Annotated in this window: 98 protein-coding genes, 1 tRNA gene, 2 pseudogenes and 1 other annotated feature; of the genes and pseudogenes, 43 read left to right on the top strand and 58 right to left on the bottom strand. The window is 59.6% G+C overall.

The genetic code is table 11. The features are described from left to right. Window positions 1-111 precede the first annotated feature (111 nt). From NW806_RS02315 to NW806_RS02305, 3 genes are all read right to left on the bottom strand, one after another. Complete coding sequence (locus NW806_RS02315; protein ID WP_414409858.1) at window positions 112-798, bottom strand: hypothetical protein; 687 nt, start codon at window positions 796-798, stop codon at window positions 112-114. A 275-nt stretch (window positions 799-1,073) separates the two neighbouring features. Next, on the bottom strand, window positions 1,074-1,595 hold the full coding sequence (nrdR, locus tag NW806_RS02310) for a transcriptional regulator NrdR (protein ID WP_414396609.1): 522 nt from the start codon (window positions 1,593-1,595) through the stop codon (window positions 1,074-1,076). Window positions 1,596-1,681: 86 nt separating this feature from the next. Next, the gene (locus NW806_RS02305; protein ID WP_414409857.1) at window positions 1,682-3,151 is read right to left on the bottom strand and encodes a cryptochrome/photolyase family protein; all 1,470 of its coding nucleotides are present in this window, start codon (window positions 3,149-3,151) and stop codon (window positions 1,682-1,684) included. 139 nt (window positions 3,152-3,290) lie between these two features. On the opposite strand from NW806_RS02305, the pseudogene NW806_RS02300 reads away from it, so the two are divergent. Beyond that, window positions 3,291-3,929 (top strand): annotated as a pseudogene (locus tag NW806_RS02300) (phospholipid carrier-dependent glycosyltransferase); the annotation flags it as partial. A 1,627-nt stretch (window positions 3,930-5,556) separates the two neighbouring features. On the opposite strand, the gene NW806_RS02295 reads toward NW806_RS02300, so the two are convergent. The 4 genes from NW806_RS02295 to rimP form a co-directional block, all read right to left on the bottom strand. Then, window positions 5,557-6,585 (bottom strand): LysR substrate-binding domain-containing protein, encoded by a 1,029-nt coding sequence (locus tag NW806_RS02295; RefSeq protein WP_414409856.1) that lies wholly within the window; start codon window positions 6,583-6,585, stop codon window positions 5,557-5,559. A gap of 131 nt (window positions 6,586-6,716) precedes the next feature. Further along, window positions 6,717-7,364: a flavin prenyltransferase UbiX gene (locus NW806_RS02290; RefSeq protein ID WP_414396604.1), complete on the bottom strand. Its 648-nt coding sequence runs from the start codon at window positions 7,362-7,364 to the stop codon at window positions 6,717-6,719. Between the two features lie 72 nt (window positions 7,365-7,436). Then, a complete protein-coding gene (gene nusA / locus NW806_RS02285; protein WP_414396601.1) occupies window positions 7,437-8,804 on the bottom strand; it encodes a transcription termination factor NusA in 1,368 nt (455 codons plus the stop codon). A gap of 61 nt (window positions 8,805-8,865) precedes the next feature. Then, window positions 8,866-9,339: a ribosome maturation factor RimP gene (gene rimP / locus NW806_RS02280; RefSeq protein WP_414396598.1), complete on the bottom strand. Its 474-nt coding sequence runs from the start codon at window positions 9,337-9,339 to the stop codon at window positions 8,866-8,868. Between the two features lie 301 nt (window positions 9,340-9,640). Between rimP and NW806_RS02275 the strand changes: the two genes are divergently transcribed. Together NW806_RS02275 and NW806_RS02270 are read left to right on the top strand one after the other, a co-directional pair. After that, a complete protein-coding gene (locus tag NW806_RS02275; RefSeq protein WP_414406149.1) occupies window positions 9,641-10,144 on the top strand; it encodes a TIGR02652 family protein in 504 nt (167 codons plus the stop codon). 17 nt (window positions 10,145-10,161) lie between these two features. Further along, a complete protein-coding gene (locus NW806_RS02270; RefSeq protein ID WP_414396594.1) occupies window positions 10,162-10,929 on the top strand; it encodes an MlaE family lipid ABC transporter permease subunit in 768 nt (255 codons plus the stop codon). A gap of 7 nt (window positions 10,930-10,936) precedes the next feature. Here NW806_RS02270 and NW806_RS02265 read toward each other — a convergent pair whose 3' ends face one another. The 7 genes from NW806_RS02265 to NW806_RS02235 all read right to left on the bottom strand — a co-directional run bounded on the left by NW806_RS02265 (window position 10,937) and on the right by NW806_RS02235 (window position 17,184). Next, window positions 10,937-11,734 (bottom strand): ABC transporter permease, encoded by a 798-nt coding sequence (locus tag NW806_RS02265; protein WP_414409855.1) that lies wholly within the window; start codon window positions 11,732-11,734, stop codon window positions 10,937-10,939. A 418-nt stretch (window positions 11,735-12,152) separates the two neighbouring features. Then, the gene (locus NW806_RS02260) at window positions 12,153-13,103 is read right to left on the bottom strand and encodes a LysR substrate-binding domain-containing protein (protein WP_414409854.1); all 951 of its coding nucleotides are present in this window, start codon (window positions 13,101-13,103) and stop codon (window positions 12,153-12,155) included. A 109-nt stretch (window positions 13,104-13,212) separates the two neighbouring features. Next, complete coding sequence (locus NW806_RS02255) at window positions 13,213-13,782, bottom strand: thermonuclease family protein (protein WP_414409853.1); 570 nt, start codon at window positions 13,780-13,782, stop codon at window positions 13,213-13,215. A gap of 107 nt (window positions 13,783-13,889) precedes the next feature. Continuing rightward, the gene (locus NW806_RS02250; protein WP_414409852.1) at window positions 13,890-14,360 is read right to left on the bottom strand and encodes a YqeG family HAD IIIA-type phosphatase; all 471 of its coding nucleotides are present in this window, start codon (window positions 14,358-14,360) and stop codon (window positions 13,890-13,892) included. A 2-nt stretch (window positions 14,361-14,362) separates the two neighbouring features. Beyond that, on the bottom strand, window positions 14,363-15,511 hold the full coding sequence (gene mltG / locus NW806_RS02245) for an endolytic transglycosylase MltG (RefSeq protein WP_414409851.1): 1,149 nt from the start codon (window positions 15,509-15,511) through the stop codon (window positions 14,363-14,365). A gap of 99 nt (window positions 15,512-15,610) precedes the next feature. Then, entirely contained in the window at window positions 15,611-16,360 is a 750-nt protein-coding gene (gene pyrH, locus NW806_RS02240) for a UMP kinase (RefSeq protein ID WP_414396578.1), read from the bottom strand. Between the two features lie 101 nt (window positions 16,361-16,461). Further along, window positions 16,462-17,184 carry a TMEM165/GDT1 family protein gene (locus NW806_RS02235; RefSeq protein ID WP_414409850.1) on the bottom strand — a complete coding sequence of 241 codons (723 nt, stop codon included), beginning with the start codon at window positions 17,182-17,184 and terminating at the stop codon, window positions 16,462-16,464. Window positions 17,185-17,297: 113 nt separating this feature from the next. Between NW806_RS02235 and NW806_RS02230 the strand changes: the two genes are divergently transcribed. The 3 genes from NW806_RS02230 to NW806_RS02220 all read left to right on the top strand — a co-directional run bounded on the left by NW806_RS02230 (window position 17,298) and on the right by NW806_RS02220 (window position 18,913). Continuing rightward, window positions 17,298-18,302 (top strand): CobW family GTP-binding protein, encoded by a 1,005-nt coding sequence (locus tag NW806_RS02230; protein WP_414409849.1) that lies wholly within the window; start codon window positions 17,298-17,300, stop codon window positions 18,300-18,302. 69 nt (window positions 18,303-18,371) lie between these two features. After that, window positions 18,372-18,698: a hypothetical protein gene (locus NW806_RS02225; RefSeq protein WP_414396571.1), complete on the top strand. Its 327-nt coding sequence runs from the start codon at window positions 18,372-18,374 to the stop codon at window positions 18,696-18,698. A gap of 2 nt (window positions 18,699-18,700) precedes the next feature. Further along, window positions 18,701-18,913 (top strand): hypothetical protein, encoded by a 213-nt coding sequence (locus tag NW806_RS02220; RefSeq protein WP_414396568.1) that lies wholly within the window; start codon window positions 18,701-18,703, stop codon window positions 18,911-18,913. 9 nt (window positions 18,914-18,922) lie between these two features. On the opposite strand, the gene guaA is transcribed toward NW806_RS02220, so the two are convergent. Beyond that, entirely contained in the window at window positions 18,923-20,473 is a 1,551-nt protein-coding gene (guaA, locus tag NW806_RS02215; RefSeq protein WP_414409848.1) for a glutamine-hydrolyzing GMP synthase, read from the bottom strand. A 265-nt stretch (window positions 20,474-20,738) separates the two neighbouring features. Between guaA and NW806_RS02210 the strand changes: the two genes are divergently transcribed. The 3 genes from NW806_RS02210 (at window position 20,739) to NW806_RS02200 (ending at window position 22,965) form a co-directional block, all read left to right on the top strand. Continuing rightward, complete coding sequence (locus NW806_RS02210; protein WP_414409847.1) at window positions 20,739-21,713, top strand: hypothetical protein; 975 nt, start codon at window positions 20,739-20,741, stop codon at window positions 21,711-21,713. Then, complete coding sequence (rsmG, locus tag NW806_RS02205) at window positions 21,710-22,516, top strand: 16S rRNA (guanine(527)-N(7))-methyltransferase RsmG (protein ID WP_414406158.1); 807 nt, start codon at window positions 21,710-21,712, stop codon at window positions 22,514-22,516. Before NW806_RS02210 ends, rsmG begins: the two co-directional genes overlap by 4 nt. Window positions 22,517-22,683: 167 nt before the next feature. After that, complete coding sequence (locus NW806_RS02200) at window positions 22,684-22,965, top strand: RNA recognition motif domain-containing protein (protein ID WP_414396558.1); 282 nt, start codon at window positions 22,684-22,686, stop codon at window positions 22,963-22,965. Between the two features lie 4 nt (window positions 22,966-22,969). On the opposite strand, the gene NW806_RS02195 is transcribed toward NW806_RS02200, so the two are convergent. Continuing rightward, window positions 22,970-23,242: a hypothetical protein gene (locus NW806_RS02195; protein WP_414409846.1), complete on the bottom strand. Its 273-nt coding sequence runs from the start codon at window positions 23,240-23,242 to the stop codon at window positions 22,970-22,972. Window positions 23,243-23,257: 15 nt separating this feature from the next. On the opposite strand from NW806_RS02195, the gene NW806_RS02190 reads away from it, so the two are divergent. From NW806_RS02190 to NW806_RS02175, 4 genes are read left to right on the top strand one after another with little or no spacing between them, the layout of a single operon-like run. Beyond that, window positions 23,258-23,398, top strand: coding sequence for a hypothetical protein (locus NW806_RS02190; protein WP_414409845.1), 141 nt, complete (start codon window positions 23,258-23,260; stop codon window positions 23,396-23,398). 45 nt (window positions 23,399-23,443) lie between these two features. Then, window positions 23,444-25,249: an aspartate--tRNA ligase gene (aspS, locus tag NW806_RS02185; RefSeq protein ID WP_414409844.1), complete on the top strand. Its 1,806-nt coding sequence runs from the start codon at window positions 23,444-23,446 to the stop codon at window positions 25,247-25,249. A gap of 39 nt (window positions 25,250-25,288) precedes the next feature. Next, window positions 25,289-26,065: an enoyl-ACP reductase FabI gene (gene fabI, locus NW806_RS02180; protein ID WP_414409843.1), complete on the top strand. Its 777-nt coding sequence runs from the start codon at window positions 25,289-25,291 to the stop codon at window positions 26,063-26,065. 21 nt (window positions 26,066-26,086) lie between these two features. Then, complete coding sequence (locus NW806_RS02175) at window positions 26,087-27,205, top strand: AI-2E family transporter (RefSeq protein WP_414409842.1); 1,119 nt, start codon at window positions 26,087-26,089, stop codon at window positions 27,203-27,205. An 18-nt stretch (window positions 27,206-27,223) separates the two neighbouring features. Here NW806_RS02175 and NW806_RS02170 read toward each other — a convergent pair whose 3' ends face one another. Genes NW806_RS02170 through psbV form a run of 4 tightly spaced genes read right to left on the bottom strand, consistent with a single transcriptional unit; the run spans window position 27,224 to window position 29,699 of the window. After that, window positions 27,224-28,114, bottom strand: a complete 891-nt coding sequence (locus NW806_RS02170) for a sulfatase-like hydrolase/transferase (RefSeq protein ID WP_414406162.1) — start codon at window positions 28,112-28,114, stop codon at window positions 27,224-27,226. Next, window positions 28,102-28,584: a LapA family protein gene (locus tag NW806_RS02165; protein WP_414409841.1), complete on the bottom strand. Its 483-nt coding sequence runs from the start codon at window positions 28,582-28,584 to the stop codon at window positions 28,102-28,104. Before NW806_RS02165 ends, NW806_RS02170 begins: the two co-directional genes overlap by 13 nt. Before the next feature lie 60 nt (window positions 28,585-28,644). Further along, on the bottom strand, window positions 28,645-29,163 hold the full coding sequence (psbV2, locus tag NW806_RS02160; protein ID WP_414409840.1) for a photosystem II cytochrome PsbV2: 519 nt from the start codon (window positions 29,161-29,163) through the stop codon (window positions 28,645-28,647). Beyond that, entirely contained in the window at window positions 29,163-29,699 is a 537-nt protein-coding gene (gene psbV, locus NW806_RS02155; protein ID WP_414409839.1) for a photosystem II cytochrome c-550, read from the bottom strand. The genes psbV2 and psbV overlap by 1 nt, the downstream gene beginning before the upstream one ends. A 251-nt stretch (window positions 29,700-29,950) precedes the next feature. On the opposite strand from psbV, the gene NW806_RS02150 reads away from it, so the two are divergent. Further along, window positions 29,951-30,838 carry a hypothetical protein gene (locus tag NW806_RS02150; RefSeq protein ID WP_414409838.1) on the top strand — a complete coding sequence of 296 codons (888 nt, stop codon included), beginning with the start codon at window positions 29,951-29,953 and terminating at the stop codon, window positions 30,836-30,838. Between the two features lie 723 nt (window positions 30,839-31,561). Here NW806_RS02150 and NW806_RS02145 read toward each other — a convergent pair. Together NW806_RS02145 and NW806_RS02140 are read right to left on the bottom strand one after the other, a co-directional pair. After that, the gene (locus NW806_RS02145) at window positions 31,562-32,155 is read right to left on the bottom strand and encodes a hypothetical protein (RefSeq protein WP_414409837.1); all 594 of its coding nucleotides are present in this window, start codon (window positions 32,153-32,155) and stop codon (window positions 31,562-31,564) included. A 77-nt stretch (window positions 32,156-32,232) separates the two neighbouring features. Beyond that, window positions 32,233-34,059, bottom strand: a complete 1,827-nt coding sequence (locus NW806_RS02140; protein ID WP_414409836.1) for a M61 family metallopeptidase — start codon at window positions 34,057-34,059, stop codon at window positions 32,233-32,235. Between the two features lie 174 nt (window positions 34,060-34,233). On the opposite strand from NW806_RS02140, the gene ntcA reads away from it, so the two are divergent. Then, window positions 34,234-34,905: a global nitrogen regulator NtcA gene (gene ntcA / locus NW806_RS02135; protein WP_414409835.1), complete on the top strand. Its 672-nt coding sequence runs from the start codon at window positions 34,234-34,236 to the stop codon at window positions 34,903-34,905. A gap of 32 nt (window positions 34,906-34,937) precedes the next feature. Here ntcA and leuB read toward each other — a convergent pair whose 3' ends face one another. The 3 genes from leuB to petB form a co-directional block, all read right to left on the bottom strand. Then, the gene (leuB, locus tag NW806_RS02130; RefSeq protein ID WP_414405859.1) at window positions 34,938-36,053 is read right to left on the bottom strand and encodes a 3-isopropylmalate dehydrogenase; all 1,116 of its coding nucleotides are present in this window, start codon (window positions 36,051-36,053) and stop codon (window positions 34,938-34,940) included. 146 nt (window positions 36,054-36,199) lie between these two features. Next, window positions 36,200-36,712 carry a cytochrome b6-f complex subunit IV gene (gene petD, locus NW806_RS02125; RefSeq protein ID WP_414405860.1) on the bottom strand — a complete coding sequence of 171 codons (513 nt, stop codon included), beginning with the start codon at window positions 36,710-36,712 and terminating at the stop codon, window positions 36,200-36,202. A 67-nt stretch (window positions 36,713-36,779) separates the two neighbouring features. After that, the gene (gene petB / locus NW806_RS02120; RefSeq protein ID WP_414396519.1) at window positions 36,780-37,427 is read right to left on the bottom strand and encodes a cytochrome b6; all 648 of its coding nucleotides are present in this window, start codon (window positions 37,425-37,427) and stop codon (window positions 36,780-36,782) included. Window positions 37,428-37,647: 220 nt separating this feature from the next. Between petB and NW806_RS02115 the strand changes: the two genes are divergently transcribed. The 5 genes from NW806_RS02115 to NW806_RS02095 all read left to right on the top strand — a co-directional run bounded on the left by NW806_RS02115 (window position 37,648) and on the right by NW806_RS02095 (window position 43,565). Next, entirely contained in the window at window positions 37,648-38,922 is a 1,275-nt protein-coding gene (locus tag NW806_RS02115) for a S41 family peptidase (RefSeq protein WP_414409834.1), read from the top strand. A gap of 95 nt (window positions 38,923-39,017) precedes the next feature. After that, entirely contained in the window at window positions 39,018-39,572 is a 555-nt protein-coding gene (locus NW806_RS02110) for a phycobiliprotein lyase (RefSeq protein ID WP_414409833.1), read from the top strand. Window positions 39,573-39,581: 9 nt separating this feature from the next. Then, window positions 39,582-40,103, top strand: coding sequence for a hypothetical protein (locus NW806_RS02105; protein ID WP_414409832.1), 522 nt, complete (start codon window positions 39,582-39,584; stop codon window positions 40,101-40,103). 105 nt (window positions 40,104-40,208) lie between these two features. After that, complete coding sequence (locus NW806_RS02100) at window positions 40,209-41,516, top strand: hypothetical protein (protein WP_414409831.1); 1,308 nt, start codon at window positions 40,209-40,211, stop codon at window positions 41,514-41,516. A 27-nt stretch (window positions 41,517-41,543) separates the two neighbouring features. After that, complete coding sequence (locus NW806_RS02095; protein WP_414409830.1) at window positions 41,544-43,565, top strand: hydantoinase/oxoprolinase family protein; 2,022 nt, start codon at window positions 41,544-41,546, stop codon at window positions 43,563-43,565. A gap of 4 nt (window positions 43,566-43,569) precedes the next feature. Here NW806_RS02095 and NW806_RS02090 read toward each other — a convergent pair. After that, window positions 43,570-43,642 (bottom strand) — tRNA-His (locus NW806_RS02090). A gap of 66 nt (window positions 43,643-43,708) precedes the next feature. Between NW806_RS02090 and NW806_RS02085 the strand changes: the two genes are divergently transcribed. Next, window positions 43,709-44,488, top strand: a complete 780-nt coding sequence (locus tag NW806_RS02085) for a photosystem II S4 domain protein (RefSeq protein WP_414409829.1) — start codon at window positions 43,709-43,711, stop codon at window positions 44,486-44,488. Here NW806_RS02085 and NW806_RS02080 read toward each other — a convergent pair. The 13 genes from NW806_RS02080 to NW806_RS02020 form a co-directional block, all read right to left on the bottom strand. Beyond that, window positions 44,485-44,979, bottom strand: a complete 495-nt coding sequence (locus tag NW806_RS02080; RefSeq protein ID WP_414409828.1) for a YceD family protein — start codon at window positions 44,977-44,979, stop codon at window positions 44,485-44,487. The genes NW806_RS02085 and NW806_RS02080 overlap by 4 nt on opposite strands. Window positions 44,980-45,023: 44 nt before the next feature. Continuing rightward, the gene (locus tag NW806_RS02075) at window positions 45,024-45,659 is read right to left on the bottom strand and encodes a protein jag (protein WP_414409827.1); all 636 of its coding nucleotides are present in this window, start codon (window positions 45,657-45,659) and stop codon (window positions 45,024-45,026) included. A 76-nt stretch (window positions 45,660-45,735) separates the two neighbouring features. Then, on the bottom strand, window positions 45,736-46,902 hold the full coding sequence (gene yidC, locus NW806_RS02070; protein ID WP_414409826.1) for a membrane protein insertase YidC: 1,167 nt from the start codon (window positions 46,900-46,902) through the stop codon (window positions 45,736-45,738). A 229-nt stretch (window positions 46,903-47,131) separates the two neighbouring features. Then, window positions 47,132-47,545 carry a 50S ribosomal protein L7/L12 gene (gene rplL / locus NW806_RS02065; protein WP_414409825.1) on the bottom strand — a complete coding sequence of 138 codons (414 nt, stop codon included), beginning with the start codon at window positions 47,543-47,545 and terminating at the stop codon, window positions 47,132-47,134. A 71-nt stretch (window positions 47,546-47,616) separates the two neighbouring features. After that, window positions 47,617-48,180 (bottom strand): 50S ribosomal protein L10, encoded by a 564-nt coding sequence (rplJ, locus tag NW806_RS02060; protein ID WP_414396493.1) that lies wholly within the window; start codon window positions 48,178-48,180, stop codon window positions 47,617-47,619. 35 nt (window positions 48,181-48,215) lie between these two features. Continuing rightward, window positions 48,216-48,360, bottom strand: a sequence feature (ribosomal protein L10 leader region). Window positions 48,361-48,430: 70 nt separating this feature from the next. Then, entirely contained in the window at window positions 48,431-49,141 is a 711-nt protein-coding gene (gene rplA, locus NW806_RS02055; protein WP_414396491.1) for a 50S ribosomal protein L1, read from the bottom strand. A 70-nt stretch (window positions 49,142-49,211) separates the two neighbouring features. After that, window positions 49,212-49,637, bottom strand: a complete 426-nt coding sequence (rplK, locus tag NW806_RS02050; RefSeq protein WP_414396490.1) for a 50S ribosomal protein L11 — start codon at window positions 49,635-49,637, stop codon at window positions 49,212-49,214. 9 nt (window positions 49,638-49,646) lie between these two features. Further along, on the bottom strand, window positions 49,647-50,318 hold the full coding sequence (nusG, locus tag NW806_RS02045; protein ID WP_414405870.1) for a transcription termination/antitermination protein NusG: 672 nt from the start codon (window positions 50,316-50,318) through the stop codon (window positions 49,647-49,649). A gap of 32 nt (window positions 50,319-50,350) precedes the next feature. Further along, window positions 50,351-50,623, bottom strand: coding sequence for a preprotein translocase subunit SecE (gene secE, locus NW806_RS02040; protein WP_414396486.1), 273 nt, complete (start codon window positions 50,621-50,623; stop codon window positions 50,351-50,353). 104 nt (window positions 50,624-50,727) lie between these two features. Beyond that, the gene (locus NW806_RS02035) at window positions 50,728-51,072 is read right to left on the bottom strand and encodes a hypothetical protein (RefSeq protein WP_414409824.1); all 345 of its coding nucleotides are present in this window, start codon (window positions 51,070-51,072) and stop codon (window positions 50,728-50,730) included. Then, window positions 51,038-51,826 (bottom strand): tRNA (guanosine(37)-N1)-methyltransferase TrmD, encoded by a 789-nt coding sequence (trmD, locus tag NW806_RS02030; protein ID WP_414405872.1) that lies wholly within the window; start codon window positions 51,824-51,826, stop codon window positions 51,038-51,040. Before trmD ends, NW806_RS02035 begins: the two co-directional genes overlap by 35 nt. 11 nt (window positions 51,827-51,837) lie before the next feature. Then, entirely contained in the window at window positions 51,838-52,242 is a 405-nt protein-coding gene (locus NW806_RS02025; protein ID WP_414405873.1) for a hypothetical protein, read from the bottom strand. Window positions 52,243-52,361: 119 nt separating this feature from the next. Then, window positions 52,362-52,547, bottom strand: coding sequence for a hypothetical protein (locus NW806_RS02020; protein WP_414409823.1), 186 nt, complete (start codon window positions 52,545-52,547; stop codon window positions 52,362-52,364). Between the two features lie 91 nt (window positions 52,548-52,638). Between NW806_RS02020 and NW806_RS02015 the strand changes: the two genes are divergently transcribed. The 3 genes from NW806_RS02015 to NW806_RS02005 all read left to right on the top strand — a co-directional run bounded on the left by NW806_RS02015 (window position 52,639) and on the right by NW806_RS02005 (window position 56,238). Next, window positions 52,639-53,778, top strand: a complete 1,140-nt coding sequence (locus tag NW806_RS02015) for a 5-(carboxyamino)imidazole ribonucleotide synthase (RefSeq protein ID WP_414409822.1) — start codon at window positions 52,639-52,641, stop codon at window positions 53,776-53,778. Between the two features lie 149 nt (window positions 53,779-53,927). Beyond that, on the top strand, window positions 53,928-54,425 hold the full coding sequence (gene rimI, locus NW806_RS02010) for a ribosomal protein S18-alanine N-acetyltransferase (protein WP_414409863.1): 498 nt from the start codon (window positions 53,928-53,930) through the stop codon (window positions 54,423-54,425). A 232-nt stretch (window positions 54,426-54,657) separates the two neighbouring features. Continuing rightward, window positions 54,658-56,238, top strand: a complete 1,581-nt coding sequence (locus tag NW806_RS02005) for a mechanosensitive ion channel (RefSeq protein WP_414409821.1) — start codon at window positions 54,658-54,660, stop codon at window positions 56,236-56,238. A gap of 79 nt (window positions 56,239-56,317) precedes the next feature. Here NW806_RS02005 and cydB read toward each other — a convergent pair whose 3' ends face one another. Together cydB and NW806_RS01995 are read right to left on the bottom strand one after the other, a co-directional pair. Further along, window positions 56,318-57,367 (bottom strand): cytochrome d ubiquinol oxidase subunit II, encoded by a 1,050-nt coding sequence (gene cydB / locus NW806_RS02000; RefSeq protein WP_414409820.1) that lies wholly within the window; start codon window positions 57,365-57,367, stop codon window positions 56,318-56,320. A gap of 81 nt (window positions 57,368-57,448) precedes the next feature. Further along, window positions 57,449-58,882: a cytochrome ubiquinol oxidase subunit I gene (locus NW806_RS01995; RefSeq protein ID WP_414409819.1), complete on the bottom strand. Its 1,434-nt coding sequence runs from the start codon at window positions 58,880-58,882 to the stop codon at window positions 57,449-57,451. A 324-nt stretch (window positions 58,883-59,206) separates the two neighbouring features. On the opposite strand from NW806_RS01995, the gene mfd reads away from it, so the two are divergent. From mfd to NW806_RS01980, 3 genes are read left to right on the top strand one after another with little or no spacing between them, the layout of a single operon-like run. Continuing rightward, on the top strand, window positions 59,207-62,683 hold the full coding sequence (gene mfd / locus NW806_RS01990; protein WP_414409818.1) for a transcription-repair coupling factor: 3,477 nt from the start codon (window positions 59,207-59,209) through the stop codon (window positions 62,681-62,683). 10 nt (window positions 62,684-62,693) lie between these two features. Continuing rightward, window positions 62,694-63,629: an ABC transporter ATP-binding protein gene (locus NW806_RS01985; protein WP_414409817.1), complete on the top strand. Its 936-nt coding sequence runs from the start codon at window positions 62,694-62,696 to the stop codon at window positions 63,627-63,629. After that, window positions 63,626-64,408: an ABC transporter permease gene (locus tag NW806_RS01980; protein ID WP_414409816.1), complete on the top strand. Its 783-nt coding sequence runs from the start codon at window positions 63,626-63,628 to the stop codon at window positions 64,406-64,408. Before NW806_RS01985 ends, NW806_RS01980 begins: the two co-directional genes overlap by 4 nt. 7 nt (window positions 64,409-64,415) lie before the next feature. Here the strand turns inward: NW806_RS01980 and NW806_RS01975 are convergent, their stop codons facing one another. Beyond that, window positions 64,416-64,943: a TM2 domain-containing protein gene (locus NW806_RS01975; protein WP_414409815.1), complete on the bottom strand. Its 528-nt coding sequence runs from the start codon at window positions 64,941-64,943 to the stop codon at window positions 64,416-64,418. Window positions 64,944-65,154: 211 nt separating this feature from the next. Between NW806_RS01975 and NW806_RS01970 the strand changes: the two genes are divergently transcribed. Beyond that, window positions 65,155-65,439, top strand: coding sequence for a hypothetical protein (locus tag NW806_RS01970; RefSeq protein ID WP_414405881.1), 285 nt, complete (start codon window positions 65,155-65,157; stop codon window positions 65,437-65,439). A 13-nt stretch (window positions 65,440-65,452) separates the two neighbouring features. Here NW806_RS01970 and NW806_RS01965 read toward each other — a convergent pair whose 3' ends face one another. Next, complete coding sequence (locus tag NW806_RS01965; protein ID WP_414409814.1) at window positions 65,453-65,959, bottom strand: MarR family winged helix-turn-helix transcriptional regulator; 507 nt, start codon at window positions 65,957-65,959, stop codon at window positions 65,453-65,455. A gap of 352 nt (window positions 65,960-66,311) precedes the next feature. Here NW806_RS01965 and hisD point away from each other — a divergent pair, with 352 nt between their 5' ends. The 5 genes from hisD (at window position 66,312) to NW806_RS01940 (ending at window position 71,194) form a co-directional block, all read left to right on the top strand. After that, window positions 66,312-67,625, top strand: a complete 1,314-nt coding sequence (gene hisD / locus NW806_RS01960) for a histidinol dehydrogenase (RefSeq protein ID WP_414409813.1) — start codon at window positions 66,312-66,314, stop codon at window positions 67,623-67,625. 187 nt (window positions 67,626-67,812) lie between these two features. Continuing rightward, window positions 67,813-68,448 carry a hypothetical protein gene (locus NW806_RS01955; protein WP_414409812.1) on the top strand — a complete coding sequence of 212 codons (636 nt, stop codon included), beginning with the start codon at window positions 67,813-67,815 and terminating at the stop codon, window positions 68,446-68,448. 17 nt (window positions 68,449-68,465) lie between these two features. Then, window positions 68,466-68,771, top strand: a complete 306-nt coding sequence (locus tag NW806_RS01950; protein WP_414396446.1) for a hypothetical protein — start codon at window positions 68,466-68,468, stop codon at window positions 68,769-68,771. A 4-nt stretch (window positions 68,772-68,775) separates the two neighbouring features. Then, window positions 68,776-69,909: a tetratricopeptide repeat protein gene (locus tag NW806_RS01945; RefSeq protein ID WP_414409811.1), complete on the top strand. Its 1,134-nt coding sequence runs from the start codon at window positions 68,776-68,778 to the stop codon at window positions 69,907-69,909. A 478-nt stretch (window positions 69,910-70,387) separates the two neighbouring features. Continuing rightward, window positions 70,388-71,194, top strand: a complete 807-nt coding sequence (locus NW806_RS01940) for an RNA polymerase sigma factor SigF (protein WP_414405885.1) — start codon at window positions 70,388-70,390, stop codon at window positions 71,192-71,194. A 210-nt stretch (window positions 71,195-71,404) separates the two neighbouring features. Here the strand turns inward: NW806_RS01940 and NW806_RS01935 are convergent, their stop codons facing one another. Next, window positions 71,405-72,199, bottom strand: a complete 795-nt coding sequence (locus NW806_RS01935) for a hypothetical protein (protein WP_414409810.1) — start codon at window positions 72,197-72,199, stop codon at window positions 71,405-71,407. Window positions 72,200-72,296: 97 nt separating this feature from the next. Here NW806_RS01935 and NW806_RS01930 point away from each other — a divergent pair, with 97 nt between their 5' ends. The 3 genes from NW806_RS01930 to NW806_RS01920 all read left to right on the top strand — a co-directional run bounded on the left by NW806_RS01930 (window position 72,297) and on the right by NW806_RS01920 (window position 74,219). Next, window positions 72,297-72,782 (top strand): ureidoglycolate lyase, encoded by a 486-nt coding sequence (locus NW806_RS01930; protein WP_414409809.1) that lies wholly within the window; start codon window positions 72,297-72,299, stop codon window positions 72,780-72,782. 129 nt (window positions 72,783-72,911) lie between these two features. Continuing rightward, on the top strand, window positions 72,912-73,067 hold the full coding sequence (locus tag NW806_RS01925; RefSeq protein WP_414409808.1) for a hypothetical protein: 156 nt from the start codon (window positions 72,912-72,914) through the stop codon (window positions 73,065-73,067). A 6-nt stretch (window positions 73,068-73,073) separates the two neighbouring features. Next, window positions 73,074-74,219, top strand: a complete 1,146-nt coding sequence (locus tag NW806_RS01920) for a CAP domain-containing protein (RefSeq protein ID WP_414409807.1) — start codon at window positions 73,074-73,076, stop codon at window positions 74,217-74,219. 232 nt (window positions 74,220-74,451) lie between these two features. On the opposite strand, the gene purD is transcribed toward NW806_RS01920, so the two are convergent. Together purD and NW806_RS01910 are read right to left on the bottom strand one after the other, a co-directional pair. Then, on the bottom strand, window positions 74,452-75,765 hold the full coding sequence (gene purD, locus NW806_RS01915; protein ID WP_414409806.1) for a phosphoribosylamine--glycine ligase: 1,314 nt from the start codon (window positions 75,763-75,765) through the stop codon (window positions 74,452-74,454). 231 nt (window positions 75,766-75,996) lie between these two features. Then, entirely contained in the window at window positions 75,997-77,286 is a 1,290-nt protein-coding gene (locus tag NW806_RS01910; protein WP_414409805.1) for an HD domain-containing protein, read from the bottom strand. Window positions 77,287-77,367: 81 nt separating this feature from the next. Between NW806_RS01910 and NW806_RS01905 the strand changes: the two genes are divergently transcribed. After that, window positions 77,368-78,381 (top strand): SGNH/GDSL hydrolase family protein, encoded by a 1,014-nt coding sequence (locus NW806_RS01905; RefSeq protein WP_414409804.1) that lies wholly within the window; start codon window positions 77,368-77,370, stop codon window positions 78,379-78,381. 18 nt (window positions 78,382-78,399) lie between these two features. On the opposite strand, the gene NW806_RS01900 is transcribed toward NW806_RS01905, so the two are convergent. Next, window positions 78,400-80,247 (bottom strand): ribonuclease J, encoded by a 1,848-nt coding sequence (locus NW806_RS01900; protein WP_414409803.1) that lies wholly within the window; start codon window positions 80,245-80,247, stop codon window positions 78,400-78,402. A gap of 181 nt (window positions 80,248-80,428) precedes the next feature. Next, entirely contained in the window at window positions 80,429-81,349 is a 921-nt protein-coding gene (gene dapA / locus NW806_RS01895) for a 4-hydroxy-tetrahydrodipicolinate synthase (protein WP_414409862.1), read from the bottom strand. A gap of 203 nt (window positions 81,350-81,552) precedes the next feature. On the opposite strand from dapA, the gene NW806_RS01890 reads away from it, so the two are divergent. Next, window positions 81,553-82,179 (top strand): nitroreductase family protein, encoded by a 627-nt coding sequence (locus NW806_RS01890; protein WP_414394834.1) that lies wholly within the window; start codon window positions 81,553-81,555, stop codon window positions 82,177-82,179. Here the strand turns inward: NW806_RS01890 and trpD are convergent. The 4 genes from trpD to purN are packed head-to-tail and all read right to left on the bottom strand — an operon-like array spanning window position 82,176 to window position 84,679. Further along, window positions 82,176-83,207 (bottom strand): anthranilate phosphoribosyltransferase, encoded by a 1,032-nt coding sequence (gene trpD, locus NW806_RS01885; protein WP_414394836.1) that lies wholly within the window; start codon window positions 83,205-83,207, stop codon window positions 82,176-82,178. The genes NW806_RS01890 and trpD overlap by 4 nt on opposite strands. Before the next feature lie 35 nt (window positions 83,208-83,242). After that, window positions 83,243-83,833 (bottom strand): hypothetical protein, encoded by a 591-nt coding sequence (locus tag NW806_RS01880; protein ID WP_414409802.1) that lies wholly within the window; start codon window positions 83,831-83,833, stop codon window positions 83,243-83,245. Between the two features lie 24 nt (window positions 83,834-83,857). Then, complete coding sequence (locus tag NW806_RS01875; protein ID WP_414409801.1) at window positions 83,858-84,016, bottom strand: hypothetical protein; 159 nt, start codon at window positions 84,014-84,016, stop codon at window positions 83,858-83,860. 12 nt (window positions 84,017-84,028) lie between these two features. Then, complete coding sequence (purN, locus tag NW806_RS01870) at window positions 84,029-84,679, bottom strand: phosphoribosylglycinamide formyltransferase (protein WP_414409800.1); 651 nt, start codon at window positions 84,677-84,679, stop codon at window positions 84,029-84,031. Between the two features lie 132 nt (window positions 84,680-84,811). On the opposite strand from purN, the gene carB reads away from it, so the two are divergent. Further along, a complete protein-coding gene (gene carB, locus NW806_RS01865; RefSeq protein ID WP_414409799.1) occupies window positions 84,812-88,033 on the top strand; it encodes a carbamoyl-phosphate synthase large subunit in 3,222 nt (1,073 codons plus the stop codon). Between the two features lie 326 nt (window positions 88,034-88,359). Beyond that, the gene (gene psbA / locus NW806_RS01860) at window positions 88,360-89,418 is read left to right on the top strand and encodes a photosystem II q(b) protein (RefSeq protein WP_414409798.1); all 1,059 of its coding nucleotides are present in this window, start codon (window positions 88,360-88,362) and stop codon (window positions 89,416-89,418) included. On the opposite strand, the gene NW806_RS01855 is transcribed toward psbA, so the two are convergent. The 3 genes from NW806_RS01855 to NW806_RS01845 form a co-directional block, all read right to left on the bottom strand. Continuing rightward, window positions 89,415-91,238: an aspartate kinase gene (locus NW806_RS01855; protein ID WP_414409797.1), complete on the bottom strand. Its 1,824-nt coding sequence runs from the start codon at window positions 91,236-91,238 to the stop codon at window positions 89,415-89,417. The two genes, psbA and NW806_RS01855, sit on opposite strands and share 4 nt — an antisense overlap. Window positions 91,239-91,282: 44 nt before the next feature. After that, window positions 91,283-92,782, bottom strand: a complete 1,500-nt coding sequence (locus tag NW806_RS01850; protein WP_414409796.1) for a site-2 protease family protein — start codon at window positions 92,780-92,782, stop codon at window positions 91,283-91,285. Between the two features lie 124 nt (window positions 92,783-92,906). Then, window positions 92,907-93,161, bottom strand: coding sequence for a DUF751 family protein (locus NW806_RS01845; RefSeq protein WP_414409795.1), 255 nt, complete (start codon window positions 93,159-93,161; stop codon window positions 92,907-92,909). 166 nt (window positions 93,162-93,327) lie between these two features. Here NW806_RS01845 and NW806_RS01840 point away from each other — a divergent pair, with 166 nt between their 5' ends. Together NW806_RS01840 and NW806_RS01835 are read left to right on the top strand one after the other, a co-directional pair. Further along, window positions 93,328-93,867, top strand: a complete 540-nt coding sequence (locus tag NW806_RS01840) for a hypothetical protein (protein WP_414409794.1) — start codon at window positions 93,328-93,330, stop codon at window positions 93,865-93,867. Between the two features lie 477 nt (window positions 93,868-94,344). After that, window positions 94,345-94,716 carry a hypothetical protein gene (locus tag NW806_RS01835; protein ID WP_414409793.1) on the top strand — a complete coding sequence of 124 codons (372 nt, stop codon included), beginning with the start codon at window positions 94,345-94,347 and terminating at the stop codon, window positions 94,714-94,716. A 23-nt stretch (window positions 94,717-94,739) separates the two neighbouring features. On the opposite strand, the gene NW806_RS01830 is transcribed toward NW806_RS01835, so the two are convergent. Further along, window positions 94,740-96,662, bottom strand: a complete 1,923-nt coding sequence (locus NW806_RS01830) for an ABC1 kinase family protein (protein ID WP_414409792.1) — start codon at window positions 96,660-96,662, stop codon at window positions 94,740-94,742. 174 nt (window positions 96,663-96,836) lie between these two features. Between NW806_RS01830 and NW806_RS01825 the strand changes: the two genes are divergently transcribed. Continuing rightward, window positions 96,837-98,957, top strand: a complete 2,121-nt coding sequence (locus tag NW806_RS01825; protein WP_414409791.1) for a caspase family protein — start codon at window positions 96,837-96,839, stop codon at window positions 98,955-98,957. Here the strand turns inward: NW806_RS01825 and NW806_RS01820 are convergent. Together NW806_RS01820 and NW806_RS01815 are read right to left on the bottom strand one after the other, a co-directional pair. After that, window positions 98,954-99,625, bottom strand: coding sequence for a DUF1614 domain-containing protein (locus tag NW806_RS01820; protein ID WP_414409790.1), 672 nt, complete (start codon window positions 99,623-99,625; stop codon window positions 98,954-98,956). The two genes, NW806_RS01825 and NW806_RS01820, sit on opposite strands and share 4 nt — an antisense overlap. A gap of 94 nt (window positions 99,626-99,719) precedes the next feature. Then, a pseudogene (locus NW806_RS01815) lies at window positions 99,720-100,545 on the bottom strand (hypothetical protein); the annotation flags it as partial.

Here is a 100,545-nt window from a genome sequence, read left to right as displayed (position 1 = left end):
AACGCATCAGCGGCGAACCTACTGGAGGGGTGACCCCCCGGAAAAATAGCTCGGTGCCAGACTCCACCACGCCCCCTCTCACCAAAAAGGGGCTGCTATTCCTGTTTGTTACTAGGGGCCTGCCGACGGTGCTTGAGGAGAGGGGGAACTGCTATGCAAGAAGGGTTGCACTGCTACGAATCCTAGTCCAAAAGAGCCCGCCACTAAGACGATAGCTGCTGCTATCCAAAGTAGGGGGGAGCCTTGGGAGCCATGGTGCTGCTTCTGCATACGCTGGTAGGCTTCGCTGGGATAGAGAGCTGGATTCCCCCTGCTCTGCATTAGCTCCTCTAGAGAAGGAAATTGGTACTTAGCCTGGGGCGAAGGGGGCGCGGCAGGGGTTTCAGGAGGAGGGCAGGTGGGAACAGCGGAGAAGTGGGCTTGGTGAAGCGACTCGGAAGGGGGCCCAGTTAAGCTCAAGGTAGGAGAGTAGCCATTGCTGGAGAAGGGTGAAGCTTCGCTGCGGGCTTGGCGCTGCTTAAGGCGATTGAGAAAGTCGTAGGGCGAGGAGGTTGGGTTATCCCTTCGCCAGGACGCTGTAGTAGCTTCTCTTTCGGAAGCAGCAGCTTGTTGACTTGAGTCAGCAAGCCGCAGGTTAAGTTGCTGCAGGCGCTTTAGGATCTGGCCCACGTGTCCCTGAATTTCTTGCTCGAGGGCGGCAATTTCTCCAGACAACTGCTGATGCAGGGTGCGCAAGCGCTGATTTTCCAAGGAGAGGCGGCTTACCTGTTGACGGGCAGACTCCAGCTCTTCGGCCATTTGTTGATGTACCCGGAGCGGCACTGTCCCAGGCCTAGGCTCAGTTTCCAGGGCCTCGGGAGAGGGAAAGCTGTTGCTGCTAGGAGCTACAGAGAGGCTGGAAGCCCGAAAGTTGTGTTGCATAAGACCTACACTGTGAAATCTGGATCTTCTAAGGGTAGTGCTAAACGCCGCCTACCCCCGCCTGCCTAGCGCTAGGCCTAGGGCAAGCAGCGATTGCTACCCCAAGCATAGCGCCAAGCGTTGCAAATGGGAGCCCCTGGAGAGCATTTTCTCTACTTTGTGCTCCCTTCTGAAGCAAGGGAGTCCTGGAGGAGGCGCTCTAAATCCTGGCGCGACGGTCGTTCCAACTGCTCTAATTGTTCCAACTCGTGAGCAAAGTCTTTGATGTCTCGAAACCGACGATACACAGAGGCAAAGCGCAAGTAGGCCACCTCACTCAAGTGCCGCAGGCGCTCCAAAACCATCTCGCCAATGCGGAGGGTGGTTACTTCCTGCACATCTTCTAATTGGAGCTTCTCTTCGATCTCGTTGACCAGCTCTTCCATTTGCTTAAGGGTCACGGGAGTTTTCTCACAGGCGCGCATCACCCCCTGTAAGATCTTGTTGCGGTTAAAACTCTCCCGGGATCCATCCCGTTTAATGACCATGATGGGCATGAATTCGATGCGCTCATAGGTGGTGAAGCGATAGCCACAGGACATGCATTCCCGCCGCCGCCGCACGCTTTGGCCACCTTCTGCCGAACGGGACTCCAAAACACGGATTTCTTGCTTGCCGCAGCGGGGACATTTCATGACGTGGGCTCCTTAGAACCAAGCAGCACGCGAAAAAGGGTCTCCAATTCTAGTGAATACCAAACAGCAGACCCAGGGAGTTGCCCCTAGGCATTGGACGTGGACTCCCACCAAGCAGCGGCTTGCGCTTGGATTTGGGCTTTGATCCCTGGCTGCAGGCGATCCAGGTGGGCTAGTACCCATTTCATCCTTCCCAGAGGAAGCAAGAGAGAACGATGGCGCAACAGGAAATCCCAGTAGAAGGTATTGAAGGGACAGGCCCGTTCGCCAACCTTCTCGCTGGGATTGTAGCGGCAGCGGCGGCAGTAGTCACTCATTTTGCAAATGTACTGGGCAGAAGCGGCGTAGGGCTTGGTGGAAAGCATGCCGCCGTCGGCAAAAAGGCCCATGCCGATGACGTTGGGCTGCATCACCCAGTCGTAGCTGTCGATGAAGACCTCGTGAAACCAGGCTTCTACAGCTTGGGGCTGGATGCCGGCAATGAGCGAGAAATTGCTGAGTACCATCAGCCGCTGGATGTGATGGGCGTAGCCGTGGCGACGAATCTGGCCGAGGGTGTGCCGCAGACAGGCCATGTCGGTTTCGCCCGTCCAGAAGAACTGGGGCAGGGGGCGGTGGTGGCCGAAGAAGTTCTTCTGGGCATAGCCGTTGGGCATTTGGTATTCGTAGAAGCCGCGCAGGTATTCTCGCCAGCCCAGGATCTGGCGGATGAAGCCTTCGGCCGAAGGGAGGGGGATCCCGCCGCGATGGTAGGCCTGCTCGGCAGCAGCGATGACTTCGTGGGGGGTGAGAAGTCCTAGGTTGAGGTAGGGCGAAAGGAGGGAGTGGTAGAGGAAGTCTTCCCCGGCTTGCATGGCGTCCTGCCAAGGACCGAAGTAAGGCAGGCGGTGTTGAATGAAGTCCTCAAGCACCTGCAAGGCTTGGGTGCGAGTAACAGCCCAGCCAAAGCCTTCCAGGGATCCGAAGTGGTGGCCGTAACGTTGCCGCACTTTCTCCATCACCGCCTGAGTGATGGCATCGGGGGGAAACGTCAAAGGGGGAGGGTAGCGCCGGCCAGGCTGGGGAGGCTGGCGGTTTTCCCGGTCGTAATTCCAGCGCCCGCCGAGGGGCTGGGAGCCGTCCATCAGAATGCGGAAGCGTTTGCGCCCTTGACGGTAGAAGTCCTCTAGGAGGAGGCGCTTGCGGCCTAGGGCCCAGTCGATAAATTGGCGAGCTGTCCATAGGAAGTGGTTGTTTTCTAGGACTAGGAGCGGGCAGGGGAGGACGGATCTTAGCTTTTCCACCTCCTCGCGGACAGGGATGTCGGCGGGCTGCATGAGGCGGATTTGTTGCAACCGGTTTTGCCTGGCCCAGGCTTGTAGAGGCTCGGCATAGCCCTCGGCTTCCACATAGGTGACGGGGTGGCCACGCTGCTGCAATTCCTGGGCAAAGTGGCGCATGGCCGACCAGACCAGGACCAGCTTTTGCTGGTGATGGTTGCGGGAGCTGGCCCAGGCGTGGGATTCGATGAAAAGAACGGGAACGCGGTGGGGGGGGTAGATCCGAGAGAGAGGCAAGGGCAGCTTGCTGCGGGTGGAGCTGATCGGGGAGGATCCAGACGCCTGTGGGACTAGAGGGTGGAACGGTCATGGGGAGGTGGGTATTGTCTAAGGGCAGCCCAAGTTGAGTGTAGCGTCGGGAATCAGGGCCAAGGCAATGGAGAGGGCATCCAGTTGGCTAGCGGAACCGGGGGGGATCCCTTTGCTCACGGCCTGGGCCGGACTGGGGATGGCGGCGCTGCTGCTGCTGCTGGTTTGGAACTGGAGTGATCCCCTGCCACCGGCCTGGGATGAGGCGCAGCACCTGTTGCAGGCGCAGGCATTTGGGGAGCACCTGCGGCGGTTTCGCTGGGAAGGGCTGTGGTGGCAGCAGTTTTTGCACTTGAACCAGCGCTACCCGCCTTTGGCCTATTGGCTGGGGATCCCGTTGGCAGCTCTGCACCCCTTTAGCCGAGCAGACGGGCAGTTGCTCAATTTGGCGTTGTTGGGGATCCTGACCCTGGCAACCCAGCGCCTGGGCCAGCGGATCTACCACTCCCAAGAAGTGGGCTGGCTAGCAGCAGCGCTGCTGGTGCTTTACCCAGGGATCGCGGCCCTGGCCCATGTGTACATGTTGGAGCTGCCGCTGGTGGTGGCGGTGACGTTGGCTTTTTGGGCGCTCTGGGCCTATGGGGAGGAGCCCTCCTGGTGGGGGGCGGTGGGGGTGGGGGCAGGGGTGGCGGCGGTGCTGCTGACCAAGTGGACAGGGGTGCTGTTTTTGCTACCGCCCCTGCTGGCTGTTCTGCTGGGGGTGAGGATCCCTTGGCTGGTGCGGCTGGCCCACCTGACCCTGGGGATGGGGGTCATGCTGCTCTTGTGCTGGCCCTGGTATGGAGCCAACTGGCTGTTTGTACTCAGCAACGGCTGGGCTTATGCCGAGACTGCCCACTACTACCTCACCTGCCCAGCGGGATCCCTGTGCTGGTGGACGGCCTATTTGCGCTTTTTGCCCCTGCAAACGAGCCCTTGGCTATGCCCCTTGCCGCTGCTTTCGCTCTGGGGATCCCCAAGCCGGCGGGAGGCTCTCCTCTGGGGCCTCTACAGCTCGGGCTACTTGATCTACACGCTGGTGGCCATCAAGGATGTGCGCTTTACGCTGCCGCTGTTGCCCCTGCTAGCTCTCCTCTCGGCGGGTGGGCTGGACAAAGTCTGGCGCTGGCTGGGGGAACGCTGGGGGCAAAAGGCGTTGCGCCAGGGAGTTGGCATAAGCCTAGCTCTGGGATCCCTGGCCCTCCTTAACCTGGGGCAGCCCCTCACTCCCGGCGTGGCTCCTCTCTGGAAAGGGATCCAAATGCGCTGGCATGGGCAGCACCCCCAGCAGGAGCTGACGAGATGGATTGGATCCCTGGTGCAGCCAGGCTTGACCACCACCCTAGGCGTCCTCCCCAACACCGAGTTGATTTCGTCTGAGACGCTCAGCTACCTGGCAGCTTTGCAGCGCTGGCCAATTACCTTCCGTAGTGCCGGGCAAACTCCCTGGCCGGAGGTGGAGCTGGCGCTCTTGGATGGGTTTGTGGACGCGGCAGGGGAGCAGGGAATTGTCGGCCCCTACGGTCCAGCCAAGGAGCAAATCCGGCAACTCCTAGACAAGAGTCCCGACTGGCAGCGGCAGCAGTTCGATCTGCCAGCGGTGGGCCGGCTGTACACCTACTTCCCCACCAAGCCCAGGGTTGTGCTGCAAGAGTTGCCCGCTCCGGCAGAGGAAGAGGAAGTGGAACTGCTGCAGCTCAAAGGAGGAACCCAAGCCTGGCGGCTGCAGTGGCAGGGGCCGGCTCAGGACTTGGCCCAAACCCTTGTCTGGGCGCGACTGGAAGATCCCCAGGGGCGGGTCTTGGCCAAGCGGGCCTGGGTGGTTGGCCAAAACCGCCTGCTGCTCTACGCCCCCGGCAGTTGGCAGGTGGAGGAGATCTTGGCCTGGCCAGAGCTAGCAACAAAAGAAGGAATCCTCCACCTGGAGTGGCAATCCCCCCAAGGAAGGCGCCGGTCTTTCAGTCAGGCTTGGAAGGGATCCCGCGGCGGGAAAGGGGGATCCCCTATTTCCCCAGGAGATCCCCTCTTTCTCCTACGACAGGCGGCCAAGGCGGCTGTGCAGGGAGATCTCGAGGCCCTCTCCCTTTACCTCAACGCCTGGACAACGTTGCAATATCCAACTTTTCTCACCGATCCGGACCGAGCTTTGATCCGCCAACTGCTAGAGGGAGAACGACACTGGGCAGCCGCCCAGGGCCAGCGGGAAAAGCAGATCCAAAGCCACTACGAGCTGGCATTGCTGGAGGTGGCTCTGTTGCGGCCGCAAGCAGCCCAGCAGCATTTTGAACAAATTGTCAAGTTGAATCCTGAAGACAACTGGGCACGGGCCTACTTGGCGTTTTTACGGGTCTTTTTTACCCGTGATTTCCAGGGCCTCCAGGGGCTGCGGCAAGAGCTGGTAAATGCTTTTCATCCTCTCTGCCAGAAAGCTGATCTGGATTGGAATTTAGAGGGGATCTGTGCTGCTCTTTTGCAAGAAAATCCAGCTCCATCTGAGAAACCTGAGATAGCAGGAAATCAGCAAAAGCCTTAGCCACAAGCGAAAGGCGCTTGGAGCGCAAATAGACCAGATACCAAAACCCCTGGATGGGAAACTCCTCCACATCCAAAATGGCTAAATGCTGTTGCCACCCCCCTAGAGCCAACACATGCTGGGACAAAACCGAAATGCCTAACCCGCCGATAATGCCCTGGCGAATGGCTTCGCTGCTGCCTATCTCCATGCGAATGTTGAGCTTTAAGTTGTGCTTGTCAAAGAGCCGCTCCACCGCCATGCGGGTGCCAGAACCGGGCTCGCGGGCCAAGAAGGGCTCTTGGGCAATGCGGGCCAAGGGGATCTGCTTTTGGCCTACCAAAGGATGGTGAATGGGGGCCATCACCACCAAGGGATTTTCCAGGAAAGGCTGGGCTACCACATCCAGATCCTCTGGCGGCATCCCCATCACGTAGAGGTCGTCCATGTTGTTACTCAGCCGCTCCAGAACTTGCTGCCGGTTTAGCACCTTCAGGGACACGTCGATACCGGGATACTGCTGGCAAAACGCCCCCAGCAGGCGAGGAATAAAGTACTTGGCAGTGGTGACGACCCCAATGCTCAGCCGCCCCTGTTTTAGTCCCTTCAGGTCAGCGAGGGTCATCTCCAATTGATTCAACTGCTCAAAGATTTTCTGGCAAGTCTGGTAAAGAGCCTGGCCGGCTTCTGTAAGGTAGAGCCGCTTGCCGACCTGCTCAAACAGGGGCAGCCCCACGGCTTTGCTGAGCTGCTTGATCTGCATCGAAATCGTAGGCTGGGTCAAGTACAACTCCTCAGCAGCGCGGGTAAAGCTGAGGTGACGGGCGGCAACCTCGAAGATTTGTAACTGGTGCAGCGTGAGCGTCTTCATGTTAATCAGAGGGTGCAATGACTTGCTCTTGAATCATAAACCAGGATCTATGTCTCCACGGGGCCAGCCCAGGGAAAGAAAACCAGCCGCCAAAAAACGCGGCCGGGAGGCCCTCGCCTTGGCTACGGGGTTTACTCCTCAGAGGACAACTTGAGGATCTGGCGCTGACGCATCCCTTGCCAACGCTGGATGAGGTGGCTGTCGATGCCAAACTGATCCAAGGCCTTCACCACCACAAAATCCACCAGATCTAGGATGGTGCGGGGTTGGTGGTACCAGGCCGGAATGGCGGGGACAATGCGCGCCCCTGCCTCTGCCAAGGTGGTCAGGTTGCGTAGGTGAATGAGGCTAAAGGGGGTTTCCCGGGGCACGATGACCAGGCGGCGGCCTTCCTTGAGCTGCACATCGGCAGCCCGCTCTAGCAGATCCGAACTCAAGCCAGCAGCCAGCTTGGCCACCGTGCCCATACTGCAAGGGATCACCAACATCCCCTGGGTGCGGTAGGAGCCGCTGGCAATGGCCGCCCCTAGGTCTTGCCAACGATAACAGACTAGGGATCCGCCCTCGCTTTCAGCCTGCTGTCGCCAAAACTGGGCCTGCTGCTGGGGATCCGCCGGCAAGGGCACTCCCTGCTCCCCCTGCCACACCTGGTAGGCCGCTTTGGAAACCACGACTTCGACGCGGTAATCCAGGCTAAGCAGAACGTGCAGGGCGCGCACGGCATAAAGCATCCCGGAGGCGCCCGATATGCCCAGGATGATTGGTGGGGAGGAGTTCAAGGGTAAGTGAGGAGAGGCTTCTATCGCTTCTATCTAATTTATCGACTTTATCGACTGGCCAGACCCACCGCTCTAGGCCTTGGGCTGAGCAATGTCAAACTCGGCATCGTAGTCGAAGTCCTCCTCTTCCTCAACCCATTCTTCCTCCAGCCTCTCGTCTGCTTCCAGCTCCTCCTCCAGGCGGAGCTTCTCCGGGTACTCCTCTTCCAGTTGCAGAGCAGCCTGCTTTTCCCGCCGCCGGAAGCGTTCTAAGGCAGCTGGCGTGATGAAGGGATAGGGCAGTCCTTGGGCCTGCGCCTCCTCGAGCGCCGCTCGGTAGCTCTCCACTTCTTTGATGTCGATTTTCCAGCCAGTAAGGCGGGCAGCTAGACGGACATTTTGTCCCTCTTTGCCAATGGCTAGACTAAGTTGGTCACTGGTAACCAGGACATGGGCTTGTTGGATCTCTGGATCCACCAGCCGCACCTCCACCACCTTAGCTGGGCTGAGGGCGTTGGCAATGTAGGTGGCCGGATCCGGCGACCAGCGAATAACGTCAATTTTCTCGTTGCGCAGCTCCGCCACTACGGCCTGGATGCGGGATCCCTTTGCCCCAATGCAGGCCCCCACTGGATCCACATCCCGCTCTAGGGTATCGACGGCAATCTTGGTGCGCGGTCCCACGTTGCGGGAAGGTGGGTTGGCTTCTCGGGCCACAGCCACGATGCGCACGATGTCCTCTTCAATCTCCGGCACCTCATTGGCAAATAGGTTGACCACTAGGCCAGCATCAGCCCGGGAAACCAAAAGCTGGGGCCCCCGCCGGGATCCCTCGTGGACTTTTTTGAGGTAGACCTTCATCACCGCGTTGGGGACGTAGCGGTCGCTGGCCAGCTGCTCCTCCTTGGGCAGCGCAGCCTCCACCTCGGGCCGACCAAAACCGCTGGATACGGCCATGATCACGGTCTGCCCCTCCGTGCGCAGCACCCGTGCCTGCAACACGGTCTTTTCCAGGTCGCGAAACTCCTCCTGGATGAGGCGGCGCTGCTGGTCGCGCAACCTCTGGGCCAGCACCTGCTTGGTTTGGATAGCTGCCATGCGGCCAAACTCCGCCTGTTGGGGGGTGACGTCGTTGGTGACTTCCCAGCCAACTTCGGCTTCGGGGTAATCCTGCTGAACCTCGTACAGCGAGATCTCGTGATCCGGGTCCCGTACCTGCTCAACGATGGTTTTGGTGGCTAGAATGCGGAAGCCCCCTGCCTCCACATCCAGTTCCACCTCAAAGTTGCGGAAGTGGTCTTCTGGGAAAACGACGTCTCGCTGGATGGTTTTGCGGTAGCGCTCGTAGCCTTTGAGCAGCGCCTCTCGCAAGGCTTCAGTAACCACATGGCGGGGCAAGTTGCGCTCCCGCGAGATCATCTCCACCATTTCTGCCAAACCTGGCAGAGGTACCATTGCCATAGCCTATCCTCCTGAGGAAACTGGCAACTGGAATCCTAAAGGGGAAAAGCAGGGGCTACAGCTACTCGGCTTCGGCCTCGGAAAGGACAACCCGCTGCACTGAGGCGCGGGGCAACTGAACGCGCCGCCCTTTGAGGGAGAGGATAACTTTCTCCTCATCGCGACCCAACAGATGCCCTGACCAGACAGCTTTGCCCTTGTAGGGGGGATCCACCGTCACCTCCACTGCAAACCCTTTAAAGACGGTGAAGTCACGGTCGCTGATGAGAAGGTTGCTGATGCCGGGGCTAGAGACCTCCAGAACATAGTGCCCAGGGATGAGATCCACCCGATCCAGCTCTACTTCCAGGGCTTGGCTCATGGCTTCGCAGTCGGCATGGCTGGTTTCCCGCTCTGGATCCAAGGGGCGGATATCTACCCGCAGCACCGGCGGATACTGGTTGGTGTGGAAGGCTATTTGAACCAGTTGGTACCCCAGCCGCGCAGCCACAGGACGGGCCAAGCTCTCCAGCTGGGGGATAAGGGGGTGAACCATAGCCAATATCGCCAACTCGGTGGAATAGCCAGAGCCCAGCCCATGGAGCCAGAGCTGGCAGCAGGGGCATCTTCCCTCTGAAAAAGCAAAAAAGTGGGCGTTACCCACTCCCCCTTCTTATCGCGGAGGCTCTGCGGGATCCACCTGCAGCCTCAAGGGAGATCGCCCAGGCTTTTCCCTACATCAATTCTAAAGGATTCCGGCGGATTTTGCCAGAGGGATCCCTGAGGCCAGATCCGCAAAAGGCAGCCTCTATAATTGTGGACAGCCGCCGATTTGCCCAGGCACGCAGGGGTTTCCTATGACCGTTGCCTTTTCCTACCCCATTTTCGGCCCCAGCATTCCCTGCCCCCACTGTCGGCAGACCATTGCAGCCCTCACCCTGACCGATACCTATCTTTGCCCTCGTCACGGCGCCTTTGAGGCGGATCCCGAGCAGGAGGAGCTGGTTCACCTGCAGTCGGGGCGCCGCTGGCGTCTCTGGGAAGGCCGCTGGTATCGCCAACACACCCACCCCGATGGGATCCGCTTTGAGATCCACGAGGAGCTGGATCGCCTGCGCCTGCAGGGGATGCGGGCCACCCAGATTATCGTTGCCGAGCGCTATCGCCCCTTGCTCACCCCCTACCTAGACCAGGGATCCTCGCGTCGCCCTGGCCCCCCCCGCCTCTATGGTTTGCCGGTCAGCTTCAGCTCTCAGCTCCCCGAAGGTGCGGGCGGATCCCCCCAGCGCTGGCGAGTGATTAACTTTGAGCTCATCTGCGAGCCAGATCCGGTTGTGCGGCAGCTGCAGCTCTGTGACTGAGGCGTAGCGCGGGGCCCATGAATTGGTTCCAGCGGCTTGGCAGCAGTTTTCTGCTGGCTGGTCAGGTGATCCTACACCTCCTGCAGGGCCGTATCCACCGCCGCAACACCCTGGAGCAACTGGCAGCGGTGGGGTTGGACTCGCTGCTGATTGTTTTGATTACGGCGGTGGTGATTAGCGGCGTTTTCACCATCCAGGTAGCTCGAGAATTCCTCAACTTTGGGGCCTCTTCTCTAGTTGGGGGGGTTTTGGCCATTGCGCTTGCCCGCGAGCTGACGCCAGTGGTAACAGCGGTAATCCTAGCCGGACGCGTGGGATCCGCCTTTGCCGCAGAGCTAGGCACGATGAAGGTCACTGAGCAGATCGACGCCCTTTACCTGTTGCGCACCGATCCGGTGGACTACTTGGTGATCCCACGGGTGTTGGCGGCGGGGCTCATGCTGCCGGTGCTCACCATCCTCTCCCTGCTGACGGGGCTAGTTGGGGGAATGATTATCTGCGCTTCGGTTTACAACATTTCTTCTTCTGTCTTTCTTACCTCAGCGCAGACTCTCCTCACCGCTTGGGATTTAATCGTCTGTTGCTTGAAGGCGATGGTGTTTGGCGCGCTCATTGCCATTGTTGGCTCCAGCTGGGGCCTTTCCACGAGTGGGGGGGCCAAGGGGGTGGGGCGCTCCACCACGGATGCAGTTGTCACAGCGTTGCTGGGCGTGTTTGTAACCAACTTTCTGATTTCTTGGCTCGCCTTTCAGGGGCTAGGTAGCGCTCTTAGCCGCGCGCTGTAGCCCCTCTCTAGCGGCATTGTTGCTGGCGCGAGCGGCGGAGCAGGGGAAGTCCCATCACTGCCACCAAAGTTGCCAAGATGATCACGGTGGAGAGGGCGTTGATCTCCGGCGTCACTCCTCGCCGCGCCATGCTGTAGATCAAAATGGGCAGGGTCTGGCTTTCGGGGCCACTGGTGAAGAAGGAGATCACAAAGTCATCTATCGAAAGGGTAAAAGCCAGCAGAGCAGCAGCCAGGATCCCTGGCAGGGCAAGCGGCAGCGTGACGTGGCGCAGCTTCTGCCAGGTGTTGGCATAGAGGTCGTAGGCAGCTTCTTCCAAGGCAGGATCCAAAAGCTGGAGGCGGCTGCGCACAACAAGGGCCACAAAGGCAATCTGGAAGGTGACGTGGGCCAAGATCATCGTTCCCAAGCCCAGCTCAAACCAGCCGGTATAGGCGCGCACCAGCTGGTAAAACAGCAGCAGCCCAACGGCCATCACGATATCGGGGAGGGCTACTGGCAAAAGCAGCAGACCCTGCACCATCTTTTTGGCGGGGAAATGGTAGCGGTAGAGGCCGTAGCCTAATAGGGATCCCAGCAGCGTGCTAGCCAGGGTGCTGGCCCCTGCTAAGACAAAGGTATTTTGCGTTGCCTGCCAAACTGCGGCATTGCGAAAGAGAGCCAGGTACCAATCGAGGGTAAAGCCGGTCCACACCAGGCCAAAGCGGGCGCGGTTGAAGGAATAGACGGCAATGAGCAAAATCGGCAGGTAGAGAAAGCCATAGATGGCATAGCTCACGCCCCGTAGCCAGATGGGTCTTCTCACCAATCTGCCCTCCCTGCCGTCAAACTCCTGCCTTGCCAGAATCCACCTACCCCTTAAGTTTATAGACATCTCCCCTTTGGCAAACCGGGCCCTGCCTATAGCTGTCTCGGGGGAGGGGTGGTACTCAGAAGCTCTCGCCCAAAGGTAGGACTTGCTCTGCAGGTAGGCCCCTGGCAAGATCTGAAGCTGCGCGCCAGGGATTGCCTCTGCCTAGGTCTGGCAATGCCAAGAGGGAAGGGTGTCGTCTCGCTTGGCGGCAACTACCAGTGGGCTCTCCTCACTAGTTTGCTCCGAGGAAGTGACGCCTGGGGTGGGGATCCTTCTGGCGGGGTGGTAGGCGGTCAAAGGCCTCTGGTCCCCTTCGCGAGGCAAGTACTTTCAGAGCCGCAGTCGTTCCAACAGCTCCTGCTTTTGCAGCTCAAGCCAGCAACTGCAGGTGGCGCGGAGGCGTCTTTAGCCAGTCCTGGTAGCCCAGCAAACCCTCGCGAAAGCGGGTGGCCGCTTGCGACTGGTAGCGCTCGGGGTTGTAGGCTAGCCAAAGGGTGCGCCGTATCTGCAGCCCTTCCACCTCCAGCTTTTGCAGCCGCCCCTGCTCCAAGTCGGATCCCACGGCCGCCATTGACAGAAAAGCCACCCCTAGGCCGGCCTGGATGGCATTTTTGATAGCCTCAATGGAACTAAGCTCCAGCCGCACCTGCAACTGCGCAGGGTTAATGCCGTGGCGACTCAGGGCTCGGTCGATAGTCTGCCGCGTGGAGGATTGGGGATCCAGGGTAATAAAAGGCAGCGTCACCAAATCGCCTAGAGCAGGAGCAGCAGGGGTGCAGCCGGGGGCGCCAACCAAGACATACTCATCCTCTGCCACAGCAATTACCTTCAGATGCCGCTGCAACTCAAACGGGATCTCTCCCCCAACTACGGCCAGGTCTAAGCGACCGTCAACCAGCTTTTGAGCAATTCGCCGAGTGGATTGCACCAAGAGCTGCACAGCTATGCCGGGGTAGTAGCGGTGGTACTGGGCAATTAAAAAAGGCATCACATAGGTGCCTACCGTTTGGCTAGCCCCCAAGACCAACTGTCCCCTTCCCATCCCCTGCACTTCCGCCAGGGCCTGAACGGCCTCCCGGCAAAGCTTGAGGATGCGCTCGCTGTACTGAAGCAACACTTGCCCTGCATCCGTCAGCTCCACCTTGCGCCCGCTCCGGTCAAACAGCACTACCCCCAACTGGCGCTCCAGGTTCTGCACTTGCAAGCTAACCGCCGGCTGGGAGATGAATAGACTGTCAGCAGCCCGACGAAAACTTCCCTCCTGGGCAATGGCTTGGACGATGAGGAGCTGATCTAGGGTAAACGGCAATCCATCGGCCATAGAGAACTCCAACTGCCGGTGTGGATCCTCAAGGATCTGGCTGGCGGCGCCAAGAGCCCCCTCGAGATACCACTATAATGCGACCAATAAGGCAAAGTAATCAGAAGCCCTAGCGGGGGCCATAGGGGGCCCAATAGCCTCGGCCCTGCTGCTTTGCAGCATTGGCAGCTTCCTTGAGGATAAGTCCGTACTTGAGGCCATCCGTTTGCCTTGCTAGCAGGCCATGCCCCAAAAACAGCACCTCCTGGTTGATGAGGGTGTGGGCCTGCCAGACGTAGGCGGGCAGGGTTGGTCCAGGAGCAAGGGCCGGATCCAGCTCTAAGAGCACCTCGCGCCCCAGCAAAGTCGTTTTTAGGTATTGGCCGGCAGCGTAGATAGGCAGAGGGGTTTGCCGCCGCAGCTCTGTCCAAGTAGGGTTGATCCCCCCTGGCAAGGGATCGACCCCAATCAGGTGCACCAGCCGCGCCTGTAGGTCCCCTTCAATTTGCACAACCAGGGTGCTGGAGTCAACTACCCCAATGACTGCTGCCCGTTTGAGCTTGGCGAGATCGGGACGGGCCACTGGGGTCAGGCCCCAGGCAGGAGAGGCTGCAACCAGCAAGGGTACGGCCAGCAAGCTGCTCAGCCAACTTCGTCCATGGGGTAGAGACGGAACTAAGCGCAGGGATTTTTGCAGCATGGGCTTTACCTGTTCCAGGGCAGATTTGACGAGGGGGAGGGTTTCTACTGGGCCGCAAGGGGGGATCCGGCTACCTCGTCACTTTACAAAAAACTTGGGCCAAGGGGTCAGCTTGGCAGAATTTGCTGCTGTTTCCCTGGGCCGACCCCGTTGACCAGGACGGTCACCAAGCCCAGCCGGTTGCCCGCCAGAATATCCGTCCACCGGCGATCGCCTACTATGGCCACTGCCTCGACCGGCAAGCCCATGTGCGCCACAGCCTGTCGCAGGGCGCGCCGCGAGGGTTTGCCAGCCCCGTGAATGAAAGGTAGGTTCAAACGCTCGCCAATTTGCCGAATGCGGTTGCGGTTGAGGTTGTTGCTCACTAGCCAAATCTGAAAGTGGGGGCGCAACTGCTCTAGCCAAGCCGCTACTGCTGGATCCACCTCGGTCTGACGGCTCGGCACCAGCGTGTCGTCTACGTCAAAGATGATGCCCCTTACCTGCCAGGCCCGCAGCTCCTCTGTCTGCAGCTGCAAGACAGTGCCATCCACGACCACATCCGGCTGCAGGAGCTTAAACCAAGGCTTGCGAACCATCGCTAGGGACTTGTTGGCGAAGGAGGTTGCTGAAGTTGACTAAGAATTTGCCGTTGGGCCGCCTCGTGCTCCGCTAGGGTTCTGCTGAAAACGTGGGTGCCATCGTAGCGGGCCACAAAGTAGAGGTAGTCGGTCTCCTCAGGCTCTAAAACAGCTCTCAGGCTGGCCAGGCCAGGGTTGGCAATGGGGCCAGGAGGCAGGCCGGGGTTGAGGTAGGTGTTGTAGGGAGAGGGGGTGCGCACCTCGGCAAGGGTGAGACGGCGGGCTGGGGTTTGCTGGATGTTGAGGGCGTATTCTACGGTTGGGTCGGCAGCCAGCGGCATTCCTGCTTTGAGGCGGTTCAAAAAGACGCCTGCAATCAGGGCCCGCTCTTCTGACACTGCAGCCTCCCGCTCCACGATGCTCGCCAGGGTAACCCACTCGTGCAGCGAGAGAGGGGTGGCATGCTGCCGAAACAGGGGCAGGGCCACCTCGGCAAAGCGCTGCAGCATAGCGTTGATGACTAGCTCAGCCTTCTGGCGATCCGGCAGGGATCCCTCCAGCTGCTCGGCAGGGAAGAAATAGGTGTCGGGGAAGAGGTAGCCTTCTAGGGAGCTGAGGTTGGGAGGCAGCCAATCGAGGGGAGGGATCACACGAGCCGTGGCGATGAAGACCTCGGCTGGGATCCAATTGCGCTCGGCCAAAGCCTCCGCAATCTGTTGAATCCGCCAGCCCTCCGGGATGGTGAGCCGCCGTTGCAGAATGCGGCCCTGTCGCAGTTGCTGGGCCACTGCCAGCATGTCTTGGTTGGGATCCAGAGCGTAGGTGCCCGCCTGAAATAGCCAGTTGCGCCCCAAGGTGCGGCTCCACAGCTCCCAGGCCAGCGCCGAGCGGATCACCCCTGCTTGCTGGAGTTGTCTCCCAATCTGGCGGCTGCTGCTGCCCGGCTGAATCGTTACTTGGATTGGCTCTGAACCCCCCACTGGCTGAAGCCAGGTTTGCCATCGCCAGTAGCCCAATCCTCCTGATAGAACCAGCAGAAAAATCAAGCTCTGCCAAAAACGCTGGCTCCCACGCTTGCGGAGGTGCTGCACAGCAGCCAGGGGTGCCTCAGCGCTTTGCTTTGCAGCGCGCTTGGACGAGAGGGGATCCCTGGGCCCCTGAGCCGTCATCGCCTTCCTCTTTCCATGGCGGAAACCCTGCCCCAGCCTGCCTTGGTTGTCGGCAGCAAAATCATCATATCCTCCCCTGACCTCCAGCAAGTCGGAGCCCTAGGGAGAAGGCTTGTCGATCCCGTTGCTCCCCGAACTCCTTTGGCCAATCCAGGTGCCGATGGGCTCTCCCTGCACAGCCCGATAAATGTTGCCAGGGGTAGTCAAGTCAAAGACGACGATGGGGAGTTGGTTTTCCTTGCAGAGGGCAATGGCCGTACTATCCATCACCCGCAGATCGCGGGTCAGCACATCCTGGTAGCTGAGGACATCGTAGCGGCGGGCCTGGGGGTGAGTTTTGGGATCGGCATCGTAAACCCCGTCCACCTTGGTGGCCTTGAAAATGACTTCGGCGTCGATCTCCGCTGCTCGCAGGGCTGCCGTGGTGTCAGTGGTGAAGAAGGGGTTGCCGGAACCCGCCCCGAAGATCACCACCCGCCCTTTTTCCAGGTGACGAATGGCGCGGCGACGAATGTAAGGCTCTGCCACCTCCTGCATGGCAATGGCCGTCTGCACGCGCGTCGGGATCCCGGCCCGCTCAATAGCATCCTGCAAGGCCAAGGCGTTGATGACGGTGGCCAACATGCCCACGTAATCAGCAGAGGCCTGATCCATTCCCTGCGCAGCCGCCTCTTGGCGCCCACGCCAGATGTTGCCCCCTCCCACCACAATGGCCACCTGTACCCCGGCTTGCACCACCGTGGCTACCTCGTTGGCAATGAAACTCAAAACCTTGGGGTCGATCCCGTAGGAACGATCCCCCATCAGGGCTTCGCCACTTAGCTTCAGGAGAATCCGTCGGTATTTCATAACTCCTCCGCTCCAGCCCACCCCTGCAATACAATAGCAGGTTTAGGGGAGAGCTCCCCGCCAGGGATCCAGCCCTAGAGGACAGGGCCGTTCCAAACCTCCTAGCCGCCGGCAGCCAGGGACTCTCCCAGCAAGCCTAGGCCAATGAGAACAAATCCCACGCCCGCCAGGGTTTTCATCCAACGTGGGGGGATAAGCTGCGCCACCCAGGCTCCGGCCCACACCTCGAGAAAGCTAGCGCTGATGAGGGCCGCAGCAGCCCCGCAGAAGATTACTGTCAGGTCTTGCGAGCGGGCACTGAGGAGCAGCGTAGCCAATTGGGTTTTGTCGCTCATTTCGGCCACCAGAATTGAGGCAAAGCTGACCAAAGCAGCCTGATTGGCTATTGGCCGGAGAGAAAAAGAGGAGGCTGGACTACCGTTTTCTCGGTTCACCACGTTCCTTTCTAGGCGAGCACTCTGCCACTCCCGCCACAGCACATAGACTCCGATCATTAAAAAGCCCACTCCCGCCGCCCACTCTACCCAGGCTGCCGGGATCACCTGACCTAGCCATCCCCCCAACAGGACACTGAGCAAGGTGGCGGTGACCAAGGCACTGGCCGAGCCAAAAAAGATGGCCCAGGGAGACTGGGACTGGGCGCTTAGAAGCAAGATTGCCAACTGGGTCTTGTCACCCATTTCCGCCACAAAAACCGTTAAAAAGGTAACCAGCCAAAGGCGCAGTGGCGATCCCTCTCCCAGGTTGTTCTCAGAAGCAGAGGTTACAAGAGGTAGCGGCAGGGCTAACCCCAACTGCTCCGGCCAAAAGGGCAGCAAAGCCATAGCACCCGCTTCCTAACCGCCTTCATTAGCTTACTGCATGGCCTAGCCGCTGGAGCTAGTCCCCTGCGGACGCAGGTAAGGTAGAAGAAGGACATCCACATTGGCAGCGCGCTATGACCACAACCCTTGAAGTGCCTAAGCGGGGCTTACCCGTTACCATCATCACCGGCTTTCTGGGGAGTGGGAAGACCACTCTCGTAAACCACATCCTCAGGAATCAAAAGGGAATGCGCACGGCGGTGCTGGTCAACGAGTTTGGGGAAATCGGCATCGACGGCGAGCTGATTATCTCCAGCGAAGAAGACCTAGTGGAGCTGAACAACGGCTGCATCTGCTGCACCATTCGCGATGACATTGTCGACAGCGTGCTGCGCCTGATGGAGCGCTCGGACAAAATCGACTATCTGGTGGTGGAAACCACTGGGCTGGCGGATCCCTTGCCGGTTGCCCTCACCTTCTTGGGACCGGAATTGCGGGATCTGACGCGGCTTGATTCGATTATCACCCTGGTGGATGCTAGCAACTTTGCCCCCGATCTGTTCCACAGCGACGTAGCCTACAGCCAAATTGCCTGTGGGGACGTCATCCTCCTCAACAAAACTGACCTCGTCGAAGCGGCAGAAATTGAGCGCTTGGAAAAACGCATCCGCGAGATCAAGGAAGATGCCCGCATCTTGCGCACGGTCAACAGCGTTGTTTCCCTAGAGCTCATCCTAGATACCGATCTGTTTCAGCCCAGCTCCCTGCCCCAGGAGGAAGCCCACGACGCTGAGCACGACCACGAACACGACCATGAGCATGGCCACTCGCACCGCAGCCACATCGAGGTTGAGGGTTTTAACTCCCTCTCCTTTGAAAGCGATCGGCCCTTCTCTCTGGACGCCTTCCAGAACTTTCTCAACGAGTTGCCTGAGGCGGTCTTTCGGGCCAAAGGGATCCTATGGTTTGAAGAAAGCCCAGAGCGGTATATCTTCCACCTCAGCGGCCGACGCTACACCCTCGGCAGCGATGAGTGGCCTCGCCAGCCCAAAAACCAGTTGGTGCTCATCGGCCAGCACCTCGATACGGCCAAGCTGCGGCAAAAGTTGGAAGCCTGTCTTGTCCCTGCGCCCGTCTAGGGCTAGGAGTTAGTCGGGCCCTGTTCCAGCAGCCTTGCGAGGGGAGCCTTGAGAGAGGGCATCCCGCCCATGGCCGACATTTTTGTGATGATCCGCAACCAAGCCAACAATGCCCTCACTTCCATCGAGGGGATCCCTTTTGTCGCCTTCTTGGAGCAGGAGGGGAAACGGATTGGGGAAGAAACCATCGAGTTAATCTACGCCGACGCCGGCTTTGATGACCTACCCGTTGGGGAATACATTGTGGGAGTACGGCACGGGCGGGTGGAACCGCCAAAAGCCACCTGCCCAGTAGTCATCAGGGCTGTCGATGAAGTTGTTTTGGTAACATTTACTTACCTTGAGCCCGAGCGGGTACTGCTGAACACTCGCATTGCTGTGGAAAAAAGGCTGTAACCATGACCGTTAAAGCAATCCCATCCCACTCCATCAAAGCTTTCCGCTATCGAGTGTTCTGTTTGGGACAGGATCTCTGGAAAGCCCAGGATCCAATTAGCCGTGCCAATTTGGCCCTGCAACTGGCCGATGCCGCTACAACCTTGGCCCGCCTGGAAGTCCAAGCTGCCCAGGCTCAGCTTTCCCACTCTCTCCCGAAAGCAGGCCCTCGCTAGGGATCCCGTCTACTCCCATTCGATGGTGCCCGGAGGCTTAGAGGTGATGTCGTAGACCACCCGGTTGACACCCGGGACCTCGTTGACGATGCGGTTAGAGATGGTGGCCAAGAGGTCGTAGGGCACCCTGGCCCAGTCTGCCGTCATGCCGTCCTCGCTGGTAACCAACCGCACCACTACCGGGCAAGCATAGGTGCGCTTGTCTCCCATTACCCCCACCGAGCGCACTTCTGGCAGCAACACGGCAAAGGCTTGCCAGAGCTTGGAGTAGTAGCCAGAGCGGTTAATCTCTTGGCGAACAATTATGTCGGCCTCGCGCAGGATCTCCAGCCGCTCTTGGGTAACCTCTCCTACAATGCGGATGGCCAGCCCCGGCCCTGGAAAGGGGTGACGATTAACGATTTCTTCCGGCAGGCCCAAGGAGCGAGCCAGCTGCCGCACCTCATCCTTGAAGAGCTTGCGCAAGGGTTCTACCAGCTTAAAGCGCAGATTTTTCGGCAAGCCGCCGACATTGTGGTGGCTTTTGATCTTGACGGCAATCCGCTCCCCAGTTACCGGATCCACGTTGGTGTTGGCCGACTCGATCACATCCGGGTAGAGAGTGCCCTGGGCCAGGTACTCGAAAGGACCCAGCCGCTGCGACTCCTCCTCGAACACGCGAATGAACTCTGCCCCAATGCGCTTGCGTTTTTCTTCTGGGTCGGTAACCCCCTTCAACTGCTGGAGAAAGCGCTCTTGAGCATCTACATAGTGGACGGGGATGTGAAATTGCTCCTGGAAAAGGCGCAGCAGCCGCTGCGGCTCGCCCTTGCGCATAAACCCTTGGTCGATGAACACGCAGGTGAGCTGGTCGCCAATGGCCTTGTGCAGCAAGAAAGCCAGGGTGGAACTATCCACCCCGCCGGAGAGAGCCAGCAACACCTTCTTGTTGCCCACCTGGGCGCGAACCTCTCGGATGGCCTCCTCCAGAAAAGCCTCCGTGGTCCAGGTGGGCTCGCAGCGGCAGATGTGATAGACAAAATTGCGCATCAGGAAAGCGCCGCCCTCGGAGTGGGCCACCTCTGGGTGAAATTGCACTCCGTACAGACGACGGACGGGATCGGCGATGGCAGCAAAGGGAGTGTTGTCCGTGGCGGCCAGGGCGTGAAAGCCTGGCGGCAATTCAGTAACCACATCCCCATGGCTCATCCACACAGTGCTGTTTTCTGGCAGGTTGGTGAGCAGGTCAGTGGGATCCAAAACATGGAGGGCGGCGCGGCCATATTCGCCTTTGCGGGCAGGCTCTACCCGGCCCCCCAACTGTTGCACCATGAGCTGCATGCCGTAGCACACGCCCAAGGTGGGGATCCCCAGCTTCCAGATCTCCGGGTCGCAGGCGGGAGCACCCGGCTCGTAGACGGAGCTGGGGCCGCCGGAGAGGATAATGCCTTGGGGCCGCAGTTGCCGCAGTTGTTCGGCGGTGGTGCGGTAGGAGAGAATTTCCGAATAAACGCGGGCTTCACGGACGCGACGGGCAATCAGCTCCGAGTACTGGGAGCCAAAGTCGAGAATGACGATCATCTGGCGCTGCACCTTGAGGGGGGAGCCGGAAAAAACTTACCCAGGGCCGGATGAAAAGCAGGGCCAAGAGATTAGCTGGGGATAACATCGTAGCAAGGACAGAGAGCTTTCCTGCAGGCATCTACCCTAGAAAACTTCTCGCAGAGGAGCTTTTGGGGCAAAACCGCCCCCTGGATCCCTGATAGAGTTTGCCATCGGCCAGGCCTGAAAGCGGGCAGAATGAGGATAGCGCTCTAGGCCAGTGGGCATAGCGCCAGGGATCCCCATGTCCACCCTCGTTGCCGAATCCTTTCAAACCTATCTACGTCGCCGCCGACATCTGCTAGCCCGCCGTTTCAAGCACCAGCAAGGGTGGGTTGCGGTTTTGGCCCTCTTGGCCTTGTACTTGCTCAGTTGGGAGGCCCTGGGCAAGAGTAAGCTGTTACCGCTCCCGTGGCTAGTGGTGATCCCGCTGCTGGGGGGAGGGCTCTACAGCCTAGGCGCCGCGATGATCTGGAGGCTGCGCCAGCGCTGCTCCGCCCAGCTTTTGGCCGAAATGATCAGCTTGCCCCATTTGGCTTTAGCTGCCTTGATCTGGCTGGGTCTGGCCACTTGGGGAGAGCAGCTTTCCCCTTTCCTGCTACGCCAAAAAAACCAACTGTTGGCCGGCCTGGTACTCAGTTGGCTGGTGGCCCAGGGGTGGAGTTTTCTGCGTCCCGGCTCGATGGTAGAGGTGGGACAACTGTGGGCCGATTACCTGCAGGAGCTACGGGCTTCGGTGCTACAGCCCTGCTACTGCCGCCTGGAGGCCTGTCGCCAGGCGCTGCGCTCCTATCAGGCTATTTGGCAAGACCTCCAACTGGAAGAGCTGGAGGCCCAGCACCTCGTCCAGCTCCTGTCCGAATCCTTGCTGCCGCTGGCCTTGCCCCTCAAAGTCTACGCCCGCCAGGTTCACCACTGCTGTCAGCAGCTAGCAGCCCTGCTGGCGCAGATGCAGGAGCGGGTGGAGCGGCTGGAGCAGGTGCTTTTGGAGGTGGAGCTGGAGTTGGCCTCCCGTCAGCCTTTCCAGGCTCAGGCCCAGCCGATTAACCTCTTGCTGGAGGAGGGGATCCCCTGCCAGGAGCTGGATTTGCAGGAGTTGGTTTGCCTAAACCAGGAACTGCTGGGGGCGGATCGCTCTTTGCAGGGCTTGACCCAGGAGCTTAAGGGTTGGGCCGAAAAAGCCATCCCTGCCGCCTTGAAGCTGAGCCTCCCAGGATGACCAAAGCCGAAAAGACCCCGCTGGTTCCACTGGAGCCCCCCGAGCTCAAGGCGCTGTGGGCAAGGTGGCTGGCAGAGCTGGGTTGGCAACCCACGGAGCGCCAGCAACGGCAACTGCAGCAGCTCTACCCCCTGGTGATGGCCGGCAACCGCACCCAAAACCTCACCCGCATCACTGACCCCATCGACTTCTGGGAAAAACACCTGTGGGACTCGCTGCGGGGCCTGTGCTTGCTGGGTCCGTGGGAGGTCATTCAAACCCAGCCCTGGCGGGGCATCGACGTTGGCACTGGAGCAGGCTTTCCAGGGATCCCGGCCCAAATTGCCCTACCCCAGGCCAGCTTTACCCTGCTAGATAGCACCCAGCGCAAAATTGCCTTTGTGCAAGGCGTTTTGCAGCAGCTCTCCCTGGCCCAGGCGCGGGCAGTGGCCCAGCGGGCGGAAGTTTGGGGGCAAGACCCGCAGGAACGTGGCAGCTACGATCTAGCCCTGGCCAGGGCTCTGGCCGCAGCGGAGATTTGTGCCGAGTATTGTCTGCCCCTACTCAAGGTGGGAGGACGCGCCATCCTCTATCGCGGCCATTGGACCGAGGCCGAAGCCCAAGTCCTGGAGCGGGCCCTCTCCCTTTTGGGAGGGAAACTGGTTCACATCGAAGCCTTCACCACTCCCCACAGCCACAGCGTACGCCACTGTCTGCTGCTGGAGAAAGTGGCTCCCACACCAGCTCTCTATCCCCGCCCTCCTGGTGTTCCCCAACGTCAACCCTTGGGGCGGGGCAAGCCTTCCCAAAGGTTGCAATCCTGAATTTCCTGGCTCGGGGATGTCTGCAGAAAATTTTGGAGGGGGGAGTTTGCAAATGCTGCTGCTAGGACTAAGATGGGGTTGGCATCAGTTTCGGATCAAGCCAAGGGTCTAACCAGGCGAGCTTCCGAACTGAGCGCTAGAGGGTAAAGTTCGGAGTTCGCAGGGTTATGACCATTTTTGTCGGCAACTTGTCCTTCAAGGCCAGTGAAGAAGACCTGCGTCTGGTTTTTTCTGAATACGGCACTGTCAAGCAAATCAAGATTCCAGTAGATCGCGAAACAGGCCGCAAGCGAGGCTTTGCCTTTGTGGAGCTGGAAAACGAAGCCGACGAGCAAAAAGCTATCGAAGAACTGGATGGAGCTACTTGGATGGGCCGAGATTTAAGAGTTAACAAGGCACTGCCGCGTCAGGCCAGCAGTAGCCGAGGTGCTCGTCCCTCCCGCTTCTAGGTCGTCAGGTTGCCGTGTTGAGGGAGTAGCTGGCGTACATCCCCAGCAGGCTGCCGCTGGCGCCAAACAGGGATCCCAGCAACTTCACTTGGTGCAGTCGAGGCACCAGCAATAGGAGAGTGATGCCCACCCCTGTCAGCACGCTGGCGTTGCTTACCTTCAGGATGTTGCTGAAGAGAAAGTGGCTGAGCTCGATGCGGGCCCGCTGGAGGATCCCCAGGGAAAAGAAGGCGGAAGAGACGATCCGAATGGGAGGATCCCTCTTGGGAATCAGCACTTAAGGAACAGCCTAGTGCTGAGACGATGGCTAATTCGCGCCCTGGGGGTGCCAGCAGTCTTTGCCGAGACCACCCTTAATCCCGCTCTCGTCCAAACGGTTGCCGCCGAAGCGGGGGTTCAGGTAGCCGAAGGGGCTCCCAGACAGGAGGTCTGAGTTTTGTATGATAGGGGCTCAGACCCTCGTTCTCTTACCTCGTCCATGCCTGCTGCCATCCGTCGCCCGCCTCGCTCTCTCTACTGTGGCCAAGTGCGCCCAGCCCATATCGGCCAGACGGTTACCCTCTATGGCTGGATCGACCGCCGCCGCGACCACGGGGGCGTGATCTTCCTCGATTTGCGGGATCGCTCCGGCATTGTGCAACTGGTGGCCGATCCCCAGAAGACTCCTCTTTCCTACGAGCTAGCCAAGGAGGTGCGCAATGAGTACGTGGTGCGGGTAACGGGAACAGTTCAGCCCCGGCCTTCCGACTCCTTCAACCCCCGCCTGGCCACGGGCGAAGTGGAGGTTTATGCAGAGCAGCTGGAGATTCTTAGCCGGGTGGCCAAGCAGCTTCCCTTCAGCGTCTCCGGGGAAGAAGGGGAAGAGGTGCGGGAGGAGATTCGCCTGCGCTATCGCTACCTGGACTTGCGCCGGGAGCGGCTGTCGCGCAACCTGCAACTGCGTCACCAGGTCATCAAGGCCATCCGCCGCTTTCTGGAAGACGAGGAAGGCTTCATCGAGGTAGAGACCCCCATCCTCACCCGCTCTACCCCGGAAGGCGCCAGAGACTACCTGGTGCCCAGCCGCCTCAACCCCGGGGAGTGGTTTGCCCTGCCGCAGTCGCCCCAGCTTTTTAAGCAGTTGCTGATGGTGGCTGGTGTAGATCGCTACTACCAAATTGCCCGCTGCTTTCGGGATGAGGATCTGCGGGCGGATCGCCAGCCGGAGTTTACTCAGTTGGACATGGAGATGAGCTTCATGGATCAGGAGGCAATCCTGGAGCTCAACGAGCGGCTCATCTGCCATATCTTCAAAACCGTTAAAGGGATCGACCTGCCCCGGCCCTTCCCACGGCTAACCTACGCCGAGGCCATGGATCGCTACGGTTCCGACAAGCCCGACACCCGCTTTGGGCTGGAGTTGGTGGATGTTTCGGCGGTGTTTCAGGGATCCCGCTTTCAAGTCTTTGCCAAAGCCCTGCAGCAGGGAGGAGTCGTCAAAGTTCTGCCAGTGCCCGGCGGCGATGAACAGATCTCCAACACCCGCATCAAACCGGGCGGAGATCTGTTTAAGCTCGTCACTCAGTACGGGGCAGGCGGTTTGGCCTTCATTCGGGTGCGTCCCGACAGCCTCGACACCATTGGTGCCCTCAAGGAGAGCCTCAGCCCCGAGCAGGAACAGCAGTTGCGGCAGCTGACCAACGCCAAGCCAGGGGATCTGCTGCTGTTTGGGGCAGGGCCTGCGGCGGTGGTCAACGAGTCGCTGGGCCGGCTGCGGCTGCACCTAGGCCATGAACTGGGTTTGATCCCGGAGAATGCCTTGAATCTCCTCTGGATTACGGATTTCCCGATGTTTGAATTCAACGCCGAAGAAAACCGCCTGGAAGCCCTGCACCACCCCTTTACTGCTCCCCATCCTGACGACTTGGCCGACTTGAAGACGGCGCGGGCCCAGGCCTATGACTTGGTCTGGAACGGCGTGGAAGTGGGGGGGGGATCCCTGCGCATCTACCAGCGGGAGATCCAGGAGCAGGTTTTCCAAATCATTGGCCTTAGTCCTGAGGAGGCGCGGGAGAAGTTTGGCTTTTTGCTAGAAGCCTTTGAGTACGGCACCCCACCTCACGGGGGCATTGCCTACGGACTGGATCGGCTGGTGATGCTGCTGGCAGGGGAAGATTCCATTCGCGATGTCATCGCCTTTCCCAAGACCCAGCAGGCCAGGTGCTTGCTCACCGGCGCTCCCTCCGGTGTTGAGCCCAGGCAGCTTAAAGAACTGCACGTGGCCTCCACCTACCACCCCGGCTAAACGACGGATAAGCATCCACCCCTACTTCTTGGTCTCCCTATGCTAGATCTGACCGGAAAGAAAGCCTTGGTAACCGGCATTGCCAACGAGCGCTCCATTGCCTGGGGCATTGCCCAGCAGCTGCACAAAGCAGGAGCTACGTTGGGGGTTACCTACTTGCCGGACGAGCGGGATCGTTTCAAGACGAAAGTCCAACAACTCACTGAGCCCCTGCAGCCGGATTTTCTCCTTCCCTGCGACGTCCAAAGCGATCAGCAAATCAACGACCTATTTCAGGCAGTGGCCCAAAAGTGGGGCCAGCTCGACATCCTGGTTCACTGCCTGGCCTACGTCAAAAAAGAGGAGCTGAGCGGCAACTTTAGCGATATCTCGCGGCAGGGGTTTGCCCTGGCCATGGATGTAAGCACCTACTCCCTGATTGCCCTCTGCCGGGCCGCTAAGCCCCTCTTGAGATCCGGCAGCAGCGTCCTCACCCTCACCTACTTAGGGGGAGTGCGAGTGGTGCCTAACTACAACATGGCTGCTGTCACCAAAGCGGGCCTAGAAACCTGCGTTCGCTACCTGGCAGCCGAGCTGGGCCCCGCCGGGATCCGGGTGAATGCCATTTCTGCTGGACCCATTCGCACCTTGGCTTCCTCGGCCATTGCTGATTTTCATGCCATGCTGCACGCGGTCGAGGAGAAAGCTCCCCTGCGGCGCAATATTACCCAGCTCGAGGTGGGCAATGTGGCAGCTTTTCTGGCCAGCGACCTAGCTAGCGGCATTACTGGCCAGGTGATCTACGTAGATAGTGGATATAGCATCCTGGGTTTTTAGGCTCGGTGGGATCTCCCTGGCATGAACCGCTTTTCCCCCTTGCAGCGGCTGCTAGTGACCTGGATTTTGATGGTCATTAGCGGCTGGCTGGCCCTGCAAGTGGGCCGTCTGTTTGGCCATCTGCTCGCCACCATCCTGACAGCGGCGGTACTGGCTTTTTTGCTCAACTACCCAGTCCAGGCGCTGCAGCGCTACCGGGTCAACCGTGTTGTAGCGGTGGCTTTGGTCTTTGCCCTCTCGGTGGTGCTGCTGGTTTTGGTGGGGATTGCCGTTGTGCCCCTCCTGGCTAAGCAGGTGGTGCAGTTGGGGGCACGGATCCCTGAGTGGGTGGATACTTTACAACATTGGCTTGGCCAGATTAGCCTCTGGGCTGCCGAGCGCAACATCAACCTTGGCCAGCCGGAGCTGGTGAACACTCTCCTCAGCCGCCTGCAGGCCGGTGCTGAAAAAATTGCCAGCCAATCCCTCGACATCCTCCTAGGCACCTTTAACCAGGTGGTCGACTTGGTGTTGGTCTTGGTGTTGGCCTTCTACATGCTGCTCTATGGGGGCCAGTTTTGGCAGGGGTTGCTCAGCCTCTTTCCCAAGCCCTGGGGGCCGCGCATCGGCGAAGCCCTGGTGCTCAGCTTTCAGAACTTTCTCATCAGCCAGTTGGTGTTGGGGTTCATGATGGCCCTGATGCTGGTGCCAGCGTTTGGGCTGCTGCGAGTACCCTTTGGGCTTTTGTTTGGCCTCTTGATTGGCCTGCTGGAGGTGATCCCGCTGGTAGGGGGCTTCATTGGTATTGGCGCGGCAGCAGTGCTGCTGGCCTTCCAGGACATTTGGCTCAGCCTCAAGGTGGTGCTGGTCTCCCTGATCGTGCAGCAGATCAAGGATCGGGTCATCGCTCCCCGGCTGATGGGAGAGCTGATTGGCCTCAACCCGGTGTGGATCTTGATTGCCCTGTTGGCGGGGGCACAGCTGGGGGGCATCCTGGGCGTGATCGTTGCCATCCCCCTCAGCAGCGTGGTGAAGAGTCTCTACGAGGTGGCCCGTTCCGCCGAGTTGGCCGCCGAAGAGGGGTTGGACTTGACGGCAAAGGTGACCTCCCTCGGCAAAAGCCCCCTCGAAACTCGCCGGGAGGAGATCCAGGAGGTCTAGCTTCCAATAGGCATTGTCCTAGCGAATTTTGCCCTCGATAAAGGGCACCTCCAACACCTTTTCGTGGTGGATGGGGCCGTGGCCGAAGTAGCCCCCCTCTCCAAACAGTTCGCCGTGGTCGGCTGTAACCGTGATGTAGGTGTTTTTGGGAACTAGATCGAACAGCTGCTCAAAGACCCCGTCTAAGTAGCGCACCGCCTCAATCTGCCGCTGCCGCAGCTCCTCCAACTGGGCGGCGCTGAAAAAAGGGATCCCCTCCTCTTTCCCTTCATCCAGCCGCTTGAGCACCCCGTTGACCCCCGAAATGTGGGGCCACGCGCTGGGATCCTCATCGGGCAGGGCGTAGGGATAGTGAGTTTCGCCTACATTGAGCAGGTAAAAGCTAGGGCGATCCGGATCAAAGCGCAACTGCTCCACCATAGCCGCCATGTCGTTGTGCCGGGGCATGAGACGGTAGGAATCGAAGTCGCGATTGAGCAGAGTGCTGGGATTGAGCACCGGCATGGAGACCAGGGCGTGGGTGGTGTAGCCCAGTTGGTGCTTCAGGAGCGTTGGCAGGTAGAGGTGAGGCAGCAGGTGCTTGAACTCAATCGGCTGCCGGGTGCCGAGGCGCTCGTTGTAGCGCAAATACTCCTGCTTGTAGTGTTCGGAGGCAAAAACGTGGGTGGGGCTGGTATGGGGCAGCAGGCCCATGAGCAGGTTGTAGTGAGCAGGAGCTGTCCAGGAAGCGTAGCTCCAGCGCTTTTCCAGAGGACCTAGCTTCAGCAAGTGCTTGGGCTTAGCCGCCAGCAGGCTGTCGAAGCGGCAACTGTCTAGCACGATGAGCAGGTAGTTATTCTGCCCCTGGGGTTCGGGGGCGGGCTCAGGGGCGGGGGCTGGAGACGATCTCCACCAGTTTAGGAATCCCATTCTTCCTCCTCTTCAGCAGAGTAAGGCCGCCGGACAATCCGCCAGCTGGGGGTTGTTGCTGCATCGTCCTCAGGTTCGCTGGGTTCGGGGGCAGGATCGCGAATGCGTTCCGGCGGGATATTGGAATAGGAATAGCGGCCTGTCTCAGGATCCGGCAAATCTGGTGGCAAATAGTGGTCGGGGGGAAGTAGCTGCGCTTCCAAAAAGCGCACCCGGTCGAGGAGCTGGTTGAGCTTGCGAATGGCCTGGCGCTGCAACGCCCGCTCGCGTAGCTGCCAAGACCCCACGTACAAAAATCCCAAGCCCACTCCTACTCCATAAGCCATCAAGAGCACCAGCGACAGAGGTACAGCAGGGCCAGCTTGCCCAGCTACAACAACCACCGCTGCCGATCCCCAGTTTTGGACCAGGAAAATCCCCAAGGCCAGGATCCACAGCCCTAGGAGCAGGGAGCGGATGTTCTGGAGCATGACCTCAACCTTCCCTCTCCCCTAGGCTACCACCAATCCCTGGCGGGGGGCAGGACGGGGTTAGTTGAAGGTGTTGGATCCCCAGCCGGGGGCCACTTGAGCGGCCCTGAGGATAAAGGCAGCTAGGTTGCGCAGCGCCTCATCATCCATCCAAGAGGGGGGCACAGGGCGGCAGCCGTAGCTAGGCTTGCTGCCGTCGTAGCTGCGGGGATCCCGCTGGTACTCGACAAGAGCTTGGATAGTGTCGCGGGGCGGAGTGGCACCACGCAAGTCTTTCAGCGAGAGAGAAATGTTGGGAGCGGGCAGGGTAGAGCCGCCCACATGGCAGTTCAAGCAAGCAGATTGGAAGCGGTTTTTCCCGTCGCTCAGCTGCTCCGGAGTAAAGGTAAGGGTGTGTCCCTCCGCATCCCAGGGCAGCTCCACCGGCCCAGTTGCCCGCAGATATTGGCTCACGTAGGGATCCACGCGGGCCAGCGCTGGGCTAGCCAACCCCAGCCAAACTAGGAGCAGGATCCCCGCCCACCTCCAGGCCGGCTGAGGGATCCGCCACCGCTTGGTCCCTTGAGTTTGCCCAGGCATCAGAGATAGGCCGAAAGGTCACTGTGGGATTCGCTCTTGGTGCCGCCCCAGCCGGGCACCGTCTTGGCCTGAACCAAGATATAGCCAGCAATTAACTTCAGATCCTCCTCGGTAAGGTTGCGCAGGCGGGGATACTCGCTCAAGAGCTGCGTGTTGGGATGGTATTCCACCAGGGACTCTACCCCGTCGTAGGTGACTGGGTTTTTGATGTAGTCCACGATTGCCAGCACGTTATCGCGAGGAGGTGTTGCCCCCGCCAGATCCGCAAGCTTCAAGGTCACATCTGGGTTGGGAAGGGTTTGACCCCCCACATGGCACTGGGCACAGGTTTTGTTAAAAAGTTGCTTGCCGCGGGCCAGTTGCGCCTCGGTAAAAGTAATGGTTTCAGTTGGCGACAGGGGTACCGGAGGGATCTGCCTAGCTGCCAGGGCCGGCCACCCAGCAAACCCAGCCAGCCCCAGCGCCAGAATGCAAATCAACAGCCGCCGACGCGCCGCTGCCAGCGCTTTCTGGAAAGAAAAGGATTTGCTAAACATGGGTCTCCATCAATGACTTCGAAAACGGCGTCAGCTTTGCTCCAGCGACAAACCCGACACCAGGATCTAAGGATAGACCATTGGGGATCACTTGCAGACAGGATTTTGGCTTCCCTTTCCCTTCATTGGAGTGTTAAGTTTAATTGCAAATTCAGGATCTCCAGCAGCTAGGATTGGCCTTTGCGACAACAGCTAGCATAAAGCTTAGCCTGCCGATCTGGAGGTTCTGGAGCCGAGTTCTAGGATTGCCCATGTCATCTTTCCGGTTCCAGCCGTTGCGGGTGGCCTTCACCTGTGCAGATCCCAGCCAAGTGCCGATCTCTGTTGACGAGTTGGTAGCGGCTCTGCCGGCCTCGCCGCTTCTGGCCTACACTGAACCGGAAACGGCGGCTCTGCGGGTAGAGATGCTGCCGGATGCAACCTATTACTTCTACCGCCGCGGAGAAGACGTGGCCCTGGCGGCTTTCCGCATCCCAGTGAAAAAGCTGCAGGCTCTGCCCCGCAAGCTTGTGCGGCTGTTGGAGCACGTGGCCGCCTTCGACAACCTCCTCAACCTGCAACCGGCTAGCGACGCCCTAAGCAATGTCCTGGAAGTGGAGTTTCTGCAACTGGAAACGCCAGCCAGCGGCTCCAGGCCCGCCGAGGTCAGACCCCTGCCGCGGGACCCCCAAGGCCAGCTGCAAATCCAGGCAGGCCGCAACCTCGCCATCGCCTTGCGCAATAAGGCCCTCACCCCAGTGCATGTCTGTGTAACAGTCTTTGACGAACGGCAGTGCAGCGTCGGCTTGGTCTATCCCTACCAGCCGGACTTTCCTACTCGCCTGCGCCCCAGCGAAAGCGTGTTGGTCGGCTCTGGCCCTCGCTATCTGCTGCAGATGCAACTGCCCGAAGAGGCAGAGACAGCGGTGGATCGCTTCAAAATCTGGGTCAGCACTACTGGCATGCAGCCGGGCATCATGGCAATGCCCCCTCTGGGGCAAAGACTGGAGCCCCCTTCTGAGGATCCTTACGGATCGGGATCCCGGCTGGATCGGGAAGTTCGGCTGGCCATCCTGGGCAAGGCGGGCAGCACGCCCATGCCGGCTTTTGCGGAGGATCCCTGGTGGTGTATGGAACAAGCTGTCAAAATTGTGGCTTAAGCTAATGCTCTTGGGTGCCTTTCAGACTTCTCGAAGGTGACTTTTTAAGATCCTCTCAAATGTAGCCTCAACCTCATCAACACTGATGAACGACAAATGATAGAGAGAGGATAGACTGGTTTTTGCATCTTGACTAACGTCGGTCAAAACTATGATGGCTTGGTTTCTCTGAAGACCAAGGTCAGAAGCAATCTTGGAAGACTTTTGTACTTTATCTTGGTACTCACCTGTCTTCGACTCTACCCAGTAAAATTGATCATTAACGTGGAAGAGAAGATCCATCTCAAAATCATCTCCGTTTGACAAAGTAACTTTGGCATTTGCTATGTAAGAAAATCAATCTTTCCAGTTTGCCTTTTAGCAAGGCAAATCAACCTATTCCTAACGTATCTCTCCAGCCAGTTTCCTGAGAGAAAATTCAGTGCTTGTGGAGATCTGCTGGCTCTTGCTACTAGCAGACACCTGGGCGCTCTGAAGTATCTATACTCTTCCAAAAATGCAATCTTGTATAGCTCTGTGGCAACCTGGCAAGTTGTGCCAATTACTTGTTGAGGTTCGTCTCTAAGGTTTATTGAGAAAGAGTTTCCGCTGTTCATACTTGACTTAATCATTCCATAGAATCTTTTGATCAAAGAGTACTGACTACCCATAAGGTCAGCTATTTGACTAGCTTCTACTCCCCTTCCTCCATATCTATGCTTCTGATCTTTATGTTTTTCGAGTTTAAGAAAGTTCTATCTTCGATATGTCAACTTCTAGCATGTTAGAAGCAGCTACTTTTTCCTTATCTCTCGGTACATCGTCTGGTAGACTATTCTCTATTGTTTTATGGATGGCATCCTGATCTTTTTGAGAGTTTTGATCTGTAGCTTGGGATATCTCTAATCTGGAAGATTTTTTAAGAGCAACCTGTAGTTGCTGATAGATACCTCTAGCTTCTTTCACTAAGTTTTCTAGGATAGCTTGCTGACTGTTGAGCTGCTCACTATGTTCAGCTAGCTTTACAGATATAGCCTGCGTAAGATCCTTACCCCAAACCTGCAGAAAACTTTGATAACTTTCTAGAAGACGCAGCCTGAACTCTTCAAGATCAGCTTGGATAGACTGTAACCTCTGAGAAGTCTCGTCTGCCAATCCTTCTCCTAACTTGATTAAGGTTTTGTCGAGTTCTTGGCCCAGCAGCCATGAAGATATCTCTCTAATGACCTCTCGCTGCCAGGCCTCTAGTCTAGGATTGGCCTTGTAACGGCGGGCAACGTAAACACCCAATGAGAAACCAACAGCCACTCCAATTAACAAAGCCAAAACGAGGTCCATCAGATTGGCTCCTTGCCCCTATTGTTACTTTTTGCCTAGGTTAACTAGGTTTAGGTTACCCGCCTGTTTCAAGATTCTCAGGCAAGAAGAGGCGTATCTTGTCCCGAAGAGCCGAGCAGGGATCCCAACCAGCTTTGTTGGAGCGCTTTCTGGGCGGGAGTGAGCTCAGGCAAGGCCTCGAGGGTGTACACATCCGGGCGGGGTGGATCCAAGGGGATCCAAAAGTGCTTTAACTGATTGCCTTGGAAGACGCTAAGACAGATGGTTTGGTGGGGCTGATAGGCTGCCAGGCGCTCCGGCAAGGTGGCGGCGCTTACCCGAAAGCCATCCAAAGCCACCAGCTCGTCGCCAGCCCAGATGCCTGCTTTTTGAGCCGGGGAGCCTATCTCGACGGCGCTGATGCGGTTGCCCTCGCCGTTGAAGTTCAGGCCCAGGTAGGGAGGAGGGTTGGGGCGGCTAAAGTGGGCCTTGAGGGTGAGGCCGAACGGATGGAGGTAGGTGTCGTAGTCCAGTTCTTCCGTGCCTTCCACGTAGGCGGCAAAAAAGCGCCCAAGGTCGACACCGGCTGCTCGCTCAAAGGCCTCCCGCAAGTCCTGGTTAGTATAGCCTTTCTCAAACCGGCCAAAGCGCTGCCACAAATCCCGCATGGCCGTGTCCAGGGATCCCCGACCCCCTGAAAGGTGGCGAATGTGCAGATCTAGCAGCCAGCAGACTAAAGCGCCCTTGAGGTAATAGGAAACCTGGCTGTTGAGGCTATTTTCGTGAGGACGGTAGAGCTTGATCCAAGCATCGAAACTGGCCTCCTGCAGCGATTGTACGACTCGACCTGGCGTGCGCTGTAGCCGGCTAATTTGCTCAGATAGGATCTGCAAAAACTCTTTGGCACTGAGGATCCCTGCTCGCAGCAAGATAACATTTTCGTAGTAGCTGGTCGCCCCTTCGCAGAACCAGAGGCAGTCCACATAGTTTTCTTGGTTGTAGTCAATTTTCTCCAAAGCTAGAGGGCGCAGCCGCTTGACGTTCCAAGCATGGAAAAGCTCATGGGCCAGCAGCGCCAAAAAGCGGCGGTAGGACTGAGGCTGATGCAGCTCTAGTCCAGAATAGTTGAGGGTGGCACTGTACTTGTGTTCTAGGCCACCAAATCCCCCGGCCGACAAATGCACAATAAACCAGTAGCGGTTGTAGGGCAGCCCGCCAAAAAACGCTGCCGTGGTTCGGACAATTTTCTCGGCATCGGCCACTGCTTGATCCAAATTCAGGGTGCCCGCTCCCCAGACCACGAAGTAGTGCGGGATCCCTTCCACTGCAAACGAGCGCAACTGGTGCAAGCCCACTTCCACTGGGCTGTCTGCCAGCTCGTCGTAGTCTTCAGCAAAGAAAGACTGGCCAGCGCTAGGATCCCCTGGGGAAGGAGAGGCCAGGGGCCGCAGGCTGGTGGCAATGCGCCAGTCGGGGTGGGGAGGGATCACGGTCAGCGTATAGGGCTCCCGCTCGCGGCCAGGCACGTAGAGAAAGAGCGCCGCCCCATTGAAATAGGCGTGGGTGAGATCCAGATGGTTGGTGCGCACCGTCAGCTCATAGGCATAGACCCGATAGCGGACTGTAACCGCCGAACACCCAGGTGGGTCTACCTCCCAGGTGTTTTTATCAACCTTTCGCCAGTCCAAAGGGCTCCCTTGCTCGCTCAGGGCCTGAAACTCCTGTACATGGCGGGCATGCTCCCGCACTAGGTAGGATCCCGGCGTCCACACTGGCAGCCGCAGCCGCAGGGGCACCTCTGGTTCCACTTCGCGAATCTGCAGCTCCACCTCCAAGAGGTGACTGGCTGGCTCTGGCATCCGCACCGTAAAGTGCTGACGGCCAGGGCGAGAAGGGGTGGCAACCTCAGCCGGCGGGATCCCCATACAACCTTCCCTTGTCGCAACAAAGGAACGTAGCTCTTGCTACAAAGATATCCAGGCAGAGCCTCTTAAGTTTAGGGTAGTCTTCGAGTCGTGGGCAGCTCGATCCAGGTGCCCCAAGCTAACCTCTGGGGTTGATCCTAGAGATAAACTGACCTTGAAAGGTTGACGAATCTCGTGGTGGCCGTCGCAGAAAAATCTCTCATTGCAGCTTTTAAGCAGTTAGGAGGATCTCGCCATCCTCCGGTTATCGAGACTTATGAACGCGGCAAGACCATTTTTCTCCCCGGCGATCCGGCGGAGCGGGTTTACTTTTTGGTCAAAGGGGCGGTTAAGCTCTCGCGGGTGTACGAAAGGGGGGAAGAAATTACCGTTGCCCTCCTGCGGGAGAACAGTATTTTTGGTGTGCTCTCCTTCATTACCGGGCAGCGCTCCGACCGCTTCTATCACGCCGTAGCTTTTACTCGCGTCGAGCTGCTTTCTCTGCCCATCGAACAGGTGGAAAAGTCTGTACGGGAGAACGCTGAGCTGGCCATGTTGCTGCTTAAGAGCTTGGCTTCCCGTATCCTGCAGACAGAGATGATGATTGAAACCCTGGCCCACCGCGACATGGCCTCCCGCCTAGTTAGCTTTTTGTTGATCCTCTGCCGCGACTTCGGGGTGCCTGGCCCCAATGGTGTAACCATCGACCTCAAGCTGTCTCACCAGGCTATTGCCGAAGCCATCGGATCAACCCGCGTCACCATTACCCGTCTCTTGGGAGAGTTGCGCAAGAAAAACTACATTTCTATCCACAAGAAGAAGATCACTGTCCACGACCCCATCCAGCTTGGCTATCGCTTTACCTAGGGGGCCAGCTCTCAACGGCTGAGAGACACCTGCTAGGAGGCGGGCAGCTGAGCCAGGGCAGCCAGGATCTTTTCCCCCATTTCCCGGCAGCCGACCAGGGTCATCCCCTCCGAGTAGATGTCGGCGGTGCGGTAGCCCTGGGCCAAAACCGCCTCGACGGCCTGTTCGATGCGGTCAGCAGCTTGGGGCTGATCCAAGGAGTAGCGCAGTAGCATTGCCCCAGAAAGCACCTGGGCAATGGGGTTGGCCTTGTCTTGGCCGGCAATATCCGGAGCTGAGCCATGGACTGGCTCATAGAGGCCTGGGCCGGTAGCTCCCAGAGAGGCAGAAGGCAACATGCCAATGGAGCCAGTTAGCATGGCCGCCTCGTCGGAGAGGATATCCCCAAAGAGGTTTTCTGTCAGGATGACGTCAAACTGCTTTGGCCAGCGCACCAACTGCATGGCCGCGTTGTCGACATAGAGGTGGGAAAGCTCTACGTCAGGGTATTCGGCGGCAATGGCGGTAACCCGCTCCCGCCACAGTTGCGACACCTCCAGCACATTGGCCTTATCCACCGAGCAAAGCTTGCGCCGTCGCTTGCGGGCCAGTTCAAAAGCTACGCGGGCAATACGATCCACCTCGGCCTCGCTGTAGGCCATGGTGTTGACGCCGCGGCGGGACCCCTGGGCATCGACGAAGATCCCGCGGGGCTGACCAAAGTAGATGCCGCCGGTGAGCTCGCGTACCACCACCAGGTCGATCCCAGCAACCACCTCCGGCTTTAGGGAGGAGGCTTGCACCAGTTGGGGGAAGATCTTCACCGGCCGCAAGTTGGCAAATAGCCCCAAGCCGGCCCGCAAGCCCAGCAAAGCCTGCTCCGGTCGCTTCTGGCGCGGCAGGGTATCGTACTTAAAGTCGCCAACTGCTGCCAAGTAAACGGCATCGCTTTCCTGGGCCATTTTCAAGGTCTCCGGGGGCAAGGGATCCCCCGTGGCCTCGTAGGCTGCTCCGCCAATTAGGCCCTCCTGCCACTGGAGGGAAAACCCCATCTGAGCGGCAACGGCGTCCAAAACTGCCCGACCCACCTGCATAATCTCAGGGCCGATCCCATCGCCGGCTAGGGCAGTAATCCGATAGGTTTGAGCAGCAGAAGAAGAAACGCTCATGGGCGGTCCCCGCAAGAGGAGTGCGTAGCGATATTACCATCCCCTTGCCCACAGGTTTGCCGAAAAGTCCCCCGGGAAAGTTCCCCTAAAAAAAGTGCAGCTTGGCCATCAGCCTGCTGCACCTAGAGTTATCAATATTCGGCTCTCTAGAACAGGCCCAGGGTAACCCACTTGTCCAGCGGCAGAGTGGCGCCAATGCCTAGATACAGGGTTACCAAAGTGCCAATCAAAAACACCGTCGTCGCCACTGGACGGCGCAGCGGGTTCTGGAACTTGTTGACGTTTTCAATGAAAGGCACAAACAAAAGGCCCACGGGAATAGCCAACATCAGGGCAATGCCCAGCAGCTTACTGGGAACAACGCGCAAAATGTGGAACACAGGGTAGAGGTACCACTCGGGAAGAATTTCCAGGGGCGTGGCAAAGGGATCTGCCGGCTCGCCTACACCCGCGGGATCCATAACCGCCAGGCCGACAATCACCCCAATAGTGCCCAGGATGACCACCGGGAACATAAAGAGCAAGTCGTTAGGCCAAGCGGGCTCCCCGTAGGTCATGTGGCCCATGTTCTTCTTCAGCTTGGCCAAAACTTTGGGGTTGTCCAGGTCAACTTTGCGTGTAATAACCTCAGTCGCCAGCGCTTGCTTCGAGACAGGCATAGCAGTTCTCCTTGTCTGGGGCAAAAGGGTTGAGCAAGGGAAAGTAGGGGATCCAACCAGCCCTGGATCACAGGGGTCCAGAAATGCCCTGGCGGCGGATCATCAAAAAGTGCATGGTCATGAAGACCGCCGTCAGCCAAGGCAGGACAAAGGTGTGCAGGCTGTAGAAACGAGTAAGGGTAGCTTGGCCAACAGCCTCGCCACCGCGGATAAGCTGAACCAGGGCATCACCCACCACCGGGATAGCGCTGGGCACTCCCGAGACGATCTTGACTGCCCAGTAGCCCACCTGATCCCAGGGCAGAGAGTAGCCCGTAACCCCGAAAGAAACCGTCAGCACCGCCAAGATCACGCCGGTGACCCAGGTCAGCTCGCGGGGCTTTTTAAACCCACCGGTCAGGTAAACCCGGAAGGTGTGCAGAATCATCATCAACACCATCATGGAGGCGCTCCAGCGGTGGATGGAGCGCAGCAGCCAGCCGAAGTTGACCTGGGTCATGATGTAGTTGACCGACTCAAAGGCCTCGGCCACCGTCGGACGGTAGTAAAACGTCATGGCAAAGCCGGTGGCAAACTGAATGAGAAAGCACACCAGCGTAATGCCGCCAAGGCAATAGAAGATGTTAACGTGCGGCGGGATGAATTTTCCGGTTGCGTCGTCGACGAAGGGCGTAATCTCTAGCCGCTCGTCTAGCCAATCGTAAACTTTGCCCATGGTACCTTTCTTTCCAATTTCTCGGTATCTCCCCGGCAGGAGAAAGTCACTCCACGGTGGAGGACAGCCCCACCTCAACCAGCACTGTAACACAATTTGTTAACGACTTCCTTAAGTTAGGCTCAGCTCGGGGGCAGGAATCCGCATTCTCGCTGGCAAAACAGGTTTCGATATTGCGTCTTGTTCATATACGTTAACTTTTCTTAGCGTCTTGCCGTCTATGGTTGCGCCAAAGCCAAAGAAGAAAGAGTGGGGGATCCGCTGGGTTCTCCGCATTCTGCTGCTGGGGTGCCTGCTCTGGGCAAGTTTAGGCACTGGCGCCTACCGAGCTCAGGCCAGCCGCTGGGGAGAAGAGCAGCAACTGCTGGCCCAGGCTTGGGCGTATGTGGATCGGGCCTACGTGGATCCGGGGTTTAACGGGCAAAACTGGTGGCAGGTGCGGCAGCGTTTTCTGGCGCGGCCCTTGAAGAATCGTCAGGAAACCTATCGGGCCATTGAAGAGATGTTGGCCACCCTGGGGGATCCCTACACCCGCTTTTTGGATCGGGAGCACTACCTCAGTCTGCAGACCTCTACTGCCGGCGAGCTGAGCGGTGTTGGCCTGCAGATTGCCATCGACGAGCAGGGGGCGGTGCGGGTTATTGCTCCCATGGAGGGCACCCCTGCCGAGCGGGCCGGGATCCAGCCCCAGGATGAGATCTTGGCAGTGGATCAGGTGCCAGTGGCGGGGCTGAGCTTGGACGAGGTGGCAGAGCGCATGCGCGGCCCTAGCGGTACAACCGTTAGCCTGCGGCTAAGGCGGCAGGGGCGCATCTGGGAGGTGGAGCTGGTGCGGCAGTCAATCCTCATTAACCCGGTGCGCACGGCTTTCTTTGAGCTGCCCCAGGGATTGGTGGCCTACATCCGCCTCAGCCAGTTCAACGGCAATGCAGCCACCCAAGTGCGCCAGGCTATCCAGGCGGCAGAAGCCCGAGGGGTGCGGGGCTACCTCCTGGATCTGCGCAACAACCCCGGAGGACTGCTGCAGGCGGCCATTGAGATTGCCCGCTTTTGGATCCCCAAGGGCAACATCGTGCTGGTGAAGGATCGCCACGGCATTCTAGAAGGCATTCCTGCCACCGGCGAAATTCTCACCCAGGCGCCGCTAGTGGTCTTGGTTAACCAAGGCAGTGCCAGCGCTAGCGAAGTCTTGGCGGGGGCATTGCAGGACAGCGGGCGGGCGCAACTGGTGGGAACGCGCACCTTCGGCAAGGGGCTGATCCAATCCCTGATGGAGCTGGCAGATGGCTCAGGGCTGGCCGTGACGACTGCCAAATACCTCACCCCCAACGGCCGCGACATTCACCGCCAAGGGATCCAGCCCGATGTGGTGGTGGGCGAGGGCCCCGTTCCCCTAACGGCAGAAACCCTGGGCGACCCTGAGGATCGCCAGTTGCAGCGGGCTCTGGAACTGCTGGGGGCGACTTTGTCCGTGGTCCAGGGGATCCCCACCTGAGGCATCTGCTGCAGGGATTGGGGTGCCTGTTTGTCTTCGATTCGGTTTAGGATCGGGCTTGGTGTCAACTCAGCCCTGCTCTCGAGCCCTTTGGCATGAACGCCCTCCAACAGTTTCACCACTTCTTCAACTGCTGTATTGGCGCCTGGCACACCGAGCGTACCTATCACTACCTGGATCGAGGGGAGGTGGAGCGCTCGCGCACCGAGTTCACCATTCGCACCCTCACTCCTGAGCTCAAGGAGAAGGTCCTGGCCGACAACAACTACCCCAACCACGGCGTCGACGGCTTCCTGGGCTTTCACCTTGCCTTTGAGACTGTCTCCGAAAAGGGGGAGGAGGTCGGGCAAGAGCTAAACATGTTGTTTGTGCCCCGGCGAGAGGGCCCCCGCGGGCTGGAAGGCGACTACCTGCGCGATCGCGCCTATGAGGAAGAGCGGCCCATGGTGGCCGACTTCCGCTTCGATCCGGGATCCCTGCAACTGGTGATGACCACCACCTACACCCACGTTGTTTCCGTAGATACCATCACCCTGCTCAACCCCCGCCTGCGCCTGCGGCAGATCCTCAACTACCGGCGCCCACCTCAAGGCCAGCCGCTGCAGGAGGTACTCCTGGTGGGGTTTGGGGTGGAACAAAAGCTGACCTAGGGAGGCTGCGTGGACTCCGAGTCGATCCCGGCCCCAGACTTGCCCTTGCCCCAATACCTGGCCCGAATTCAAGCCAGCTTTGAGCGGGGACAATACCGACAGGCCTTGGAGGAGGCCAAACAGGCCCAAGGTCGCTATCCCCAGGCAGGCCAGCTGCGGCTCTGGCAGGCCTTGGCGCAGGAGGCGCTTGGAGAAACCGAGGAGGCCGTCCGCCTGGTGCAGAGCTTGCTATATAGTCCAGATCCCGAGCTTGCCCAGCAGGCGCGCTATGTGTTGAGCATCTGGCAGGCTCCCCGTCTACGCCGCCCAGCGGAGTGGTTGATCCAAATCCCCGATCTCAGCCACCTGGAAGAGGCCAAGCCTGAAAGCCGACTTCTAGTCTATGAACGCCCTCGCCCGCGGGGATCTCGGCCCACGTCCCCCGCTCCCCTCCCTTCCCAGGCCGCTCCCTCGGTGAATACCCAACGGCTGAATTGGGTGTTGATTGGAATCCTCTCGGCCTTGCTGGCAACCCTGGCCTGGCTGCCCTAGCTTAGCGGCTGCCAAGAGGGAATCCTCTCGCCGATGCCCAGCACAGGAGAGATACTGGAAACAGGGAGCTGGCGGGTTAACAGCAGGCAGAAGCGGAGGTTGACGGTGGCGGCACAGACTTTGGTTATGGAGGCAGTAGAGCGGCTGGGCCTGCGGGTTACGTTGGGAGACATCGCCTCCACCACAGGCCTGGCCTTAGAGGAGGCCAAGCAAGAGTTGCTGCAGTTGGCCCAAAAGGCAGGGGGGCATCTTCAGGTTTCGCGGCAGGGAGAGATCGCCTACGTTTTCCCGCCCGACTTTCGCAGCATTCTCCAGCGCAAGGAGCAACAGGACCGGCTGGCAGCCCTGCGGCGCCGGCTTTGGGGAGGGTTTCTCTACGGCCTGCGCATTTCCTTTGGCATCCTGCTGGTAGTGTCAATTGTCTTCATTACTCTGGCCTTGATGGCTCTGCAGAGCAGTAGGAGCAGCCGTGAGGAGGATAGCCGCAGCCGCTCGGGAGGGGTGGGGCTCTTCTACGTTCCCGACCTGTGGGTAGGCAACCCCTTCTGGGGTCCCTACGGGGGCTATTCTGGTCTGGCGCAACCCCCCCAGGAAAAGGCGGAGATGAACTTTCTCGAGGCGGTCTACAGCTTCCTGTTTGGCGACGGGGATCCCAATGCCAACCTGGAAGAAGAACGCTATGCCCTCATTGGCCAGCTCATCCGCGCCAATGGGGGAGTCATTGCCGCCGAGCAGGTGTTGCCCTACCTGGATGTGGAGCCGGGAGCTCCTGCCCTGGAGTACGAAGACTACATGCTGCCCATTTTGCTCAAGTTTGACGGCCAGCCGGAGGTAAGCGAGGAGGGAGATATCGTCTATCGCTTTCCAGAGCTGCAGGTAACGGCCGCCGAAGGCCCACGGCAGCGGCTTCCCGAGGTGTTGCAAGAAAAACCTTGGGTGTTTAGCCGCGCCACCCCTGGGCAGCTGGCCCTAGCCGCCGGCTTGGGTGTGCTCAATTTCTTCTTGGCGGCCATTCTCTATGGGGCGCGGGAGGAGGTGGCCGCTGCCGCTGGGAGCAATGCCTTTTTGGCGTTTATCTACCCGCTGATTGGATTCCTCTTCCTCTACGGCACGCTGTTTTTGGCAGTGCCCACGGTGCGTTGGTTGACCTTGCAATTCCGCAACCAGGGAGTGGAGCGCCGCAATCGCATTCGGCGGTTTTGGCAAGAGCAACTGCAGCGTCCCTCGGAGGTGCTGCGGCGCAAGCTTGACTTTGCCCGCCACTTCCGCCGCCAGGAGGTGGTGCAGGAAGCGGACACCATCTACTCTACTGACCGGGATCTCATCGAGCAGCGGGACTACCGCTTGGACGAGCCGGCCTTCCGTCAGCTTGTGCAGCAAGAACAGGCCCTGGAAGCCGAGTCAAAGAGCTAGGGAGGGGTTAGCCTGCGCCCACGAGTCATGTCCACTGTCGGCAGCCAACGAGGGATCCCGACCCGCCTGGGGATCGATGTGGGAGGCACTTTTACCGATCTGGTGCTGCTGCAGGAGGGCCAGATCCGGACGGCCAAGGTCCTCTCCACCCCTAGCCCGGAAGAGGGGGTCTTCGCTGCCCTGGACAAGCTGGGCCCAGTTGAGGTGGACGTGTTCTGCCATGGCATGACCGTGGCCACCAACGCCCTCCTGGAGCGCAAGGGATCCCCCACTCTCTTTTTGACCACGGCGGGCTTTCGGGATGTGCTGGCCATTGGCCGCCAAAACCGTCCTTCCCTTTACGACCTCACCCAGCCCAAGCCAGAGCCGGTGGTGCCCCGCCACCACTGCCTGGAGGTGAAGGAGCGCTGCAGCGCCAGTGGCGTGGTCGAGCCGCTAACTGAGGAGGAGATCCAGCGTGTAGTCCGGGAAGTGGGGGAGCGGGTACAGCGGGATGGAATCCGCGCCGTGGGGGTGGGGTTTCTGTTTTCTTTCCTCTACCCAGAGCATGAGCAGCGCTTGGGGGCGGCTTTGCGACAGGCCTTTCCCAGCTTGCATGTTTCCCTCTCCTGCGAGGTGGCGCCAGAGTTTCGGGAATACGAGCGCTTCAGCACCACGGCCATTGATGCCTACCTCAGCCCAGCACTGGCGGGCTACCTCCACCGCTTGGCCCAGGGCTGCCGGCAGCGAGGGATCCCCGAACCCCTGATCATGCAATCCTCCGGCGGCGTCACTTCCCTTGCCCAGGCAGCAGCCCACGCCTCGGTGGCGCTGCTTTCGGGACCGGCGGGCGGCGTTTACGGAGCGGCCTACTTGGGCCGGCTGAGTGGCTACTCCCATCTGCTTAGCCTGGACATGGGAGGAACCAGCACCGATGTGGCCCTCATTCAGGACGGCATCCCCCAGGTTACCCCGTCAGCGGTAGTGTGCGGCCTGCCGGTGCAGCAGCCCCAGATCGACATCCACACGGTCAGTGCTGGGGGCGGATCCCTGGCCTCCCTGCTACCCGGGGGCGGGCTGCAGGTGGGGCCGGAAAGTGCCGGCTCCAACCCTGGGCCGGCCTGCTACGGTCGGGGGGGAACGGCTCCCACGGTAACCGATGCCAACCTCTGGCTGGGCTACCTGCCGGATGGGGGCTGGCTGGGGGATGCCGTTTGCCTACGGCGAGACTTGGCTGGCCAGGCCCTCAGAACGCTCGCGGAGCCCTTGGGCTTGAGTTTGGAGGAGACGGCCGTTGGCATTCGCACCCTAGCCAATGTGGCCATGGCACGGGCTTTGCGGGTCATCAGCGTGGAGCGAGGCTTGGATCCCGCCTATTTTGCCCTGCTGGCCTTTGGCGGAGCTGGGCCCATGCATGCCTGTGCTTTAGCAGAAGAGCTGGGGATCCGCCGCATCTTGATCCCGGCCTTTGCCGGTGTCCTCTCGGCGCTGGGCATGGCTTTGGCCGATCTGCGGCGGGACTACCGGCGGGCCGTCCTGCAACCGCTGCGGCAGCTAGAGGGGGAGGGGGGAGGATCCCTTCTGGCTCAGTGGGCTGAGCCCCTCATCCGCCAGGCACAAGCCGACCTGCAAGAGCCGGAGCTCTCCTTGAGTTTGGATCTGCGCTACCGCGGCCAGTCCTTTGAGCTGGAGATCCCGGCCCAGTTGTCGGATCCGGTTTCCCGCCTCGAGCAGCGGTTTCACCAAGCCCACCGCCAGCGCTACGGCTGGCAGGATCCTGACCAAGAGGTGGAGGTGATCCAGTTGCGCCTACGGGCGGTGCAGGCCTTGCCTTGTGTCCCTCTGCAGGCCCCCCCACCCTTGCCGGGGGATCCCCTCCAGGGGAAACGAGAGGCCTGGTTTGGGGGCCGGATGCGGCCGGTGCCCGTCTACAATCGGCGGTACATGGGGGTGGGGTTTCAACTGTGCGGGCCGGCAATTGTGGAGATGCCGGAGGCTACCGTGGTGATTGAAGCCGGTTGGACCGGCAGCATCGACGCCGTAGGCACGCTGGTCTTAAGCTGCGAGTAGAGAGGGCGGACGATGGGATTCGAACCCACGAGTGGAGGAACCACAATCCTCTGCCTTAACCACTTGGCTACGCCCGCCAGGACCCTAATCCAGCTTAGCATGTAGCAAGCGGAACAGAGCCGCAAGGGTTGAAGCGCCCCACCATGTTGCCCAGAGCCGAACTACTGAAAGGAGCGGAGTATCGAGAAACCTTGGCGCGCATCCTAGACCTAGGAGAGCAGGCCCTGAAAACTTGGCAGGTGGTCTACAGCGATTTTCTCTCGCCGCCGGAGATTGCCGCCGTCCAAAGCCGATTGAACAAGCTAGCCGAACTGCAGGTGGTGGCCTGGGGAGGCTATGCCCAGGCAGAGCGCCAGCGCCTGGCCCTGGCTCGCCCCGAGGTTGGTGTGGAGGCAGCAGGGATCCCGCTAGCGGCTATTGAAATTCAGGGGAACTTTCTCTTCGACCCAGCTACTCACGGCGACTTTTTAGAAGCCCTTCTAGCAACAGGAATTGCCGGCGAGAAGGTGGGAGACATTCTCGCAGTTGGAGAAGCAGGCGCGCAGGCTATCGTGGTACCTGAACTGGTGGACTATCTCAGCCTCAACCTGAAGCAAGTGCGCAGTGTGCCGGTCAAGGTTAGCTCCATCCCTCTCAACCAATTAAAGGTGCAGCCGCTGCGGGTAAAGTCCATTACCAGTGTGGAAGCCTCTTTGCGCTTGGACGCAGTGGCTTCAGCCGGATTCGGCATCTCCCGCAGCAAAATGGTGGAAGAGATCCAGCGGGGAGAAGTACGAGTCAACTGGAAGCCAGTTACCCAAGCCAGCTACCTCCTTAGCCCTCAGGATTGGGTTGCCATCCGCAGTCGGGGTCGGCTGCAAATTGAAGAGGTGGTTGAGACGAAAAAAGGCCGCTTTCGGATCCAAATGAAGCGGTATTTCTAGGAGATCTCTTTGAGAAGAGCTGCCAGCGGCGCCCAGCGGGGATCCCCTGCCGGCGCAGCCGACTCCACCACAATACCTGGGCAATCGGGGCGACAGGGCAACTGGGTGGGCATCTCCAAATGCAGGTACTGGCGCATCAAGTCCTCCACATCCAGCTCACCGTTGGGGGGCAAGCTTTCCAGCAGATCCTCTTCCTCCTTCAGTTCCAGCTCCAGGGGTGGAGGGCCAGAGTTGGGCTCGCGAATGAGAATGATCTCCTCAACATCTAGCTCCAGCCGGTGGTTAAACTGCTGCAAGCAGCGGTGACAAGCAAGAGTCACGATGGTGCGGGCCTGGGCCCTTACCTCAACAAAGTGTCCTCGGTGGCTGACCCGCAGGAATCCCCCCACCGGTGTCAGGCTCTCAAAGCCAGCGAAAAACTGCCGAAACCGTACCTCCTGGGTTTGGCCAGGCAGCTGCCGCAGCTCGGATAGACGAATTGGCTTCAGCATAGCCCCATTTCCCTCCAGACAGTTGGGGTCCCTTAGCTGCGCCCTCACTTACCCCGGCGCGGGGCTCGGCGGATGACCAAGCGGCGATCCGGCTCTTTACCTCGGCTAAAGGTTTCTAGGTCAGCATAGGCAGGGTCTTTGAGGAGCGTGTGGATTTGCCGCCGGTCGGCAGCCGAAAGGTGCTCGGGAAACTCGTACTCCCGACCACTTGCTCTCACTTTCTCCACAGCCGTAGCCACCAAAGCCTTCAACTCCTGCAAACGGCGCTCCCGATAGCCGTCTAGGTCCAAGATATAGGGTTGTTGCTGGTTTTCTGGCTGGTTGAGGTTGAGAAGGGTGTTGGCCAGATATTGCAAAGCATCCAGCACTACTGGGGTACGCTCTTCGTCAACTTTAGTCTCCTTGGGGACGGGCCCTGGGGGCACTTTGGAAAGCAGGACTTGCTTTTGCGCAGGCGTGAGAGAACTGGCCTCAATTTCAATCACCTCGCCCACTACCCGCACTGCTGCCGGTATCCCCATGGCCGATAGCACCTGCTGCAACCACTCTCTAGCCCGTTCTCGCTGCTCGGCGGGAGAAAGCTTAGCTTGGAAAGGAGCAGCGGTCTCTTCAAACTGCGGGTGGGATTTCTTAGCGGCGGCTCCCCTTGGGGAACCTGTAGAAGACTCAGGGTGGCTCATCCCAACAGCTTCCAACTGCTGAAAGACTATCAACCAGTTAACTGCAAGCCCACCCACCCAGCGGCCAGAGGACTGCTTAGGGCTCAAAGGGCAAAGATTCCCGAGCTCCCCCAGCGGCTTTGGGTTTTACTGCTCGGTCTACCTCCTTACTAACCTGGGCAGCACGGCGCCGTTCCTCTTCCACCAACTGCTGCAGGCTCTCTGGCAAAGGCTCTCGCGAGAGCAAGAAGGTCTGCAGCGTCTGGAAAATGCTGGAGACGAGGATATAGAGCAAAACCCCAGCCGGCAAGGGGAAAAATAGAAACATCGCCGAGAACAGCACCGGGGTAATGCGGGCCATCGAGCTCTGGCTGGGATCCTCCTGGCCGGTATTGGTCAGGGCCTGGTTGAGGTAGATGGAAAGGCCAAAGAGGGCGACCATGGCGATGATATCCCAGTGGATGGTTCCATCGGGGTCAAAAGCGCCAACGCGGCCCAGCTTATCAATAAATAGAAAGCCGGTATCTGAGGCCAAGCCTGGAATCGAGACCTGCAGCGCTACCTCCCCCGGCTGCAGGGCCAGCAAGGTGCCATCGGGCTGGAGCTGGACCCGCTCCTCTCCCTTGACAATCCTCCAAGCTGGCTGCAACAGCTTGGGGTCTCCCCCCGCTTCTGTTACCAGTTGCTCGAAGGGTTTGCCCCCTGGCCCTTGCAGCATCCACTGCACCTGCTCCCCTACGGCAACCTTGGTACCCTTAGGCACCACCAGCACCACCGGCTTGTGGACTGAGTCGGCGACGAAGATGTTCTTGCTGGAGCTGACGTAGGGAGTGGGTACCACCTCAGCCGCCACCTCTGCTGGCAAGATCTGCAGGTTGACGTCGTAGGTTACCGCCGCAAAAGGGGATCCCCGCAGCGTGGCAAAGAGCGCAAACAGCACTGGCATTTGAATAAGCAGCGGCAGGCACCCCCCAAGCGGGTTAACCCCTAGTTCGCTGTAGAGTTTGGCCTGGGCCTCGCGCAGCTTTTGCGGGTCGTCGCGGTACCTCTCCTGGATCTCTCGCATCCGCCGCTGCATCACCGGGCTAATGACTTTCATGCGCCGCATGTTGCGGATGGACCCGGCATTGAGGGGGTAGAGGGCAAAGCGGATCACCAATGTCAGAAAGATGATGGCCAGACCATAGCTGGGCACGATCCCGTAGAAAAAATCCAGGATCGGCAGCATGACATTGTTGGAGAGAAATCCGACTCCGAAGTCCATGGGGGGTGGTGGCAAACGTCCGTAACCCATTGTAATGGTTTCCGACCTCCTGACGAGGGCTCTTTCCCCATCCGGCGATGAGCGCTGGTCGAAGTTGCAGCCCCCGCGAGCCCCCCGGCAACCCGTTTTGAGGGGTAGAAACCAGCAAAAAAGAGGGGCAAACCGCCCCTCCCCTCTTTTGCAGCTTCGGCAGAGAGCAGGAAAAAAAACGCCTCTTCCCCACCTCCGACTACTTGATCTTAACCGTGGCGCCGGCCTCTTCCAGCTTTTTCTTGATCTCGTTGGCCTCCTCCTTGGAGACTCCCTCCTTAACTGCTTTGGGAGCAGCTTCCACGAGATCCTTGGCATCCTTTAGGCCTAAGCCGGTTAGCTCGCGCACCACCTTAAGAACGGCAATCTTCTTGTCGGCAGGAACAGCCTCGAGAATGACATCAAAAGCCGTTTGCTCCTCTACCGGCTCAGCCGGCGCTGCTGGTGCCGGTGCCGCTGCTGCCGCCACGGGAGCAGCCATGACCATGCCGCCTACCGGTGCAGCTGCACTGACGCCAAAGGTCTCTTCAATGGCTTTCACCAGCTCGGCAGCTTCCAACAAAGTCAAGGTCTTCAGCTCTTCCAGGATGCTTTGAACACGCTCTGAAGCCATGGTTGTGTCTCCTTAGGTAACAAGAAGTAGCAGGGTGCAATTGAGCCGTTGGCCCATCGAAGCGGCTGCCTTCAGGCCGCCTCCTTGTCGGCAATGGCTCGCACAGCCCGCGCCAGTGAGGCCGGGATCTCGTGGATACCGCGGGCCACCTGGCTAGGCACAGCATTGAGCCCAACCGCCAGTCGGGTGGCTACTAGCTTAAGGCTGCCTGCCACTTGGGCCAGGAGCACCTCCTTAGGCGGCAGGTCAGCAATGGCCTTGGCCTGATCCAAGGTCAGAGACAGCCCCTCAGCGGCAGCACCGCGAAACTCAGTCTTCTTGGTTTGCCGGGCAAAGTCTTGATACGCCTTCAGGGCCGCCGCGATATTGCCCCGGATCAGGATAAAAGCCGTTGGCCCGGACAAGAAAGGCAGGATCCCTGCCCAAGCCTTAAGGTCAGCAACGGCCCGCCGCATCAGGGTATTTTTAACCACCATACAGACGGCGTCTGCTTTGCGCAGCTCCGCCCGCAGCTGGTTCATCTCAGCAACGGTTAGACCTTTGTAGTCGATGACCAGCACCATTTGGCTAGCTTGCAACAGGGATCGAACCTCATCGACTACCTCTGCTTTCTTTGCTAAGGATTGCTTGCCCACGCGCTCACCTCCTCGATTGTCTGTAATGTGGTTGCCACTGCAAAAGGAATGCGCCCCAGCCTCCGCCGAGACGCATTTGGGCAAGCATAAGCTTCGGGAATTTTTCCCACTCTACCCAAGCCTCGGCAGGAGATTAAGCCACTTGGCGCCTGCTGTCTTCGGCTCTCTATTTCAACTGTGGAAAGGTTTCCCGTTTGGCTCCCTCCCTGGCCAAAATTTGCCCTAGTCAACTTACCTTATTACGCCAGACCTAGGCAACCAACTTTAACTCCCGCAGGGCATTAACGTCAACTTCAATAGAAGGGCCCATCGTAGCACAAATATGCATAGTTCGCCAGTACTTGCCCTTTGCTCCAGGGGGACGGTTGCGGTCAATCGACTCCTGCACTGCCTTTAGGTTTTCTAGCAGCGCCTCAACCGGAAACTGACACTTGCCGAAGATTAAATGGACAATGCCAGTTTTGTCCGCCCGGTACTCCAGCTTGCCGGCCTTGAACTCCTTAATTGCCTGGGCCAGATCCATGGTAACCGTTCCCCCCTTGGGAGAGGGCATCAGGCCGCGTGGCCCCAACAGGCGCCCCAGCTTGGCCACCTGGGGCATCACATCGGGAGTGGCAATCAGCAGGTCGAAGTCGATCACGCCCTTGCTGATTTCCTCGATGAGATCCTCAAACCCCACTCGGTCGGCCCCAGCATTCTGGGCTTCCACCACCTTTTCGCCGCGGGCAATTACCGCTACTCGAATTTCTTGCCCAGTGCCGCGTGGCAAAACCACCGTAGAGCGCAGCTGCTGGTCAGCATATTTGGGATCGATCCCCAGGCGAATGTGAACTTCAGCCGCCTCGTCAAATTTAGCAGTGGCTGTCTCCTTCATGAGGGCAATGGCTTCAGCGGGGGGATAGGGGATGGGCTTGATCTTCTCCCGCAAAGCCTGCATGCGTTTGGACAGTTTTCGAGCCATAACTTCTCCTCGGGGTTCTGGCGAGAACTTCTCTCCCCCAAAACGACAAACAAGCTGGGCTAGCGGAGCCCTAGTCAACTATCGTTACTCCCATGCTCCGGGCAGTGCCGGCAATGATTCTCATCGCCGCCTCCACATCGTTGGTATTCAAATCTGGCAGCTTCTGCTCGGCAATCTGGCGGAGTTGGGCGCGGGTCAGGGATCCCACCTTGACTTTGTGGGGCTCGCTGGAGCCTGACTCAATGCCAAGGGCTTTCTTGATCAGCACCGAGGCTGGCGGCGTCTTGAGGACAAAGGTGAAGCTGCGATCGTCGTAGATGGAGATCTCGACCGGCACCACCATGCCCGCCTGATCCGCCGTTCTGGCATTGTACTCCTTGCAAAAGGCCATGATGTTGACCCCGTGCTGACCCAAGGCGGGGCCAATGGGGGGGGCGGGGGTGGCTTTGCCCGCCTGGATGGCCAGCTTGACTACTGCCACCAGTTTCTTAGCCATGCAACGCAGTTACACCTCTTTTCGCACTTGACCAAGCTCTAATTCTACCGGAGTATCCCGCCCAAAAATTGAGATCAAAGCCTTGAGCTTGCCCCGTTCTGGGCTGACATCCACCACCTCGCCGTAGAACCCCTGGAAGGGGCCAGACAGCACCTCAATGCGATCCCCAGGGGCCAGGTTAATCTTGAGGGGCACCGCCTCCACCTCAGCGGTGCTGAAGATGCGCTGAACTTCGCTGGGACTGAGGGGCCGCGGTGTCACATGCCCCCGACCGCGACCATAGGGCCGTCTCTGTTCCGTGCCAACGAAGTTGATGACATTGGGAGTGGTTTTCACCACCCGCCAGGTGTCGTCGTTGAGATCCATGCGCACGAGCACATAGCCGGGGAAAATCTTTTCCTCTTGCTCCTGGCGCTTGCCGGATCGATCCAGCTTGAAGCCCACCCGCTTTGGGATCACCACTTCGACGATTTGATCGGCCACATCCAGGGCTGCTGCCCGCTGCAGGAGAGTGCTTTTAACTTTGTTTTCGCAGCCAGCAGCTACCTGAACGGCGTACCAGCGCAAGTTGCGCTGGCTTTGACCTTCCCCTTCTTCCGCAGTCGTTTCTGTTTCCGCAGCTTCTAGGGGCTCAACGTAGTCTCTGCGGCGTCTCCGCCGCTGCTCTAACCCTGGGCTCATACTTCACCTCCTCTCCCCTCCCCTGCCTAAAGCTACGAGAACAGTTGAGTGGCTACCCAGCCAAACAGCTGGTCAACCAGGTAAATAAATGAGGCGAAGGCCAGCACTATTAGCAAAACGCCAATGGATTCGCTAACCAATTGTCGACGGCTTGGCCAGGCAATTTTGGCCAGTTCGGCCCGCGTCTCTTGGAGGAAGCCCGAGATCCCCTTGGACTCGGTGGAACTGTCCTTGGAGTGACCCCGCCTAGCGGGATCCAGGTGCTGCTCCCTATCGGTTTTGCTGGAGGGGGTACTCTTAACCACGGCAGTATCTCCTAGGGGATCCCGAAAACCTGGCGCTATTGCTTAGCGCCCACAAGAATAGCCTTGCGATCCTAACACAGGTTAGGTTGAGGAGGGGAGCTAAGTTAGCGAGCAAGAGGGGTTTTGGATCTCCCTGCTCCCGGCGAAAACAGCAAGGGGCGACGGCGGGATTGGTTAAACTGCTCCACTGCGGCATCGATGGCCGCCCGGCTGTCCCAGCGGGAGGTGGCCCTCTGGCGGGAGAGGAGTTCAGCAGCCCGGAAGAGATCGCTCATATCAAGGCTGGAGCCGTTGAACAGCGGGGTTCTGCCGTCGCGATAAATGGCCTCGTTGCCACTTCCAGTTTGGGCTAGAGCAAGCCCAGAACTGGTCAGGATCCCCACCAGCAGCAGCCCCAGAATCCTAGCCCCATGGTCAGCAAGGCTGAGAAGGGAGTTGAGACAGTTCACTCGCATCTTGTTTCTCCACCTCAGTGCGCTGCTCGGCCAGGCCTTCAGCCAACAACTGTTGTTCTTCGGGGGTGAGGGGACGTTTGGCCAGCAAATCCGGCCGCCGTTGCCAGGTGCGTACTAACTGCTGCTGCAGACGCCATCGGGCAATGGCCTCGTGGTTACCTGAAAGGAGCACCTGGGGCACCTTGTACCCCAGAAACTCGGCTGGGCGGGTGTACTGAGGATAGTCGAGCAGACCCTCCTCAAAGCTCTCCTTCTTCAAAGAGTCTACCTTACCAACCGTGCCAGGCAAGAGACGGATCACGCCGTAGATCAAGGCCAGTGCCGGGATCTCCCCCCCTGTTAACACAAAATCCCCCAGCGACACCTCGCGAGTGGCTAGATACTGGCAGATCCGCTCGTCAAAACCTTCGTACTGGCCGCAGAGCAGGATGAGCTGGGCCTTTTGGGCCAGCTCCCGCAGCAGGGCTTGGTTTAGGGGTTGTCCCTGGGGCGTGAGCAAGATGATCTCGCGGGGATCCAGGCAAGGCAGGGAGGCGACAGCAGCAAAAAAGGGCTCTGGCTTGAGCACCATGCCTACCCCGCCCCCATAGGGCTCATCGTCGACCCGGCGGTGCTTATCGGCGGCAAAGTCGCGCGGGTTGGTGAGATGAACCTCGGCAATCCCTTGCCGTAGGGCTTTGCCCACTAAGCCAATGCGCAAGGGCGATTCAAAAAACTCTGGGAAAAGGGTAACAACGTCAAACCGCACGGGCGTTGGGATCAAGCAGAAAGGCCAGCATCCGAGCAGGGTTCCGTGCGCAACCGCTCTAGCTCCAGGCGCAAGGACTCAATCTGGTGGATCAGCTCCATCAGTTCGCCCATTTCTTCTTTGGAGATGGTGGCGGTTGGGGAGCCGCTCTGGGGGGCCGGTGTTTGGCTCTCTACGGCTGGGCCAGGAGCCTTGGTGGCTTCATGGCGGAGGCTTTTAAGGTAGCGAACAGCCTCTTGCTCAATCTGCTCTCCTTTTTGCTCCAGCTCTGCAGCCAGCGCCGCCCAGTCGCCAGAAAGACGGCCGAAACTTTCGGCGCGCTTCTGGGGATCCTCCAGGAGCTCCACCAGGGCAGTGGCTGTGCCGTAAAAGAAGTGGCGTGCCCGCGTAAACCAGTCTGAGGAGCGAGAACTCATGGCGCCAGCATGCTATATAGAGCCAGGGGATCTCCAGTCTATCCCAGCCCTTTGGAGCTGCGCTGACAACTGCTTGCTTCCAAGCTGCCACTTACTTTTGGGCAAGACTAGAAAAGGAATCAATCCACGGCGCGAATCTCGCCGCTGTTGAGGCGCTCCACAATCATTTCCAGCAGTTCGTGTTCTTCCGGTGAGACCTGGGAATCGGCGGTAACTGCCTGGAGGATTTCTTGTTGCTCGGCGCGGGTGAGGATCTTGTCCTGCAAAGCCCGGTCGATGAGTTCTTTTAGCTTGGATGACTCCACAGTGCTTCTCCTTGCCCTAGAGGTAGGGGCCAAGGGCGGTAGACTAGACGGTGCTTCTCCTCTCAGTATAGAAGTGAAGTCCCAAACCCAGATGCAGCCCGTAGGGGTAATCGGCGGGGGGCAGTTGGCGCAGATGTTGGCTTTGGCGGCCCGCTCCTTGGGGATTCCGCTGATTGTGCAGGCGGCTGCCCCCACCGATCCGGCAGTGGCGGTGGCCGATGGGGTAGTTTGGGGCGCTGTAACCGACACCCAGGCTACAGCCCAGCTATTGCAGCGCTGCCCAGTGGTAACTTTTGAAAACGAGTTCATCCTGCTGCCGGAGCTAAAAAGGCTGGATCCGGAAGAATCCCGCTTTTGCCCTCGCCTTAGCACCCTGGAGCCGTTGCTAGACAAGTTGCGCCAGCGGCAGTTTCTGGCAGAGCTGGGGTTGCCGGTGCCCTCTTTTTGGCCGGCAGAGACGGCAGATCTATCTAGCCTGAGCTTTCCCTTGGTGCTCAAGCGGCGGCGGCAGGGCTACGACGGAAAGGGCACCCGCATCTTGCCCGATCGCGCGGCTTGGCAACAGACCCTTGCCGAGTACAGGGGGATCCCGCTGCTTGTGGAAGAGTGGATCCCCTTTGAGCGGGAGCTGGCGGTGATGGTGGCGCGGGGGCTGACGGGGGAGATCCGGGTCTACCCCGTAGTGGAGACTGTTCAGGTTAACCAAATCTGTCGCCACGTCCTCGTGCCCGCCCGCATCCCCCCAACGGTCGAGGCCGAGATCCGGGACTTGGCAGTTAAGGTGATGGAAAAGCTAGAAGCGGTTGGGGTGTTCGGCATCGAGTTGTTCTGGGTGCCGCCGCCTCATCCCAAGGCTGGGATCTGGATCAACGAGATCTCGCCGCGGGTTCACAACTCCGGCCACTACACCCTGGAAGCCTGCTACACCTCGCAGTTTGAGCAACATCTGCGGGCCATCCTTGGCCTTCCCTTGGGGGATCCCTCCCTCAAGGGTGGGGGGGCGGTGATGGTCAACCTCTTGGGCTACGAGCACTCCACCAGCGACTATGCCGAGAAGCGGCAGCGCCTGGCGGAGATCCCCAATGCCACCGTGCATTGGTACCACAAGACCCCCGCCCGCCCGGGGCGCAAGCTGGGCCATGTTACCGTCTGTCTGCCAACTGCCCCTTCGCCGCAGCAGGCAGCGGCCCTTGTCCACACCCTCGAATCCCTCTGGTATCCGCAGTCATGAGCCAAGCGCCCACCCTTTCTCCAGCCCTCCAAGCCCTGAGGTGGCCATGCAGCGGTAGCCCAGTATCTTGAGCCCCAGGAGCGCTCCGCGGTGTTGAGAGGGATCGACTGCAAGCTCCAGCTCTTTGGGCAGTTGTGGCTGGCTGAGTTCTGCAAAGGGCGAGACTAAGCTCCATGGGCTACCGGCTGCAGGTGCTTGACATTGCCGCCCTGCCCCAGTTGCTAGAGCTGGATCGCCGCTGTTATGGCGGGCACTGGGGAGAACAGGGCTACCGGGCCGAGCTGGAACGACCCACCAGCCTGGTGATTGGGGCTGTGGCAGAACCTGAAGGCGCTTGCGGATCCCTGCTTTCCTCGCCAGGGACGCTGGTGGGCTTTGGCATCCTCTGGCGCATCGAAGAAGAGGCCCACATCATCTCGTTGGCGGTGGATCCTGCCCATCGGCGGCGTGGTTTGGGTCGAAGGATCCTGGAGGAGCTGTTGAGCCAAGCCAGGGCAGCAGGCTGTCGCTGGGCCACGTTGGAGGTGAGGGCTTCTAACCAGGCCGCCATCCGCCTCTATGAATCGGCAGGGTTTCAATTGCTGGGACGCCGCAGGGGCTATTACAACGGAGAGGATGGGCTGGTGTATTGGAAAAAACCAATTTAAGTGAGGAGAAGCAAAGGGTTCTAAAGCAAAAGTTTTCCTCTATACGCCTGAACCTTGAACTTTTGCCCTGGAGCTTTGGCTAACCATCGGCATCCTGGGAATGGATGTAAAGCTTTGTTGCAAGACTCAGCGTTTCTGCTTGACGCTTGAGGCTTTCTCCCAGGCCAGCTTGCCCAAAGAAGGGCTTCAGGCTAACCTACTCTTTTGAACATCTCATGCTGTGAGGGTAATCATGGAAACCCCTGCAAACGACCTTCGCAATGAAGCCGTCTCTTTTGTTGTCAATCTTCGGGCTAGAGTCATTGATTTCATGCCCAATCTACTGGCGGCGATTGTCATTCTAGTTCTGGGTTGGATCGTGGCCACGGTGGTGGCTTTCGGCGTTCGGGGGCTGCTCAAACGGACGCAGCTTGATAGCCGCTTGGCCACCTGGATTATGGGCCAGAGGCCCGGCGAGAGGCCGCCGCAAACTGAGCGCTGGGTGGCTGCTGCTGTTTACTGGATTATCCTCGCTTTTGTGTTGGTAGCGGTGCTGAATGCTCTCCAGCTTCAGGCTGTCTCCGATCCGCTCAACAAGTTTTTGGGAGAGATTTTCGCCTATCTGCCGCGGCTGGGCGGGGCGCTGGTGCTGCTAGGGGTGGGCTGGGCGGTGGCCACCGTTGCCCGGCTGGCAGTTATCCAAGGGCTGCGGCGCTTTAACTTGGATGAGCGGCTGGCTCAACCCCTCCAACCGGAGGCGGCTGCGGAAGGAACTGCTGCCAAGCCGGAGGGAGGCGCTGAGGTCGCTCCCTTTCTCTTGAATGAAGCTCTGGGCGACGCCTTCTACTGGCTGATCTTCTTGTTCTTCTTATCGCTCATCCTGGACACGCTGAACCTGCGGGGGCCGCTGCAGCCAGTGCAAAACCTGCTGGATCAAATCCTGTCAACGGCACCCCGTATTCTGGGAGCGCTCATCATCGGTGTGGTGGGCTGGTTTCTAGCTCGCATCGTGCGTGAGATCGTTTCCAATTTTTTGGTGGCAGCGGACCGCTTGGGGGCACGCTTTGGCATTCCCCAGCTAGCCCAAACGGTGGGCACAGTGGCCTACGTCTTGGTGTTGATCCCGGCAGTGATTGCCGCCCTCAAGGCCCTGGAAATCCGGGCCATCTCCGATCCAGCGGTGGCGATGCTGGAGCAGGTGTTGCGGGCCATTCCCCGAATTGCAGGATCTGCTCTCATCCTGGCCGTGTTCTACTGGCTGGGGCAGTTTTTGGCTGGCTTGGTGACCCAGTTGCTGCAGGCAATCGGTTTCGACCGCTTGGCTGCCGGCCTTGGTTTGCCCTCGGCCCCTGCTCCTGAAGCTCCCGCCGCCGAAGGGGATCCCTCAACCTTGGTGAAGCGGCGCACCCCCTCTGAGATTGCTGGCTTGGTGGTCTGGGTGGGCGTGGTCTTGTTCGGGGCAGTGCCAGCCGTGGAGCTGCTGCAGTTTGCTGCTTTGACCGACATCGTGGAGGGGCTGTTGGTCATTTCCGGGCGGGTGCTCATCGGCGCTTTGGTGTTTGGGATCGGTCTTTACCTATCCAATTTGGCCCATTCTATGATTAAGAGCCTCGGCAACCCCTCCTCAGGAGTGCTGGCGCAGGCGGCGCGGGTAGCCATTTTGGTTTTCGTTGGCGCCATGGCCTTGCAGCAGATGGGCGTAGCCACCGATATTGTGGTGCTGGCCTTTGGCCTGGTGCTGGGCGCCATTGCCGTGGCTGTGGCTTTGGCTTTTGGCTTGGGAGGTCGCGACGTGGCTGCCGAGCAGATCCGGCAATGGCTCAAGCGGGAGTGAGAGCCTCGCTGGGTGAGCCTCTAATAAAATTGCCCCGCCTGGCATATGGGCGGGGTTATTCCTTCGACTCTGGGCCAACCTAAACTGGCTCTGGAACTTTGGCCTCTTCTGCCGCTGTTTCTTGCACTACAATCTTGCCCCGGAACACCACGTAGTTGTAGATGTTGTAGGACAAGATCACCGGAATCAAAAAGCCAATAAAGGTGAGCATAAACACCAGCGAACTGGGAGAAGCTGCCGCCTCGTAGATGGTGACGCTGGGAGGAATGATGTTGGGGAAAATCATGAACCCCAAGCCGATAAAAGAAAGGGCAAAAATGAGAAAGGTGTAAACCAAAAGGCTATTTTCCTCTCGGCGGCGCAAGCTGCGCAGCAACAGAGCCACCAACAAAAGCCCCAAAAGGGGGATTGCAGCAAAGACATAGAAAAGAGGCGGCGAGAAAAGCTGGGAGCGCGCCTGCTCCGACATAATGGGGGTGCTGATGGTAATAAACACTGCCCCCAGCAAAGTTGTCCACGTGGCGATGGTGGCCGTCCTGTAATAGGTTTTCTGGATTTCCCCCGTGGTTTTCACAATCAAGTAAGCAGAGCCGATCAAAACATACCCCTGGATCAGGGTAAGAGCCACCAGCACCGTGCGCCAGGTCAGCCAGTCCCAGGGGCTGCCGGCAAAGTGGCCGGCTTCGTCCACCCGGATCCCTTCGAAGACGCTGCCTAAGGCAAACCCCTGGCCCAAGGTTGCCAAAAAGCTGCCCACTCCGAAGGCGAGGTTCCAGACCAGCTTGTTGTTGGCGTTCTCCCGAAACTCGAAAGAGACAGCCCGCAAGATCAGGCCCACCACCATGATCACTAGCGGAATGTAGAGGGCATTGAGAATGGTGGCGTAGGCGAGGGGAAAGGCTCCAAATAGGGATCCCCCCATGAGTACCAGCCACGTCTCGTTGGCATCCCAAACATTGCCCAAGCTGGTCATGAGAATGCTGCGGCGCGTCTCGCTGGAAGCCGTCAAGGAAAGGATGCCAACCCCCAAGTCAAATCCATCGAGCAGAACATAGAGAAAGAGGAATAGACCGAGGATAAAAAACCAGACTTGAGGCAGAAACTGCTGTAAAGGCTCGAAAGATTCCATGGTCCTTCCCTCCGCTTTAGGTATTTCTAGCCAGGCTAGTTCGAGACAGTTCCCAACTGCGATGTCGCCTGGGCAGCGGCGCTACCGAGCTTCTGCCGGACGGCGAGCCGGCTCGTGGCGAGCAGGCTCGATCACGATCACCGGCCGGGTTGCTGGAACGGGGGCAGGCAGCTCCAGGTTAGGCCCTTTGCGGATGATGCGGCTGCCGAAGTAAAGAGCGGCCACGAAAAACACGGTGTACAAAGCAGTTAGGCCGACTAGAGAAAACAGCACCTCTCCCGGTGGCAGCGGGGAAGCCGCTTCTGCGGTGCGCAGTTGCCCGTACACAATCCAGGGCTGCCGGCCAACACAGCGGACAATCCAGCCAGCCTCGACGGCAATGTAGCCCAAGGGGCCGGCAAAAACCCAAGCCCACATCAGCCACTTTTGCTGAGGAAGGGCCTCTGCCGACAGTTTGCCCCTCAACCACTGGATCAAGGTAGCCCCCACGAGCCCGGCCATAAAGAAGCCAATGGCCACCATCGTCCTAAAGGAGTAGTAGATGAGGCCAATCATGTGAGGGCGATTTTGGGGATCCCAAGCTTTCAGGCCCTGCACCGGTCGATCCAGCCTGGGCTTGAACTCGAGCAGGTAGCCCAGCGCGCCGGGGATCCTCACCTCCCACTCGTTGCGCTCCTCACGCTCATTGGGCAAGGCAAACAGGCTCCAGTCTGCCCTCTCGCCGGCGGGGAGCGTCTCCCACTGGGCCTCCATGGCCGCCGGCTTGGCCGGTTGATAGCGATACACTTGCTCCGCGCTCAAGTGGCCAATAAACACCTGCAGAGGGGCCACCACTAGCGCCATCACTAGGGCCAGTTTGAAGGAGCGGGAGAAAAACTCGCTGTGCCGCCGCTTGAGAATGTACCAGGCGCTGATGCCACCGATGACAAACAAAGAGGTTTCCAAAGTGGCAAAAAACATGTGCAGAAAGCTATTGACCATGAAGGGATTGAAAATGGCCTGCAGGTAGTCACGTACCACAAACTTCCCATCGACAAATACCCCCCCTGCCAGCGTCTGTAGCCAGGAGTTGGCCGTCAGGATCCAAAAGGTGGAGAGGTTGGCACCGAAGGCCACTAAGATTGTCGAGATCCAGTGAATTACTGGCGGCACCCGCTCCCAGCCAAACAGCATGATCCCCAGGAAGCTGGCCTCCAGCATAAAGGCCATCGTGCCCTCAAATCCTAGGATGGTTCCAAAGAAGTCGCCCACCGCCTCAGAAAAAGGGGCCCAGTTCATGCCAAACTGAAAGGCCATCGGCAAGCCTGAGGCCACGCCAAGGCCAAAGTTTAACACATAGATCTTTGACCAGAAGCGAGCGTGGCGATAGTAATCTAGATTGCGAGTTTTCAGCCAAAGTCCTTCAATTACAACAAGATAGATGGACATTCCTGTTGTTAAAACCGGCCATAGCATATGAAACATGGCCGTGAGGGCAAACTGTAGTCGAGAAAGGGTGACGGTGTCTAGAAACATAATTTTCCCTAAGCTTGGAGGGTTGTAATGAGTACAGCTTTACAACTTTAGGAGATCTATTTTCCGCTGCTCCTAGGGTTACATCTTGGGCAAGACAACGCGCAGGCTGTTCAAGTCTAAGGGTTAACTTTAGAATCCTGGGAGTGCCAGCTTTTTCCTGTAACATGGGATACAAAAAATCTCGGCCCTGGAGCATCGGCCTGGCAGCCTCAAGGCTGGTAGCCAACTAACTTTCCCACTCCGGAAAGGGCTTGTTGAGGTTTCCAGCGGCTACAAATGCCAGAATTGGGATCCCGGCTTGAGTTTGCAGTCTGGGGTGGAAAGATGTCGTTTATCCCACTGGTGCACTTTCTTGCCCAATCGGGCTTGGTGCAAGAGTTGGCCGTCCGGCTGAGATCCCAGCGACGGGCTGCTTTGCAGGGAGGGGGGCGGATTGCCAAGGGGTTGATCGCCTCGGCTTTGGCCCAGCAGGAAGGGAGATCCCTATTGGTGGTTACCGCCACGCTGGAAGAGGCGGGCCGCTGGACAGCCCAACTGGAGGGCATGGGCTGGGAGAGCGTGCAGCTTTATCCCACCTCCGAGGCTTCCCCCTATGAGCCGTTTGACCTGGAGCCGGAGTTGGTGTGGGGACAATTCCAGGTGCTGGCCGACTGTCTCCAGGGCAGAAAGGGCATGGCCATTGTGGCCACGGAGCGGGCCATACAACCCCACCTTCCCCCACCAGAGGTGTTTCAGTCTTTCTGCCTCAAGCTGGAGCCCGGCGCGGAGCTGTCGCCGCAGCAGTTGGGGCAGCAGTTGAGTCGTCTAGGTTATCAGCGGGTAAGCCTGGTGGAAAGCGAGGGACAGTGGAGCCAGAGGGGCGATATTCTCGACGTTTTTCCGGTGGCCTGCGAATGGCCGGTGCGCCTGGAGTGGTTTGGCAATGAACTGGAGCGGCTGCGGGAGTTTGACCCGGTGAGCCAGCGCTCTCAAGACGGGATCCCCCATGTCTGGCTAACTCCCACCGGCTACGGGCCCATCCTCTGGCCGGCTCTACAGGAAAAAGCCGATCAGCTTTCCCAGGGTCTTCGGCAGCAGTTGGAGCAGTCGTCCCCTCCCCCAGAGGGCTTGCGCCGCTTTCTGGGCCTACTTTACGATCCACCGGCCAGCCTGCTGAGCTATTTGGATCCCAATACCTTGATCCTGATCGACGAGCCAGAGCAGTGCCAGGCCCACAGCCGGCAGTGGCTAGACCACGCCCAGGAGCAGTGGCAGTTGGCCCAAGCTGCTGAGCCGGCTCTAGTGCCCTTCCACCGTCTCTTTGATCTTGCGGCTCCCGACTGGGATCCCTTCCCCCGCCTGTTGGCCCGGGCTTTTGCCCCTGCCGGCGAGGCTGAAGCTGCCCTTGACCTCAAAAGCCGGCCTGTCCCTGCCGCTCCCCACCAGTTTGGATCCCTGGCCAAAACCCTGCGCGAGTACCGCAAGCAGCAGTTGCGGGTGTGGATCCTCTCCGCCCAGCCCTCCCGCACGGTGGCCTTGCTGCAAGAACACGACTGCCCGGCCCAGTACGTGCCCAACCCCAAAGATTTTCCAGCCATTGAACGCCAGCTCCAGTCCTACACGCCAGTGGCCCTGAAGTACTCCGGCTTGGCTGAGCTGGAGGGGTTCCTGCTGCCCACGCTGGGGTGGGTGGTGCTCACCGACCGGGAGTTTTTCGGCCAGCACAGCCTCGCCACTCCCACCTATGTGCGCAAGCGCCGCCAGGCCAGCTCTCGCCAGGTGGATCCCAACCTGCTCAAGCCGGGGGATTTTGTCGTTCACAGGGCCCATGGCATTGGCCAGTTCCTGCGCTTGGAAAGCCTCACCATCGGCGGCGAAACCCGGGAGTACCTCGTTATTCAATACAGCGACGGCCTGCTGCGGGTGGCTGCCGACCAAGTCAACTCCCTCTCGCGCTACCGGGCTAGCAGCGATGGGCCACCTGCCCTGCACAAAATGTCCGGCAGCACCTGGGAAAAGACCAAACAAAAAGTCAAAAAGAGTCTGAAAAAAGTGGCCTTTGATCTCCTGCAGCTCTACGCCAAACGGGCCGAGCAGGAGGGCTACGCCTTCCCCCCGGATTCCCCTTGGCAGCAGGAGTTTGAGGAGTCTTTTCCCTACCCCCTGACGCCGGACCAAATTCGCGCTGTCCAGGAGATCAAGCGGGATATGGAGTCCCCTCGCCCCATGGATAGACTGCTGTGTGGCGATGTGGGCTTTGGCAAAACGGAGGTGGCCATCCGCGCCATCTTTAAGGCCGTAACCGCCGGCAAGCAGGTAGCTCTTCTAGCGCCAACCACCATTCTCACCCAGCAGCACTACCACACTCTCAAAGAGCGCTTTGCCCCCTACCCCATTCAGGTGGGGTTGCTCAACCGCTTCCGCACTCCCGAGGAGAAAAAAGAGATCCTGGCCCGGCTTAAAAGCGGCGAGCTGGACGTAATTGTAGGCACCCACCAACTTTTGGGCAAAGACGTGCAATTTCGCGATTTGGGCCTCTTGGTGATTGACGAGGAGCATCGCTTTGGCGTCAACCAAAAAGAGAAGATCAAGCTCCTCAAAACCCAGGTGGATGTGCTCACCCTTACGGCTACCCCTATCCCCCGCACGCTGTATATGGCCTTGTCAGGGTTGAGGGAAATGAGCTTGATCCAAACTCCGCCTCCGTCGCGGCGCCCGATTAAAACTCACCTTTCTCCCTACAACCCTGAGGTCATTCGCACAGCCATCCGCCAGGAGTTGGATCGCGGCGGGCAAGTCTTTTACGTCGTCAACCGCATTGAAAGGATCGAAGAAACCACTGCCAAATTGCGGGAATGGGTGCCCGGCACTCGCATTGCCATTGCTCATGGGCAGATGCCGGAAGGGGAGCTGGAAGCGACCATGCTGGCTTTTAACAATGGCGAAATCGATATCCTGGTCTGCACCACCATTATTGAATCCGGCTTGGACATTCCTCGTGTCAACACCATTTTGATCGAAAATGCCCAGGAGTTTGGGTTGGCCCAGCTTTACCAATTGCGAGGGCGGGTGGGCCGGGCCGGGATCCAAGCCTATGCTTGGCTGTTCTACCGAGAGGATGGGATCCTCACCGAGGAGGCCCGCAAACGCCTGCAGGCCATTCAAGAATTTACCCAACTGGGATCTGGCTACCAGTTGGCTCTGCGGGATATGGAAATTCGCGGCATTGGCAATTTGCTGGGAACGGAGCAATCGGGACAAGTCAATGCGGTGGGCCTTGATCTCTATCTAGAAATGCTGCAGGAGGTCATCCAAGAAATTCGCGGCCAGAAGATCCCGCAGGTGGAGGACACCCAGATCGACCTCAACGTTACGGCTATGATTCCCCAGAGCTATATCCCTGACGAGGAGCAAAAAATGCAGGCTTATCGCCAAGTGGCGGCTGCCGGATCGCGCCTGGAGCTTTCCCAAATAGCGCAGGAATGGCAAGACCGCTTTGGCCCCCTGCCCAAGCCTGCCCAGGAACTGCTGCGGGTGATGGAGCTGAAGATTTTGGCCCGCACCCTGGGCTTTTCCCGCATCAGGCCCGCCAAAGAGCATGTTATTTTGGAAACCCCCATGGAGGAGCCGGCCTGGAACCGTCTTAAGGAAGCCCTGCCAGCTCATGTGCAGTCTCGCTTGGTTTACCAGCCGGGCAAGGTTACGGTGCGGGGGCTGGGAATGCTGGCGCCGGCACAGCAACTGGAAAACCTTTTGCAGTGGCTAGACAAGATGAGCCTGGCCTTGACCCAGACGGAAGCCGGGCTCCCAACGCCTCCCTAGAGCCTGTCTCATGAAGGTTCTCGAAGTGCACCACCTCCAGAAGACCTACCGGCAGGGAGGCAAGCAAGTGCAGGCGGTGGTGGATGTCTCCCTAACGCTAGCAGCAGGGGAGATCCTGGCTTTTCTGGGGCCCAACGGGGCAGGCAAGACCACCACCATCAAGATCATCGCTGGTCTGATCCGGCCTGATGCCGGCAGCGTGCGCATCCTAGGGCGGGATCCCCACACTGAGCCTGGAGCGCTGGCCCAGGTGGGGGCGGTGCTGGAAGGCAACCGCAACCTCTACTGGCGGCTGACCCCCTTGCAGAACTTGGAGTACTTTGGCGTGCTGCGGGGGCTGTCTCCTAAAGCTGCTCGGCAACGGGGGCTAGAGCTGTTGGAGACCTTGGGCCTAGGGGAGAAAGGGGAGGTTGCTGTGCAAACCCTTTCCCGCGGCATGCAGCAGAAGGTGGCCATCGCCGTTGCCCTCCTGCACCAGCCAGCTCTGCTGTTGTTGGATGAGCCCACCTTGGGGTTGGACGTGGAGGCGGCGCAAGCGGTGAGATCCCTCATCCGCCAAATTGCTGCTTCGGGTCGGGCCATTCTCCTCACCACCCACCAACTGGACGTAGCTGAGGCGCTCTCGAACCAAGTGGCTGTAATCGAGCGAGGAACGATTCTCGTCCAGGCCCCCACGCAGGAGTTGATCCGGCAGTTTGCCAGCGCAGCCGGTACTTATCGGATTGAGTTGGAACAGGAGCTGGATCCCAGCCGGGCGGAACGCCTAGCCCAGCAAGGGGTGGAGATTCTCAGCTCTCATCAGTTGCGGTTTAGGGGCTCCTCGGAGGCTTTGTATCAAGTGCTAGAGATCCTCAAGCCCTTGCCCCTGCTCAGCGTCAAGCGAGAGGAAGCCGATCTCACCCACATTTTTCTCAAGCTGCTGAAAAGGGAAAAGAAGCAGGGATGAGGCCACTGCTGTACCTGTTTTGGGCGGAGCTAAAGCGCACCTGGACCCAGTACATCCGCTATCCGGCAGAAGCCCTGGGCGGGATCCTCATCACCACCTTTTTCTTCTATGCCCTTTTTGCCGGCGCTCAGCATGTGGCAGGGCCAGCCTCCCAGTTTGGCGAACGGCTGGATGCGGTGGTGATTGGCTATGTGCTCTGGACGCTGGTCATTTTTGTGGTGAACGACATTGCTCTCAACCTGCAGGTGGAAGCCCAGACGGGGACGCTAGAGCAGGTGTTGCTCTCGCCGTTTTCCGCAGCCACGCTGTTTCTGGCGCGGGCTTGTGCCAGCTTGGTGTTGCGCCTTGCCATTGTCGTCGTCGTTTTGGGGATCATTTTGTTGCTCACGGGCAGCCGGCTGCGCTTTCCCCCCAGCTTGGTGCTGCCGCTTTTGAGCGTGGTGCTGGGGGCCTATGGCTTCTCGTTTTTACTGGGATCCGCCGCCTTAATCTGGAAGCGCATTCAACAACTGCTGATCCTGAGCCAGTTTGGCCTCCTCTTTCTCCTGGCTACCCCCACGGAAGAGTGGTCGGGAGCTCGGAAGTGGCTAGGGCAGATGCTGCCCATGACGGCAGGGGCCGGCCTGCTGCGAGACGTAATGGTACGGGATGCAGGTCTGGATCCCCTGCGGCTGCTCGTAGCTCTAGCCAGCGGCATTTTCTACTTTGGCCTGGGGTTGCTAGCCTTTCGCCGGGCGATGCGGCTGGCCAAACAGCGCGGCCTCCTGGGATCCCAGTAGGGCGTGGTCAAAGGGAGCGGGGTTCGCCAGGGGAGCGCAACAGGTGAGGGAAGTGATATTCCACTGCGCCGGTGGTTAGGTTGTTCTCAGGGGAGGCAATGCCCCGCCGGCTTAGCTCTCGCAGCGCCTTTTCAATCTCGTCAAAGTCAGCAGGCAGTTCGATGGCAATCTCCGAGAGGGTGAGGATCCCCTGGCGACGCTGGGCTAGCCGTAGGATTTCCCGCATCAAAGCCTGACCCTTGAGGGGCTGCGGGGTTGCTGAGACAGTTTTTGCCGGAGACGAGGAAGGTCGGGATCCCTGCAGGACGGCTAGCTTAAGGTTGTAGTTGTCCACCATGCCCGGGATCAAAAACAGGTCAATCAACTGGCCAATTCCCAACAGGCCAAAGGTGAAAAGCCAGAGAATGCCTGTGCCCATCTTGCCCAGGTAAAGGCGATGGACACCACAGATGCCGAAGATGCCCAACGCCCAGAGAAGATAGGCGGTGCCGACAGATTTGGACTCAGCGGGGGGCAGCAGGTAGCGAGAACTCATGGAGGTTAACAGGGTAGCTTTGAGCAGGTACTCCCAGTTTAAAGGGGCAGAAGAGAGCTAGCAAAGCCGACCCTTAGGAGCCGTCGGGAGCTCCTCTCTAGGCTGCTGCCTGAGGAAGGTAGCCTCAAGGGGGATCAATTCCCTCACTCCAAAAAACTCCGTCCCCTTGACACAAGCAGCAGGTACACCCACACAAAGATAAAGAAGTGTAATGCTTGCAATGCTTGAGCCCATCTTAATTGGGTTAAGTGCTGCGCTCTGGGGTCTCCTCTGGGGCTACGCCACGCTGCTAGTTGTGCTGGTGAACTTCAAAGAGCAGGGATCCGTTTACGCCTACCCCATGCAGGCGGTGCTGGATCGCTTCGTGGAGTCCCTGGGGTTGAGTTGGCTCAAGGAGCTGCATGCTATGCAACTGCAGCCGCTGCGCCGGATTAGCTACACCCTCTTTGCCGCCGTTACTCTAGGTATCGTCTTTGTGCTCTGGGTTTTAGGGTAGGCAGAAGGCCTTCTCAACAACTCTCGGTCTGCCCCTGAGGGAGATTGAAAATAGACTGTAGCTTTTTTAGGCAGGCCTGGATCTGGGCTATCTCTTCCGGATCCAGCTTCTGAAAGCGCTCCCTTAGGTAAGCCACGTGGGCTGGGAAGACTTGCGCAAACAGTTTTTCCCCCGCTTCGGTGAGCACAATCCTGAAGCAGCGGCGGTTTTCCGGCGGCACCTCGCGGCGCACCAGGCCCTTTTGTTCCAGGCGATCCACGATCCCGGTCAGCGTTCCTTTGGTAACTAGCGTTTTCTCAGCCAGGACGTTCATCGTCAGGCCAGGGGTGTTGCCGAGGGTTACCAAGACCTCAAATTGGGGGGGAGTTAGCCCTGTCTGGCGGATGTGAGCGGCGGCGTAGTTCTCAAAAGCTTGGTAGGCCCGCGCCAGATCCTGCAGCAGCCCCAAGAAGGGCTCCTGGGCCACTGCCACCGAAGGCTGAAGGGCTTGCTCTTCGGGAAGCTGAGTAGATGTGGGCATGGTTAGCAATCGCTGCAGGCGACTGACTTGTCAACAACGGTTTTAGCTTCACCATAACTCACTGTGATATAGTCCTAACGCAAATTAATACTCCCTGGAACAGTTCCCAACTTTGGAGGTTCTGGCTGCTGAGGGGAGATGCCTCATTACAGATCTCTGAATAGGGCTGGAGCAGGAGCAGGGTTCTTTGGAGCGGAAGATCCAGGCTAAGCTATGACCATAGCCCCTGTGGAGCGCCCTAGGCGCAGACGGGATCCCTCTCTGGGAGCCCGGGAGGCCAGGGCAGGAAAAGCCCCCTCTGCCGCCGGCTCTCTCGCTCTCTGCCTACGGTACGCCAGGCAAAGGAGTTGCCATGCTGAGAATTGTTACCCAGCTAACCGAGGCCGAAGCCGAGCTCAGACGGATCTCGGAGCGCACCCAGGCAGACCAAAACCTGCATCACGAGGCAACTGTGCGGGAGATCCTGCAGACAGTACGCCGCCAAGGGGATCGGGCCTTGCTGGCCTACACGGCAGAGTTTGACCAAGTGGAGCTGAGCGTTGCCGACCTAAAGGTCTCGGGGGCGGAGCTGGAGGCGGCCTACCAGGCGGTATCGCCGCAACTGCTCTCGGCCCTGCGCCTAGCCAAACAGCGCATCGAAGCCTTCCACCGGCAGCAGGTGCCCAGCAGTTGGGTAAGCTTTCCTGGCCCCGAGATTGTTTTGGGCAAGCAGTACCGCCCGGTGGATCGCGCTGGCCTCTACATTCCGGGGGGTCGCGCCGCCTATCCCAGTACGGTGTTGATGAACGCCATTCCTGCCAAGGTGGCAGGGGTGCCGGAAATTGTCATGGTGACCCCGCCGGGATCGGACGGCCTAGGGGGCAAGGGAATTAACCCAGCCATTCTGGTCGCTGCCCAAGAAGTGGGCATCCACACCATCTATCGCGTCGGCGGGGCCCAGGCCATTGCAGCGCTGGCCTACGGAACTGAGACCATCCCCAAGGTGGACGTGATCGCCGGCCCCGGCAACATCTACGTAACCCTGGCCAAAAAGCTGGTGTATGGCACGGTAGGCATCGACTCCCTGGCCGGGCCCTCGGAGGTGTTGATCATTGCCGATGAGAGCGCCAACCCCCTCTACGTTGCCGCTGATCTCCTGGCCCAGGCCGAGCATGATCCCCTAGCGGCGGCTATCCTGCTCACTCCCGACCTCCGGCTGGCCCAACAGGTGCAGCAGGCGGTGGTCAGGCAGCTCGAGGAGCATCCCCATCGCCTCCTGGTGGAAAAGGCAGTGGCCAACTACGGGCTGATTGGGGTGGTGCCCGATCTGGCCACGGCGGTCAACTTGTCCAACCAGTTTGCGCCGGAGCACCTGGAGCTTCAGGTGGCGGATCCCTGGGCCCTGTTGGACGCAATTCGCCATGCGGGGGCCATCTTCTTGGGACATTTCACCCCAGAGGCGGTGGGGGATTACCTAGCTGGGCCCAGCCACACCTTGCCCACGGCAGGGGCAGCCCGCTACGCCTCGGCGCTGGGGGTAGAAACCTTCCTGAAGCACTCCAGCCTAATCCAGTACGGCTCAGCGGCTTTGCAAGAGGTGGCCGGTGCCATTCAAGCCCTGGCGCAAGCTGAGGGGTTACCCGCCCACAGCCGGTCAGTCCAGGTGCGGCTGTCAGCGAAGTCCTAGCCAGCAGCTAAGGCGGAGGGTTGGGCAAATGGGGGGCTGGCTCAGGGGAAGCTGGCTGGGGCAACTGGGGAGGGCTCTGGTAGCGGCTTGGATCGGGGCAGGGGGGAGCGCTGTCTGGCCGAGTGCTATAGCGACGGCTGCCCCAGAAAGCTTCTCCCCCTCGCCTTTACCCATTCCCTGGGAGTGGGTGTACGACTTGCAGGAAAAGGCACAGGAGCGGCAGTGTACGCTGGTGGGCCTGCTGCGCAGCAAGCCTCTCGTGGCTCCGGATTCCCACTGGCAGGTGTACACGCGGCTAAATTGGGTTGTCACCCCCTCCGGAGGCCAGTTGACCAGCGTGCTGTTTGCCGAAAACACCCGTAGCCGCGCTCTGCAGGTTCTCTACCAAACCTCGGTAGTCGGGGGTAATCCTGAGGATCCGCTGGATTTTGCCGTGCTCCTGCCCATGGCTTGGCAGGAGAAGACTTTGCTAGTGAAGGAGTACTCGGGCTGGCTCCAGACAGACTTAAGCTGGGATCGGGCGGTGATCTGGCCTTTGCCGGCAGACTCAACCGAGATCCCGCCAGTGCAAATCTGGGATCCGCCACCGGCCTTGGCCTATGCGGAGCTGCTAGGCTGGGATCCCGAGGCAAGAGGACGGGTGCTGTTTGCCGTCGCTGACAGCCTTGGAGAAATGCCCCGCTTGGTTAGTGTAGGTTCAGACGGCCAGGTGTTGCTGCGAGCACCTGCTGTTCCTCTTCCCCAAACCGCCTCTTCTCCGGAGGGGTGGCAGCCGGTGATGGCGGAACCCCTGTGTCATCAAAGCCGTTTTGGGGTGAAGTAGACCGTGGGAGCAACACTATGCCTAGACCCATCGTGCGGCGTGGTTGGCCGCGGGAGGCCTTTGTGGGAGATATCATCGTCTGTACCCTGGAGGGATCTCATCTGGATCAGGTAACCGAGATCCGGGTCAGCCCGGCGGGCAAGGGGATCCGAGTTAGCTTTGGGGATCCCTTGGGGCGCTCCCAAGAGCCGGTGCAAGCTAGTGCCGAGGCGCTGACGGTTACCTTTGAGATCGATCCCAGCACCTACCCCGGCGAAAAGCGCATTGAGCTGATCTCGCCAGCAGGACCTAGCGATCCCCTGCCCTTTCTGGTGATGATGTAGGGTCATGCCGCTTGCAACCGCCTCAACTGACCTGGGCGCGCTGGTACTAGGGGTGGGTCTGTTGCTCCTAGTGGGAGGCTGGGCCTGGGGGCTGCGGCGGCAGCAGCGAGCTGCTCCTCCAGAGGCTGTTTTGCCGGCAACGGCGGTTGACCTCTCTGCCCTTACGGCGGAGCAGGCAGCCCAACTGCAGCCCTTCGAGCAGGCAGTGGCAGACCGGCCACGGGATCCCATTGCCTGGTACAACCGCGCCACCGCCCTCGACCAACTGGGGCAGGCGCAAGCCGCCCTGGCCAGCTACGACCGCGCCCTAGAGCTGAAGCCGGACTTTCCCGAAGCTTGGAACAACCGAGGTTCTCTTCTGGACGATCTTGGCCGTCATCAGGAAGCGCTGGCCAGCTACGAGCGGGCTTTGCACCTAAAGCCGGATTTTTTTGAGGCCCGCTTTAACCAGGCCAACACGCTGCGGCAACTGGGCCGTTACCAAGAGGCGCTGCGCGCCTACGAGCAGGCTCTCACCCTCCGCCCCGACAGTGCGGAAGCGTGGCATCTGCGCGGGCTGACCTTGGCCTCTCTAGAGCGATGGCAGGAAGCAGTGAACAGCTACGACAAGGCCCTGGACCTCAACCCCAAGGATCCCCGGGTTTGGCAAAGTCGCGGGCTGGCTCTGGTGCATCTGGAGCGCTACGCCGAGGCTCTGGCCAGCTACGAGCAAGCCCTGCAACTGGGATTGGAGTCGGTCTCTCTCTGGGCCGGCCACGCCTTTGCCCATCACCGCCTGGGCAACTGCATGGAAGCTCTCAACAGCTACGACCGCGCTCTCGCCCAGGATCCCCAGCGCTCCCAGCTCTGGCTGCAGCGCGGCTTGGTGCTGATGGACTTGAACCTCTACAGGCTCGCCCTCCAGAGCTTTGACCGGGCCGTGGAGCTGGATCCTGACAATGCAGAGGCCTACTATGCTAAAGCCTGCTGCTGCGCCTGGGAAGGCCAACTGCCCCAGGCCCTCCAAGCCCTAGAGCAAGCTCTGCGGCTGCAGCCGGAACGCTACCGCCCCCTGCTTGCCTCTGAACCCTATTTCGATCCCATTCGCGGTGAACCGAGTTTTGCAGCCTTCCTGAGAGCGCACCCCTGTCGCGAATGAGGACTAGAGGAAAGCCCAACGCCCCTGACGCGAACAGCTCCACCGTCTGCTTCCTGAGTTCCAGAGTACCCCAGAGGACACACCGGCAATAGCAATCCGACCTTCCACCGAAGACGGAGGGTTTCCGGGAGAAGGGTGTTGACTGCCGCGGAAAAGCTGGTCAAACTGAGGGCGCTTCAGTATCCTAGCAAATCTCAAAATTGTGTTTCTGCTAACACCTGGTAGCATTCTTATGGCTACAACTTAACTCGACCTGCTTGTAGATCGCAGTTGAGCCCAACGGCAGAAAATCGGTATCGCTTTGCACCCCCTGCTTTTGAGCTGCTTGGCCGCCGATCCAGCCTTGAGGGGCTCTAGCTCAATCGGTCAAAGAAAAGCAGTTTCTATAGTAATGGCTCCGCAACAGCCTCCTCTCGAGGATTCTGACCTCCCAAGGCCGCCGACAAGCCCGGCTTCCCCCTCTTCGGCCAAATCCAGCATGGGCAGTTCTGGATCCCCGACTGGGCGCGCGCCTAGGGCATCTAGACCTGGAGATGTTAAAACCCAAACCTTCGAGCTGTTGCGGCTGTACCAGCAAACTCGGGATCCGGCCCTGCGCAATCGACTGGTGGAGCTAAACCTAGGATTGGTGCGCAAAGAGGCCCACTACTGGCGGAACCAATGCAATGAGGGATACGACGACCTAGTACAAGTCGGCTGCCTAGGCCTAATTCAGGCCATCGAGCGCTTCGACGTCAGCCGCGGCCTGGCCTTCAGCTCCTTTGCCATGCCCTACATCCGCGGAGAAATTCAGCACTACCTGCGAGACAAAAGCCCGGCAGTGCGGCTCCCTCGCCGCTGGACCACCCTGCAGCGACAGGCCAAGAAGGTAATTGCGCGCCTGAGACAAGAGTTGGGCCGTCCTCCCTCTGAGGCGGAGGTGAGGGAAGCCCTCAACCTAACAGAGCAGGAATGGCGAGAGCTGCAGCTAGCCCAACAAAACAGCCTTTTGCTCAGCCTAGATGCTCCCGTACAGGTTGAAGAAGACAGCGTTGCTCTAGGGGATACCATTCCCGATCAGCGCTACCGCAGTTTTCAACTGGCCGAAGAAGATCGCATCCGCCTGCAAAATGCCTTGGCCAAGCTGGAGGAGCGCACCCGACAGATTTTGGAATTTGTTTTCTTCTACGACCTCACCCAAAAAGAAACAGCAGAGCGGCTGGGGATCAGTGCCGTTACCGTTTCCCGACAGGTCAAAAAGGGCCTGGAGCGCTTGGCTAAGCTGCTGAGTCAGGACATTTTTTAGGGCGTTGCCGAGAAGGAAGATCCCTGGGCTTCGCGACAGTCTCCAGCGCTTTTCCAGGCAGATCTGAACCCTCTCCCAAAGTGGAGATCAAGGCGACAAAGAGCCTCACAACGACTTTCCCGTAGTCCAAGGCTTTGGTTACTTCAATATCAGTGCAGTATCCTGGTCGAAATAGCTGTAACTTGTGTCTTCGCTTTAATCTTTTTTGTCTTAATCTTTTTTGTCTCGAGCTTTGTCTGAAGCTTGATCTTTGTCTTGATCTTTGTCTTGGGAACGATTTGCTCCCCGGTTCTGCAGTTGGCTTAGCTGGGAGCGCACCTGCAAGGCAATTTGCAAAGCAGCATCCAAAAGCTGCGACTGTTCGCTGGCCTGTTCTCTTAGCTGGAGCGCAGTCAGAGCTGCCAGCTCGTCGCCGAAGAACTCCCTTTGCTGCTCAATAAAGTCTTTGTTCTGCCGCAAGATCCGTTCAGTTTTCAAGGCGCGGATTAGGTCGCTGCGAGTCCGCTTCAGAGCCTCGATGATCTGATCCCGCTGGGGCAGCTTGGCCTCAGGATTGCCCGCCTCTACCAATTCGTCGTTGATGTGAATGGCTTGAATAAGCCGATTGTAGCGATCTACTTCTTCTAGCAAGTTCAGCAAGAGCGGCATGCGGCGGCTGCGGAAAATCCAATAGGCTTGGCCCAAAGCGGCAATGGCTGCCAGGATTCCCCATTCCACCAGCCAACTTTCCCAACTGCTGCGCAGGCCAGGGATCAAAATTCGCCCCACCAAGGTCAGCAGGGATCCCCCTGACCAAAAGGTCAAGAAACGGCAGAACAAATCCAGCACCAACAGCAGGCCCAGCAGATCCCAAAAGGCGGAGAACTGGCGCAGCCAGTCTTTCCAGCGACGGATAGGCCGAGGTCGGTACAGCCAGGCTATGGGTACCCCAGAAAGGTTTTCCACCAGAAAAGGGGAAATGACCAGCTCTTGTAAATCCCGCCGCATGGCCATGGACTCTGCCAAGGGCTAAGTTTTCCACCCAATTCTACTGCCGGCATCTTAAGATCCTGCTGAGATCCCTTCTCAGGAGTAAAAGCTGGCCAAAGAGGAGACAAGCAGGGTGAGTAGCCAACTACGCCAACTGAAGGCACCTCTGGTTGAAGCGGAAAACTTTGCCCCCTACGGGCAGGCGATCTACCCCGCTCCCGACGACAAGCCTTTCGACAGCCAAGATGCCCAGTTGGTTTTGAATCAGGGCCAGCCCCGCTTTTACCTCATGCGCTTGCTCCGTCCTGGCCTCAAGTTCAGCCAAATAACCCGCCACACCCGTTGCACCCAGTGCCTGGGATCCCTGCACGGCAAGGAGTGGTTCATCGCCGTCGCGCCGCCTGCCGACGAGCTGCAGGTGGACGGGATTCAAGCTTTTCGAGTGGCTGGCGACTGCTTCATCAAACTGGAGCTGGGCACCTGGCACGCTGGCCCCTACTTCGACGGCGAGGAGTTTATCGACTTCTACAACCTGGAGCTGGCTGACACCAACATCACCAACCACGAGACAATCGACCTGCTCCAGACCCACAACCTGGAGTTTCAGATCATCCCTTGAGCAGCCGGATTCGGCAGCCAAGACAAATAGGTGGGGGGATCCGTGGCAGCACTACGACAGGAGCCTTGGCACTCCCCCCTATGGGATAAAGTGGGGTCAAACCCAGCGGCGTCTTGAAGATTTGTTACTATGGCTACACTCCAACCTACCCCAGAAACCGGCAAGCTCTTGAGCACCCTGGCTCTGTTCCTGTGCCTAGGGCTGTTGTCTGCCTGCGACGGGGGCAGCGGCAGCACGGTTAGCCCCCCTAGCCTCACTCCCACCCCCACTCCCGCTGGCCGATAGTTTTGCATGCGCTGGCAGCGGCTGCTTGGCTTAAAGCAGCGGTGGGGAGTAGGGCTGGTCATTCTGCTCTGCCTTGGTCTCTTGACGGCCTGCAACGGGGAGGGATCCCCCACGGCTCCAGAGCCTCCCCGGGCAGGGGAGCTGCCAGTTGCTAGCTTTCTTTGCCAGTTGGATCGCCAGACCCGCACCTTCGCTGGCCCCCTCTATGCTGAGCAGCCTCAGGCTGCCACCTGCAATCCCGGTCGCCTCACCCCAGCAGCAGCCCAGAAGATGATGGATCGGTTGAACTTTCTGCGGCTGTTGCACAAGTTGCCGCCAGTGAAGCTCAATCCCGAATTCTTGGAGGCCGCTCAGCAGGCGGCCCTGCTGCAGGTGGCCAATGGCGCCCTCAGCCACCAGCCCCCTCCCTCTTGGCGCTGCTTTACTCCTGCTGGAGAAGCAGGAGCCCGCTTCAGCAACCTGGCCATTGGCCCAATTCTGGAGCTGAACGGCCCTGACCCAGGGCAGGTGCTGGCCCGCCAGGTAGATATCTACTTTGCCGAGCCGGGCCGAGAGAACTTTGTAGATGTGGGTCACCGCCGCTGGAACCTCTATCCCCAGTATGCCCAAGGAGCCTACGGCATCGTCTTCGACCCGCGGGCCGGACGGGTAACTCAGGCCAATGCCAATTGGATCTTCGGCTTTGACGAGTCGGTACCGGATCCTGAGTTTATTGCTTTCCCAGAAAGAGACGGCTACCTGTACCGCCTTGAGGGGTTTTCCGGCCAGCCTTTGTCCGCCTACCGCTGGTCTTTCTCAGTGCCTAGCCGCGGCGGCTTGTCTGACCTCAGCCAGGCCCAGATCCGCATCACCGATACCCTTACCGGCGAGGCAGTGCCGGTTTGGGATATCCGGGTTGGGGATCCCGCCTTTGGCCTAGAAACCCTCACCTACTCGGTGGGATCCATTCAGCCCAATCGACCCTACCTCTTTGAAATCAGCGGCATCCGGCTCAAGGGTGGGCCGCCGCGCACCTATCGCTACACCACCACCCTCTACGACTGCGACCCTCAGGCCGCGCCAAGGCCCGCTGCCTTGACGGAAGGGCTAGGGATCCCACCTCGCTGGCTTTGGCGGGAGGATCCCTTGAACTTCCGCTGGTTCTCTCCGTAGCTGAGCCTTAACTTGTGGCCCTGGGTTGGGGTCTCAGGAATCTCGCCTTCGCTGGGAGAAACTCCGGCAAGCCCCTTTCTTGTCTACTGTTGAGAAAATCAACGGAAAGTTGAGATTTCGATACTATCGTTGCTGCCTCGTCATCAGAGAAGCTAAGGTTTAGGTATCAAAGCTTTTTTAAAAACTGCTTTAGGGGCCCTGGAGAAGCGACCTCTCTGGGGCCATGATCTGCCTACGGATCGGGCACCACACCTAGGCGGACCTTCGGCCCGAGGACGCGGCTGCCAATGTCGGAGCGGTAGTGGGCTTTGGGGAACTGCACCTGCTCCACAGCGGCATAGGCTTGGCGCAGCGCTTCTGCCAGCGTTGCCCCTTGGCCGGTAAGACAGAGGACACGCCCACCCTCGCTGAGAAGCTGCTTGCCCACCTGGCGAGTGCCGGCATGGAACACCAGGGCTCCGGTGGCGGCGGCAGCCTCTAGGCCGGCAAGGGGGATCCCTCGCTCGTAGCTGTCGGGGTAACCGGGGGCGGCCATGACCACACAGGCGGCATAGCCGGGCTTCCACCGCAGCTGAAGATTGGCCAGTCGCCCCTCGATGCAGGCCAGCAGCACCTCGTCCAGAGGGTTTTCCAACAGAGGCAGGATAACCTGGGCTTCGGGATCCCCAAAGCGGCAGTTGTACTCCAAGACGTAGGGATCCCCATTGGGCGTAATCATCAGGCCAGCGTAGATCACTCCCTGGTAGCGAATGCCCCGCTGTTGCAGCGCCTGCAGGGTAGGATCCAGCACTTGCGCCTGGATGCGGGCCAGCAGCTTGGGGGTGACCAGGTGATCTGCCGGGGCGTGGGCCCCCATGCCGCCGGTGTTGGGTCCAGTATCGCCATCGCCAAGGCGCTTGTAGTCTTGTGCAGGCAGCAGCGGCAGGCAGATCTGGCCATCCGTCAGGGCCAGCACCGACACCTCTTGGCCGACGAGGAACTCCTCGATGAGCACCCGCTCGCCGGGCTTGGCCAGGGCCGCCTCTAGGGCCTGCACGGCTTCTTCTCGACTGTGGGCAACGGTCACTCCCTTGCCGGCGGCCAGCCCATCTTTTTTGATCACGACAGGATAGCTATGTTCGCCTGACGGAGTCCTTGAATCTAGGTAGGCCAGCGCCTCAGACAAGTCGGCAAAGCCCACCGCCGGAGCCGTAGGGATCCCTGCTTCCTGCATCAGTTGCTTAGCCCAGAGCTTGCTTCCCTCCAGTTGGGCGGCGGCGCGACTGGGGCCAAAAATGGGGAGCCCCGCTGCCTGAAAGGCGTCCACAATTCCCTCCACCAAGGGCAGCTCCGGCCCCACCACCGTCAGGCGGATCCCTTGCACGGTAGCAAACCGCACCAGTCCCTCGATGTCTGTGGCGGCCAAAGCCACCGGTTGACAGCGATCCATCTGCTGGGCGCCGCCGTTGCCAGGAGCCCAGTAGACTCGAGTCACCTGAGGGGACTGCAATAGCTTCCAGACCAAAGCGTGCTCCCGTCCCCCAGAGCCAATGACCAAGACTTGCATGGCGCTATCCCACTGTTTGGGGGTTTCCCCGATCGCGTCAGCGGGACGTAGTCCTTACATTCCCCATTAGACCATGTTCCCGTAGCTCTTCCGTTCGCGTAAGCGGGACGTAGTCCTTATTCAACGGCAGCGGATCCCAGGTGCATGCCCTTTCGCGTCAGCGGGACGTAGTCCTTACAGCCGCAGCGCCAGCAGGACAATGGCCAGGGCCCTCAGGGCTAACATAACCCTTTAAGCAGACAGCGCCCCTTCTACAAGATCGCTGTAGGGGCGAGGGAAGATGAGCCAAACCTGGCCTTGGGTTTCCACTAAGGCGCGCACCAGCGGCGAGAGCTGGGCAATTTCTACGTAGCCGTCCTCGGTTTTGAGTTGGATCCCTTGGTCGTAGAAGCTGTAGCCCTGGACGTGGGCGGAGCGAATTCCCAAGTAGCTTTCTGGATCCAAGCCATCTCGCTGCATCTTCTGGCTCAGAGTTGCCACCAGCTCTTGGCGTCGCTCTTCTGGCAAGCGGGTGATGTTGCGGGCTTTGAACAGATCCCGCTCCAGGTAGCGCCGCGCCAAATCGGCCAAGATGGGATCCCTCCCCGACATGGCCCAAAAGCGAAAAGGGTAGCTGAACATCACATCGTCAGCGGCCAAATAGAGGGGCAGAGGCAACTCGAAGGGATCTCCCTTTTGCGTCGCCAGCGCGGCCCAGCACCAGGCGCTCAAGATGGGATCCAACTCGATCTCCCCCTTTTGCAAGAGCACCTGCGCCCGCTTGAAGAGGCGATCCAAAATAAAGCGGGCACACAGGCTCTTGGGGTGCTGGTACACCTGGGTGTACATGAAATAGCGCACCACCAGATAGTGCTCGATGGCTCCTAGGCCTTTGCGAGCAGGAATGCAAAGGGATCCCGTCTCCGGGTCGTAGTCCAACACCGTGAGGATGCGATCCAGATCCAGGTGGCCGTATTGGGCGCCCGTAAGCAGGCTGTCCCGTATCAAGTAGTCGAAGCGGTCACAGTCCAGTTGGCTGGCAATAAGCTGCCCCACCAGCGGCAGGGGGAATTGTTTCTGCCACACCTGCTCCAGTTGGGCCGGCAGCTGCGGGTCGAACTCCGCCACCAGGGTGGCTATCTGGGGATCCTCCCGCACGATGCGCGCCGTCCAGATCTCGTGGCGGCAGCCGAAGATCTCCTCGCCCGCATGGCTAAAGGGGGCATGGCCAATGTCGTGCAGCAGAGCGGCAACCAGGGTGACGGCGCGGTAGGGGCGCAGCTCTGGGTAGCGGCGGGCCAACCTGTCAAACAGCCGCCGCGTAACCTGCAGCACTCCCACCGAGTGGGTAAAGCGAGATCCCTCGGCGCCGTGGAAGGTAAAAAAAGCCGTGTCCAACTGGCGGATGCGACGTAGGCGCTGGAAGGCCGGCGTGTCGATAAGACGAATCAGCAAGGCCTCGACCGGATCCCCGCCATCTAGGCTAATGGCGCCGTGCAGGGGATCGTGGTAGGTGCGGGACTTGCAAAAACGCAGCGCCATACTCCCACCATACTCGCTGGCTGGCGGATCTTTGGTTAGCTTGGCTGGGGGGCTTCCCCACCTCTGCAGCAAAGCTACCCTATGGGCTCCTCTTTGCAACTGGCTACGCAAGCGCCCTCGCCCCAAGACCCCAGAACCGGTGGGTTGCTGCTTTCTATGGCCATCTGGACGCTGGGTTGGGGGCTGACCGCTTGTTCTCCCCCTGCTGTTGTCGTGCCCAGCTCGACCCCCCTCACCCGCTATGTGGCTTTGGGAGCCAGCGATGCCGTTGGCTTTAACGCCTCCATCTCCTGCGATGGCCCGGCCAACGCCGCCGGCACCCGCCCGCAGCGCTCGGAGCCCCTGGATTGTCCCAACGGGACGGGGTATGTCCCGCGCCTAGCCCGCCTCCTGCCGGGGCAGGTGGAGCTCATCAACTTGGGCCGCTCGGGAGCGGTGCTCAGCCCGGCCATGCAAGCTCTAAGGGCGGGGATCCCCGCCAACGTGCTCCAGGATCAAGTGCCGCGCATCCCCCCCGACGCCACTTTGATTACTATCTGGGTAGGCGGCAACGACACCAACGCTACTGTCTTGGCAGCAGCCCAACGCGCCCTGCAGGGCGAGGATCCCTTAGCCTTTATTGAACGCCAGATCCAACAGTTTGCTGCCGACTACCAAACTCTGCTCCAGGCGGTGCGGGCTCGCGCCCCCCAAGCTCGCCTGGCAGTGGCCAACCTGCCCAACTTTGCCCTGATTCCCCTAGGCCAGCAGCAGCCCAGCGGCCTGCGGCAACTTTTGGCTCTAGTCTCCGTCAGCCTTAGCCAACGGGCCATCAACCCCCTGAGCCAACAGGGGATCCCCGTAGTGGACTTGCTCTGCGATCCCCGCTCCTACCGCCGCGAGTCTTTCTTCCCTGGCCCGCTGGCCGACGGCTTTCACCCCAACGACCGGGGATATGCCGATCTGGCGGAGGCCTTCTTGAGGATCCTAAAGCAGCCCGTCCCGCCCCAAAACCGCTGCCCGCCCTTTAGCGAGGTGGGATCCCTTTCTCCAGAGGCAAAGGCAGAGCTCTCCCCTAGAGGCTTGCTGCGGCCCAGTCCAGGAGAGAAGCTCTGAAGAGCCAGCCACCCAGTCTTACGAAGCCGCCACCGCCGCTGAGGAGCGCCGCCGCCGTCCTAGGGCCAGCCGTTCCTGGTCGAGCTGGTCTTCCCCAACCGGCAGGGAGGTTACCGGCACAGACTCCTCTTCGGGCGACTGCACAAAGACCAACACTGTCGGCTTGCCGGGCAGTTGTTCCCGCACAAAGCGGCGCACCACTTGCTCCACCTCCGCCTTAAGGCCGGCCCAGTCAACCTCAAGGCTCCCCCGCTCCAGCGATCGGGCAAAGCGCGGCCAAGCTTGCTGGAGGGTGTCCTCTACCAGGGGTTTTAGGTCGGATCCCTTAAAGTTGCCCTCTCCCGCCAAGCCCAAGTGCTGCACCTGAGGCGTACAGAGCAGCCTGCCCCTGCCATCTAGGCTGATGACCACCGTCACTACCCCATCTCTGGCCATTTGCTGCCGTTCTTGCAGGATCTCGTCCATCAGCACCCCATCGTGGGAAGCGGTGATCATCTGCACCCCCGCCGGCACCCTGCCGACAACAGCGATGCGCTCCTGGTTAACCTCCACCACATCGCCGTTGTTGATGATCACGATGTTTTCCCGCGGGATCCCCATGCTCATTGCTGTTTCGGCGTGCTTGACCAGCATGCGGTATTCCCCGTGGGTAGGGACGAAGAACTTGGGGCGCGTGAGGGCAATCATCAGTTTCTGGTCTTCCTGGCAGCCGTGGCCAGAGACATGCAGCCCCTTGTCTTTGCCGTAGATAACATTGGCCCCCAGCTCCATCAGCTTGTCGATGACTCGCGTTACCGCCAGCGTGTTGCCGGGAATGGGGTTGGCCGACCAAATCACGGTATCTCCTGGCTTGATCTGCAACTGCGGGTGCTCACCATTGGCAATGCGGGTCAGCGCGGCCAGGGGTTCGCCTTGGGAGCCAGTGGTGAGGATGATGACCTTGTCATCCGGCAGGCTGTTGATGACATGCATGGGCTGCAGCGTTTCGTCTTTGCAGCGGATGTAACCTAGACGCCGCGCATGGGCCACTACGTTTAACATCGAGCGACCCAGCAGAGACACCACCCGGCCTTGCTGCTCGGCAATCTGCAACACCAAATTGAGGCGATGCACCGAAGAAGCAAAGGTGGTGATAATCACCCGTCCTTTGGCTTCCGCAATGGCTTTGGTAAGGCCCGGCACTACTGCGACTTCAGAGGGAGTAAAGCCGGGTACCTCAGCGTTGGTGGAGTCGCTAATTAGACAAAGCACGCCCTTTTCCCCATGCTCGGCCAGCCGATGGAGGTCAAAGCGTTCGCCATCCACCGGCGTGTGGTCGATCTTGAAGTCGCCCGTTTGAATGACAACGCCCACCGGCGTGTGCAAGGCTATCGTAAAGCTGTCGGCGGAAGAGTGGGTATTGCGAATGAATTCGGCAAAGAAGTTCTTGCACAGGGGCACAATATCCCGCGGCCCAACTGGGCGCAATTCCGTCCGATTCAAAAGGCCCACATCGCGCAGTTTTTCCTCCAGCAGGGCCAGTGCTAAGCGCGGACCATAGATGACCGGGATGTCAAATTCCCGTAGGTGGTAAGGGATCCCGCCGATGTGATCTTCGTGGCCATGGGTAACCACCAGTGCCCGCAGCTTGTCCCGGTTTTGCTTGATATAGGTCATGTCTGGCAGCACGATGTTGACCCCATGCATCGTCTCATCGGGGAAAGCCAGGCCAGCATCCACCAGGATGATGTCGTCTTCGTAGCGGAAGACCCAAGTGTTTTTGCCGATCTCCCGCTCCCCGCCTAACGGGATCATCTGCAAAGAGGAAGTGGGCCGGGCTGGAGCAGCTGCTGACCGAGAGGCAACTGAAGTCCGTGGTGTTCGCATAGACGCTGTGGATCCTCTAGATGTAACGATTTGTAACAATCAAGCCAACCAAAACCCCTCCAGACAAACCCCGCTAGCCAAGTCAGCGGTGCTAGCTGAATTTGGCTACTAGAACCTGTCCATTTTCCAGTCGGGAAAATGCCACGAAAGACCCCTCCGAAAGCCCCCTAGTTAGACAGAGTCATGAAGCTTTTGCTGCTTTTTGTTCGGATCCCTGGGCCCCATCCAGTAGTCCCATCCCTTGCAGCACTTGTCGCAAAACCTGTAGAGAGCTGGCCTGCAGAGGCGCTAGCGGAGGGCGCACCCGACCTACTTGCCAACCCTGCATCTCTAGCGCCGCCTTGATAGGAACGGGGTTGGTCTCGATGAACAAAACCTTAAACAGCGGAAGCAGGCAGAGATGGTGAGCCAGGGCTTGTTCGGGCTGTCCTCCGTGGTAGCTCTGGATCAACTCCTGAAGCTGTAGCCCAACCAAATGGCTAGCTACGCTGACTACTCCTCTCCCCCCCAAAGACAAAATCGGCAAGGTCAGCGAGTCATCTCCTGAGTAGATGCTAAAGCGGGAGGGGGTAAGCCGCCGAATTTCAGAGACTACGTCCATGATACCACTAGCTTCCTTGATGGCGACAATCGTCTCCATCTCCGCCAATTGCGCCACCGTTTCCGGCTGTAGGCTTACCCCCGTGCGGCTGGGGATGTTGTAGAGCATGATGGGCAAGTCGCTGGCTTGGGCAATGGCCTTGAAGTGCTCGTAGAGCCCCGCCTGGGTGGGCTTGTTGTAGTAGGGCACCACTTGGAGAGAGCCATCCAGGCCCAACTGAGCCGCTTTTTTGGTGGCTTCGATGGCCTCGCGGGTGGAGTTGGAGCCCGTGCCAGCGATAACCTTGGCTCGGCCAGCCACGGCATCTCGCACCACCCGAAACAGCTCGTACTCTTCTTGCCAGCTCAGGGTGGGAGACTCGCCAGTGGTGCCGCAGACCACCAAGCCATCGCTGCCGTGGGTTACCAAGTAATCGGCCAAGCGAGCGGCTTCTTCGTAGTTGATCTCCCCCTCAGGCGTAAAGGGAGTCACCATTGCCGTCAGCACGCGCCCGAAGTCCACCGCTTGCCTCTCCCCCTCAACCACACCGCTTGCTATTGGCTACTTCGAGGTTCCCCAAAGGGGCTGGGGGCATCCAGCTCCAATCATCCCTTTATCATACCTGCCTTCGGGAGAGGGATCTTGCTGAGGCCCTAGGCTGGATAAGCTGAGAGAAGGCGATTTTGTCCTCGGTTTTCTGGTAGCAGCTCTTCTCGAGGATCCCCATGGACGTCCTAGCTGCCCTCAAAGAGCGGATCTCCGCCGACAAGTTTGATCCCAGCCGCCGCCTGTCGGAGGCGGAGATCCAGGAGCTGGTTGCCTATGCTACGGAAGCTCCCTCCTCCTTTAACATCCAGCACTGGCGGTTCGTAGCCGTCACCGATCCTGCAGACAAAGAGCGCCTCAAAGCCCTGGCCTACAACCAACAGAAGGTGGCGGACGCGGCAGTGGTGTTCATCGTCCTAGGGGATCTGCGGGGGTATGAGAAGCTGCCTGAAATTGTCCAAAGAGCCGTCGCTGCGGGCCTCCTATCCCCGGAAGGGGCGGAAAGCTGGGTGAACATGGCCCAAGCCACCTACGCCAACAACCCCACTTTGGCGCGGGATGAGGCGATTCGCTCCGGGGCCCTGGCAGCCATGGCTTTGATGCTGGCGGCGCAGGCAAAGGGCTTGGCAAGCGGGCCGATGATTGGCTTTGACCCAGAAGGGGTAAAGCGGGAGTTCGGCATTGCCGACCGCTACGTGCCGGTGATGCTGCTGGCGGTGGGCTACCCTGCACCGGGCAACCTGCCGCGCAAGCCCCGCCTAGGGGTAGACGAGGTGCTGGCTTTTGGGCGAGGGCGGGAGTTTTAGGAAGCCAGAAAGTTGACCAACTTTTGCAGGCGATCCCAGGCGGCGCCGCTGGCAAGGATCTCCCGCGCTCGGTCAATTCCAGCTCTCAAGTCAGCCACAGCTCCCGCCACCTGAAGCGCCAGCGCTGCATTGAGGGCCACCACATCCCGCTGGGCAAGATCGCCGCCTCCCTGGAGGACACGGGTGAGGATGGCAGCATTTTCTGTCAAGTCCCCTCCCTGGAGAGCCTGGACGGGTGCGGCCGTGAGATCGTAATCCCGCGGGTTCAAGACCTCTAGGTGTAGGGATCCCTGGGAGAGAACGCCCAGATCCGTGGGCTGAGCGAGGCCAGCTTCGTCAAGGCCTTCCCGGCTGTGGAGTACGATGGCTTCTTCCCGCCCCAGCAGGCGCAGGGCCTCGGCCACCACCGGCACCAGCTCCGGCGCGTAAACCCCGATAACCTGCCGGTTGGGGTAGAAAGGATTGACCAGGGGCCCCAGCAGGTTGAAAACGGTGCGCACCTTGAGAGCCCGTCGGTAGGGAGCTACCGCCCGCATAGCTGGGTGCCAGTGGGGGGCAAAGAGAAAGGTGATGCCCACTTCGGTAACCGCGGCTCGTACCTGCTCTGGCTTGGCGTTGAGGTTCACCCCCAGGGCCTCCAGTACGTCTGCCGAGCCCACCTTGCCAGAGGCCGAACGGTTGCCGTGTTTTGCCACCGGGATCCCGGCAGCGCTGACCACAAAGGCCACGGCGGTGGAAATGTTGAAAGTGCCAGCCCCGTCCCCGCCGGTGCCGCAGGTATCCACCAAGAGGGGCAGGTCCAGCGGCGATCCCAGAGAAGCCCGTTGCAGCACCCGCGCCATGCCGGCCAGCTCGCTGGCGCTCACCCCCTTGGCTTGGAGAGCTGCTAGGATTGCCCCCGACACCACCTCCGGCACTTGGTTGGTGAGCCAGCCATTCATCAACTCTTCTGCCTGGGCCTCGCTAAGGGATTGCCGCTCCAGCAGTTGGCCTAGAAGCTGGGGCCAAAGGTCAGCCGTTGCCGTCATGGCTACTAGGGACGAGTCTCGAGAAAGCCTTCACCCTAGTATGCCCTGTTTGGGCTGCTGCGATCCCGCAGCCAAGGGATCCGGGACAGAGGCAGCTGCCGCCAGAGCCCTTCGCTCCCCTTGGGATCTAACCAGCGCCAGGCCAACAAGCCCGCTGCCGAGAAAAAGGCCAAGACCCACACCAGCGCCAGGGCCTTTTGTACCCCTGCTGGGGTCAAGCCAAGCGGAGATCCCCGGGATCCCTGGCCGACTGGAGAAGGTGGTCGGTCCGAAGGCGGAGCCGAAAGGCGAGAAGAGAGCGGCGTGGCGGGAAGGGGAGGCCGCGGCAGCCGTCCCAAAGCCCTGGCCACTGCCTGAGGTCGCTGCTGCTGGCGTACCCAGCGGTTGAGCTCGGCTAGAGAGATGGCGCAGAGGTTGGAGACCCTCAGTTCCTGGATCCGCCCTACCAAGGGCCGATCGTTGCTCACCACCACTAGGGATCCTGGCTGCTGCTGGGCCAGGGCGTAGGCGCACTCGGCAATGGCCTGCTCCAGGCGAGCTTTTAGGGAGTGGCCGCTGGCGTTGACCTCCTCGACCCAGGCGCGGGCTGCTGAGACGGCAAACCCCAAGCTGGGCTGGTGGCGCAAAAAGGCGCGCGCTGTCGACTCTTCCTAAGGCTCAATGGCTTCTCGAGCCAGGCGCTCCAGCTCAGCCAGCGCCGCCTGGGGCAGCACACACACCCCGAAGCGGGCCCATTCCTGCCACCGAGCCGGTCGCCCGGCCAGAATTGCGGAGCTATCGAAAACAAGAAGGGGTGAGATCTCGGCCATGGGGTGCGCCTCCTAGGAGGGAGGCTTCTGGGAGAGGGATCCCTCGGCCAAGCAGAGGCGGATGGCCAGAGGATAGAGGCGATGTTCCTGGGCCTGGATGCGCCGGTAGAGCGACTCCACGGTATCTTCCGGCAGGACCGGCACCGCCGCCTGGGCCACGATGGGGCCGCTGTCCATTTCCAACGTAACCCGGTGGACGGTGCAGCCGGCGATTTTTACGCCGCACGCCAGCGCCTGCTCCACAGCCCGTAGGCCCTTGAAGCTGGGCAAGAGACTGGGGTGAAGGTTTAAAACCCGCTCCGGATAGGCAGACAGCAACACCTGAGTCACCAAGCGCATCCAGCCGGCCATGATTACCCACTCCACCTGATGCTGTTGCAGCACCTCCACGATGGCGGCATCTAGCGCCTCCCGGCTGGGATAGTCGCGGTGGTTAAGGAGGACACAGGGGATCCCTCGGCGCTCCGCCCGCTGCCGCACATAGGCCTCAGGATTGTTGGTGATCACAACAGCGATGTGGGCTGGCAGCTCGCCGGCCTCGATGGCCTGGGCAATGGCCTCAAAATTGCTGCCGTTGCCGGAAGCCAAAACACCCAGGATCCCGGGCCGAGGAGGAGCTGGGATCTCACCAGGATCGGGCCAGAGGAGGCTGGGCAAGTTCATCTCAAGGCTTTCCAACAGCAACCCTTTCTGAGGCCCCTTGCCCAAGGTACACCATCTTACCGCCCAAGCTGGGCCCGCCTCTTAAACCCGCCTCTTAAAATAGAAGGCTGACCTTGCCACCCTAGGGATCCCATGCCGCGCCGTACCGACATTCACAAGATCTTGATCATTGGAGCGGGGCCTATTGTTATTGGCCAAGCCTGCGAGTTCGACTACTCGGGCACCCAAGCCTGCAAAGCCCTGCGAGAGGAGGGCTACGAGGTCATCCTGGTCAACTCCAACCCGGCCACCATCATGACGGATCCCACTATGGCGGATCGCGTCTACATCGAGCCGGTGACGGCAGACTTTGTGGCCCAGATCATCGAGCGGGAGCGCCCTGATGCCCTCCTTCCCACCATGGGGGGACAGACAGCTCTCAATGTAGCGATGGAGCTAGCCCGGCGCGGGATCCTGGACCAGTACGGGGTGGAGCTAATTGGGGCCAAGCGTGAGGCCATTGAAAAAGCTGAAGACCGGGAGCTGTTTAAGCAGGCGATGCAGCGAATTGGCCTGGCCGTCCCCCGCTCAGGGTTGGCCCGCAGCCTAGAAGAAGCCAAACAGATTGCTCAAGAAATTGGCTACCCCCTCATCATCCGTCCCGCCTACACCTTGGGAGGTACAGGTGGCGGCGTGGCCTACAACCAGGAGGAGTTGGAGGAAATCTGCACCGCCGGCCTAGAGGCCAGCCCAATCTCCCAGATCCTGGTGGAGGAGTCGATCATCGGCTGGAAGGAGTTCGAGCTGGAGGTGATGCGGGATCTGGCGGACAACGTGGTCATCATCTGCTCGATTGAAAACATCGACCCCATGGGGGTCCACACCGGCGACTCCATCACCGTGGCCCCGGCGCAGACCCTCACCGACAAGGAGTACCAGCGGCTGCGCGACTACGCCATCGCCATCATGCGCGAGATTGGGGTGGAAACGGGGGGATCCAACGTGCAGTTTGCCGTCAACCCCGCCAATGGCGAAGTGCGGGTTATCGAGATGAACCCGCGGGTCTCCCGCTCTTCTGCTTTGGCCAGCAAGGCCACCGGCTTTCCCATTGCCAAGATTGCCGCCAAGCTGGCTGTGGGCTACACGCTGCCGGAGCTTCCCAATGACATTACCCGCAAAACCCCTGCCAGCTTTGAGCCCACCATTGACTATGTCGTCACCAAAATCCCCCGCTTTGCCTTTGAAAAGTTTCCTGGGGCGGAGCCCGTTTTGACAACCCAGATGAAGTCGGTGGGGGAGGTGATGGCCATTGGCCGCACCTTCCAGGAGTCCATCCAGAAGGCATTGCGGTCTTTGGAGATCGACCGCCCTGGCTTTGGCAGCGACAGGCCGGAAGTCTTCCCAACGCCAGAGGAAGTGCGGGCCAACCTGCGCACCCCCAACCCCTTCCGCCTGTTGACCATCCGCACCGCCCTGCTCATGGGTTTCTCGGTCCAGGAAATTGCCCAGCTTACCCACATCGATCCCTGGTTTATCGACAAGCTGCAGGAGTTGGTGGAGGTGGAGCAAGCCCTTAAAGGGCGGGAGTTGGGATCCCTAACGGCCGAAGACCTGCGCCATCTCAAGCAAATGGGCTTTAGCGACCGACAAATTGCCCACCTGACCGGCTCCGCGGAAGCCCAGGTGCGGGATCGCCGCAAGGCCCTGGGGGTGATCCCCACCTACAAAACCGTGGACACCTGCGCTGCCGAGTTCGAGGCGGCCACCCCTTACCAGTACTCCACCTACGAGAGCGAATCTGAGACCTTCCCCACCGCCAAGCCAAAGGTGATGATCCTGGGGGGCGGTCCCAACCGCATCGGCCAGGGGATTGAGTTCGACTACTGCTGCTGTCATGCCGTCTTTGCCCTCAGACGCCTTGGGTATGAGACCATCATGGTCAACTCCAACCCCGAGACCGTTTCCACCGACTACGACACCGCTGATCGCCTCTACTTTGAGCCCCTGACCTACGAAGAGGTGATGAACCTCGTCGAGGCCGAGCAGCCGCTAGGTCTAATCCTGCAGTTTGGCGGCCAGACCCCCCTGAAGCTGGCCCAGGGGCTAGCCGCAGCCCAAGCGCCTATCTGGGGTACTGCTCCTGACTCCATCGACATAGCCGAAGATCGCGGCCAGTTTGGGCGCCTGCTCGAGGAATTGGGGATCCGCCAGCCAGCCCACGGCCTTGCCCGCAGCGTGGAGGAGAGCCTGGAGATTGCCCGGCGCATTGGCTACCCCGTGGTGGTACGGCCCAGCTATGTGCTGGGGGGGCGGGCCATGGAGATTGTCTATTCGGATCAAGATCTGCGGCGCTACATGCAGCTAGCGGTGGCGGTGGATCCCAACCGTCCCGTGCTGGTGGATCAGTTCTTGGAGGATGCCGTGGAGGTAGATGTGGACGCCATCGCCGACCACACCGGGGCTGTAACCATCGGCGGCATCCTGGAGCACATTGAGCAGGCCGGGATCCACTCGGGCGACTCCGCCTGTGTCTTGCCCAGCCGCACTCTCAGCCCTGCTGTGCTGCAGGTGATCCGCGACTGGACGGTGAAGTTGGCCCAAGCTCTCAAGGTGGTGGGGCTCATTAACGTCCAATACGCCGTCCAGAAGGAGCAGGTTTACGTTCTGGAAGCCAACCCGCGCGCTTCCCGCACCGTGCCGTTTGTCAGCAAAGCCATTGGCCACCCCCTGGCCGCCTACGCTGCCCAGGTGATGAGCGGCAAAACCCTGGCAGAGCTGGGCTTTACCCAGGAGGTGATCCCGCCCTACGTGGCTGTTAAGGAAGTGGTGCTGCCGTTTCACAAGTTCCCCGGCACCGACACGCTGCTGGGGCCGGAGATGCGCTCTACTGGGGAGGTGATGGGCATTGACACCGACTTTGGCCGCGCCTTTGCCAAAGCGCAACTGGCTGCTGGCCAAAACCTGCCCCTAGGGGGCACCGTGTTCATCAGCGTCAACGACCGCGACAAGCAGGCGGTGATCCCAGTGGCCCAGGAGTTGGTCAGGCTAGGCTTTCGCCTGCTGGCCACTGCCGGAACCCAAAAAGCTTTGGCCGAGCACGGGATCCCCGTCGAGAAGGTGCTCAAGCTGCACGAGGGCCGGCCCCACGTCATCGACGCCATCAAGAACGGCCAGATTCAGCTTATCGTCAACACCCCTTCTGGCGGTGAAGCCCAACAGGATGCACGGAAGATCCGCCGCACCGCCCTGGCCTACAAGATCCCTTTGGTCACTACTCTGGCTGGAGCCAGGGCTACCGCCGCCGCCATCCGCGCTCTGCAGTCGGGATCCCTAGGGGTGAAGTCCCTGCAGGAGTTTCACGCCGAAATTGGGTGATAGGAGCCTGCCGGGGTTGCTTTTCTGAAGAAATCCTTAAGACCCCCACCTTAAGAAATCCTGAAGTTCTCGACTGCAAAAACTGGCTCTTGAGGCCTGGGAAAAGGGGTGGAATATAAACTGCAATACTAAGCTACCTTTTTGTATCGATAAATCAATTTATTTCACATTTTGGCTGCAAACGTTAGGTATCCTTGGCAGTTTTCTTGAGACTGTCTAGCGTGGAAGGAGAAGGATCCCCAGGACAAGGCTGAGTCATTTCCTGAGGTCACTCTGCCAAGCGCAAGTGGAAGAAAGCTCTCTTCAAATTTTCTAGGAGTTGGCCTATGAGTGTGGTTGTTCGGCGCTCCGCTGCCGCACGACGGCTCTGGAGCTGGGAAAGTTTTTGTCAATGGATCACTAGCACCGAAAATCGGCTTTACATCGGCTGGTTTGGCGTATTGATGATCCCGACCTTGTTGGCGGCAACCTTTTGTTTTGTGATTGCCTTCATCGCTGCGCCACCGGTGGACGTGGACGGGATCCGCGAGCCGGTGATTGGCTCCCTACTGGGGGGCAACAACCTCATTTCTGCGGCGGTGGTGCCCACCTCAGCCGCCATCGCCTTACACTTCTATCCCATCTGGGAAGCTGCCTCTTTGGAGGAGTGGCTCTACAACGGCGGCCCCTACCAGCTCATCGTGTTTCACTTCCTCATCGGGGTGTGGTGCTACCTGGGCCGGCAGTGGGAGCTGAGCTACCGGCTGGGCATGCGCCCCTGGACTGCAGTGGCCTTTTCTGCGCCGGCGGCTGCCGCTACAGCGGTGCTCCTGGTCTATCCCATCGGCCAGGGCAGCTTCTCAGAGGGGCTGCCGCTAGGGATTGCCGGCACCTTCCACTTCATGCTTGCCTTCCAGGCGGAACACAACATCCTCATGCACCCGCTGCACCAGCTGGCAGTGGCGGGGGTGTTTGGCGGCGCCCTGCTGGCTTCTCTCCACGGCTCCCTGGTAACCTCTAGCCTGATCCGGGAGACTTCAGAAGAGGAGTCAGCCAATGCCGGCTACCGCTTTGGCCAGCAGGAGGTCACCTACAACTTCCTGGCCGGCCACTATGCCTTCTTGGGGAGGCTGGGGATCTCCAGCCTTGGCTGGCGCAACAGCCGCTCTGTCCACTTCTGGATGGCGGCCCTGCCTACCTTGGGGATCTGGGCGGCGGCAATCGGCATCGGCCTAATGGCCTTTAACCTCAATGGCTTTAACTTCAACCAGTCCATCCTGGACAGCCAGGGCCGGTTCATCCCCACCTACGCCGATCTCCTCAACCGCGCCAACTTGGGGATCCAGGCCATGCACGCCCCCAATGCCCACCACTTCCCCCTGTTGCTGGCGGCCAAAACAGACTAGGGCCGGTCGAGTTCAAAGGCACGGTGGACAGCTTGGAGAGCCTGGATCCCCTGCTCTCGTCGCACCACGCAGCTTACCTTAATCTCTGAGGTGCCGATCATCTCAATGTTGATCCCGGCGTCGGCCAAGGCAGCAAAAAAGCGCGCCGCCACGCCGGGATACGTTTCCATGCCGGCGCCGACGATGCTGACTTTGGCAATGTCGTGGTCGGTTTCAACCCCAGCTGCCTGCAGCTCCTCGGCCACCTGACAGCACACGGCCTCAGCCGCCCTGGCCTGATCCTGAGGCACGGTAAAGGCAATGTCGTTACTGGGAAGGCCGTTGTGGTAGCTCCGCTGGCTCTGGATGATGGTGTCGACGATAACGCCAGCATCCGCCAAGCGCCCAAACAGATGGGCAGCCGTCCCCGGCCGATCCGGCACCTTGCGCAGGCCTAGCCGCGACTGCTTCAGATCCAGGGCAACGCCCCGCACCGGGTGGTGGCGCAGAAGGGGATCCCCGCAAGGCGCTGCCTTGACTCGATGCAACTGGGGAATCACCTGAAACGCTTCCCCCAGCGCCAGGGCGGCCTCCCCAGCCCGCTCGGCTGCCACCACGCAGCTGACCTTGATCTCCGACATGGAGATCATCTGCAAGTTGATCCCCGCTTCCGCCAGCACGCGAAACATCTCGGCGGCAATGCCCGGGCGGCCCATCATCCCCACCCCGGCAATGCTGACCTTGGCTACCGCCTCATCGACGAGGACTTCCCTACACCCCAGCTCCTGGCCAACCTTGCGGGCCACGGCTGCTGCCTGAGCCGCCTGGGCACGGCTGACGGTGAAGGCAATGTCGTTGGTAGGGGATCCCTCCACCGCACTGAGGTGGAGCGACTGTAGAATTAAGTCGACATTGATCCCCGCTGCAGCAATCTCCTGGAACAGTTGAGCAGCAATGCCCGGGCGATCCGGCACTCCCACCAACACCAACTTGGCCTGCTCCCCATCCAGCTCCACGGTATCCACTGCCCGCCCTAGCTCAATGCTGCTATCAGGGGAGCGGACGCGAGCAGGGGGAGAGACAATGAGGGTGCCTTCTGATCCGGCTTGCAGCGGCTCCAGGCTAGAGCGCACCCGCAGCTTGACGCCGTAGTTGCGAGCAATTTCTACCGAGCGGGGGTGCAGTACCTGCGCTCCTAGGCTGGCTAGCTCCAGCATCTCGTCGGCGGTAATCTCTGGCAACAACCTGGCCTCGGGCACCTTGCGCGGATCGGCAGTAAAGATCCCGGGCACATCGGTGTAGATCTCACACAGCTCGGCTCCCAGGGCCACTGCCAAGGCCACCGCCGTGGTGTCCGATCCCCCTCGCCCCAGGGTGGTGATCTCCAGCTCAGTTAGGCTGGTGATGCCCTGAAAGCCGGCCACCACCACCACCTCTCCCCGCTCTAGGTGTTGCCAGAGGCGGTCGGTGTGGATGTGCAGAATGCGGGCCCGCCCGTGATCCCGGGTGGTGACGATGCCCACCTGGGCCGCCGTCAGGGAGAGGGCAGGGTAGCCCAAGCGCTGCAGCGCCAACGCCAGCAGGGCAATGCTGACCTGCTCACCCGTAGACAGGAGCATGTCCCACTCCCGCCACTGGGCCGGCGTGGTCGGGGATCCCTGGAGGATCTGTTCCCCCAGTTCCACCAGGCGATCCGTTTCTTCTCCCATTGCCGAGACCACCACCACCACCCGCTTCCCCTGCTCCACCGTGTGGGCTACCCGCTGGGCTACGGCCTGGATGCGCTCGATGGAGCCGACGGAGGTGCCGCCGTACTTTTGGACAATTAAACCCGCTTGCATAGCCAGGGCTGAGCTGGTTGACGTGGTTTGGATCCTATCCCGAACTAGGCCAGGCCAAGCCAGCTTTGCAAAAAGGGTGGCACCGGCAGCAGGATCAGCACAAGCCAGCTCAACATTGCCAGCCCCAGCAGCTCCCGGCCCTCATCCAGCTCGGTGACATCGTTGAGGGCTGGCTCGTCGGCACTGGTGATCACAAACAAAAGCAGCGCCCACAATAACAGCCAGGGCTGCACCGTCAAAGCCAGCAGCAGCACCAGCCAGCGAGTCACTCGCCCCACATTGGCCCCCATCTGCTGGCCATAGATGGCGTGGACAATGTGGCCCCCATCCAGTTGGCCCACCGGCACCAGGTTAAAGGCAACCACCACTAGACCCAGCCAGCCGGCAAAGGCCAGGGGGTGCAGATCGATCACCTGCCCCGGCTGCAACTGATCCCCCAGCACCAGGCGCGCCAGAATGGCCAGCAGCACCGAGAGGCGCGGGTCAATGCGATGGAAGCTAATCGGGGTCGGCTGCCCCTCTGGCTCTGCCGGAGGCTCCCCAGGTGTCGAAAAGACCAGCCCCACCAGCAACATGGTCAACGCCACCAGGCTGCCCGCCAGCGGCCCGGCAACGGCGATGTCAAACAGCACCTTGCGGTTGGGCACCGGCTCTTTCAGCTCGATGAAAGCCCCGAAGGTTCCCAACACAAAAGGCACCGGGATGAAATAGGGGAGCGAGGTTTTGATGCCGTGGCGGCGGGCCACCCAGTAGCGGATCCCTTCATGGGATCCCAGAATGGCCAAGATCCCCACTGCATAAGGTAACCCTTTGAGCAGAGAGGGTAGATGCAGCAACCGGTCAGGGCTGACTCCAGAAGCTTGGGCGCCGGCAGTTAGGGTCGTCCAAAAGGTAAACAGCAGCAGCCCCAACGCCAGCAGAGGCCACTCCTTCTGACGGGTTAGGGAGCGCCGCGCCGCCGGGTTGGGCACCAGGGCAAAAAAAGGCTTGCCGGCAAACCCCTCCTGCAGCACCACCAGAAAGCGTTTGCCAAACGTGGTTTCCACATTCCGCTGTACCTGCTCGTAGGCTTCCGTGGGATCCGCCCGCAAATTGCCGCGGCAGATGATGGCCTGAGGACGGTATTCCACGCTTTGCAGATAGAAAACGTTCCAAGGAAAGCAGCGGTTGAGCTTTTCCCGCGACACCTCCGAGATGGAGATGGGAGCAGCTGCAGCACCTTCCTCCTCGCCTTCCTCTGTCTCCGGATCCCGCTCGGCCGGGGTGTTTTCCACTCCAGCCTGAGAGCCTGCTGGTGGAGGTTGGAGGCGCCCCCGACGCGCCAAAGTCATGCTGGTAAAATAGGAAGCCAAAAACAGCCCCAACATTAGCAAAGGGGGCATTTCATACTGAAACACCTGCCGCCCCAGCACCCAAAGCAGGGGGGGGATCATCATCACTAGCCACAGGATCCGCCAGGGCACCTTTGAGAGGCGGGCCACGCTTTTTTGTAGCAGCAGGTAGGTTGTCGAGCCCACCAGTGCCAACAGGATCCAATCTGCCATGAGCTCAATAGGAAAACACCTTTACCAAGCTAGCGGCAAACCCGATCGGCTTGCTAGAGCCGGCAGCAGCGATCCCTCAGGAGCTAAACTTCTCTTGGCTTGCTCGTAAGCTGCTCTCTTACTCTCAACGCCACATCCACGCTGGCAGAAGCGTGTGCCCTGTCATCGCCCGCAGGGTGAAATAGATAAACAACAGCAGAGCTAGGGATCCCACAGTTACTAGAGCTGCTGCCGTTGCGCTTTTGCGGTACAGGTTTACAAACGGCTGTAGGCCAGCCCAAATTCCCCCCAGCAAGACGGTAACGAAGTAGGTGGGGTAGCGGGAGACGTTCTCCACAAATTGATCTTCGAGTCGGCGAGGAGGCTGCGGCTGGGGCATAAGCAGAGGGCAACCCAACAACTTTCCCTCAGTCTGCCACAGATAGCGGTCTCTGTCCCCCGCCTCTGGAAGGGTGGGAACACCCAGGTTCAAGACTGCGAGAACCTAATATGGTAGGCGTTATCCTGCCTGCTTTGCCCAGCACAGCCACCCCCTTTCCAGACTGATGCAAGAATTGCCCTCTGATGCCTTCAATCGCGCCAGTGATCTGCCCAGGGATCAGACCCTGGCGTTGATGCGCGTTCAGGAGGCCCTGGATCAACTGGAGGCAGCGATTCTCAGCAGTCCTCGTTTGTTCTGGTCGCGCACTCTCATCGACGAAGAGAAGATCCTAGAGCAGTTGGACTTCATCCGCCTTAACCTGCCCACCGCTCTAGAGGAAGCTGAGGAAGTGCTGCGCCAGCGGGATCAAATCTTGGCTGAGGCCCATCGCTACGCCCAAGAGATCGTGGCCATGGCCCAGCGCCGGGCCGAGCAGCTTGTGAGCGAATCCACCATCCTCCGCCAGGCCCAAGCTCAGGCGGAACAGTTGTTGCGGCAAACCTACCAACAGAGCGAGGAGGTGTGGCGACAGACCCTCCAGGAGTCAGAGCGTCTCCAGCGGGAGGCCCACCGCTACGTGGATCAGGTTTTGCAGGATCTGGAGATGCGGCTACTGGAGTCGCTGCGGGTGATCCGCAACGGCCGACAAAGCCTGCAAACCTGAGCCCGCTCCTGACTGGCAAAAGGCGGCGCAAGCCCCAGCTTTAGGCCAGGCGGCGCTGCCGTGAGGGCTCAGCTTCCTGGGAAGTTATAAGCCGCAGGCGCTATGCAGCCTCTGGATCAATGGGGAGTGTTCACCTGCCCGGGTTTTAAGTCATATTAAGAGTAGCATCCGGACTTCCCTACCCTACAAACCGGGGTAGCCAAGCCAAGCTTCCTCCGGCAAGACGAAGACAAGTCTTGGATGTGTGGCCCGGAACTCAAGGCGCTAGAGATTGCCGTGGCAGGCAAGGGATCTTGAGCTTTGGCGGCAGGCTGGCGCAGCTTTTCTTTGGCTGGACTGAGAGCGTGTTTCCCTACTTCTCAGTGAGTGCCCCAGAACTGTACCCCTCGAGCCACCTTCCTCAGCGGGCTCTCTCCTCAGCCTGCGAGTTCTGGTTTTTGTCCCTTTTGGGAGTTCCTTAGTCGTCTAGGAGATTCTATGGCCATTGAACCGAAAGCTCGTAAGAACCGCGAAAGCGCTAAATCCCGTTCCCGCAGCCGTCGTCGAGAGTCAACCAAAGCAAGCAATTTGGACGCTAACCTCTCCCTGCCCAAGTTGATCCAAGAGAATGCGGTGCTCCAGTCGCGCAGTCAATTGTTGCTGATGTACAGTGACTTTCAAACCGAAATGCCCAACGATGGCAAGACAGGCGTTGGCACCTGGCTGCGAGCCCGCCTCAAAGAGCACGGCATGCCTAGCTTACTGCGTTTTGGCCCGCGTTCCTGCCCCCAGGTCTTCCGCCGCGATGAATTCTCCGAGTGGATGATGCTGGCTCTCAACACCCCCAGTTCCAAAAACGAGAACGCCTAGTAGAAGAAGCTGAGGCAGCAAACCTAGACTGCGCTAGCGGGTTGGGCTGGGGAAGCCTGGGCGGTTTGAATTTTCCCAGCTTGCCCGCTATTCCCGGGGCGCCCATTGAGGGAAGCGGGTGACCTAGGCTCCTTCTCCTCCTCTGCAAGCAGCAGCTCCCGGATCAGACGGGCTGCCAGGCGTTGCAGCCAGCGGGAGGCCAACTGCCGCCCCAGCTGTTGAGCTTCTGGTTTGGCGGCTACCTTGGCCACTAGAGGCAAAAGCTGCAGCGGCTGAAAGGCGGGGTTGCTGCTGAGAATTGACCACAGACGTTGCAGATGGGTTAGGCCATCTGCAGATCCGTTGCCTGAGTTGGAAAAGAGGATATCCACCAGCTGCTCTCGCAGGAAGGCTCCCCGCTCCGAAAAGAGGAAATCAACGGCTTTTTCTAGGGATCCCTGCAAGTCAAAGTCTTCGCTGTTGACGGCATTGCGCAGCAGATTTTCCAAGCGGTTCCAGCGAAATTGCCCCTGGCTAAACAGCAGCTCTCGCAGAGCTTCGCGCAGCTCTGGAGCGGGATCAGTTAGGAGCCGCTGGGCCACATAGGGATAGGCTACGCTCAAGACCTTGAAGTTGGGATCCAGACCGATGGCGATCCCCTCTAGGGTGAGCAGTGAGCGGATGATCAGAGCGTAGTAGGCAGGTACGCGAAAGGGAAAGTTGTACATCACCCCCGAGAGGCGATCGGTAATGCTTTTGAAATTCAGCTCGGCCACGGGCTTGCCTAGGGCCTCGGCGAAGACGTCCTCCAAGGCGGGGATGATGGGGGTGAGATCGGTGTCGGGATCTAGGAACTCCAGATCCACGTAGTCCTGGGCCAAGGCGGCAAAATCCCGGTTTACCAAGTGGACAATTGCCTTGATGAGGCCGTAGCGCTGGTGCGGCTGGATGGTGCTCATCATCCCAAAGTCGATGTAGGCCAGCCGCCCGTCGTACATAGCCAAGAGGTTGCCCGGATGGGGATCGGCATGGAAAAAGCCGTGCTCCAAGAGCTGCTTCAGAGAGCAGTTGACCCCGATCTCGATGAGGTGCTGCCCGTTTAGCCCGGCAGCGGCGATTTTGTCAAGCTGGGTCAGCTTGATGCCGTCGATCCACTCCATTGTCAGCACCTTGGTGCGGGTGTACTCCCAATAGATTTTGGGAGCGTAGATGGAGGGGTGGCGGTACAGCTCTAGAAAGCGCTCGGCGTTGCGGCCTTCCTGGGTGTAGTCCATCTCTTCGTACAGCCGCCCCGCAAATTCATCGACAATGCCCACCAAGTCGCTGCGGATGCGGCGGAAGGTGCGCTTGGCCCAGGCGGCTAGGCTGCGGATGATGTACATGTCCAGGGAAATGCGCCCGATCAAATCGGGCCGCTGCACCTTGACGGCAACTTTCTCTCCCGTGTGCAGATACGCCTGGTAAACCTGCCCCAGGCTGGCCGCGGCAACCGGTTCCGGGCCGATCTCGCGAAAGATCTGCTCTATTGGCTGGCCGATTTGCGCCTCGATGAGGGCAAAGGCAGTGGCATTGTCGAAGGGGGGCAGCTCATCCTGCAGCTTGGCCAGCTCTTCCAGAAAAAGGGGCGAGACCAGGTCGGGACGGGTGGAGAGGGCCTGGCCAATTTTGATGGCTGTCGGCCCCAATTCCGTGAGGATCTCCCGCAGCCGCGCCGCATGCTTGCGTCGGTTCTTCAGCTCTACCCCCCGCCAGCGATCCCACAAGACCCAGATCAACAGCCCCAAAAAGGGGGCAATCAACTGAAAAAGACGCCCCAGCACCAGATCCCAGCGCCCCCGATATTGCCTAGCCAACTCCTCTGGGTCATAACGCAGAGCCGGCTGCAAGGGCTGCTGCCCCGATCCAGGCCAAGGCTGCTCTGCCACCGCTGGCTGGGCTGCGGCCGCTGTCGACAGTGTTGCGCCCATAGAAGTCCCGACGGATCTCGTAACACATCTTAACTTGCTGGGTTGGCAAGCGGCTTGTGGGCTGGGAGGTTGATCTGGGGCGGACAAAGATATCCTGAAATAGGCACAGACTGGGCACAAAGTTTAAGCCGATGGGTTAGCCGCTAAGCCCGCGGGGCAGCCCACCAGGTCAGCATGGAAAGGCGGTCTTTTCTCCAAAAACTACTCCTAGCTGCTGCTGGCCTTGGTTTGTCTCCCGGCTGGCTAACCAGGCAGGCTAGGCGCTATGGACAAGCTCTAGCAGCCACCTCCCGCAAGTTGGCTCTTCTCATTGGCATTAACCGCTACCCTGGCGAGGGATCCCCGCTGCAGGGCTGTGTAACCGACGTAGAGCTGCAACGGGAGCTGCTGCTGTACCGCTTTGGCGTTGAACCGGCAGGCATTCTCGCCCTCACGGATGGAGCGGCTACGCCAAGCGCAGTCCAAGCGGCCTTTGCCGAGCACTTGGGGGGCCCAAGTCAGCCGGCGGAAATCGTGGTCGTGCAGTTTAGTGGCTACGGCCAGTGGCGGGCGGGATCGGCCCTGGATCAGTGGCAGCCGGCTTTGCTGTTGTCGGGCTCCGAAAGCCTGGCGGCCATGGAGCTGGAGCGCTTTTTCCAGCTTGTGCAAAACTTGGGCACGGCCCAGGTCACAACCATACTCGATTGCGGCTTTACCCACATCCCACCTGCCCTACGAGGCAACCTCCAACTGCGCTCCCGCCCACCTGTCCCGCCAGCAGCCTCCAAGGTGCTGGACCCCGGTCAGCCATCCTCTGCAGAAGGGCAGCAAGTTTGGCCCCCTCGGCCCAAAGGCTTGTTGATTGCTGCCACCACTCCCCAAGACTTGGCAGCGGAAGCTGCTTGGCCGGGATTTCATGCAGGAGTGCTCACCTACCTGCTGACCCAGTACCTGTGGGAGACCACGCCCCCTGCCCGCCTGCTGATTGCTTTCAACCAGGTGGTCAGTCGGCGGGAGCTGGGCCTCTTTTCTTGTCAGCACCCTACCCTGGAGGGCAAAGAAATAGCTCGACAAGTCCCCCCCTACTTCCTCACTCCCTCCCAGACAGCGGCTAGCGGAGTCATCCAGGAGGTGAGGGGGAGCCGTGCTCAGGTGTGGCTAGGGGGGATCCCAGCGGCAGTCCTGGGTAGTCTACAGCCGGGCACCCTTCTGGCTCCCTTTGTTGCTGATCCTGCTGCTCCAGCAACACCACTCCTGATTCGTTCCCGCAGTGGGCTGTTGGCGCAGGTCCAAGCGGTCGGCGGGGAAGATCAGTTTCCCCCCGTAGGCACGCTGGTGCGAGAGCAGTTGCGCGCTCTCTCGAGCAGCCTCAAGCTCTTGGTGGGGTTAGAAGACAGCCTGGGCCGTGTTGAAAGAGTGGATCTAACCAACGCCATCGCCGGCTATAGCTGGATGGAGACGGCCAACCCACGCGAGCGCCAGGTGGATTGCCTGCTGGGCCGCATCACCCCAGAGATGGCTGCTGCCTTTCAAGGGGACGCTCTGCCCAAGTCCTTGGAGGTCGGCAGCTACAGCCTCTTTTGGCCGGGGCGAGAGCTGCTTCTCAATTCCTGTGGCCCAGCGGGCGAAGCGGCAACTACGGCAGTGCAGCGGCTGGCCTCCCGTCTGGCCCATCTGCTGGCGGCCAAGCGCCTGCGGACCACCCTCAACGCTGCCGTCTCGTCGCTGGGGGTGGTGGGGGAACTGTCCACCCGAGGTAAAACCCCCTCGTGGGCAGTGCGGCCTCCTCAAGGGGCCTCTGCTCCTGCTGAGCTGGGCATGCCCCGCTTCCTGCGCGGGGATCCTCTCTATCTCACGCTGCGCAACGAGGGCGAGCAGGATCTGTTCGGCTATCTGTTGATGGTTGATTCCAGCGGGCAACTGCAGCTGCTGGCTCCGGTGCCCCAGGACAACCTTGCCCTGCCGCTGTGCCTAGAGGCTAAGGGCAGTCTGACCATACCACCCCCGCCTGAGATGGCCGTCCGTGAGCCGCGCCCCGTCGTCAACCCCGATTTGCTCACCTGCCACGCCCAAGGACTGACCGAGTTACTGTTTGTGGCCAGCACCCGTCCCCTCTCTGCTAGCCTGGAGGCCCTCAAGGCCATGGCCCGCCAGCAGGGGGTAACCCGTTCGCCGATGTTGCTGAGCAAGCCGCTGGAGTGGACGCAAATCCTTTTCGAGGAGTTGACTTACCGCGCTGAGGAGGGAGCCCCTGACTTGCGTTGGCTGGATCCGGCTCAATCGGTCACGCTTTCCCTTACTTATCTCTTGGTTTAGCTCAGCAGTAGAGCAAATAGGCCACAGAGAGCAATACCATCGAAAACCCCAGCCCCGCCAATGCTGAGGATGCCTGAGCAACTGCGCCGCAACACCTCTGGTAGGTGCAGCAGATCCGCTCCAATCACCGTGCCCAAAACCCCTCCGGCAAAAGCCACCGCCGGCGCCTGATCTCCAGCCCAGAACAGAGCGGCCAAAGCCGCTGTAGCCGGAGCCACCAGGGGATTCATCTGAATGCCGATCCCGGGCACTACGTGGGAAGCGTAGTAGCTAACCAAAGTTACCAGCGCCGCTACGGCTAGGATCAACAGCCCATTGGCCCGGCCAAATTGATACAGGGCCAAGAGCAGCGGGATCAGGCCCCCGCCCACGTTCAGGGCAACCACCGTCTCCTGAGAGAGCTTGGCCAACGGGATCCCCCAAAATTGCCGCATCCACAGGCTGGCCAGGTCTTCCACCAGAGTTACCTCGCACCTGACGCGGTAGAGGGGAATATTGACCGAGCTGCCCACCAGGATAGCCAGCAGCAGCAACAGGGCCCCATCTCGGGAAAAGCCCAACTTCCCTGCCGCCAGCGCTACCACATCCACTGCTAGCCCCAGCCAGAGGAAGGGCAATAGCAGTAGAAGCATTAAAAACAACAACAGTGAGACTGGCAGGTAGAACATGGCGGAGATTCCCTTTCCCCTATCCTATCAGGGCCCAAGCTGACTTCCCCAACCTTGGCCAGAAAAAAAGATCCCCACCTTTCACAAGTAAGCCTCAAGTAGGCTCTGTTAGACCGAAGATTTTATTGCGAATATTTTGAGCAATCTCGTAACCAGCACGCTGATCGCTAGGAGTCTTAGCTAGGGAAATTTGATAGCGGTTATCCCCGTGAAATCTAATCACAACATAATTTTTCTCTGAAACAACCTCAAAACCAAGCTTATGCAACTCTGCTTCATAACTATTATCGCACCATTTGCGGTAGTCTCTGAACAAATGATTTATATCTTCCCTAAGCCTTTGACGATAACTCTTACCTTCGTTTGCATGGTTATTCTGAATTAGGTCTTGGAGTATATGCTGGACTCTACTTCCCTTATGCACCTGATCGGCTGCTCTACTCAAGATCTCTAAGATAAAACTCTTGGCTTCTTCTCGATAAAAATCCCTTTCGCTTCTTGCTAAGACTATAGTATTAGTGTCGGCTTGCGCGAGATCCTCAATTCTCCGCCGAAGCTGTGCCCGCAGATGATCCAGTTCCGCTTGCTGACCTTGTAGCTGCTGCTCTTGTTTCTGAACTTGCTCAGACAAGTTCATGGCATTCTGCCGCCATTCTTGCCGCTCAGTTTCGAGCTGTTCTAGGAGCTTCTGATACTCTGCTAGATCAGTCTCAAGTCTCTGGAGCTTCTCTTCCCGCTGTTGGAGCTGGGTTCGGAGCTCATTCAGTTGATTTTCATAGCTACGTAGCTGCTGCTCCTTTTCTTCTATTTGCCGGGAGAGCTCCTCAATCTGCCGAGAGAGCCCCTCAATCTGGCTTCTCAAAGCTCGAGCCCGACTGCCGTGACGTTGGGCAACTTCCGCGGCTACCGCACTCCCAATT

The organism is Synechococcus sp. W65.1, assembly GCF_047461615.1.
In the GTDB taxonomy this organism is placed as follows: domain Bacteria; phylum Cyanobacteriota; class Cyanobacteriia; order Thermostichales; family Thermostichaceae; genus Thermostichus.
Note: the sequence above shows the minus strand (reverse complement) of the source record. Positions and strands in the feature narration are given on the sequence as shown.

Coding starts and splice junctions, on each gene's coding strand:
- NW806_RS02315 (WP_414409858.1), bottom strand. CDS start 798: ATGGCCGAAGAGCTGGAGTCTGCCCGTCAACAGGTAAGCCGCCTCTCC.
- nrdR (WP_414396609.1), bottom strand. CDS start 1,595: ATGAAATGTCCCCGCTGCGGCAAGCAAGAAATCCGTGTTTTGGAGTCC.
- NW806_RS02295 (WP_414409856.1), bottom strand. CDS start 6,585: ATGAAGACGCTCACGCTGCACCAGTTACAAATCTTCGAGGTTGCCGCC.
- nusA (WP_414396601.1), bottom strand. CDS start 8,804: ATGGCAATGGTACCTCTGCCAGGTTTGGCAGAAATGGTGGAGATGATC.
- rimP (WP_414396598.1), bottom strand. CDS start 9,339: ATGGTTCACCCCCTTATCCCCCAGCTGGAGAGCTTGGCCCGTCCTGTG.
- NW806_RS02275 (WP_414406149.1), top strand. CDS start 9,641: ATGACCGTTGCCTTTTCCTACCCCATTTTCGGCCCCAGCATTCCCTGC.
- NW806_RS02270 (WP_414396594.1), top strand. CDS start 10,162: ATGAATTGGTTCCAGCGGCTTGGCAGCAGTTTTCTGCTGGCTGGTCAG.
- NW806_RS02260 (WP_414409854.1), bottom strand. CDS start 13,103: ATGGCCGATGGATTGCCGTTTACCCTAGATCAGCTCCTCATCGTCCAA.
- NW806_RS02255 (WP_414409853.1), bottom strand. CDS start 13,782: ATGCTGCAAAAATCCCTGCGCTTAGTTCCGTCTCTACCCCATGGACGA.
- NW806_RS02250 (WP_414409852.1), bottom strand. CDS start 14,360: ATGGTTCGCAAGCCTTGGTTTAAGCTCCTGCAGCCGGATGTGGTCGTG.
- mltG (WP_414409851.1), bottom strand. CDS start 15,511: ATGACGGCTCAGGGGCCCAGGGATCCCCTCTCGTCCAAGCGCGCTGCA.
- pyrH (WP_414396578.1), bottom strand. CDS start 16,360: ATGAAATACCGACGGATTCTCCTGAAGCTAAGTGGCGAAGCCCTGATG.
- NW806_RS02235 (WP_414409850.1), bottom strand. CDS start 17,184: ATGGCTTTGCTGCCCTTTTGGCCGGAGCAGTTGGGGTTAGCCCTGCCG.
- NW806_RS02230 (WP_414409849.1), top strand. CDS start 17,298: ATGACCACAACCCTTGAAGTGCCTAAGCGGGGCTTACCCGTTACCATC.
- NW806_RS02225 (WP_414396571.1), top strand. CDS start 18,372: ATGGCCGACATTTTTGTGATGATCCGCAACCAAGCCAACAATGCCCTC.
- NW806_RS02220 (WP_414396568.1), top strand. CDS start 18,701: ATGACCGTTAAAGCAATCCCATCCCACTCCATCAAAGCTTTCCGCTAT.
- guaA (WP_414409848.1), bottom strand. CDS start 20,473: ATGATCGTCATTCTCGACTTTGGCTCCCAGTACTCGGAGCTGATTGCC.
- NW806_RS02210 (WP_414409847.1), top strand. CDS start 20,739: ATGTCCACCCTCGTTGCCGAATCCTTTCAAACCTATCTACGTCGCCGC.
- rsmG (WP_414406158.1), top strand. CDS start 21,710: ATGACCAAAGCCGAAAAGACCCCGCTGGTTCCACTGGAGCCCCCCGAG.
- NW806_RS02200 (WP_414396558.1), top strand. CDS start 22,684: ATGACCATTTTTGTCGGCAACTTGTCCTTCAAGGCCAGTGAAGAAGAC.
- aspS (WP_414409844.1), top strand. CDS start 23,444: ATGCCTGCTGCCATCCGTCGCCCGCCTCGCTCTCTCTACTGTGGCCAA.
- fabI (WP_414409843.1), top strand. CDS start 25,289: ATGCTAGATCTGACCGGAAAGAAAGCCTTGGTAACCGGCATTGCCAAC.
- NW806_RS02175 (WP_414409842.1), top strand. CDS start 26,087: ATGAACCGCTTTTCCCCCTTGCAGCGGCTGCTAGTGACCTGGATTTTG.
- NW806_RS02170 (WP_414406162.1), bottom strand. CDS start 28,114: ATGGGATTCCTAAACTGGTGGAGATCGTCTCCAGCCCCCGCCCCTGAG.
- NW806_RS02165 (WP_414409841.1), bottom strand. CDS start 28,584: ATGCTCCAGAACATCCGCTCCCTGCTCCTAGGGCTGTGGATCCTGGCC.
- psbV2 (WP_414409840.1), bottom strand. CDS start 29,163: ATGCCTGGGCAAACTCAAGGGACCAAGCGGTGGCGGATCCCTCAGCCG.
- psbV (WP_414409839.1), bottom strand. CDS start 29,699: ATGTTTAGCAAATCCTTTTCTTTCCAGAAAGCGCTGGCAGCGGCGCGT.
- NW806_RS02150 (WP_414409838.1), top strand. CDS start 29,951: ATGTCATCTTTCCGGTTCCAGCCGTTGCGGGTGGCCTTCACCTGTGCA.
- NW806_RS02145 (WP_414409837.1), bottom strand. CDS start 32,155: ATGGACCTCGTTTTGGCTTTGTTAATTGGAGTGGCTGTTGGTTTCTCA.
- NW806_RS02140 (WP_414409836.1), bottom strand. CDS start 34,059: ATGGGGATCCCGCCGGCTGAGGTTGCCACCCCTTCTCGCCCTGGCCGT.
- leuB (WP_414405859.1), bottom strand. CDS start 36,053: ATGAGCGTTTCTTCTTCTGCTGCTCAAACCTATCGGATTACTGCCCTA.
- petD (WP_414405860.1), bottom strand. CDS start 36,712: ATGCCTGTCTCGAAGCAAGCGCTGGCGACTGAGGTTATTACACGCAAA.
- petB (WP_414396519.1), bottom strand. CDS start 37,427: ATGGGCAAAGTTTACGATTGGCTAGACGAGCGGCTAGAGATTACGCCC.
- NW806_RS02115 (WP_414409834.1), top strand. CDS start 37,648: ATGGTTGCGCCAAAGCCAAAGAAGAAAGAGTGGGGGATCCGCTGGGTT.
- NW806_RS02110 (WP_414409833.1), top strand. CDS start 39,018: ATGAACGCCCTCCAACAGTTTCACCACTTCTTCAACTGCTGTATTGGC.
- NW806_RS02095 (WP_414409830.1), top strand. CDS start 41,544: ATGTCCACTGTCGGCAGCCAACGAGGGATCCCGACCCGCCTGGGGATC.
- NW806_RS02085 (WP_414409829.1), top strand. CDS start 43,709: ATGTTGCCCAGAGCCGAACTACTGAAAGGAGCGGAGTATCGAGAAACC.
- NW806_RS02080 (WP_414409828.1), bottom strand. CDS start 44,979: ATGCTGAAGCCAATTCGTCTATCCGAGCTGCGGCAGCTGCCTGGCCAA.
- NW806_RS02075 (WP_414409827.1), bottom strand. CDS start 45,659: ATGAGCCACCCTGAGTCTTCTACAGGTTCCCCAAGGGGAGCCGCCGCT.
- yidC (WP_414409826.1), bottom strand. CDS start 46,902: ATGGACTTCGGAGTCGGATTTCTCTCCAACAATGTCATGCTGCCGATC.
- rplL (WP_414409825.1), bottom strand. CDS start 47,545: ATGGCTTCAGAGCGTGTTCAAAGCATCCTGGAAGAGCTGAAGACCTTG.
- rplA (WP_414396491.1), bottom strand. CDS start 49,141: ATGGCTCGAAAACTGTCCAAACGCATGCAGGCTTTGCGGGAGAAGATC.
- rplK (WP_414396490.1), bottom strand. CDS start 49,637: ATGGCTAAGAAACTGGTGGCAGTAGTCAAGCTGGCCATCCAGGCGGGC.
- nusG (WP_414405870.1), bottom strand. CDS start 50,318: ATGAGCCCAGGGTTAGAGCAGCGGCGGAGACGCCGCAGAGACTACGTT.
- NW806_RS02025 (WP_414405873.1), bottom strand. CDS start 52,242: ATGAGTTCTCGCTCCTCAGACTGGTTTACGCGGGCACGCCACTTCTTT.
- NW806_RS02015 (WP_414409822.1), top strand. CDS start 52,639: ATGCAGCCCGTAGGGGTAATCGGCGGGGGGCAGTTGGCGCAGATGTTG.
- NW806_RS02005 (WP_414409821.1), top strand. CDS start 54,658: ATGGAAACCCCTGCAAACGACCTTCGCAATGAAGCCGTCTCTTTTGTT.
- cydB (WP_414409820.1), bottom strand. CDS start 57,367: ATGGAATCTTTCGAGCCTTTACAGCAGTTTCTGCCTCAAGTCTGGTTT.
- NW806_RS01995 (WP_414409819.1), bottom strand. CDS start 58,882: ATGTTTCTAGACACCGTCACCCTTTCTCGACTACAGTTTGCCCTCACG.
- mfd (WP_414409818.1), top strand. CDS start 59,207: ATGTCGTTTATCCCACTGGTGCACTTTCTTGCCCAATCGGGCTTGGTG.
- NW806_RS01985 (WP_414409817.1), top strand. CDS start 62,694: ATGAAGGTTCTCGAAGTGCACCACCTCCAGAAGACCTACCGGCAGGGA.
- NW806_RS01980 (WP_414409816.1), top strand. CDS start 63,626: ATGAGGCCACTGCTGTACCTGTTTTGGGCGGAGCTAAAGCGCACCTGG.
- NW806_RS01975 (WP_414409815.1), bottom strand. CDS start 64,943: ATGAGTTCTCGCTACCTGCTGCCCCCCGCTGAGTCCAAATCTGTCGGC.
- NW806_RS01970 (WP_414405881.1), top strand. CDS start 65,155: ATGCTTGCAATGCTTGAGCCCATCTTAATTGGGTTAAGTGCTGCGCTC.
- NW806_RS01965 (WP_414409814.1), bottom strand. CDS start 65,959: ATGCCCACATCTACTCAGCTTCCCGAAGAGCAAGCCCTTCAGCCTTCG.
- hisD (WP_414409813.1), top strand. CDS start 66,312: ATGCTGAGAATTGTTACCCAGCTAACCGAGGCCGAAGCCGAGCTCAGA.
- NW806_RS01950 (WP_414396446.1), top strand. CDS start 68,466: ATGCCTAGACCCATCGTGCGGCGTGGTTGGCCGCGGGAGGCCTTTGTG.
- NW806_RS01945 (WP_414409811.1), top strand. CDS start 68,776: ATGCCGCTTGCAACCGCCTCAACTGACCTGGGCGCGCTGGTACTAGGG.
- NW806_RS01940 (WP_414405885.1), top strand. CDS start 70,388: ATGGGCAGTTCTGGATCCCCGACTGGGCGCGCGCCTAGGGCATCTAGA.
- NW806_RS01925 (WP_414409808.1), top strand. CDS start 72,912: ATGGCTACACTCCAACCTACCCCAGAAACCGGCAAGCTCTTGAGCACC.
- NW806_RS01920 (WP_414409807.1), top strand. CDS start 73,074: ATGCGCTGGCAGCGGCTGCTTGGCTTAAAGCAGCGGTGGGGAGTAGGG.
- purD (WP_414409806.1), bottom strand. CDS start 75,765: ATGCAAGTCTTGGTCATTGGCTCTGGGGGACGGGAGCACGCTTTGGTC.
- NW806_RS01910 (WP_414409805.1), bottom strand. CDS start 77,286: ATGGCGCTGCGTTTTTGCAAGTCCCGCACCTACCACGATCCCCTGCAC.
- NW806_RS01905 (WP_414409804.1), top strand. CDS start 77,368: ATGGGCTCCTCTTTGCAACTGGCTACGCAAGCGCCCTCGCCCCAAGAC.
- NW806_RS01900 (WP_414409803.1), bottom strand. CDS start 80,247: ATGCGAACACCACGGACTTCAGTTGCCTCTCGGTCAGCAGCTGCTCCA.
- NW806_RS01890 (WP_414394834.1), top strand. CDS start 81,553: ATGGACGTCCTAGCTGCCCTCAAAGAGCGGATCTCCGCCGACAAGTTT.
- trpD (WP_414394836.1), bottom strand. CDS start 83,207: ATGACGGCAACGGCTGACCTTTGGCCCCAGCTTCTAGGCCAACTGCTG.
- NW806_RS01875 (WP_414409801.1), bottom strand. CDS start 84,016: ATGGCCGAGATCTCACCCCTTCTTGTTTTCGATAGCTCCGCAATTCTG.
- purN (WP_414409800.1), bottom strand. CDS start 84,679: ATGAACTTGCCCAGCCTCCTCTGGCCCGATCCTGGTGAGATCCCAGCT.
- carB (WP_414409799.1), top strand. CDS start 84,812: ATGCCGCGCCGTACCGACATTCACAAGATCTTGATCATTGGAGCGGGG.
- psbA (WP_414409798.1), top strand. CDS start 88,360: ATGAGTGTGGTTGTTCGGCGCTCCGCTGCCGCACGACGGCTCTGGAGC.
- NW806_RS01855 (WP_414409797.1), bottom strand. CDS start 91,238: ATGCAAGCGGGTTTAATTGTCCAAAAGTACGGCGGCACCTCCGTCGGC.
- NW806_RS01850 (WP_414409796.1), bottom strand. CDS start 92,782: ATGGCAGATTGGATCCTGTTGGCACTGGTGGGCTCGACAACCTACCTG.
- NW806_RS01845 (WP_414409795.1), bottom strand. CDS start 93,161: ATGCCCCAGCCGCAGCCTCCTCGCCGACTCGAAGATCAATTTGTGGAG.
- NW806_RS01840 (WP_414409794.1), top strand. CDS start 93,328: ATGCAAGAATTGCCCTCTGATGCCTTCAATCGCGCCAGTGATCTGCCC.
- NW806_RS01835 (WP_414409793.1), top strand. CDS start 94,345: ATGGCCATTGAACCGAAAGCTCGTAAGAACCGCGAAAGCGCTAAATCC.
- NW806_RS01830 (WP_414409792.1), bottom strand. CDS start 96,662: ATGGGCGCAACACTGTCGACAGCGGCCGCAGCCCAGCCAGCGGTGGCA.
- NW806_RS01825 (WP_414409791.1), top strand. CDS start 96,837: ATGGAAAGGCGGTCTTTTCTCCAAAAACTACTCCTAGCTGCTGCTGGC.
- NW806_RS01820 (WP_414409790.1), bottom strand. CDS start 99,625: ATGTTCTACCTGCCAGTCTCACTGTTGTTGTTTTTAATGCTTCTACTG.